This is a genomic window from Paenibacillus sp. ALJ109b (genome assembly GCF_010747435.1).
In the GTDB taxonomy this organism is placed as follows: domain Bacteria; phylum Bacillota; class Bacilli; order Paenibacillales; family Paenibacillaceae; genus Paenibacillus; species Paenibacillus taichungensis.
Genome location: NZ_JAAIFP010000007.1, coordinates 288,358 through 403,700 on the forward strand (window position 1 = coordinate 288,358; position 115,343 = coordinate 403,700).

Annotated in this window: 107 protein-coding genes and 4 pseudogenes (2 of these 111 only partly in view); 41 read left to right on the forward strand and 70 right to left on the reverse strand. The window is 44.5% G+C overall.

Going from position 1 to position 115,343, the window contains the following annotated elements; genetic code table 11:
• Together G3352_RS08890 and G3352_RS08895 are read right to left on the reverse strand one after the other, a co-directional pair.
• Positions 1-382: the 5' portion of an RNA polymerase sigma factor gene (locus tag G3352_RS08890; RefSeq protein ID WP_163755780.1), read on the reverse strand. The gene continues 176 nt to the left of window position 1, outside the view; only the first 382 of its 558 coding nucleotides appear in the window; its start codon is at positions 380-382; the stop codon falls past the left edge of the window.
• A gap of 192 nt (positions 383-574) precedes the next feature.
• Positions 575-916, reverse strand: coding sequence for a zinc ribbon domain-containing protein YjdM (locus G3352_RS08895; RefSeq protein WP_163755781.1), 342 nt, complete (start codon positions 914-916; stop codon positions 575-577).
• Positions 917-1,168: 252 nt separating this feature from the next.
• Here G3352_RS08895 and G3352_RS08900 point away from each other — a divergent pair, with 252 nt between their 5' ends.
• Positions 1,169-2,323, forward strand: a complete 1,155-nt coding sequence (locus G3352_RS08900) for a VanZ family protein (RefSeq protein WP_163755784.1) — start codon at positions 1,169-1,171, stop codon at positions 2,321-2,323.
• Positions 2,324-2,493: 170 nt separating this feature from the next.
• On the opposite strand, the gene G3352_RS08905 is transcribed toward G3352_RS08900, so the two are convergent.
• The 7 genes from G3352_RS08905 to G3352_RS08935 all read right to left on the reverse strand — a co-directional run bounded on the left by G3352_RS08905 (position 2,494) and on the right by G3352_RS08935 (position 9,704).
• Positions 2,494-3,954 (reverse strand): carboxylesterase/lipase family protein, encoded by a 1,461-nt coding sequence (locus G3352_RS08905; protein ID WP_163755786.1) that lies wholly within the window; start codon positions 3,952-3,954, stop codon positions 2,494-2,496.
• Positions 3,955-4,304: 350 nt separating this feature from the next.
• A complete protein-coding gene (locus G3352_RS08910; RefSeq protein WP_163755788.1) occupies positions 4,305-5,315 on the reverse strand; it encodes a metallophosphoesterase family protein in 1,011 nt (336 codons plus the stop codon).
• Entirely contained in the window at positions 5,315-5,650 is a 336-nt protein-coding gene (locus tag G3352_RS08915; protein ID WP_076287289.1) for a DMT family transporter, read from the reverse strand. Before G3352_RS08915 ends, G3352_RS08910 begins: the two co-directional genes overlap by 1 nt.
• Positions 5,647-6,414, reverse strand: coding sequence for an HAD family hydrolase (locus G3352_RS08920; protein WP_163755790.1), 768 nt, complete (start codon positions 6,412-6,414; stop codon positions 5,647-5,649). Before G3352_RS08920 ends, G3352_RS08915 begins: the two co-directional genes overlap by 4 nt.
• Positions 6,415-6,500: 86 nt before the next feature.
• Positions 6,501-7,880: an ABC transporter substrate-binding protein gene (locus G3352_RS08925; RefSeq protein ID WP_163755792.1), complete on the reverse strand. Its 1,380-nt coding sequence runs from the start codon at positions 7,878-7,880 to the stop codon at positions 6,501-6,503.
• Positions 7,881-7,914: 34 nt separating this feature from the next.
• Positions 7,915-8,829, reverse strand: coding sequence for a carbohydrate ABC transporter permease (locus G3352_RS08930; RefSeq protein ID WP_240342990.1), 915 nt, complete (start codon positions 8,827-8,829; stop codon positions 7,915-7,917).
• The gene (locus G3352_RS08935; RefSeq protein WP_063565861.1) at positions 8,829-9,704 is read right to left on the reverse strand and encodes a carbohydrate ABC transporter permease; all 876 of its coding nucleotides are present in this window, start codon (positions 9,702-9,704) and stop codon (positions 8,829-8,831) included. The genes G3352_RS08930 and G3352_RS08935 overlap by 1 nt, the downstream gene beginning before the upstream one ends.
• Before the next feature lie 200 nt (positions 9,705-9,904).
• On the opposite strand from G3352_RS08935, the gene G3352_RS08940 reads away from it, so the two are divergent.
• Positions 9,905-10,471, forward strand: a complete 567-nt coding sequence (locus tag G3352_RS08940; RefSeq protein ID WP_163755794.1) for a transcriptional regulator — start codon at positions 9,905-9,907, stop codon at positions 10,469-10,471.
• 136 nt (positions 10,472-10,607) lie between these two features.
• On the opposite strand, the gene G3352_RS08945 is transcribed toward G3352_RS08940, so the two are convergent.
• Both G3352_RS08945 and G3352_RS08950 read right to left on the reverse strand, forming a co-directional pair.
• Positions 10,608-14,207 (reverse strand): S-layer homology domain-containing protein, encoded by a 3,600-nt coding sequence (locus G3352_RS08945; RefSeq protein WP_163755795.1) that lies wholly within the window; start codon positions 14,205-14,207, stop codon positions 10,608-10,610.
• Positions 14,208-14,477: 270 nt separating this feature from the next.
• The gene (locus G3352_RS08950) at positions 14,478-15,221 is read right to left on the reverse strand and encodes an SDR family oxidoreductase (RefSeq protein ID WP_163755797.1); all 744 of its coding nucleotides are present in this window, start codon (positions 15,219-15,221) and stop codon (positions 14,478-14,480) included.
• A gap of 237 nt (positions 15,222-15,458) precedes the next feature.
• On the opposite strand from G3352_RS08950, the gene G3352_RS08955 reads away from it, so the two are divergent.
• Positions 15,459-15,851, forward strand: coding sequence for a winged helix-turn-helix transcriptional regulator (locus tag G3352_RS08955; RefSeq protein WP_163755799.1), 393 nt, complete (start codon positions 15,459-15,461; stop codon positions 15,849-15,851).
• Between the two features lie 103 nt (positions 15,852-15,954).
• Complete coding sequence (locus tag G3352_RS08960) at positions 15,955-17,001, forward strand: CdaR family transcriptional regulator (protein ID WP_163755800.1); 1,047 nt, start codon at positions 15,955-15,957, stop codon at positions 16,999-17,001.
• Between the two features lie 107 nt (positions 17,002-17,108).
• Here the strand turns inward: G3352_RS08960 and G3352_RS08965 are convergent, their stop codons facing one another.
• The 3 genes from G3352_RS08965 to G3352_RS08975 all read right to left on the reverse strand — a co-directional run bounded on the left by G3352_RS08965 (position 17,109) and on the right by G3352_RS08975 (position 20,172).
• Positions 17,109-18,257 carry a glycerate kinase gene (locus G3352_RS08965; protein ID WP_163755802.1) on the reverse strand — a complete coding sequence of 383 codons (1,149 nt, stop codon included), beginning with the start codon at positions 18,255-18,257 and terminating at the stop codon, positions 17,109-17,111.
• 22 nt (positions 18,258-18,279) lie between these two features.
• On the reverse strand, positions 18,280-19,575 hold the full coding sequence (locus G3352_RS08970) for a GntP family permease (protein ID WP_163755804.1): 1,296 nt from the start codon (positions 19,573-19,575) through the stop codon (positions 18,280-18,282).
• Positions 19,576-19,737: 162 nt separating this feature from the next.
• Positions 19,738-20,172, reverse strand: coding sequence for an Lrp/AsnC family transcriptional regulator (locus G3352_RS08975; RefSeq protein ID WP_090994383.1), 435 nt, complete (start codon positions 20,170-20,172; stop codon positions 19,738-19,740).
• A gap of 161 nt (positions 20,173-20,333) precedes the next feature.
• On the opposite strand from G3352_RS08975, the gene G3352_RS08980 reads away from it, so the two are divergent.
• Entirely contained in the window at positions 20,334-20,795 is a 462-nt protein-coding gene (locus tag G3352_RS08980) for a VOC family protein (RefSeq protein WP_163755806.1), read from the forward strand.
• Between the two features lie 129 nt (positions 20,796-20,924).
• Here G3352_RS08980 and G3352_RS08985 read toward each other — a convergent pair whose 3' ends face one another.
• Positions 20,925-21,464 (reverse strand): hypothetical protein, encoded by a 540-nt coding sequence (locus tag G3352_RS08985; RefSeq protein WP_163755808.1) that lies wholly within the window; start codon positions 21,462-21,464, stop codon positions 20,925-20,927.
• Positions 21,465-21,560: 96 nt separating this feature from the next.
• On the opposite strand from G3352_RS08985, the gene G3352_RS08990 reads away from it, so the two are divergent.
• The gene (locus G3352_RS08990) at positions 21,561-22,478 is read left to right on the forward strand and encodes a phosphatidate cytidylyltransferase (protein WP_099857885.1); all 918 of its coding nucleotides are present in this window, start codon (positions 21,561-21,563) and stop codon (positions 22,476-22,478) included.
• A gap of 209 nt (positions 22,479-22,687) precedes the next feature.
• On the opposite strand, the gene G3352_RS08995 is transcribed toward G3352_RS08990, so the two are convergent.
• The gene (locus G3352_RS08995) at positions 22,688-23,269 is read right to left on the reverse strand and encodes a hypothetical protein (protein WP_163755810.1); all 582 of its coding nucleotides are present in this window, start codon (positions 23,267-23,269) and stop codon (positions 22,688-22,690) included.
• 146 nt (positions 23,270-23,415) lie between these two features.
• Between G3352_RS08995 and G3352_RS09000 the strand changes: the two are divergent.
• A pseudogene (locus G3352_RS09000) lies at positions 23,416-23,559 on the forward strand (IS5/IS1182 family transposase); the annotation flags it as partial.
• Between the two features lie 331 nt (positions 23,560-23,890).
• Entirely contained in the window at positions 23,891-24,493 is a 603-nt protein-coding gene (locus G3352_RS09005; RefSeq protein ID WP_163755811.1) for a hypothetical protein, read from the forward strand.
• 90 nt (positions 24,494-24,583) lie between these two features.
• On the opposite strand, the gene G3352_RS09010 is transcribed toward G3352_RS09005, so the two are convergent.
• Positions 24,584-25,159 (reverse strand): lysozyme, encoded by a 576-nt coding sequence (locus G3352_RS09010; RefSeq protein ID WP_099857879.1) that lies wholly within the window; start codon positions 25,157-25,159, stop codon positions 24,584-24,586.
• Between the two features lie 101 nt (positions 25,160-25,260).
• Positions 25,261-25,512: a helix-turn-helix domain-containing protein gene (locus G3352_RS09015; protein ID WP_163755813.1), complete on the reverse strand. Its 252-nt coding sequence runs from the start codon at positions 25,510-25,512 to the stop codon at positions 25,261-25,263.
• 368 nt (positions 25,513-25,880) lie between these two features.
• Between G3352_RS09015 and G3352_RS09025 the strand changes: the two genes are divergently transcribed.
• The 3 genes from G3352_RS09025 (at position 25,881) to G3352_RS09035 (ending at position 28,488) form a co-directional block, all read left to right on the forward strand.
• Entirely contained in the window at positions 25,881-26,930 is a 1,050-nt protein-coding gene (locus G3352_RS09025) for a bifunctional transcriptional activator/DNA repair enzyme AdaA (RefSeq protein WP_163755815.1), read from the forward strand.
• 71 nt (positions 26,931-27,001) lie between these two features.
• Positions 27,002-27,775: an isocitrate lyase/PEP mutase family protein gene (locus tag G3352_RS09030; protein ID WP_163755817.1), complete on the forward strand. Its 774-nt coding sequence runs from the start codon at positions 27,002-27,004 to the stop codon at positions 27,773-27,775.
• A 194-nt stretch (positions 27,776-27,969) separates the two neighbouring features.
• Complete coding sequence (locus G3352_RS09035) at positions 27,970-28,488, forward strand: hypothetical protein (protein WP_163755819.1); 519 nt, start codon at positions 27,970-27,972, stop codon at positions 28,486-28,488.
• Between the two features lie 55 nt (positions 28,489-28,543).
• On the opposite strand, the gene G3352_RS09040 is transcribed toward G3352_RS09035, so the two are convergent.
• The 7 genes from G3352_RS09040 to G3352_RS09070 all read right to left on the reverse strand — a co-directional run bounded on the left by G3352_RS09040 (position 28,544) and on the right by G3352_RS09070 (position 34,641).
• Positions 28,544-29,242, reverse strand: a complete 699-nt coding sequence (locus G3352_RS09040; RefSeq protein ID WP_163755820.1) for a hypothetical protein — start codon at positions 29,240-29,242, stop codon at positions 28,544-28,546.
• Complete coding sequence (locus G3352_RS09045) at positions 29,239-30,114, reverse strand: ATP-binding cassette domain-containing protein (protein WP_163755821.1); 876 nt, start codon at positions 30,112-30,114, stop codon at positions 29,239-29,241. The genes G3352_RS09040 and G3352_RS09045 overlap by 4 nt, the downstream gene beginning before the upstream one ends.
• Complete coding sequence (locus tag G3352_RS09050; protein WP_063565917.1) at positions 30,111-30,491, reverse strand: GntR family transcriptional regulator; 381 nt, start codon at positions 30,489-30,491, stop codon at positions 30,111-30,113. Before G3352_RS09050 ends, G3352_RS09045 begins: the two co-directional genes overlap by 4 nt.
• A gap of 98 nt (positions 30,492-30,589) precedes the next feature.
• Complete coding sequence (locus G3352_RS09055; RefSeq protein ID WP_163755823.1) at positions 30,590-30,760, reverse strand: aspartyl-phosphate phosphatase Spo0E family protein; 171 nt, start codon at positions 30,758-30,760, stop codon at positions 30,590-30,592.
• A gap of 241 nt (positions 30,761-31,001) precedes the next feature.
• Positions 31,002-32,384, reverse strand: coding sequence for a transcriptional regulator (locus tag G3352_RS09060; RefSeq protein ID WP_163755825.1), 1,383 nt, complete (start codon positions 32,382-32,384; stop codon positions 31,002-31,004).
• Positions 32,385-32,658: 274 nt separating this feature from the next.
• A complete protein-coding gene (locus G3352_RS09065) occupies positions 32,659-33,576 on the reverse strand; it encodes an aldo/keto reductase (protein ID WP_063565845.1) in 918 nt (305 codons plus the stop codon).
• A gap of 174 nt (positions 33,577-33,750) precedes the next feature.
• Positions 33,751-34,641: a diacylglycerol/lipid kinase family protein gene (locus tag G3352_RS09070; RefSeq protein ID WP_163755827.1), complete on the reverse strand. Its 891-nt coding sequence runs from the start codon at positions 34,639-34,641 to the stop codon at positions 33,751-33,753.
• Positions 34,642-34,984: 343 nt separating this feature from the next.
• Here G3352_RS09070 and G3352_RS09075 point away from each other — a divergent pair, with 343 nt between their 5' ends.
• The gene (locus G3352_RS09075; RefSeq protein ID WP_163755829.1) at positions 34,985-36,505 is read left to right on the forward strand and encodes a leucine-rich repeat domain-containing protein; all 1,521 of its coding nucleotides are present in this window, start codon (positions 34,985-34,987) and stop codon (positions 36,503-36,505) included.
• Between the two features lie 194 nt (positions 36,506-36,699).
• On the opposite strand, the gene G3352_RS09080 is transcribed toward G3352_RS09075, so the two are convergent.
• Entirely contained in the window at positions 36,700-37,614 is a 915-nt protein-coding gene (locus G3352_RS09080; protein WP_163755831.1) for an AraC family transcriptional regulator, read from the reverse strand.
• Positions 37,615-37,734: 120 nt separating this feature from the next.
• Between G3352_RS09080 and G3352_RS09085 the strand changes: the two genes are divergently transcribed.
• On the forward strand, positions 37,735-39,072 hold the full coding sequence (locus G3352_RS09085; RefSeq protein ID WP_163755832.1) for a glycoside hydrolase family 30 protein: 1,338 nt from the start codon (positions 37,735-37,737) through the stop codon (positions 39,070-39,072).
• A 107-nt stretch (positions 39,073-39,179) separates the two neighbouring features.
• Here G3352_RS09085 and G3352_RS31135 read toward each other — a convergent pair.
• A pseudogene (locus G3352_RS31135) lies at positions 39,180-39,337 on the reverse strand (endo-1,4-beta-xylanase); the annotation flags it as partial.
• 318 nt (positions 39,338-39,655) lie between these two features.
• Here G3352_RS31135 and G3352_RS09090 point away from each other — a divergent pair.
• Both G3352_RS09090 and G3352_RS09095 read left to right on the forward strand, forming a co-directional pair.
• Positions 39,656-40,846 (forward strand): MFS transporter, encoded by a 1,191-nt coding sequence (locus tag G3352_RS09090; RefSeq protein ID WP_163755834.1) that lies wholly within the window; start codon positions 39,656-39,658, stop codon positions 40,844-40,846.
• Between the two features lie 326 nt (positions 40,847-41,172).
• Complete coding sequence (locus G3352_RS09095) at positions 41,173-43,455, forward strand: 5'-nucleotidase C-terminal domain-containing protein (protein ID WP_163755836.1); 2,283 nt, start codon at positions 41,173-41,175, stop codon at positions 43,453-43,455.
• 80 nt (positions 43,456-43,535) lie between these two features.
• Here G3352_RS09095 and G3352_RS09100 read toward each other — a convergent pair whose 3' ends face one another.
• Both G3352_RS09100 and G3352_RS09105 read right to left on the reverse strand, forming a co-directional pair.
• Positions 43,536-44,054 carry a hypothetical protein gene (locus G3352_RS09100; protein WP_163755838.1) on the reverse strand — a complete coding sequence of 173 codons (519 nt, stop codon included), beginning with the start codon at positions 44,052-44,054 and terminating at the stop codon, positions 43,536-43,538.
• A 204-nt stretch (positions 44,055-44,258) separates the two neighbouring features.
• A complete protein-coding gene (locus G3352_RS09105) occupies positions 44,259-45,197 on the reverse strand; it encodes a macrolide 2'-phosphotransferase (protein WP_163755840.1) in 939 nt (312 codons plus the stop codon).
• A gap of 430 nt (positions 45,198-45,627) precedes the next feature.
• Here G3352_RS09105 and G3352_RS09110 point away from each other — a divergent pair, with 430 nt between their 5' ends.
• From G3352_RS09110 to G3352_RS09130, 5 genes are all read left to right on the forward strand, one after another.
• Complete coding sequence (locus G3352_RS09110) at positions 45,628-45,984, forward strand: hypothetical protein (RefSeq protein WP_163755842.1); 357 nt, start codon at positions 45,628-45,630, stop codon at positions 45,982-45,984.
• Between the two features lie 69 nt (positions 45,985-46,053).
• Complete coding sequence (locus G3352_RS09115; RefSeq protein WP_163755844.1) at positions 46,054-46,665, forward strand: TetR/AcrR family transcriptional regulator; 612 nt, start codon at positions 46,054-46,056, stop codon at positions 46,663-46,665.
• Positions 46,666-46,764: 99 nt separating this feature from the next.
• A complete protein-coding gene (locus G3352_RS09120; protein WP_163755846.1) occupies positions 46,765-47,718 on the forward strand; it encodes an SDR family NAD(P)-dependent oxidoreductase in 954 nt (317 codons plus the stop codon).
• Positions 47,719-47,911: 193 nt separating this feature from the next.
• Positions 47,912-49,357 (forward strand): DEAD/DEAH box helicase, encoded by a 1,446-nt coding sequence (locus G3352_RS09125; RefSeq protein ID WP_163755848.1) that lies wholly within the window; start codon positions 47,912-47,914, stop codon positions 49,355-49,357.
• Positions 49,358-49,645: 288 nt separating this feature from the next.
• Entirely contained in the window at positions 49,646-51,463 is a 1,818-nt protein-coding gene (locus tag G3352_RS09130) for an AbfB domain-containing protein (RefSeq protein WP_240343005.1), read from the forward strand.
• A gap of 135 nt (positions 51,464-51,598) precedes the next feature.
• On the opposite strand, the gene G3352_RS09135 is transcribed toward G3352_RS09130, so the two are convergent.
• The 4 genes from G3352_RS09135 to G3352_RS09150 form a co-directional block, all read right to left on the reverse strand.
• Positions 51,599-52,177, reverse strand: coding sequence for a hypothetical protein (locus G3352_RS09135; RefSeq protein ID WP_163755852.1), 579 nt, complete (start codon positions 52,175-52,177; stop codon positions 51,599-51,601).
• A gap of 27 nt (positions 52,178-52,204) precedes the next feature.
• Positions 52,205-52,762 (reverse strand): class I SAM-dependent methyltransferase, encoded by a 558-nt coding sequence (locus G3352_RS09140; RefSeq protein WP_163755854.1) that lies wholly within the window; start codon positions 52,760-52,762, stop codon positions 52,205-52,207.
• A 216-nt stretch (positions 52,763-52,978) separates the two neighbouring features.
• Complete coding sequence (locus tag G3352_RS09145; RefSeq protein ID WP_163755856.1) at positions 52,979-53,245, reverse strand: CD3324 family protein; 267 nt, start codon at positions 53,243-53,245, stop codon at positions 52,979-52,981.
• A gap of 272 nt (positions 53,246-53,517) precedes the next feature.
• The gene (locus G3352_RS09150; RefSeq protein WP_163755858.1) at positions 53,518-54,417 is read right to left on the reverse strand and encodes a helix-turn-helix transcriptional regulator; all 900 of its coding nucleotides are present in this window, start codon (positions 54,415-54,417) and stop codon (positions 53,518-53,520) included.
• Positions 54,418-54,491: 74 nt separating this feature from the next.
• Between G3352_RS09150 and G3352_RS09155 the strand changes: the two genes are divergently transcribed.
• Positions 54,492-55,025 carry a dihydrofolate reductase family protein gene (locus tag G3352_RS09155; RefSeq protein WP_205524772.1) on the forward strand — a complete coding sequence of 178 codons (534 nt, stop codon included), beginning with the start codon at positions 54,492-54,494 and terminating at the stop codon, positions 55,023-55,025.
• 110 nt (positions 55,026-55,135) lie between these two features.
• Here G3352_RS09155 and G3352_RS09160 read toward each other — a convergent pair whose 3' ends face one another.
• The 3 genes from G3352_RS09160 to G3352_RS09170 are packed head-to-tail and all read right to left on the reverse strand — an operon-like array spanning position 55,136 to position 57,213.
• Entirely contained in the window at positions 55,136-56,260 is a 1,125-nt protein-coding gene (locus tag G3352_RS09160; protein ID WP_163756042.1) for an SGNH/GDSL hydrolase family protein, read from the reverse strand.
• Between the two features lie 49 nt (positions 56,261-56,309).
• On the reverse strand, positions 56,310-56,792 hold the full coding sequence (locus tag G3352_RS09165) for an SRPBCC family protein (protein WP_163755860.1): 483 nt from the start codon (positions 56,790-56,792) through the stop codon (positions 56,310-56,312).
• 52 nt (positions 56,793-56,844) lie between these two features.
• Positions 56,845-57,213 carry a DUF4180 domain-containing protein gene (locus G3352_RS09170; protein ID WP_163755862.1) on the reverse strand — a complete coding sequence of 123 codons (369 nt, stop codon included), beginning with the start codon at positions 57,211-57,213 and terminating at the stop codon, positions 56,845-56,847.
• A 220-nt stretch (positions 57,214-57,433) separates the two neighbouring features.
• Here G3352_RS09170 and G3352_RS09175 point away from each other — a divergent pair, with 220 nt between their 5' ends.
• A complete protein-coding gene (locus tag G3352_RS09175) occupies positions 57,434-58,051 on the forward strand; it encodes an NUDIX hydrolase (protein ID WP_163755864.1) in 618 nt (205 codons plus the stop codon).
• 90 nt (positions 58,052-58,141) lie between these two features.
• Here the strand turns inward: G3352_RS09175 and G3352_RS09180 are convergent, their stop codons facing one another.
• A complete protein-coding gene (locus G3352_RS09180) occupies positions 58,142-59,464 on the reverse strand; it encodes an ATP-binding protein (RefSeq protein ID WP_240342991.1) in 1,323 nt (440 codons plus the stop codon).
• 249 nt (positions 59,465-59,713) lie between these two features.
• On the opposite strand from G3352_RS09180, the gene G3352_RS09185 reads away from it, so the two are divergent.
• Positions 59,714-60,784, forward strand: coding sequence for an SDR family oxidoreductase (locus tag G3352_RS09185; protein WP_163755869.1), 1,071 nt, complete (start codon positions 59,714-59,716; stop codon positions 60,782-60,784).
• Positions 60,785-60,839: 55 nt separating this feature from the next.
• Here the strand turns inward: G3352_RS09185 and G3352_RS09190 are convergent, their stop codons facing one another.
• The 8 genes from G3352_RS09190 to G3352_RS09225 form a co-directional block, all read right to left on the reverse strand.
• Positions 60,840-61,211, reverse strand: coding sequence for a winged helix-turn-helix transcriptional regulator (locus G3352_RS09190; RefSeq protein WP_163755871.1), 372 nt, complete (start codon positions 61,209-61,211; stop codon positions 60,840-60,842).
• A 78-nt stretch (positions 61,212-61,289) separates the two neighbouring features.
• A complete protein-coding gene (locus G3352_RS09195; protein ID WP_163755873.1) occupies positions 61,290-61,709 on the reverse strand; it encodes a MarR family winged helix-turn-helix transcriptional regulator in 420 nt (139 codons plus the stop codon).
• Positions 61,710-61,776: 67 nt separating this feature from the next.
• A complete protein-coding gene (locus tag G3352_RS09200; RefSeq protein WP_076287245.1) occupies positions 61,777-62,511 on the reverse strand; it encodes an SDR family NAD(P)-dependent oxidoreductase in 735 nt (244 codons plus the stop codon).
• Between the two features lie 41 nt (positions 62,512-62,552).
• Positions 62,553-63,368 carry an SDR family NAD(P)-dependent oxidoreductase gene (locus tag G3352_RS09205; protein ID WP_163755876.1) on the reverse strand — a complete coding sequence of 272 codons (816 nt, stop codon included), beginning with the start codon at positions 63,366-63,368 and terminating at the stop codon, positions 62,553-62,555.
• Between the two features lie 266 nt (positions 63,369-63,634).
• Positions 63,635-64,153 (reverse strand): hypothetical protein, encoded by a 519-nt coding sequence (locus G3352_RS09210; protein WP_163755878.1) that lies wholly within the window; start codon positions 64,151-64,153, stop codon positions 63,635-63,637.
• Positions 64,154-64,168: 15 nt separating this feature from the next.
• Complete coding sequence (locus tag G3352_RS09215) at positions 64,169-65,212, reverse strand: hypothetical protein (RefSeq protein WP_163755885.1); 1,044 nt, start codon at positions 65,210-65,212, stop codon at positions 64,169-64,171.
• A gap of 49 nt (positions 65,213-65,261) precedes the next feature.
• Positions 65,262-66,887 carry a rhamnogalacturonan lyase B N-terminal domain-containing protein gene (locus G3352_RS09220; RefSeq protein WP_163755887.1) on the reverse strand — a complete coding sequence of 542 codons (1,626 nt, stop codon included), beginning with the start codon at positions 66,885-66,887 and terminating at the stop codon, positions 65,262-65,264.
• Positions 66,888-67,332: 445 nt separating this feature from the next.
• Entirely contained in the window at positions 67,333-67,686 is a 354-nt protein-coding gene (locus G3352_RS09225; RefSeq protein ID WP_163755889.1) for a DoxX family protein, read from the reverse strand.
• 142 nt (positions 67,687-67,828) lie between these two features.
• Between G3352_RS09225 and G3352_RS09230 the strand changes: the two genes are divergently transcribed.
• A complete protein-coding gene (locus tag G3352_RS09230; RefSeq protein ID WP_163755891.1) occupies positions 67,829-68,188 on the forward strand; it encodes a winged helix-turn-helix transcriptional regulator in 360 nt (119 codons plus the stop codon).
• Positions 68,189-68,327: 139 nt separating this feature from the next.
• Here G3352_RS09230 and G3352_RS09235 read toward each other — a convergent pair whose 3' ends face one another.
• Together G3352_RS09235 and G3352_RS09240 are read right to left on the reverse strand one after the other, a co-directional pair.
• Positions 68,328-69,293 carry an SMI1/KNR4 family protein gene (locus tag G3352_RS09235; protein ID WP_163755893.1) on the reverse strand — a complete coding sequence of 322 codons (966 nt, stop codon included), beginning with the start codon at positions 69,291-69,293 and terminating at the stop codon, positions 68,328-68,330.
• A gap of 148 nt (positions 69,294-69,441) precedes the next feature.
• On the reverse strand, positions 69,442-70,065 hold the full coding sequence (locus tag G3352_RS09240; RefSeq protein WP_163755895.1) for a hypothetical protein: 624 nt from the start codon (positions 70,063-70,065) through the stop codon (positions 69,442-69,444).
• A 168-nt stretch (positions 70,066-70,233) separates the two neighbouring features.
• Here G3352_RS09240 and G3352_RS09245 point away from each other — a divergent pair, with 168 nt between their 5' ends.
• Both G3352_RS09245 and G3352_RS09250 read left to right on the forward strand, forming a co-directional pair.
• Complete coding sequence (locus G3352_RS09245; RefSeq protein ID WP_163755897.1) at positions 70,234-70,971, forward strand: glycosyltransferase family 2 protein; 738 nt, start codon at positions 70,234-70,236, stop codon at positions 70,969-70,971.
• Positions 70,971-71,708, forward strand: a complete 738-nt coding sequence (locus G3352_RS09250) for a glycosyltransferase family 2 protein (protein WP_163755900.1) — start codon at positions 70,971-70,973, stop codon at positions 71,706-71,708. The genes G3352_RS09245 and G3352_RS09250 overlap by 1 nt, the downstream gene beginning before the upstream one ends.
• Before the next feature lie 89 nt (positions 71,709-71,797).
• Here the strand turns inward: G3352_RS09250 and G3352_RS09255 are convergent, their stop codons facing one another.
• From G3352_RS09255 to G3352_RS09275, 5 genes are all read right to left on the reverse strand, one after another.
• Positions 71,798-73,897, reverse strand: a complete 2,100-nt coding sequence (locus G3352_RS09255) for a TerD family protein (RefSeq protein ID WP_163755901.1) — start codon at positions 73,895-73,897, stop codon at positions 71,798-71,800.
• A gap of 404 nt (positions 73,898-74,301) precedes the next feature.
• On the reverse strand, positions 74,302-75,807 hold the full coding sequence (locus G3352_RS09260) for a malate:quinone oxidoreductase (RefSeq protein ID WP_163755903.1): 1,506 nt from the start codon (positions 75,805-75,807) through the stop codon (positions 74,302-74,304).
• Between the two features lie 357 nt (positions 75,808-76,164).
• Positions 76,165-76,581 carry a contact-dependent growth inhibition system immunity protein gene (locus G3352_RS09265; RefSeq protein WP_163755906.1) on the reverse strand — a complete coding sequence of 139 codons (417 nt, stop codon included), beginning with the start codon at positions 76,579-76,581 and terminating at the stop codon, positions 76,165-76,167.
• Positions 76,582-77,727 (reverse strand): WXG100 family type VII secretion target, encoded by a 1,146-nt coding sequence (locus G3352_RS09270; RefSeq protein WP_163755908.1) that lies wholly within the window; start codon positions 77,725-77,727, stop codon positions 76,582-76,584.
• Positions 77,728-77,907: 180 nt separating this feature from the next.
• Entirely contained in the window at positions 77,908-78,711 is an 804-nt protein-coding gene (locus tag G3352_RS09275) for a DNA-binding protein (RefSeq protein ID WP_163755910.1), read from the reverse strand.
• A gap of 165 nt (positions 78,712-78,876) precedes the next feature.
• On the opposite strand from G3352_RS09275, the gene G3352_RS09280 reads away from it, so the two are divergent.
• Complete coding sequence (locus tag G3352_RS09280) at positions 78,877-79,224, forward strand: helix-turn-helix domain-containing protein (protein WP_076287231.1); 348 nt, start codon at positions 78,877-78,879, stop codon at positions 79,222-79,224.
• 64 nt (positions 79,225-79,288) lie between these two features.
• On the opposite strand, the gene G3352_RS09285 is transcribed toward G3352_RS09280, so the two are convergent.
• The 5 genes from G3352_RS09285 to G3352_RS09305 form a co-directional block, all read right to left on the reverse strand.
• Complete coding sequence (locus tag G3352_RS09285) at positions 79,289-80,983, reverse strand: diguanylate cyclase (RefSeq protein WP_163755912.1); 1,695 nt, start codon at positions 80,981-80,983, stop codon at positions 79,289-79,291.
• Between the two features lie 330 nt (positions 80,984-81,313).
• Entirely contained in the window at positions 81,314-82,084 is a 771-nt protein-coding gene (locus tag G3352_RS09290; RefSeq protein WP_163756044.1) for an AAC(3) family N-acetyltransferase, read from the reverse strand.
• A gap of 193 nt (positions 82,085-82,277) precedes the next feature.
• A complete protein-coding gene (gene araA, locus G3352_RS09295) occupies positions 82,278-83,702 on the reverse strand; it encodes an L-arabinose isomerase (RefSeq protein WP_163755914.1) in 1,425 nt (474 codons plus the stop codon).
• Positions 83,703-83,973: 271 nt separating this feature from the next.
• The gene (locus G3352_RS09300; RefSeq protein ID WP_076287227.1) at positions 83,974-84,669 is read right to left on the reverse strand and encodes an L-ribulose-5-phosphate 4-epimerase; all 696 of its coding nucleotides are present in this window, start codon (positions 84,667-84,669) and stop codon (positions 83,974-83,976) included.
• Positions 84,670-84,672: 3 nt separating this feature from the next.
• Positions 84,673-86,289 carry a xylulokinase gene (locus tag G3352_RS09305; protein WP_163755916.1) on the reverse strand — a complete coding sequence of 539 codons (1,617 nt, stop codon included), beginning with the start codon at positions 86,287-86,289 and terminating at the stop codon, positions 84,673-84,675.
• Positions 86,290-86,684: 395 nt separating this feature from the next.
• Between G3352_RS09305 and G3352_RS09310 the strand changes: the two genes are divergently transcribed.
• Complete coding sequence (locus G3352_RS09310; protein ID WP_163756046.1) at positions 86,685-87,776, forward strand: substrate-binding domain-containing protein; 1,092 nt, start codon at positions 86,685-86,687, stop codon at positions 87,774-87,776.
• 98 nt (positions 87,777-87,874) lie between these two features.
• Here the strand turns inward: G3352_RS09310 and G3352_RS09315 are convergent, their stop codons facing one another.
• Positions 87,875-88,741 (reverse strand): leucine-rich repeat domain-containing protein, encoded by an 867-nt coding sequence (locus tag G3352_RS09315; protein ID WP_163755918.1) that lies wholly within the window; start codon positions 88,739-88,741, stop codon positions 87,875-87,877.
• Between the two features lie 55 nt (positions 88,742-88,796).
• Here G3352_RS09315 and G3352_RS09320 point away from each other — a divergent pair.
• The 5 genes and pseudogenes from G3352_RS09320 to G3352_RS09340 all read left to right on the forward strand — a co-directional run.
• Positions 88,797-88,913, forward strand: a pseudogene (locus G3352_RS09320) (GntR family transcriptional regulator); the annotation flags it as partial.
• Positions 88,914-89,288: 375 nt separating this feature from the next.
• Complete coding sequence (locus G3352_RS09325) at positions 89,289-90,365, forward strand: iron-siderophore ABC transporter substrate-binding protein (protein ID WP_163755920.1); 1,077 nt, start codon at positions 89,289-89,291, stop codon at positions 90,363-90,365.
• Positions 90,358-91,398, forward strand: a complete 1,041-nt coding sequence (locus G3352_RS09330; protein WP_163755922.1) for a FecCD family ABC transporter permease — start codon at positions 90,358-90,360, stop codon at positions 91,396-91,398. The genes G3352_RS09325 and G3352_RS09330 overlap by 8 nt, the downstream gene beginning before the upstream one ends.
• Positions 91,395-92,425: pseudogene (locus tag G3352_RS09335) on the forward strand (FecCD family ABC transporter permease). Before G3352_RS09330 ends, G3352_RS09335 begins: the two are co-directional and overlap by 4 nt.
• Positions 92,425-93,240: an ABC transporter ATP-binding protein gene (locus G3352_RS09340; protein WP_163755924.1), complete on the forward strand. Its 816-nt coding sequence runs from the start codon at positions 92,425-92,427 to the stop codon at positions 93,238-93,240. Before G3352_RS09335 ends, G3352_RS09340 begins: the two are co-directional and overlap by 1 nt.
• Positions 93,241-93,361: 121 nt before the next feature.
• On the opposite strand, the gene G3352_RS31140 is transcribed toward G3352_RS09340, so the two are convergent.
• Together G3352_RS31140 and G3352_RS09350 are read right to left on the reverse strand one after the other, a co-directional pair.
• Complete coding sequence (locus G3352_RS31140; protein WP_240342992.1) at positions 93,362-94,069, reverse strand: sensor histidine kinase; 708 nt, start codon at positions 94,067-94,069, stop codon at positions 93,362-93,364.
• 783 nt (positions 94,070-94,852) lie between these two features.
• On the reverse strand, positions 94,853-95,992 hold the full coding sequence (locus tag G3352_RS09350) for a 5-methyltetrahydropteroyltriglutamate--homocysteine S-methyltransferase (RefSeq protein WP_163755928.1): 1,140 nt from the start codon (positions 95,990-95,992) through the stop codon (positions 94,853-94,855).
• A gap of 241 nt (positions 95,993-96,233) precedes the next feature.
• Here G3352_RS09350 and G3352_RS09355 point away from each other — a divergent pair, with 241 nt between their 5' ends.
• Both G3352_RS09355 and G3352_RS09360 read left to right on the forward strand, forming a co-directional pair.
• Positions 96,234-96,620: a MerR family transcriptional regulator gene (locus G3352_RS09355; RefSeq protein WP_163755930.1), complete on the forward strand. Its 387-nt coding sequence runs from the start codon at positions 96,234-96,236 to the stop codon at positions 96,618-96,620.
• 16 nt (positions 96,621-96,636) lie between these two features.
• Complete coding sequence (locus tag G3352_RS09360; protein WP_163755932.1) at positions 96,637-97,398, forward strand: SDR family oxidoreductase; 762 nt, start codon at positions 96,637-96,639, stop codon at positions 97,396-97,398.
• Between the two features lie 98 nt (positions 97,399-97,496).
• On the opposite strand, the gene G3352_RS09365 is transcribed toward G3352_RS09360, so the two are convergent.
• Both G3352_RS09365 and G3352_RS09370 read right to left on the reverse strand, forming a co-directional pair.
• Entirely contained in the window at positions 97,497-97,997 is a 501-nt protein-coding gene (locus G3352_RS09365) for a GNAT family N-acetyltransferase (protein ID WP_163755934.1), read from the reverse strand.
• Positions 97,998-98,324: 327 nt separating this feature from the next.
• Positions 98,325-98,858, reverse strand: a complete 534-nt coding sequence (locus G3352_RS09370; protein ID WP_163755936.1) for a YceI family protein — start codon at positions 98,856-98,858, stop codon at positions 98,325-98,327.
• Positions 98,859-99,084: 226 nt separating this feature from the next.
• Here G3352_RS09370 and G3352_RS31685 point away from each other — a divergent pair, with 226 nt between their 5' ends.
• The gene (locus G3352_RS31685) at positions 99,085-99,336 is read left to right on the forward strand and encodes a YheC/YheD family protein (protein WP_413030084.1); all 252 of its coding nucleotides are present in this window, start codon (positions 99,085-99,087) and stop codon (positions 99,334-99,336) included.
• A gap of 15 nt (positions 99,337-99,351) precedes the next feature.
• Here G3352_RS31685 and G3352_RS09375 read toward each other — a convergent pair whose 3' ends face one another.
• The 3 genes from G3352_RS09375 to G3352_RS09385 form a co-directional block, all read right to left on the reverse strand.
• Complete coding sequence (locus G3352_RS09375) at positions 99,352-101,475, reverse strand: 5'-nucleotidase C-terminal domain-containing protein (RefSeq protein WP_163755938.1); 2,124 nt, start codon at positions 101,473-101,475, stop codon at positions 99,352-99,354.
• A 183-nt stretch (positions 101,476-101,658) separates the two neighbouring features.
• Positions 101,659-102,921, reverse strand: coding sequence for a polysaccharide deacetylase family protein (locus G3352_RS09380; RefSeq protein WP_163755940.1), 1,263 nt, complete (start codon positions 102,919-102,921; stop codon positions 101,659-101,661).
• 33 nt (positions 102,922-102,954) lie between these two features.
• Positions 102,955-103,602, reverse strand: a complete 648-nt coding sequence (locus G3352_RS09385) for a hypothetical protein (protein ID WP_240342993.1) — start codon at positions 103,600-103,602, stop codon at positions 102,955-102,957.
• A 414-nt stretch (positions 103,603-104,016) separates the two neighbouring features.
• On the opposite strand from G3352_RS09385, the gene G3352_RS09390 reads away from it, so the two are divergent.
• The 5 genes from G3352_RS09390 (at position 104,017) to G3352_RS09410 (ending at position 108,777) form a co-directional block, all read left to right on the forward strand.
• Entirely contained in the window at positions 104,017-105,012 is a 996-nt protein-coding gene (locus G3352_RS09390) for a YndJ family transporter (protein WP_163755944.1), read from the forward strand.
• A 154-nt stretch (positions 105,013-105,166) separates the two neighbouring features.
• Positions 105,167-105,616, forward strand: a complete 450-nt coding sequence (locus G3352_RS09395) for a HEAT repeat domain-containing protein (protein WP_163755946.1) — start codon at positions 105,167-105,169, stop codon at positions 105,614-105,616.
• A 497-nt stretch (positions 105,617-106,113) separates the two neighbouring features.
• Entirely contained in the window at positions 106,114-106,395 is a 282-nt protein-coding gene (locus G3352_RS09400) for an ArsR/SmtB family transcription factor (protein WP_163755948.1), read from the forward strand.
• Between the two features lie 59 nt (positions 106,396-106,454).
• Positions 106,455-107,504 carry an LLM class flavin-dependent oxidoreductase gene (locus G3352_RS09405; RefSeq protein WP_163756047.1) on the forward strand — a complete coding sequence of 350 codons (1,050 nt, stop codon included), beginning with the start codon at positions 106,455-106,457 and terminating at the stop codon, positions 107,502-107,504.
• A gap of 88 nt (positions 107,505-107,592) precedes the next feature.
• Positions 107,593-108,777, forward strand: a complete 1,185-nt coding sequence (locus G3352_RS09410; RefSeq protein ID WP_163755950.1) for an MFS transporter — start codon at positions 107,593-107,595, stop codon at positions 108,775-108,777.
• A gap of 447 nt (positions 108,778-109,224) precedes the next feature.
• Here G3352_RS09410 and G3352_RS09415 read toward each other — a convergent pair whose 3' ends face one another.
• The 5 genes from G3352_RS09415 to G3352_RS09435 form a co-directional block, all read right to left on the reverse strand.
• The gene (locus G3352_RS09415; RefSeq protein ID WP_163755952.1) at positions 109,225-110,280 is read right to left on the reverse strand and encodes a 5-methylcytosine restriction system specificity protein McrC; all 1,056 of its coding nucleotides are present in this window, start codon (positions 110,278-110,280) and stop codon (positions 109,225-109,227) included.
• On the reverse strand, positions 110,267-112,372 hold the full coding sequence (locus tag G3352_RS30860) for an AAA family ATPase (RefSeq protein ID WP_205524778.1): 2,106 nt from the start codon (positions 112,370-112,372) through the stop codon (positions 110,267-110,269). The genes G3352_RS09415 and G3352_RS30860 overlap by 14 nt, the downstream gene beginning before the upstream one ends.
• A 296-nt stretch (positions 112,373-112,668) precedes the next feature.
• Complete coding sequence (locus tag G3352_RS09425) at positions 112,669-114,606, reverse strand: AAA family ATPase (protein ID WP_163755953.1); 1,938 nt, start codon at positions 114,604-114,606, stop codon at positions 112,669-112,671.
• Entirely contained in the window at positions 114,603-115,079 is a 477-nt protein-coding gene (locus tag G3352_RS09430) for a hypothetical protein (RefSeq protein ID WP_163755955.1), read from the reverse strand. The genes G3352_RS09425 and G3352_RS09430 overlap by 4 nt, the downstream gene beginning before the upstream one ends.
• A protein-coding gene (locus tag G3352_RS09435) for an ABC-three component system protein (protein ID WP_163755957.1) crosses the window boundary here: on the reverse strand, positions 115,073-115,343 show its 3' portion. 1,019 nt of this gene lie beyond the right edge of the window; 271 of the gene's 1,290 nt are visible here — the last part of the coding sequence; the start codon falls outside the window, past its right edge; it ends in the stop codon at positions 115,073-115,075. The genes G3352_RS09430 and G3352_RS09435 overlap by 7 nt, the downstream gene beginning before the upstream one ends.

The following is a 115,343-nucleotide window of genomic DNA, read 5'->3' on the forward strand; positions in this document are numbered from 1 at the left end:
TTAATTCGTTCATATAACGCAGCAGAATCGCTGAACGTATCTTTTCAGGTAGCTCATGAACCCATTGTGCCCAGACCTCGGACTCCTCCACATATTCGATCAACGTATCAACCGGATCAGCGGTTCGTTGTGGGGTGAGAATAAACTGCCTTTTCTCCCGCTGCTTGGCTGTGCGTTCCCTCTTCAGAAAGTTAAGACAATGATTCACCGTAATTCTCATCAGCCATGTCTTCATGTATTCAACCTTCTGCCAATCCTGACGAAATACCGTAATAAAAACGTCGTGGCATACATCTTCCGCATCCTGAGCATGATGGAGCATGTAATAACAAGTTCGATACACATCCTTGTTGTACATCTCAAACAATTCCTTTTCGTTCAAAAGCTTTCCCTCCTTTCTCTGCATCAGCCTTCTCAAATCTATAGACAAAGCCGATCCTTCAAAGGTTCATTCTTACCCTTTCTCCACACAACAAAAAAGAACCTTCACTTCCACAGCATTGCAGAAATGAACGCTCTTTATGGTTTAAGACAAGTCCAGTAACATGGCAATCCAGCCATGCCTAAAGAGAAGCTAGATTTTTTTCACAAACTCGGACTTCAACTTCATTGCGCCTAGGCTGTCGATTTTGCAGTCGATGTCATGGTCACCGTCAATCAGTCGGATGTTTTTGACTTTAGTTCCCTGCTTAACTACCAGCGAGCTGCCTTTCACCTTCAAATCCTTAATGACCGTAACGGTATCGCCATCATTCAGGACATTACCATTGGAATCGCGTACTACTTTAGTTTCTTCCGCATTCTCTTCTTCTGACGCTAGCGCCCATTCGTGCGCACATTCTGGACACACCAACAGATTACCGTCCTCGTAAGTGTATTTGGAATTACATTTGGGGCAATTAGGCAAATTAGACATATGTATTAAACTCTCCATTCATTTTGTGGCTTCCTCGCAAGTATACGGGAATGCAGTCCATTGTTCCACATAGGCCACGGTGGTTAATTGATTTTAAACTAAATTTAAGATTGCCCCGCCCTCTGATTTAAGGAAGGTTCCTTATACTGAAGCTATAGAAGAAAACGGTGAGCACCATAACAAAATACTATTCTTAAAAGTCGTGTCTCACACGAAATGCTGATATACATCCTATAAAAGGAGTTTCTGCTTATGTCACCCTATGTTTTTCCTGTCCAAACGGCTTTCTTTATTTTTGTCCTTATCGCCATGTTTCTGCTGGTGCCTTGGTTAATCTACGGATATCGGAAAGATGGATTTTTTAGCTGGTCACGATTTGGCGTTAGCTTTTCATTTATTTTCTACTTGCTGGCTGCATATTGCCTTGTTATTCTTCCTTTCCCGACCACTCGTAATACATGTGCACAGCAAGCAGCGGATACCGTCTATTACAACCTTGTTCCGTTCACCTTTGTAAAAGATATTATGAAAGAAACACCAATTGTCTGGTCTCAACCCGCCAGCTATATGGGAATGATTCAGGGCAGAGCTTTTCTGCAGGTTCTGTTCAACGTAATGCTGCTCATGCCACTTGGCGTGTATATCCGTTATTTTTGGCAAAAGAGATCGTACTGGAAACAGGCTTTGTTAAGCGGATTCGGCTTATCCCTGTTCTTTGAGATTACCCAGATCACCGGCTTCTACGGTTATTATGATTGCCCGTATCGGCTGTTTGACGTGGATGACCTGCTGCTGAATACTTCAGGAACGGTACTGGGATTTTTCGCAGCACCCATCGCGCTTGCCTTATTCCCGTCTCGTGCAAGTATTCAGGCGAAAAGCGAACAAATCATCGAACAAAACAAGGTCTACCCTGTAGCCCAACTACTCGCACTCATTATCGACAGTGTAGTTGTCGTATTCCTGTCCAATCTGATGTCCATTTTCAATCTGTCCCATACAAATGCTATGATTAGTATGCTAAATACCATGATTGCGATGCTGGTTGTATTTTTCTTTATCCCATCGCTGCGAGAAGGCAAAACACCAGGCTCAGCCCTGATGCGATTCAGATATATTGATCAACGGACAGGCGAGCCTTCCAGCACTTCCCTGTTCAAAAGATTGCTCGCGCTTTACGTCCCTTGGCTGTTTGTGACCATTGCTCAAATCATAAACGAGTATGCTTTGCTAAACAAAAATGCGATGCTCGAGCCCTATAAAATATGGCTTTCTGTCGGCATTGTTGGTTTGCATGTGCTGATTCTTCTGGTGTTGTTCGTTCATGTCATGCTGGTGCTGTTCTCCCGGGGCAAGCGAGCCTTTTACTGTGATGATGTATCCAAGACAAGAACATCCCGAAAGTAAATTCTGGACTCATTCCACTCACAACACATAGGTTCAGGTAAAAAATAGTACCGTTATGTTTGCCATTAAAGTCGGCAAGTTTGATCCATCGTAAAAAAAGGTGTGCCTCGTCAACGAATGACGAGGCACACCTTTTAACTATGTTGAGATGAAGTTCAGAGGTCGTCGAACTATAGCCCCAGCAGCTCACGTTTGGAAGCTTCCGGATCATGGACCAACTCCACTTCATGATTGAAAATCAGCGTAGCACGATCATCTTCGTAGGCAGGCCAATTTACTCCTGCTGTCTCAGGCTTGCCCTGCTTGGCAAACGAAATCCATGCATCCTGCACTTTACCCGCAAGTTTTACCGCGGCAGCATCAGGTTCGGCATTCATAAACTTCAATACAGGTAACGTATTAAAAGCAAAGAAGATATCGATGCTATGAATTGATTTATGCAGAAGTGGATGCTCCGGCATCACCCAATCAAAGCGATACATCCATACAGGTGCATGTTTCTGCTGAGCAGCCGCATATTGCACAGCCGAGCGCCAGAAGAACAGATCCGTCATCACTTGGGCCTGGCCATCTGCAGTCTTCGGATAACTGTCCGCAATCGCTGCCCGATTCTCCAGATCAGGTGTCATGAAATCAACAGCCTTCACCATGTTGATCTCTTCGGAGTAAGGCACCTGAGGCTGAATGAACAACGAGCCTTCATGCAAAGTGGTTCCGATCAGTACAGGGATATCCTGTGCCGCGCCCTCTTCTACCGCCTGAAGAGGCAACTTCGGAAGTGTAACCCCATCCAGTACGGGCTGGAACAACAGGGCCATACCTGCACCGCTTTGTTGTTTAACCGTCTCGCCAGCAGCGATGATTTGCTCCACTGGAATAGTTTTGAGTTTATGCAGGTCATCTGGTGTTACACCCAGAACCTTCAGCATGCCATCACGAATGGCTGAAGCCTGCTCTGCTGGCATGACTTGTGAGGCTCCACTTTGCATAATGGCACGATGGGACAATCCTTTGGCTGCTGGCATCGCCAGCAAAGCCGCAATACTCATGCTGCCCGCAGATTCTCCGAATACAGTGACGTTATGCGAATCACCGCCAAAAGCTTCGATGTTGTCCTGTACCCATTGCAGCGCAGCAATCTGATCCAGTAAACCCACATTGGATGCAAAACCCTCTCCAAGTGGAGACAGGTGCAGGAATCCTAGCGGCCCCAGGCGATAGTTGATCGTCACGACGATAACGTCTCCCCGGAGGACAAGTTGTGTTCCATCGTACATGGGCTGGCTGCCAGCGCCTGAAACGAACGATCCGCCATGAATCCATACCATCACGGGAAGTGGATCATGGCTTTCTTTTTCAGGTGTCCAGATATTTAGGTAAAGACTATCTTCCGATTCCACCGGAGGCTGTCCGGATATGGCCTCGGTTTGAGGATTTCTTGGCTGTATATTTTCAGGGCCGAATTGCTTCGCCTCTCTGACTCCATCCCACGACTCGGGTGGAACTGGAGCCTGGAAGCGTAATTCACCCACGGGTGGTTTAGCATAAGGAATGCCTTTCCATACATTCACTCCATGCAGAAGCTCTCCTTGAACCGTGCCATATCTTGTATTCACTTGAAGTTCCCTCATGCGCACATACATCCTCTCTACTGATCGATAGTTCCAGTTTACGACTGGTATTGTTCAGATCTGGGTGTAACTTTGAGCTGATGAAATTCTGTCTCAAGGTTTATTTAATAACGTACACAAAGAATAACCTTCTATTGCTTCAACGCCCTTTCGTATGTACTGGCTGGCGCGTTTCCACTAATTTGAGTATAGATCTCCGCGATACCCATTTACAAGTTTGTCCAGATTCAAGTACCACTGCTACGTTTCACGTGGAACTTTTACAGCAATAATAAAGACTCCGCTTCAATTAACGAGCGAAGTCTTCTATTGCTGTCCTGCATATTTCGTCAACTTACCCGATGTATGGATCAATTACCGCCGTTTACTTTTACCGGATAATGAACCGTATATTCTGCGCCTTCAATCCAGCTCCCGGTCACATGATTACGTCCCTTAACGACAACCCGATCACGGTATACATCGACATGCAAACTCTCACTTCCCTCCAGATGCTCATCCTCATCCGTCCAGAGATAAGCTACAGAGGAAGCATTAAACATCGTTGGCATCTGTCCGCCACCTTCGTACATGGTACGTTGAGCCTGCAATTGCCAATGGGTATGCCCAGAGAAAAGGATGACCTGCGGATAGCGACTTAGAACAGCCTTTAATGCTGCGTCCTGATTCACGCCATACCAACCCTGTTCCTTCATGGAACCGGCAACTGTATCCATCAGTGGTTGATGGAGAAAGACAAAAATCGGCTGCTCAGGCAATGCTTGCTCCGATAGTTTTGTTTCCAGCCATTGCAGTTGATCGGCAGACATATCACAATCTTTCGGATGAGGCTGCTCCGTACCCAGGAAGATATAATGATATCCGTCGATCCAGTGGTCGTGATACGATCCGTTCATACCTGTGATTGCTGTAAAATCGCTCAACCGCTTCTGCCATAACTCTTCAATCGAGATCGATTCTTGCAGTTTTTCAATATCATGAGCCTCGACTTGGCCCATATCCCCTGAATGCCCCAACACCTCGCCCACCTCATGCTGGGTCATTGTGGTCAAATTCAGCGGAGGATCTCCCCATAAAATGGCTCCGATATCATGATTACCTACAGTGTAACGTATTTGAGGCAATGATTCGCCGTGAGCCTCCAATATACGCTGCAACTCTTGGTATTCTTGCGGCAGTCCACGATCGGTCACGTCGCCCACATGCATAATTCCACTGCTGCCATGGCTATACGTCGCGATGTCTTCCAGCGCTTTCTCCAGATGACGGTTATGGATATGATCGGCTTGCTCTCTCACATGAGTATCTGTGATGACCTGGAAGCTGATTATCGGTTGTTCGTACTTATTTTCATTTCCCATCAGGAATCACTCCATTTCAGTCCAATAATGCCAATCAGAATAAAGCCCATCCAGACGATCGACATCGCCTTCAGACGTTCACCCAGAAAGTAATGTCCCACGATCCCAATCAATGTAATGCCTACGCCCGACCAGATGGCATAAGCAACACCCAGGGGCATATACTTCACAGCAAAATTCAACAGGGTAAAGCTCGCTCCATAACAGGCAAACATAAGAATGGAAGGCCATACGCGGGTAAAACCATCCGAGACCCTCATCAGAATCGTACCGCTCAGCTCCAATCCAATCGCCAGGGCAAGCAGTATCCATCCCGTATACGAATGACTCGTCATCGGTTTACCTCGACTTCCAGCAATTCATCAAACGAATGAACCGTAAGATCCGCAAGCTTGATATGAGCAGGTTCACCGACAGCAATCTTCCAGGCTGCTCCGGCAGCACGAGCCATCTCCATATCACCATCCGTATCGCCGATCACGACAACTCTTGCAGTAGGTACACCCAGACGCTCACACGCCAGCAGCAACATGTCAGGAAACGGTTTTCCCCGTCCAACCTGATCCGTTCCTACAACTACGGTGAAAAAAGATTCAATCCCCATCCACTTCAAATGACTTAGCGCATTTTCTGTCTCATCCGCTGTGACGACACCCATTTTTAGTCCTTTGCTGCGACACTGCACAAGAAAGGCAAGGACGCCTGGGAGGGGCTGAGCAGGGCGCTCCTTATTCATTGCATATTCTGCCTGTAGCAAACATTCCCTCACAATAATTTTCGCTTCCGCCCAGCTTAATCCTGCACGATAGCCATGCCAAGTTAATACGGCGTAGACTTCCTCCATCGTTCCCATGGCAAGGGGCCCTCGCACATCATAACCGTTCATTCGTCCCTGCTCATCATGGAATGTTCCCCATATATGAGGAATCTCTGCTGCATTGAACTGAAGACCACGGGCAGCAAGCTCTTCCCGGAAGTTCTCCATCACACGATCGGTCCAGAAGCCCCACATGGCTGTAAAATCAAGCAATGTCCCATCCTTGTCAAATAAAATAGCCTCAATTGGGGTAGAAAGGCTCCCCAGCGTTAATTCGGGCATTGGTTACGCTCCTTGTCTGCTGAATTACTAAGTCAGAAAAGCGGCACATGACTGCACCGCTCCTCCAAGTTAAGCTGTTTCCCTTGTTATTTCACGCGATCCAATTCTTTTTGAGCCTTTTCTTTGGCTTCCTTCAGCGCTTGTGCCGCTGGAATGTTATTAATCTGTACCTGATCTGCTGCATCCTTCAGTGCATCATTGATTTTGCCTCCAGTCGGGTCCTGGAACGGAGCCGAAGCATGGGAAGCCTGCTGCAGTGGAACCTTGATTTGCGGGTTCTCTTCACTGAACGTTTTGAAAGCAGGATCTTCTTGAGCAGATTGACGAACTGCAATGTAACCTGTGTTCATGGACCAAGCTGCTGTATTCGCTGTTTCCGAGAAATACGTCAGCCATTTATAAGCTGCTTGCTGCTGTTCTGGACTTGCTTCAGCCGGGATACCTGCCATGATCGCACTCGCTACAGGTTTGCCTTGGCCTACACCTTCCCAGCCTGGCTGTTCCATGGCTGCAACGATGCTGAAATCCAGATCTCCCTGGTCACCGCTGGAACCGGTGTATCCAGCTGCTTTATTTTTCATCACATCATCAATGGTTTTGTACCAGTACTCCCAGCCTTGGCCGCCAAAATGAATACCCATGGTCTTGTCCTCATTAATCCACTTGCGGAACAGCTCCCACGTCTCTACCCATTCCGGTGAATCAATCGTTACGGTCTTGCCGTCATCACTCAGAATTTTCCCGCCTTTACCCAGCACGGCGTCGATCATGTTATCGCTACCCCACATCGGCTCCCAGCCGTAGAAGGTTGTCTTGCCATTCTCCTGCTTGCTCATCTTCGCTGCCGCTTCAGCAAGTGCCTCCCACGTGGTCAGAGTGGCAGGGTCAATATTATTATCTTTTAGCGCATCCATACGGTAATACATGATCTGAGTTGTACCGTACATCGGTAAGAAATATTGCTTGCCGTCTACTTTTCCCTGCTCCAGGAAGGTCTGCACGTAATCTTCCTTGTTAAAGCTCTGATCGGCAGTGATTAGCTCATCCAGAGGTGCATAGTAGCCTTTGCGCGCCCAGTCGATATTGGAGCTTAGTACAGCGGCGGGTACTTTTTTTGAGGCAATGGCTGCCTGCAGTTTTTGTTCTGTCTCCGTGTAATCTGCTTGTACAATCCCTTTCACAACAACTTCGCTCTGGGATGCATTGAAGGCGTCAATCGTCTTCTTCATGTTATCTCCCAGGTTGCCACCCAGACCATACCAGAACTCAATCTCGACCGGACTACTTGATGCAGAACCAGCTCCATTCGCAGCAGCTGCATCTGAACCCGTGCCTGTGCCGCTATCGGCTGAGGAACCACATGCGGTGATCAGGGCGAAACTCGCAGCCAGTACCAGCGACATGCCCCCTCTCCACCTGAGCTTTAATTTGTTCCGCCATTTCATGCTTGCTTGACCCAATTTCATTTTGATTCCTCCTATATAAAGTATGTTGTGAAAATCAGTTCTTGTTCACGCCGGCAGTAATATTCACACTCTGCATGATCGTTTTCTGGGTAAACAGGAAAAGGATAAGCAGCGGTGCGATGGTAAAGGCACTGGCAGCCATGATCTGCGGCCATGCCAGACCGTAGGCTCCACCCTCCACGAAAAAGCTGCGCAGACCTGCGGATACCAATTGCAGATTCGGGTCTTTGGTAATGAGCATCGGCCAGAAATAGTTGTTGTACTGGTCAATGAATGTAATCAACACCATCACGGCAAACGACGAACGAACCAGCGGCGTCATAATGGTCCACAGAATGCGGAAGTGCGACGCTCCATCCAACTGGCCGGCTTCCACCAATTCGTGGGACACCTGCATGAACGCCTGACGGATCAGGAAGATGGAGAACACACTGACACAGTTGGACACAATCAGTCCGGTGTAGGAATCCAATAATTTAAGTTCACTGAGCACCAAATAACTGGGCAAATAAACGGCGGTACTCGGAATCATGTAGCCTACCAGAATCAGCCCGGTTAGTACCCCTTTTATACGAAAACGCATATGGGTGAGTGCATAGGCCATCATGCTGGAGTTAATGACCTGGATCAGACAGATCGCAGCCGCTACCCCTGTACTATTCAGAATGTAACGGGCAAACGGGGCAGCTTGCCACGCATCCACATAATTGTTCCAACGGAACGTTTCGGGCCAGAAGGTTGGCGGGAACTGCCAGATCTCGTCATTCGTTTTGAAACCGCTAATCACCATCCAGTAGAACGGAAATGCCATCGTCAGACTCACCAGCGCAAGCAGCAGATAGCGAAGTGCGGTAGCAAATCCTTTTCCTGCACGAGGGACCTTCCGTTTCTGCACTTCCTCACGACTATTATCTTTTCTTGTTTGGTTGGTTAAAGTGGTCATGTTCATCAGTAGTGCACCAGGCGTCGGCCGAGCAGGAAGGATACTCCTGACAGAAGAACGCAGATCAGAATAATTACGACGGCGATGGAAGAAGCCTCGCCCACATTGAAGGACTCAAATGCAGATTGATAATACATGTAAAGCAAGGTTCTTGTTGATCCCGCCGGTCCCCCTTGCGTCATCACGTTGATCTGGTCATAAGCCTGAAGCGACTGGATCGTCAGGATGATGGACAGGAAGAACGTGGTGGGTGAAATCAACGGCAGTGTAATGCTTCGGAACTTGTCCCAACTGCCTGCCCCATCAATCGATGCCGCTTCAAGTAAATCGGATGGCAGATTACGCAATGCAACCAGGTAAAATACCATGGACCAACCAATCGACTTCCACAGCGTGACGATGAGCACAGCTACCAGTGCCCAGTTCTGATCTTTCAGCCAGCCGATCGGGGATATGCCAACCCAGCCAAGCAACAGGTTGGCCAGCCCCACTTCAGGTTCGAAAATCCAGGACCACGCAATGGAGACTGCGACAGTCGGAGTCACCCAAGGGGAGAATAGCAGGGTCCGGAACAAGCCGGAGGACTTAATCTTGCTGTTCATGAGCATGGCCAGCGCCAATCCACCCACAATCGTAGGCACTACACTTCCAAGACCGAACAACAGCGTAACTTTTAATGAACGGTAAAATTCAGAATTGGTTAGCAGATAGCTGTAGTTATCCAAACCGACGAATAATTTGTCAGGACTCATGAAGTCCCAATCCGTAAAACTCAGATATACAATGTATCCCAAAGGCCCCAGCCAGAAAATGAGTAATGGGATAAGGGCAGGAAGGGTGAAGAGAACCGCTTCTGTCTCCCTCCATAATTTCACACGCAATTTGCACACTCCTAATCGTCCAAATTTTATTTAATTTCTCTAAAAATCATGCCTTAAAACTCCCTTTAATCTCTTCTGTACAAAAATGATTGTATAATACATTTGAAAAAACTAATTCCGGGTTATGTTAAAATAACGCGAGGTCATGTAAAATATGAAAAGGAAACAGGGAGTCCCATCCATATATTAGAGGTGAGATTGTGGGAAAAGAAGCTGCCGAGGACCAGAACCATTCGTCGTTGTCCTATCGGCCCGAGCTGAGGGAGAAAGTCATTGACGCCATTGCCAATACCATGGATCTGTATGGAGTCAATCATTCATTTGGTCAACTGTATGGCATTATGTATTTTGAGGATCGCCCGATGACACTGGAAGAGATGAAGACGTCCATGAACATGAGCAAAAGTAATATGAGTTATGCTGTACGTTCGCTTACCGAATCTCAGATGATCTATAAATTGGAGGAAAAGCGGGAACGCCAGGATCAGTATCTGGCCGAAACCAACTTTTTCCGTACGTTTCAGAACTTCTTCGGGGCCAAGCTTCAACGGGAAATCGACGTGATGCAGGAAAGCCTCCGGGAGGTCATTCCGCAGTTATCGGAGATTATTCTCGCCAGAACAACTCCGCCGGAGGAACGGGAAGACGCTTTGCGGGATTTGCATAAACTTCAGCATGCCGAGCAGTATTATGAGTGGTTGCAGGGATTTGTAGATCAACTGCGGGATGGTGTTTTTTACAAAGATGCTCCGCATGAAAATGATTAATAAAGTGTATACACCATATAAAAAAGCCAACTCGGCGAGCAACGATGTGCTTGCTGAGCTGGCTTTAAATAATTAAAAGGGGAGCCCTGCCATATTTTCATGGTTGGGGCTCCCCTTTTGTTATAGAATGGTTATCTTATTTCTGTGCCGCAGCCTCAATGTCTGCATAAGCCCAGTGTGTTGCAGGTACGTCTGTAAAAGCTGGCGTAGTTACGCCTGTTACCGGCGTGCGTTTGAACAGTACATTTAATACTTTCACGGCTTCAGCACGAGTCAGATTGCTGTTCGGTTTAAATGTACCATCGTTATATCCAGTCATCAGACCAGCCGCTTGTACGTAGGTAATCGCATCAGAAGCCCAAAGGTCAGCAGACACATCTGTGAATCCAGCACCATCTGTTGCTTGTGTTGTGCTGCTTGATGCGTCTGCGCTTTGTTGCTGTATCCAGCGGTACGCAATGATCGCCATTTGTGCACGAGTAATTGAACCCTCTGGTGCAAATTGAGTGGCGTTCATACCGTTCATGATGCCAGCGGATTGCGCTTTTTCAATATCGCTTGCTGCCCAATGAGTTGGAGATACATCGTCGTAGTTTACAACGTTTGCAGATGCAGTTCCCGCTTCATCAGACAAATTACGAGCCAGCATCGCTGCCATTTGCGCACGGGTTACGAATGCATCCGGGCGGAAATCAGCACCAAATCCGTTGATATACGGGTTGTGCGAGCCTTGGGAAGCTTTCAGTCCATCCACCACAACGAGCGTGAACGTGCTGAATTTGTTAACTGTAAACTCGATGCCTTCACTGGAATCGCTGAGATTCACCAGTTTGCCTTGAATCAACTCTTTCGTACCGTCACTGTGTTCAATGTACACAGCCAGGTTGTCCAAAGCTTGCTGGCGGGCAGCAGGGTCAGTTGGCAGACTGTCGCGCAGCGGCAATGTCAGTGTTACTTCATGGCTTTGCATATTTGTTTCGATTTCAACTGGGCGAGCCAGTACTTTCACGTTTGAATTTGGAGTAATCTGTTGAATCAACTGCTCTTTCTTCGCACGTTCTTCCACTTCTTTACGCTCGGATTCCTTTTTCAACGGAACGACGCGGAAGTACAGATCCTGGTCGAATCCGGCAATCGACTTCGTTGGAACCGAGATAATAGCGTTCTCTGTGGAAATCTCAAGGTTAAGCCCACCATCGTTCAGCTGTTTCACCGCTGCTTTTGGCAGTTCAATGCGTGTCTCGGACACAGCATCTTTTGCGTCAGGGATGACAATGCGTGCAGTGTTCATGTTTAATTGCTTCGCTTTTTCCACCGATTCCTTGGCAATCGCCTCAGACATTTTCACGAGGTCCTTGATCGTGCCGTCAGCCTCGGTTGTACGTGTAATTGGCGTTTTGGTCAGGTTGGTGCCATTCGCTCCGTTCACGTCCACGACGATTTGTTCCTGTTTCGTCGTCGGTGTAGTCGTTACAGGTGTAGTTGCTGACGATCCACCACCTGTACTTCCACCCGTGTTTGGTGTTGAGCCATTTCCGTTGTTGCTATCGCCATTTGCCGTGAAGACAATCTTCACCGCGCGTCCTGGTAATAAGTCACTGATGGCTTTGTAACGAACCCATACCGTTTTGTCACCGCTAAAATCAAATTTCTGAATAGACGCAACATCAATCCAGTTCAGTTTGCCGTTAAGAGAGATCTCCATCGTGTCATCCAAGCCAGTTATGGTGTTGTTGATATCATTTCCCGTTACATTAGGGGCCGTAAAGAATCGGTTGATGACATATTGTAGATTCCCAGTATCCTCGTAGCGGTCTTGTTCATTAAGCACCCATTCAGCGAGTTCTTTCTTGCCTTCCGGGCTGAGATCAGCTCTCTTGGATAAATCAAGTTCACCTGTAAGATTGAATTTGTGTTGGTCAAAGAAATTGTGTCCGTTAAACTGTTCATTCATAGTTGTCTCAAGCCACTGATCCATTTGATCTATAGTGGTGGCCTCCTCAAGAGGCTGGAAAGGCATTGATAGCAGTGCCAGCAGAAAGCGCGGATCTGCAATCTCTACTTGAGCCTGTTTTGCAATGCGTTCCAATCCCAATAGATGCAGGTACTTAAAAGCGAAAATTGGTTTGTTAACTTCGCTTAATTGTAGATGATGATCTCCAACTTGACGAAGCATATCTGTCTCAGGGTCTTTAAAATGATCGGGTCCTTCAGACAGTTTCTGTGCAAATAGGTCCAGCTTGTCCTGAAGTACGCCCAACCCTCTCTGCTCCCAGATCAACTGAGCTTGTACAGCAAGCTCAATCATATATTGAACCTGTTCCTTACTTTCATAGTTCTTCTTGATATTATCAATCAGGAACCCAGCCACATAATCTTTGACGTTCTTAGATAAAGAACCGTATTCATTGGGGAAATCAATACCTAATTCCTGGTTCTCCATAGCCAGACGCATAGCGTCTATACTTTTGTCGACCCTTGCAGCATTTACGGCAGCCAACGGATCGCTTTCGTTATCATCATCATTGAAAAATTGATCAAATGCAGTCTGAATGGCTTCATAGCTGGCATACCCACCAATCGGTCTTTGATTAAGCATATGATCAGCCAAATTCCCCTGCTCTTCGGTTGTAAGGTTATCCATTTTGCTGATACCCAAAGGAAAGCTCATCATCGGGTTTTCAGGATTCGCAGTGTTGTATGAGATGCTCTCCTTCTCAATGTCACGGAACTTCTCCAACGATTTCAACATTTCCTCAGTCGTGTTTGCACGATTAATGAATGGCGTTTTTTCTACAGCTGTGTCTGTATATTTCAAAACTCGAGAAATGGTCGGTGTTGTTTTGAGTTTAAGTTCGTATAGATAAGCCGTTGTGCGTTTATCTACCTCGGAGGCATTGCTATATGCAGCAATGAGTGGATAGAAATTATCTTCAGCACTCGGATAATCAAAATGATTTATTCTTTCTGCTTGCTTCGTATACAGGTCATCAAGTGCAGCTACTGCGTTCGGCCCACCGATTTGGCGAGTCACTTCAAGGGCGTTCAGAGCTAATTGCACCAAGAACTCCACTTGCCCCTTGTTCTCGTATCCATAGCTTGTTGGCGCCTCGATATCTAATAAGTATTTTGCAATAGCCTCCTGATCTTCTACAGGCAAAGATTCAAAATCAGGCGTGCCAATGAATTGCTTATTACTAAGCAGCAAGATAGCTTCTTGAATAAAATCATTGCTGTTACCCCGGTCTGCTTTCTTTTTGAGCTCGTTATACTGATCCAACTCATTCAGCTGCACAGTGAATTCGATTGATTGCATTTGATATGCAGTTTCCAAATTTCGATCTTTAACAACGACATTGAAATAGTACGTATCACCTTCTACTAAATTCGTGATTATTTTCGTAAATGTACCATCTGGAAGAGAAGCTGAGCCATTAATCCAGTCATTATCGTAGGGATGACCTGATGTTACGCTGATTTCTTCCATATTTTCAAGATCAGAATCATTGGATATGTAAACCTGGTAATTTACATCAGGTGGGGTAGAAGATCCGGATTCTGCATACTTCCATTGCAATTCGATTGAGTTCTCGTTTACATACTTTATCGTTAATAGACCATTATTTCCTGGTGCTAGATACGATGCCCCTGCATTTACCTTTCCTGCCGGTACTGCTAACCAAGGAGCTACTAACACCAAAATGAGCAACATGCTTATTAATTTCCTGTATTGCATATATTCTTTCCTCCCTAATCTCGCTTGTAGAAATATAGGCCTATTGTAGTACACAGTTCTGAACGGATTCTGAACATTCACTCCAATAAACGGAAAAAAATCCGGCCTATAGGTGAAAAATAGGCCGGATCTCAAATATTTTTCGTCATTATTCATCATTTTTACTGCTGCAAGTAATTATAGAGACCTACATTCCATAAAATTTAAGATTTTTGTCACGTCTTCCCTGTACTCATCCACCGCTCCCTACATAACAAACAAGTATACGCATCAAATCATCGTATATCCTCCATCCACAAACAATGTGCTTCCTGTCGTAAATGTATTCGTCATAAGGTACGTAACCGTGTGTGCAATCTCCTCATTGTAGCCCACACGCTTGAGCACTGACAGTTTCTCATAGTCTTTGAAATGTTCTCCGCGAGGTGTACCCTCCTGCCCCTCACGCCAGATGGTTCCGGGGGATACGACATTCACGCGAGCAGGCGCGAGCTCCACTGCAAGTGCTTTGCCCAGACTTTCAATCGCTCCGTTACACGCAGCGTAAGAAGCACCGCCATCCAACGGACGTTGGCTGAAGCCACCCGACATTAACGTAATCGAACCCGAAGCAGATAGATACGGAGCTGCGTATTTGGCAGCAAAATATTGAGGCCAGAACTTGCCTTTGAAGCAGCTTTCGGCCGTCTCCCGATCTGAAGTTAACGGACCACGGGTGTATGCAGCTCCAGGGGTGAACAGGTGATCAAATGCACCCACCTGATTGAAAAATTGCTCGATTTGCTGTTCATCCTGATTATCCAACACATAAACTTCGATGGACACTGTGCCAGTCCTGCCTTTGCCTGCGACATTAGCAATCTGCTCCCTTGCTTCCTCTAGCCTGGTCTCCGATCGTCCCGCGATAACTACATGTGCACCAGCCTCAGCAGCCTGCACGGCTGTTGCAAGTCCAATTCCAGAGCTTCCCCCTATAATCACGACACGTTTATTCTCCAATGTAAATTGACTCATTCTGCATCTTCCCCTCGTAGCGCTAGAACTTTCGTTGTACCAGCGTTTTGTTCATTATTATTGAAAAGATTAGCGCTGAACAGTACGCAATTGGATCGTACCAGGTACGAAAATTCGTACTATTGGAACCAGATGACACAGTTATTCCTGCCCTATTCACATAGACAAAACAAGCGGAACGCGAAAAAATCAGGTATGATGGAGTTATATATAGTTGTTTAAATCGAGGTGAATACTATGGATTTACAAGAGCCACGGTTACAAGGTGTTCTCGTTACGTTGGAAGCCATTAATGGAAAATGGAAACCACTCATCCTGTTTATTTTATTGAAGGAAGGCACGAAACGGTTTGGTGAACTAAGACGCATGATTCCTGATGTAGCGCAGGGCACGTTAACGAAACAGCTGCGCGAGCTGGAACATGATCAGATTATTGTGCGCACTCTCTATGGCGATGTTCCACCGAAGGTCGAGTACAGACTGTCCGAACACGGGCAGACGATTGGTACGCTGTTAGATGGCATGTGCGGCTGGGGCAAGGCGCATCTGGAATACTTGAACGGAACCCAGCAGATGATTGATGCGGAGAAATTAGCCGGGGAATCCCATAACGAGGCGAAAGCTGAATAAAAACAACATGGTAGCCCTTTACCTTTTAGTAAACAAACTTGTTTAAGACAAGCACGTCAGCTATACTTTCGTTCAGATGCACAACGGGAGAGGGGGATATGTAATGTTGCAGCTTTCGGAAAAACAGGCACAGGATATTGTCGATAAAATGATGCAGGACATTCCCTACAACATCAACATCATGAATGAGCAGGGCATTATCATTGGAAGCGGACAGAAGGAACGCGTAGGTACGATTCACCAGGGAGCGGTCCGTGCCCTGACGACCGGAGACCGCGTCGAAGTCTGGCAGGATGGCAGACTGGAAAAGATGGGCACCAACGAACCGATTCGGATCAATCATCAGTATGTCGGTGTCATCGGCATATCCGGCCATCCGGATGAAGTCCGGCCGTTCTGCAACATTGTGCGTACGACCGTATCTCTCCTGATCGAACAGCGCAATCAATTGGAAAGTCTGGCCCATGAAGCTTCTCGGAAAAAAGCCTTTCTGGAACGGCTGCTTGCCCACTCCGGTTCCTATTCACAGAAAATGAGGCGGGAAGCAGCGCAATACCATATCGATCTGCAGCTGCCGACGGTTCTTCTATACATTCGCTTTCCACATGAAGCCCCTGAGTTTAGCACGGAGACAAGCCGGGTATTACTACAGCTTCCCTCGTTCTCAATCGAGGAGGATGGTCACGTGCAGATTATTCTGATTCAGAGCGAATCGGACGTTGATTCGATAATCCAGCTTGTACATCAGGAACAGCCCCAAGCTTTCATCTCTGTTAGTAGACGTGACGCCAGTATTGCCATCTGTTATGAACAGGCTAGAGCTGCGATGAACATCTTGCTCGCGCTTCGACCTGTGGCACCATTGATCCGATATGATGATGTGCAGTTTCTGGTGCGCTTCAGCAAAGCCAACCTGGCCAGCCATAACAACGTCGTCAGTAAGCTGGAGGACACAGCCGATCTGCTGGACACGCTTCGCAGTTTCATTCATCACAATGGCAGCATGTCAACGACTGCAGAGGATCTCAACATCCATCGCAATACCCTGCAATATCGGCTCAAACGGATCCAGACCCTTACAGGCAAAGATCCGCGCAATTGGCTGGAGCTCATTGAACTTACGCACGGACTACTCGCGTCTTATCAGTAGATCCCACAACAAAAAAAGACTGAACCGGAATGCCCTGTCCCTTGTGGACGTCCCTACGTTCAGTCTCTTTATACTCTTCAAACCCCACATAACCGAACCACAGAATGTTAAGAAATCAGACCCAATTTCAGCACTCTCGCAATATTCTCGGTTGTACGCTCCACATTCTCCGGGCCTTCGCGCAGAAGTTGTTCCAGATCAGCCGCCCCCGGCACAATACCGAACACCGCGTCAATACCTTCAGTGTACAACGTGTCTATCCCTTCACCAATGTAACCTGCAATGGCGATAACCGGCTTGCCTGCTTCCTTGGCTGCCCGTGCCACACCGTAAGGGGTCTTTCCAAATTTCGTTTGAAAATCAATGCCGCCTTCGCCCGTAAACACCACATCCGCATGTACCAGCTTGTCTTGCAATCCAGTGTATTCAATGACAATTTCAATGCCTTTGCGCAACACAGCCTGTGTAAAAATCAAAAGCCCTGCGCCCAAACCACCTGCCGCACCAGCACCCGGCACATCACGTATATCCTTGTGCAGCTGCTGCTTCACCACATCTGCATAATGGGAAAGATTCGTATCCAGCACCTGCACCATCTCCGGTGTAGCTCCCTTTTGCGGTCCAAACACCCGGGAGGCGCCATGCTCTCCGCATAACGGATTCGTTACATCACAGGCGACAATGAACTCCACATCCTGCAATCGTTCATCCAGCCCAGTCACATCGATATGCGCCAACTGATCAAGTGCGCCGCCTCCACGTGCAAGTGGCTGTCCGTTTGCATCCAGAAACGTTGCACCAAGCGCTTCGGCCATGCCTGTACCCCCATCGTTGGTCGCACTGCCACCGATTCCGATAATGATTTTGCGAATACCCTGATCCAGACACGCCCGAATCAGCTCTCCCGTGCCATAGGTTGACGTGTGAAGCGGGTTCCGAGTTTCCTTGGTCACCAGATGAATACCGCTCGCCGATGCCATCTCAATCGCCGCCGTTAACCCATCGCCCAGAATGCCATACTGCGCTGATACAGGCTGCCCTAGTGGCCCGCTCACCTCTCTCTGGTGAATTACACCGCCAGAAGCATCCACCAGCGACTGCACGGTGCCTTCGCCCCCGTCTGCCATCGGTACATGAATATAGTTCGCGGCTGGGTAGATTTTACGCAATCCTTTTTCCATGGCCACACATACGTCTTTCGCTGTCATGCTCTCTTTAAATGAATCCGGTGCCAGTACAAATGTCGTCTCTCTCATTTTTACCACTCCATCCGTGTTATTAAAGAATAAATCCGTAGATTAACGTCGCTACAATCGCCATCGTTCCACCCACGATTGCTTCATAAGGAATAACGCCCATCCGCTGCTTGATTGTCATCTTCATGCTGTCAGCCGAGACGTGGAAGTAATTTCCCTGTGGCAATGAATCGATAACTGTTGCACCCGTGTGCACCATAACCGCCGCTGCGAGCGGAGCGGTTCCCATGTTCAGAATTGCATCTCCGAATGAACCGGTGGCAAGTATAACTCCTGTCGAGGTGGAAGCCGTCGCTGCCGCCATCAGAATACCGGCAATCGGCGCCAGGAAGGTACCGGATATCCCGGACGCTTCAATAAGACTAACCACCTGACCGGACAGATCGGATGCTGAGATCAGTCCAGCGATGCCTCCGGCACCGACCAGAATAAGTACGGTGGCTGTCATTTTATTCAATCCGGAAGTCGTGTATTTCACAATGTTTCTGCCCTGGCCCATCGCCAGCATGCCGATAATACCCGCAATCGGCAGAATGTACATCGCATCCACTTTGAATGTAGATAATGCTGTAATGCCTGTAATGGAGCCGATTGGATTAATCATCAGAAGAATGATGGCAACCAACGGTGCCACAATCGCTTTTCTCAGTGGTGGGTACTGTGACGTATCCACTTCACCCTGCTCCGCTTCCTGATCGGTTACCATTACACCTTTGTTTCTAAGCATTGAAGCTACGATAACGGTTACAATTAATCCGCAGATGGCTGGAATCACGCCTGCTAGCATGACATTGCTGAGATCCAGATTGAACCCCCGTGCTGCAGCGATCGTATTGGGATTCGGGGAGATAATATTCCCCGCCTTGCCTCCACCGGATAAAGCAAGCAAAAGGGCCAGCTTGGATATGCCCATTTTGTTACCGACAGATAGCGCAATTGGCGCTACAATCAGTACGGCCACGGGAATAAATACCCCAACGGCTGTAATAATCATCGTTGCCAGTGCCAAAGCCAGAATGGCCTTACTGCCGCCAAATTTTCGCACGATGGCCTGGGCGATTGTCTCTGCTGCCCCCGACTCCATCATGACCCCGGCTAACACCCCAGCAGCCAGTACACGAAGCACGGTTCCCATGACACTTTGAGTGCCGTTCACCAGTATATTTACGGTCTCTTCCAGATTGGCTCCGCCAATTAAAGCGCCTACAATTGCGCCCAGAAATAAAGAGTAGACCGGATTCAGCTTCTTCAGAATCAGTATAATCGCAATTGCAAGTCCTGCCAGCGCGCCGATCCAGCTAATTGTTAAAGGTTCCATTGTCAATTTCCCCCCATGCACTTGTTGAACACGCTTTCATTATAGTTGCTGGTGAGCCAAATAAATATTGATGAACAGACGAAATTCATTGTGCATATGCACAATGAATAGTGACAGGATCAAATATCCTGCCACCATTAAACTAATGTGCGTCGCTGCTTCCTAGAGCAGCACACGGTGTTCCATTATATTTTTCATACTGATATGAGATTTGGATGGACCAAGCTTCACAAGCGAGTCTTGGAACTCAGCAAGCTCTTCAATGGTTGCCGTCTGTACCTTGATCAGATAGTTGTACTCACCGCTAATCCGATATAAATCCGTGACCTCAACAGCCTGTTCACAGAAGTGAACAAATTCCTCACAATGCTCTGTTTTGAGTAAAATAAAAGTCGTTGTTCCACGGTTTAGTTTGGCCAGATCATAGATGGTTGAATATCCCGATATGATCCCGTTTTCCTCCAGTTTGAGAATTCTCTCCTTGACCGAAGGTTGGGACATGTTCACCTCTTTGCTAATCTGTACAATTGGCATGCGTGCATGGTGCTGCAGCAGTCGCATAATTTGCTGGTCAATCTCATCTATGACATAACCCATTTGTAGTCCCTCCTGAGAATCAGGCTAATTTAATAAGTTTTTTAGGATAAAAGAGCTTACAAATTACAACTCTTACTCCATTATATCCTTTGATATCGCATGGTTCCAATGCACCGTTCCCTTTATACTTTAGAAAACAATCTGAAGAAGGAGTGATGAGCATGAGTGTAAACGGACTTGCTCACGTAGCCATTCAAGCACGTAATTATGAGGATACCCTCTCATTCTATACCGATGTATTAGGATTTAAAGTTGGTCACTCCTGGAGTCTTCCCGCCTTTCAAATTACCGAGGCGTGCATGCTGATCTCACCGGATCAACGCACCTGCATTGAACTGTTTGACCCCGGAGCCGTAATCGCGGCAGAAGGCGAACCAGCAGACTCTCCGGAAGTAGTGAAGCATGGGGCATTGCTGCATTTCGCCTTTTACGTAGACAATGTGGAAGAGATATACGAGCGAGCGCTTGCTCATGGTGCTAAACCTTATATTCAACCCGATTGGATCTCACTTGGTGAACCCCCGCTTCAAGTTCGAAATGCGGTTGTGCATAGCCCGAATGGTGAAGTGATCGAATTCCTCGAAGAGGTTGATTTTGACCATTCGTCCATACCATCTATCTAACGTTACACAAACCGAACAGCCTGTTGCCCGGAAATCCGTGGCGGCAGGCTGTTTTATACTATGTTATTTGAGCAATAGGACAGCGAGCGTATGGGCATAAGACATACTCCTTGCCCTCATTCCCTCTCTTCAATCCGGCGTATAATCGCTTAACTTCCCTTCATACACCAGCTGCAGTTGTTCACTTTGGCGAAAATCATCCGGGGTCACCAGCGCAGGCAGCTTGTTCCACAGCTTGATGCCTGAACGCTGCAGAATCTCGGCAACAAATTGCGAGCAAAAGTAGGAGTTGCTGAACTCTACTGGCTCCTTCAACGTAATGCCAATCACACCAAGCAGATTATACATATATTTCTGGCGGCTGCGGATGAAGATGTGCAGCACCCGTTTCATTTTTCCCACTTCACGCTCCGTCACCTGAAGCTCATAAATCACACATGTGGTATTTGGATACTTACTGTATGTACCAGTCTGAATATCTTCCTTCACAAACCCGCCGTTCAGCGGATTGCTCGGATGCTTGCGCCCAAAGCTGTACAGCTCGGATAATTCCCGGTCAAATGAGATGGAGGCATGATTGTATGGTGCTCTGGTGTAACTCTGAATGACTTTGGTAAACAACGTTCCCGTATTCGTAAGCAGGATATAGATGGAGCGTGGTTCTGTCATAACGAAATTTCCCCTTATCAAGTTGGCACTATTCCTTCATAATAACATAGGTACCCTATATTGGAATCTTACTTCTGGATAAGCAGGTGATTGTACTTGAGCAGTTCACTCTTTACCTTAACACTGATTTTTATTGCTTTATTGGTCATACATATCGTGTACAAAATTATTACGAGGCTTCAGCCGGACAAGGATTATTCGGGCATTGGCAACAAAATCAAAACCTGGTGGGGCATGTTTGTCATCTTTTGTCTCGCCACCCTCTTCAATCCCATTGTCTCCCTGATCTCCCTCATGGTACTTACCTTTTTCGCGCTGAAAGAGTACTTCTCCATGATCCGCAGCACCCGCAAAGCTGATCGCAGGTTGTTTCTATGGGCGTATCTGGCGATTCCGGTACAGTTCTACTGGATCTATATTGGATGGTATGGGATGTTTATCGTGTTTATTCCGCTATATGTCTTCCTGGTGTTACCCCTGCCACGTCTAATTAATAAGGGCACGGTTGGTTTCCTGCGCAGTGTTAGCTCGACGCAATGGGGTTTGATGCTAATGGTATTTGGACTTAGTCATCTGGCCTACTTCCCGTTCGCAACACCGGAATATGGTTCAAAGCTGGTCCTGTTCCTGGTCGTGTTAACCCAGCTGAATGATGTGGTGCATTATCTGGCCTCGCTCTATCTGGGCAAACGCAAAGTGGTACCCACGGCCAATCCTTTTTTGACATGGGAAGGGTTCGCCTGTGCATTCGTTGTAACCACCGCTGCCTCTTATTTCATTCACCCTTACCTGACTCCGTTTGATGCACGTTTCGCGCTTTTCATCGGTGTGTTAATCGCTCTGGCTGGGTTCTTCGGAAGTCTGACGGTTTCTGTTCTGAAGCGGGATTTGTTAATCGGGGATGACAATAAGTTCGATGCGCTGAAAAAAAGCTACCTGAGCCGGGTCGACAGCCTGACGTACACCTCTCCGGTCATGTTCCACGTGGTGCGTTATTTCTTCGACTTTATGTAGGAGCAGCAGTATCTGTTACAGATACGAGGTGCGGACACACTCAGTCGATAGACCAAAGTATGAGCTTGCGCCATCATCCATAAAAAGCAGCCTTGACGGCTGCTTTTACTCATTTATGGAAGGAGTGTAGACACAACCACAGCGCGTCTATTTTATGCTTTCTCCATGGAATCACCGGAAGACACAGCATACGGCTATAATCTGTCTGGCTATTTTAATTTAATTTCCTTCTCCGAGGTGACTTTGTTCCCCTCTTCATTGGTAAAGACAAACGTTGCTTTGCCGCGTTCACCTTTCATCTCATCCGAATAGATAAATCCGGAGAATTGCCCGTCACCACTGATATAAAATCCTTCTTTTCCATTCGCACCATGCTCGATCGCTTCCTTGTAGGAATTCACAATCGTTACCGTGTTGGACGTCCAGCGCATCTCGGATAAAGCGTAGCCCTCAGGAATTTGTTTTATCGCAAAATCAAAGCTATTGCCCTCGGACGGCTTATCCGTCTGGTCAATGACGATCATGACCTGTCCTTCCGCATCAGCGGAGGATTCCGATTGGGCCGTAGGCTTGCCTTCATTCCCACTTTCATTCGCCTGATTATTGTTATTCTTCGCCTCAATATTGGGAACGGAACTATTTCCCGCTTCCTCTATGGGCTGCTTTGATTGTGGATAGGCGTGTTCCTGTACGGATTCGTTGTTGTTTTTCGCCCCACATGCACTGGTCAACAGCAGAATACATAGAGCAGACACCCAGAGTATAGATTTATTTTTATTATTTTTCATCATTGGAACTCCCTCCATTTATCTAAAGTAACAAGCACGATGCATTCATCCAAAGAGAACTTTCCATTCAGCACCTTCTATAGTAATTACTACACCATATCGTCTCACATTAAGCTCCATATTATGTAAATGAGTTATAAGTTAGCTCGATTATTTCATCGATTGTGCGTGTTCACCAGCATGGATCAGGCGCAAAAGGGGAAAAGCAAGCGATCGGACGTTCCCGGGGAGGACTAGGCACCAAAATTCATGCCGTAGTTGATGCGCTCGGAAACCCACTTCATTTCGAATTAATATTGTGATCTAGATAACATAAAGTTAACCTTATTCATAAATAATGTTAATTTTATGTCATTCATCACTTAAATTGCTCTGATATAATTTCTGCTAGGTAGATAAAAGGGGAATAAATTGTTGAAAAATGAGCGACATCGAAAAATAAAGAAAATGCATCCCCCCATTTGTTATACAGCAGTGAAGGATTACTCGCTGTATGGAAGTAGCTTTTAGCACATGGTGATATAAAAAACGATGGAACAGGAGATTTTAATCCATACGGGGATTAACTCAGTTATCAAGCGAGAAAACATGCGAAAACATAACTTTATAGTAGGAGTGTGAGATATGAAAAAAACATTATTGGCTTGTATGATGATAATGCTGATGTTAGCATCAGCTTGTGGAAAGGTTGAAACGACTTCAAGTTCAAATACATCTAGTGAGCCAAAACCTGAAGCAAAGGAGTCTACCAGTCCAGCTAGCACCTCCGAGTATTGTTCGCAAGGACGTGTAAAATTGGATAGTGAAACTGAAAAATTTATTTACGGAACTTGGAAAGTTAAGAAGCACCTTGGGTTTGCAAATTCTTATAATGATGCTTCTGAATATCCAACAGGGCAAAAATTTATCGGGGATGAAATTGTAATCGAAAAAGACTTTTTTTCATCTAAAGGACTTAAAAACTATAGTGATTATCAATATGAGCTGAAGAATCCATTATATGAAATTACATCAACATGCGATAACGCTGACGCATTTTATAGACTATATAAAATAGATATGCCGGATCTGAATGCTAATGATGTAGTAAAAGCCATCGATATAAGTGATCCATCAACAAAGCTCAGTATACCTGTTAGCGTAAGTTTCTTTGTTGTTAATAACGATAGGCTGATCTTATTATCAGAGGCGACTATTTTTGAGCTTGAAAAACGGATGACTAAATGAGTTTGCTTGTGGTAATAAATTTTGTGATAAAAGAAAGAAAGGTCAGCCATAAAGGCTGACCTTTCTTGTTTATGTTGTAAGACGATTGAACTATAGTGTATATACTGGATATTTATGAGTATAACCCGAGCCTTTACAAAACAGTTCTGCTTCTTCATTTCTTCGTCTCGTTAAGGTTCTATCATATGAAAATGCTTTACTTACTAGTTTAGAACAATTGTCAAGTTCCTGAGTTGAACGTGGCCCTTGGAAAGATGGGTAGATTAGCTTGTATGCAAGCAGAGCTACTACATCATCGGTACTAAGCACCCCGGAGCCTGCATTAAAAGTAAGCGAAACAAGTGCATCAAACTGATTTTGTGAAAGGGACATACCTGCAGGAAGTGCCACTTTATTCACGGATGATACAGCACTTGCAGTATCATTGGTGAAAAATGTATTTGCCTGAGACTGAGTAATTGGAGAAGTATAACTGAGTCCCAAAGATTTTGATAGAGCGTCAGCTTGTGCTTGGGTTAAAGTTGTATTCGCTGTGTATGTTTTAGACTTTGTTATCAGATGTCCATATCCAACGGTTGGAAAACCTTTTGGATCGGCATAGAATTTTAAGTTAAGTCCCTCATGCCCTTTCATAAAAGTTGCTCCATTAGCGCTTAGATTTGCCATAATAAATCACTCCTAAAGTTATTTTTATTAGTTATGAGAGCAATAAGGAGGAATCATAGCCAGAAAACCATTCCCCAGTGTTCTGCAATGCCGTATCGCCTTCACATATATATAAAGAGAAATGAGTCTCTTTTTTTACAACCACGCTCCAAAATTTCATTCAATTCACTAATATCGAAAGTCTGTATCACCTCAATCATTTTGACATAGAGCTCTTGTTTTAAATCATCTTGATAATCAGCGGGGACTTGTCGCAAGGAGGCTTTAATCTTTGGTATGAAAGATTCTAGGACATGTAATGTTGCCTCCTGATCGTGGTGTTGCTGTGCTTGTACTAAAAGTTCGGCCAACATAAAATCACCGCTTTACGTTTCTTGTATTTCATTCTTCAAGGCATTAATGGCATCGCTTAGATCAGATATTTTTTTCACCCTGTCAAATAGTGAACATTATCCTTTAAAAAGTTGTTTTGCCGCAGGTGGGGCAATCGGTGTCTTATCCGGCTGGTTGCTTCTGGGCGAAGTCATTCGGGATTACGTCTATATGGGCGGGCTATGCATATTCTTGGGGATCTTTCTGGTAAACTGGACTGGACGAGCAAATAATAAGTAAGTATTGATGAAATAAAAATATTCATGCCTGATTTTCGGCGATGCCCTGTGCATCGTTTTTTTATAATATCAACAAGGATAAACTTTACTGATATAAGGACGTGCGCCCAATGATTTCTGCTGAAATGAAAGAACATTACTATGAGGCTCTGGTTGCCAAGGATTCGGAATACGAAGGTTTATTCTATGTAGGCGTCAAGACGACGGGTGTATTCTGCCGGCCTACATGCCCCGCCCGGAAGCCAAAGTTCGAAAACTGCGAATTCTATGAGACGGCGCAGCAGGCTTTGCTTGCTTCGTATCGCCCTTGTCAGCGTTGCCGCCCGTTATCTCATCCCAATCAGGTATCTGATGTGGTACGCATATTGGTAGAAGCCGTGGAGCACAATCCGGAGAAACGCTGGAAAGGTCAGGATTTCAAAGCATTATCCATCGACGAATCTACGGCCAGACGTCAGTTCAAGAAGCGATTTGGCATGACCTTTGTGGAGTATGCCCGTGCCCGCCGCATGGGACTGGCCCTGAAAAATATTCGCTCCGGTCGAACGGTCATTGATGCCCAGCTGTCCACCGGTTACGAGTCCGGCAGCGGGTTCAGGGATGCCTTTTCACGAATCATGGGCGCAGCGCCTACACAAGTAGATGAAGAACATGTCTTGAAGGCCTCCTGGATCGACACACGTCTTGGACCCATGATGGCTGTAGCCGATGAGAAAGCATTATATCTGCTCGAATTCGTGGATCGCAGAGGACTGGAGCGTGAAGTGGAACGATTGCGCAAACGGACGAAGTCAGCCATTGTACCTGGAGTAACAGAACCGATTCGTTCAATTGAACGGGAACTTGCGCAGTATTTTGAAGGCACGCTAACTGTATTCCATACCCCGTTGTTCTGGTTAGGAACACCATTCCAGAAGAGTGTATGGGAGCAATTGATTGCGATCCAACCGGGAGAGACGAGGTCATATCAGGATATCGCGAATGCACTGGGTAAACCCACAGCATGTCGAGCGGTAGCACAGGCCAACGGAGCCAATCAGCTGGCCATTGTTATTCCTTGTCACCGTGTGATCAATGCTAGTGGTGAACTGGGTGGATACGGAGGAGGCCTGACACGTAAGAACTGGCTTTTAACCCATGAGAGGCAGGTTCCCGAGTAACTCAAGAGATAAGAAAGGAACGGCAGTGGTATAACGAGGATTACAGCTATGTAACGGAGGAGATAAGTCTTATGAGTACCCTACAAGATAAAGCGATGTTGTTCCACCAATCCCATGTGAAAGGGAATCCATTGGTTCTGGTCAATGTATGGGATGCCGGGAGTGCACTCGCCATCCAATCTGCTGGAGCAGCAGCAATCGCTACTGGAAGCTGGTCTGTAGCTGCTGCCCACGGTGAACAAGATGGAGAAGCGATGCCATTCCAGCTGGCGCTTGCCAATCTGGCCCGGATTACAGCAAGCGTAGATTTGCCTGTAACGATCGATATAGAGGGAGGGTATGGCAGGTTTGCGTCAGAAGTGAAGGAAAATGTGCGCCAAGTAATCCATCACGGCGCGGTAGGAATTAATATCGAGGATCAGCTTCCCACCGGATTGGGACTGTACGCTGTGGAGGAGCAATGTCTGAGACTGTCGGCTGCCCGGAAAGCTGCGGAGCAGGCAGACATTCCGCTGTTCATTAACGCCCGCACAGATATCTTTTTGCAAAATGCACCTGAACGACACAATCACGCACTCCTGGAAGAGGCTCTTATTCGTTCCAAGGCTTACGCAGATGCAGGCGCCAGTGGCCTGTTTGTTCCGGGCTTACAGAATCAACAACTGATTCAGGAGTTGTGTGAATGTTCGTCGCTTCCGGTCAACGTGATGGTTACATCCCATGAGCCTTCACCAAAACAACTTGCTGGGCTGGGTGTGGCACGCGTAAGCTATGGGCCTTATCCTTATCTGCAAGCGATGGAATACCTGAAAGAACTGGGGCAAAGTATTCTATCTGGAAATTAACAGAAAGGCGCGCTTCTCATTTTCACCAGAGGGAAGCGTACTTTTTCACGATATTCAATTAATGCTACTATTATAAGCGATCATCTATGATGTGAATCCTCAAACAGGTGCTAGACTGCGCCTGTTTTTTGATGCTTATCTTTTCACCTATGTATGTTATAATCACCACTACCCAACACTAACAGGAGGAAAATATGCTTAACGTTGAACAAAAGCTTGAAGTACTACAATCGTATCCCCAACTGCAACGCAAAGATGTTTCTCTCGGCCGTGTTAATTTCCACTACGAAGAAAGTGCGTACGAGAAAAAGATTGTTGCTCTCCATATTCATCCTAACGGTAACGGTTATATCTATGCAGGGTTACTGCCCAACTATGAGACCGATAATAAAGGATTCGTCAATATTCGTGATTACTCCGAAGCAGATCTACGCACATTGTTAGATGAAACGATCCAAGCGATGTCTCACAATCCCAACGCAGTTGAATTCGAGGTGCCAGAACAAGTGAAAACTGCTGCTCCTGCATTGGCTACAACCTCTACAGGTGGTGGAACATGGGTCGATGAAGATGGACATACGCTGACTTTAAAATATGAAGATGACATGTGGTATGTGTATTCCGGTGTTAATCTGGATATGGCTTTCGAAACGCGTAGCGAAGCTGGCGAGTATCTCAAAGAAGAAGGATTCAAACCACAAGCTCAAGCCTAACTTATACAAAAAAACACGAGGCGTGTATGTACGCACTCGTGTTTTTCTGATCTGATCAGTCTTTTCTGCCTTTCATTGTAAGCGGCGTATTCTTCATCATCGGGTACGTGCTCAGAAGCAAAGCACCTCCAATGACCCCCAGAGTGGTGACCAATGCGATGAGATTGACATTCGTAAACCACTGGACCCAGGTGCTCAGATCTGATAGAACAATTACCAACGTGACGATTAAGCTAACCCCAAAGAATAGGACAAAAAAGTTGCGCATCCCCAATCTAATCCAACAAACAGTTGAGAAGATGGATAACCCCAGCACCAGAAAACCAATCATCAGATCAAACCATAGATAGGAAAAAAAATGATATCCACTTGAATACAGCATACCTGGTTGATAAAAGGTTACGCCAAGCGTTCCATATTCATGGAGAAGATGCATAATGAAATAGATGACGTTCAGTATCGTAATTGTTCCTACGACCATCCATACCGAGATGATATAAAAGGATTTCATAAACTGTATTCGTGTACTGCCCATACCTATCGCAACCGGAAACAATGTGATGATGCCCGCGACCGCAAAAGCACAGATTCCTCCGTACATTGGACCAAATAGTTGAGTAGTATACGTCACATCAAAGATGAATCCAATGGCCAGATAGACAACTGTAAGCATGAGTGTAATTGACGAGAAAATCATTAAATACCAACGCATATCGTCCAGAATCAGCCGATTCGTACCTTTCACCGAGTTCATCGCTTAATCCCCTCCTGATTACGCGTCCTGTTGACCAAATAATCCTGTAATGTTGCCTTCTCAATGGAAAGCCCATGCGTATGAGCGATGTCTTTCCATGTTTTCGAGTATGGCTCATCAATCATCACTTTCAAGGTCGATCCCATCTGGGAAGATTCAATGACCTTCACGTCTGCGGTGACTCGATTGACATCTTCAATTCTCCCTGTTAGAAGAACTCCTTTTTCGCGCATCTCTTCCATCGGCTGATTAAACAACACTTCCCCGGCTTGCAGAACGATGAGGGACTCACATAAAGGCTGAATCTCCTCAATATGATGGCTTGATATTAGGATTAGACGCGGGTTATCTTCATACGTCTCCAGTAAAGTATTGTAGAAATATTTACGTTTCTCAGCATCAAGTCCATTGGTGGGCTCATCCAGAATCGTTACTCTTGCGTTACTGGCAAGACCCAATATCATCTGAGCGGCGGTCTTCATGCCTTTTGAGAATTTGGTGATCTTCTTCTTCATTGGCAGTTCGAACATGTCGATTAGTTGCTCGGCGAGACCCTGATTCCACTGAGGATGGAAGTATTGACCGAATCGAACCATGTCGTTGATCGTCCAATTTCTACCCAGGGGATGGTTCTCCTGGATATAACACAGATTCTCCTGCGCAGCCAAGTTGTTGTATGGATCCTGGCCCATCACTTCAATGGTTCCAGTATCAGGCCGGTTATGGCCTGCGAGCAGACTCATCAGGGTTGTTTTGCCTGCACCATTTCTTCCCCACATTGCACTAATGATCGGCTCACTCTCATGTAACGTCACGTTTTTTAGCACCGGCGTCTGTTGATAGCTGTAGGTCACCTGCTCGATCTGAATCATAACTCACTCTCCTTATCTTTCTTGCCCCGGATCAAATCGATAATCATGTCCTCATTCATGTGAATCCGTCTGGCCTCTTCAAGTAAAGGTTTAATATATTCCTCGTAGAAATGCTGCTTTCGTTCAACAAGCAATGCTTCCCTGGCTCCCTTCGCAACAAACATTCCAACACCTCGCTGTTTGTAAATGATACCTTTGTCCACGAGCATTTGAAGCCCTTTGCGTGCCGTGGCTGGATTAATATTGTAAAAGCGAGAGAGTTCATTGGTTGAAGGGACCTGTTCCTCCACCTTCAATCTGCCGTCTACAATGTCATCCATAATCATCATGGATATCTGATGAAAAATAGGCTGAGATTCATCCAAATTCGATTTCATGCGATTCCAACTTTCATTCATTGTTAATTAGTTAGTCGGTTAGTTACTCATGTGACTAACTATAGTATACGGAAACCAATATGTAAATAGGCGAAGCACTAATTAATCAACTTTTTCATTTTGGCTCGATTGTATTGATTAATAAGACCGTCCAGAACTACAGATTGATGGATGACTTCAGGATGAAGCAAACTGCCGTATTCCGACTGCAAGCGGTGAAGCTGTTGTCTGGCTTCTTCGATCTGTGACATTAACTCCAGGCAATCCATAGTATCCCTCCTTTTTGTCATATTTTAGTTTATTATGCCAATCGATAGGCCGCAAGGGGTACGACATACTTATTCTTCCACCAGACGCAAAAAAAGACGCCTCTGAATGAATATTCAGAAGCGTCCCTTACCAATTTTTTAAGTTCCGAATCCGTGGTCAGCAGTTCTCATAATTCCGGGGTCTGGAACTTCCTTGCCTGAGACAGGTTCCGTAGCAGGAGCTACAATGTAAATAATAATACTACATGTAGCTATCAGCAAAGCCAACTTTCTCTTCATTGAGTTTCTGCACCTCACTAATGATCAATTTGTATTGCTGTTTCGCCGTCTCAGTTGCAAACTCCCTATATTGCTCAAACAGTCCGACACCTCTAAGCATACCTCGTCCACTGCTAATTTCAATAGAGAATCGTAAACTATCCAGAACAAATTGTATTCCTGTGAAATACTCGTCTTTCTTTAGATAATACGCAGCGAGATCTGCTAAAAGACGTAAATATCGATCATCTGTAACCTGTCTGCTAACCTTTCCAATTCGGTTGCTCTGTTCCTGGTACGTAAAGTATGATTCATACTGTTCGAGCACATCATCAATATTTTTATCATAGCGATTGGCAGCAGTCACAATATCACAAAGCGCTGGGAAAATTTCATTTTCTTTTGTTGAGATGTAATTCAAATATTCAGGCAACACATCAAACTGTCCGCTCATTAATTGATATATATAACGGTTGCCCTCAGCCCATTCCTGAAACTGATTCATAACTACCATCTCGTCTTGATTAGGGTTCTTAACCCAACCGTTATCCGTGTATAAAGAAACATATTTAAGCGCGCCTTGATAGTCTTTAAGTTGATAGCACGCACTACCTGAAGCCAAATAAGAATACAGAATGTAAAACACAATTGGTCTTTTGGTTTCTTCCTGTTTCCTTCTTCCATTCAGCTCATAATGGATGGTTGCTTTCACCCTAAGCTTCTCGGACAGCTCCTGAACTTTATTCCATCTGTGCAAGGCACCAAAGGCATTGATCAGTTCGTTGAGCGCATCCAGCTGATAGCGTTCATCCAGCCGATCCACATAGTATTCGAATTGGGCCGCAATGATTAGATTTCGTTGCTGATCATTGCTCAGCCCCAATCTGAATAGTCGATACTGACATAGTGCAAGCCGTTCGGAGTGTTGCATTTTCTCACTTTCGGCTATCGTTTCATATAGTAGAACGGCCGGTTTGAATTTACCAGCATGGTAGAATTCTTCAGCCAGATCAAATAACAAAGGAATATAAGATAGATTATCCATCATCAACCGGATAACATCTTCAATACAATTCAATTTATTCAATTCTGCACATCGATGAAGGAATGGTCCCAGTCTTCGCCAGTCAGGGGCAGCATGGACAAAACACTCATCTATATACAATTCATAGAAGTAACCTTCTTCAAGTCTCATAGCTGAAGTGATTCGATCCAGCTGCTGCATCGCAATCGGACGATTCTTGTTCAAAATGTTGCTCAGCGTACCCGAGTTAATTCCTGACGTTTCCGAAAAAAGACTAATGGACATCTGCTCACGCTTCAGATAACTCTCTAAATGATCGCGTATCGTGGTTGTCGGCTCCAAACTAACACCACCCTCCAAAATAAAAAACCATAAACAGGATTAACGGTATGCAAAAGTAATTATATGTAATAATTAAGCAAGGGTCAATAAGATAAATTCAACTAATTTGTATTAATTACAAAATAATCCTTTTGTTAAAATAGAGGCCCTACCCTTATTTTATACCGGGAACGAATAAGCATCAAATAAAGGATAAAATAAAAACACGAGCGCTATATACGCTCGTGTTTTACATGCAATACAGCAGATCATTCTGCTATGTATTGATTTGGGTTTAAGGCAGCACATTACCAGCTGCACGATAGATTTCGTACCACTCTTGGCGTGTAAGGTGAACATCGCCAGCTTTGATGCAATCCTGCAAACGCTGGATGTTCATTGTACCTGTCACTGGCTGCATTTGTGCCGGGTGACGCAGCAACCAGGCAATTGCGATGGTCGTGTTGCTCACTTCATATTTTGCAGCAATCTCGTCGATCTTCGCATTCAGTTCCGGGAACTTATCGCTGCCCAGGAATACGCCTTCGAAGAATCCGTATTGGAACGGGGACCATGGTTGAATCGTGATATCATGCAGGCGACAATAATCAAGAATACTGCCATCACGGTTAACTGCGGCATCGTTCTCCATATTTACGTTGATTCCACTGTCAATCATCGTGGTATTGGTAATACTCAACTGCAGCTGGTTGGCTACCAGTGGCTGTTTAACGTATTTTTTCAACAGTTCGATCTGGTTCGGATTCTGGTTGGATACCCCGAAGTGACGTACTTTGCCCTCGCGTTCTAGCTGATCAAAGGCTTCAGCTACTTCTTCCGGTTCCACCAAGGTGTCCGGGCGATGCAGCAATAAAACATCCAGGTAATCGGTTTTCAAGCGTTGCAGAATGCCATCCACCGAATTCAAGATGTGCTCTTTGGAGAAATCAAACATGCCTTTGCGGATACCACATTTGGATTGAAGAATCATATTTTCACGAACCTGGGGATTCATCTGCACAGCCTCTGCAAAGATCTCCTCACAAGCCCCGTTTCCATAAATATCAGCATGATCGAAGAAGTTCGCGCCTGCTTCCATGGCGGAATGAACAAAATGTTCAGCTTCTTTGCTGCTTAATGAATTAATTCTCATGCAGCCAACGGCTACAACCGGTATTTCGAGTGCGCTGCTGCCAAGTTTAATTGTTCTCAAGATGATTTCCCTCCATATTCGAATAGTATCGTACATTCATTCTCATGATCTTTGCCAACTAGTATATACTTGTCTTCCGTCTATGATTGTGACACAGAACTGCAATCGGTTTCAATGGAATTTTAGATTTCTTATATGGAATAATGGAGGTTTTTTTCTGCATCGTTCACTCATCTATACTTCTTCCGGGACTATCACTTCAATATGCCGAGGCAATACACTGATTTGAATGGGCAGAGAGGGCCCTTCTTCTCCATCCACATTTGTGCGAATGGCTTCTGTAGAACGGACGTGAACTTCTTTTGCCGTAAAATAATCAACATCCTTGTGGTTCTTCAGGTTGCCAAACAATAGGGACGTTCCAAGTGTAACCGTATTGAATACGTTCATGCTACGGATCACAAAACAATGTATTAATCCATCATCCACCGCTGCTTCCGGGGACAATTTCTCAAAACCTCCAACCGAATTGGTCAGTGCCGCGAGAAAAAGTGGAGACTCCCCTTCCCAGAACTGCCCATCATACTCAATAGTGAGTGGCTTGGCCGGTGTGTTCATCAAATCTTTCAATCCTTCTTTCAAATAAGCGAATGAACCCAGCTTCGACTTCTCTTCAGAGGATACCGAGAATAACGCCTCTGCCAATGAACCAGCTGCCACCACGTTGGCAAACAGACGATCATTGATTTTACCGAGATCCACCCTATGGATCTGCTCCGAACATAACTGCCGAATGGCTTCCTCCGGATCAAGCGAGATATTCAGCGCACGCGCAAAATCATTCACCGTACCCAGCGGCACCACACCCAGTCTTGGACGATGCTCCTGATCCATCATGCCGTTAATCGTCTCATGCAGCGTCCCATCCCCTCCGATGGAAATGATGAGATCACAGCCATCTTTGCAGGCACTCAGACAGTAGTTGGTCGCATCGCCCTCACCAGCCGTCTCATTGACCACCACTTCATACTGCTGTGATTCAAGAATTTCTTGTACCTGGGACACATATTGCTGAGCCTCTTCTTTACCCGACGATGGATTACTAATGATCATGGCTTGGCGCATACCTGCATCTTCTCCTCCAAATGGCTTTCTTACTTCATCTATACCCTTTCTGCCATGGAGTTGAATAGCATCTGGGGGAGTTGTACAATTTTTTTTGAAAAAGATGGCTGGAAGAGTGCAGTATGGGGTTTGTATCATATAGAATAGAAGTAGATGTTCTGCCTGTCATGAATTTCTTGTTCCTTTTGCCCCATGATGGGTTAATAACTATAGATGTGTTTATCTATTATATCTGTCCATATCGTAACTATAGTAGTTTACCGACATAAATTGGTACTCACAAATTACATAAGAACGGTACACTTACCTATCATCAAAATCGGAATCGGAGGGAATTCATGCAATGAGAAGAATGACTCTACTATTTCTAGTCTTCATCCTGAGTCTCGGGGCGGCTGGGCAAGCGATGGCCTATACTACGGCAGACTTGGGCGAAGGAATCATCAAAGATCCTGCACTGGAGAACGGACTGAAGCTGATCCTGAACAAACCGGTAGATTCCCCGCTAACTTCCTCCGATCTGGAGCAGCTGCACGTAGTGGATCTGAGCAATGCAGGCATTCAAAGCCTGTCCGGTCTGGAATACGCCACGAATCTGACTCACCTCCGGTTATATGGCAATGAGATTGAAGACCTAACACCGCTGGCGCATCTGACTCAGCTTCGCGAGGTTGACGTTCGCAATAATTACATTACATCGATTGATGCACTGGCTGATTTGAAAGACCTGGGACGGCTGTATATCAGCAACAATTCCATTTCTTCCATAGAAGTTGTACGTGGATTCACCCGATTACATACGTTTCACGCCAGCGGTAATCAGATTACCAGTCTCTCCGCACTGGTGGATGCAGATGATCTTCAATGGCTTGAAATCTCGAATAATGCGATAACGTACCTGACACCACTGGCGGATAAAAGAAAACTGAAACAGCTCAATGTGGCCAACAACCACATTCATACACTGGATGTACTGGCTGATCTTCCGAATACACTTCAGAAGCTGAATGTGGCAGGCAACGAGATCTCCGATCTGATGCCCTTGAAGCATATGACACGCCTGCAGGCAATAGACTTCTCCGGGAATCAGGTTCAGCATCTGGCACCCTTGGAAGACCTGGTAGGGTTGAAAGAATTGAATGCGGAGTCCAATCAGATCTATGATCTGGAGCCGTTACGCCAGCTGTCCAAGCTGGAAGTACTGAAACTGTCCAATAACCGGGTGTGGGATCTGTCACCGATTGCCGGTTTTACTTTTACAAGAAACAGCTCTGCAAATACAAATACGATAACGGATATCTCTGCTTCCACTTCCTTATCCTCCGGTACGCAGGCCTCGGTCTCTGAACCGGAACCTGCCGGACTCACGGTACAAAATAATTATCTGGATGTTGCGAGCGGCAGTGACACGATGCGCCTGCTAAACCAGATGAATGTGCGGGAGCAGAAGCGTACTCCACAGGGCAATTTCCAGCGGCTTATTGAAGGCTCTACCACAGCCTATGTCGGGGATCGTGCTTACGCACTGGAGGCTGCACCTTTTATCGATGAAGGACGGACCTATGTACCACTCCGCTTTGTCTCCGAGCAATTGAATGCCAGCGTGAACTGGAATCCGGATACACAGGAGGTTCAGATTGCGCAGAATGGTACAGTAGTTCGGTGGGCCGTGGGCAACAAACAGGTGATTGTAGACGATACACTTGCGATAAACGATGCACCCCTGTTGATGAAAGATGGAAAGGCGTTTGTCCCGGTACGTTTTATTTCGGAGCAATTTAATACGACGGTTGCGTATATCGGAAGCAGCAAAACGATTCTGATCTTCGAAAACAAAGCGCAGGCCGAGAATGTACAACCTTAATTAAGCCAAGCATAATCAAGCACCGAGCACTTATCTCAACTTTTCTCAATGCACAATTCCAATTTAATTCATATGCCATCATGTAGATTGTTACATGCACAGCGAAGTCCCCGTCTGAACATCAGCGGGGATTTTTGATGAGCAGTATACAGGATACGAGCTGGCAGCAATACGATTGGCGGAATAGCGATTATTTAATCGAAAAAACGGATGCTGCCCAGGGTCTGCCTGTATTCACTGGGACTCATGCCAGTCCATCTTCTGAACTGACGACTGAAGTGCGCAAGACTGGAATATCCAAGCATGGTAGCAACCCGAGTGAGATTAAGATCAGGCTGATGTATCAGCTGCTTGGCTTCGTGAAGCTTCAGTTCAGACAAATATCTGCGCGGAGAGATGCCGTATACTTTCTGAAATGTCTCCAGAGCATATCCAGGGCTGATTTGAAGCGAGGCCGCAATCTCTTCAATCCGAATCTCCTTATCCCCCAGCCCTTCCCGCTGGATATTCCCGGCATTGAAACGGCTTTTGATTGCCTCGGCAATCAGTGTTGCATAGTGCGCCACAGTAGGCGATACGGCTTCTTGGGAACGGGAGGAGCTTTGCTCTGCCAATATCGCCAAAATCTCCAGCAAACCAGCCTGCATGCGGAACAGATCTGATGTTGTATATTCTTCTTTGTGCTGAAGCAGGTCCACCCATTTCATCATGACTTCCGTTAATCGTTGATTATCCTCGCCGCCACATGGGAACATCATCTGCACATGTCTACTCATCTCTTGGCGAAACAGAACCTCATCTACATTGAAATGGGCAATAAAGTAGGTAAGCCCCTGCTCCTGATTACATTCATTGGTATGTTTGCATCCAGGCGGGATAAGCAATATATCTCCTGCGTGGAGATCATAACGGATGTTCTCCAGTATCGTCGTCTGCGATCCTTCCAGAATCAGTATCAGTTCAAAGGCCAAATGCGATTCCAGCGGCACTTGCCAGCCCTGTTTCACCTTTTGCATGTGAGCACCAAACAGCTTGACGTTCCAGTCCGTTGCAGGAAGCCATCGGCTCTCTGGAGATAGATAAGAACGGTATGGTTCAGGAATGATCATGGATTCTCACCACCTTGGATTAGGGCAAATTTTACGCGGTTCAGCGTATCTTCTTTTGCAATGGGACTTGATATACTGACTGTACATCATACCTGAGATTCAATCGAGGAGGAAATTCCAATGTCCCTGACATTACACGGTTATTCCACTACACCAGATCATGCGTGGAAAGAGATCTCTTATACATCTACAAATGAAAACGCTAACTTAAAACTCACAGGTGAACAGCATCAGCTTGTAGAAGGATTTGGCGGTTGCTTTAATGAGCTTGGTTATATTGCCCTGTCCCACTTAAATGAGGAGCAGCGTCATGACGTATTTCATTCCCTCTTCCACCCGGAAGGAGAACATAAATTCAACATCTGTCGCCTACCCATTGGCGCGAGTGATTATGCAGAGCAATGGTACAGTCACAATGAGGTGGACGGCGATGTGACCATGGAACATTTTTCGATCGAACGCGATTTCAAATATCTGATTCCATACATCAAAGAGGCCCTGACCTATAATCCGAATCTGCAATTCTTCGCCTCACCGTGGAGTCCACCTACCTGGATGAAGTCACCGAAAGCCTATAACTATGGAACGCTGCGCTGGGAGAAGGATATCCTGGAAGCTTATGCGCTGTATTTCGTCAAATTCATACAGGCGTACAAGGACGCTGGCATTACCATCCATCAGGTCCATGTACAAAACGAAGTCATCGCGGATCAGAAATTCCCTTCCTGCATGTGGACAGGTGAGCAGCTGCGTGAGTTTATCGCCGATTACCTGGGCCCTGCTTTTGATCAGCACGGTCTGGATACGGAAATTTGGCTGGGAACGATCAACGCACCTGATCCATGGGAAGAATTGATCAAAAAGAAAACAAATGATTTTGACGAATATGCCGGACTGGTGCTTAGTGATCCCAAAGCCTACGCCTATATCAAGGGAGTCGGTTATCAGTGGGCAGGCAAAAATGCCATCCAACGTACAGCCGCGAGCTACCCGGAGCTTCGTTACATGCAGACCGAGAATGAGTGCGGTGACGGTAACAACTCGTGGAACTACGCCAAGTATGTATTTAATCTGTACCAGCACTATTTCAGTAATGGAGTGAATGCGTATATTTACTGGAACATGGTTCTGGAGCCGAAAGGCCGCAGCACATGGGGGTGGGAGCAAAACTCCATGATTACGGTAGACCCGGATGCCAAAGGAATCATTCGGAATCCCGAGTATTATGTGATGAAGCATTTTGCTCATGATGTCGTGCCTGGTGCACGAAGAGTCGGACTGTCTGGAGCCTGGAGTGGCAAAGCCGTGGCTTTCCGCAACCCGGACAATAGTCTCGTCATTGTTATCAACAATCCGTTCAAGGACAGCCGTGACCTGCATCTGGCGTATGAAGGACAGACACTCCGGTTCGAGCTGGAGGCTGATTCCTTCAACAGTATTGTTATTTCCCAATCCTAGACAGGACAGTATGAGAAAGAAATAGCGCTCTGCTCCGCTACCTAATCTGCGGAACAGGCGCTATTTTTGGGATACAAGTGATAGCTAATGAAACTGATTATGCCAGCTTAAGGATTATTGGCGAGATAATTTCTCAACCATTGGAGCGCTGGACGCTCTGTACCGTTGCTATTCACCAAGTGAGAACCAGTACCCAGGTTTGATTCTGATTGTAGCCCCACAGGGTTACACCTTTAACCGCGGAATGCTGCCATAGTACAGGGAATTATTTCCTCCTTTGAATTTTAGTATTCGATTCAATAGTAAGCGCTTACAAATTTCATTTTACTGGATATATTTGTAATTATCTATGTAGAAAGTATAGCTTGTCCCTCAGAAAGTATAGATGTTGGGCACTAACATGATGACTTAAACAAATGAGTTACACTTTATTATATTTACAAATCTATAAATATAGATATAATGTAATTCTGAGTACTTATTATATCGGCCATATACTTTCATACAGGTAAGGAGGTATTTTTTAGTCTGTTATATCTATTTTTCTATATATATAAATTTATTTGGAGGTCTACACTTTAACATGAAATCGAAATCACAACAGGTTAATCCGTTACTTATTCTCATTCTGGCGCTGGGTGTATTCGCCATCATCACTACAGAAGTAGGCATTATCGGAGTGCTCCCCCAGATCACGCAGAAATTTAACATCTCCGCTGCACAGGCTGGATGGCTGGTAAGTATTTTCGCTCTCGTCGTTGCGGTGTCTGGCCCTTTTCTGACTTTGCTTGTATCTGGTATCAATCGTAAAACCATTTTGTTAACCGCTGTGCTGTTATTTGCCATTTCCAACGTAGTATATGCCTACACAACCCGGTTCGACATGATGTTAATCTTTCGGATTATCCCGGCCATTTTCCACCCGGTCTTCTTCTCCGTTGCTCTTGTCACGGGTGCCAAGCTGGTCCCACCGGAAAAAAGCAGTCAGGCGGTTGCCAAAGTGTTTACCGGGATCACTGCCGGCTTTGCGTTTGGCGTACCCTTAACTTCCTATCTTGCGGAACGCTTCTCGTTGGAGGCTGCGTTTTGGTTCGGAGCGGTTGTCAGTCTTATTGCTTTCATCGGTATATGGATTTGGCTGCCCTCGATGCCTGTGCAAGAGAAGATGTCTTATGGCAAACAGATCGGCATTTTGCGTAAACCTGCGCTGTGGCTGAATATTGCTACTGTCGTTTTTATTTTTGCAGCGATGTTCTCCGTATACAGTTATTTCGCCGAATACCTTGGGCAAGTCACCCAAATGGGCGGTTCATGGATTAGTGTGATGCTCTTGGCCTTTGGTGTTATTATGATCGCCGGCAATTTGGTATTCGGACAGCTTCTGCATCGGAATATTCCGAGAACCGTTCTCCTCTTCCCGGTGCTGTACATGGCGGCTTATTTACTCGTTTTCTATGCAGGTTCCTATTTCATTCCGATGATTATCATGGTGTTCGTCTGGGGTGCGATTCACTCTGGCGGTCTGATTGTCAGCCAAACTTGGCTTACGACGGAGTCTCAGGAAGCACCTGAATTCGGAAATAGCCTCTTTGTCTCTTTCTCTAATCTGGGGATTACCCTCGGTACCTCCATTGGTGGCTGGTTCATTGCCCAACTTGGAATTCATCAGGTCATCTGGAGCGGAATAATCTTTGGTCTGCTTGCTTTGATATCCATCGTTGTCAAAATAAAATTATTCAATTCTCGTAGTCGTAGTTCAATTGAGACGGTATAAGAGTTAAGGGCCCCGTTGGTCTTTAGCTAAGTGCTATCTCTCCTCCATAACGAGAAAATCCCTTCTTCATCAGTAACATTTCATACTGAAGTGCCAATCGTCATCTACAATCCAATGTGATTTGGGTGTTGTTGAGGAAGAAGTTTAAACATATAAAGAGACGCGTAGAGACTACTCTGATCATTTCCAGTGAATTCCTATGGAATGATCCAGAGCAGTCTCTTTTATTTGTCATTTTGTGGTTTACATTTACCAAATGTTTATCTAGTATTAACTCCAATGATACATATCTTTACATAACACTAGATAACAAGGGAGATTACAACATGCGCAAATTTTCACCGAAACGTTACGCCGGATGGCCCTTATCATTCCTCATATGTGCCTCCATCCTCTTCGCACCTTTTGCCTCCACTCCTGCTCAGGCTGCTGAAGCTGACAAAGAAACTAAGATTACGTTGCTGGGAACATCGGATATTCATGGCCGATTTATGCCGTGGGACTATGCCCTAGATGGTCCGAATCCGACAGGCAGCATGACGCAGTTGTATACGATCGTGAAAAAAGTGCGTGCTGAGAATCCAAATACGATTCTGTTGGATGCAGGCGACATGATTCAGGACAATTCTGCTGAACTGTTCAACGATCAACCTCAATCTCCCATGATGGTCGCAATGAACGAAATGAAATATGACGCATGGGTCATGGGAAATCATGAATTTAACTTTGGATTGGACGTATTAGAGAAGATTTCCTCACAGTTCAAGGGACAACCCTTGGTAGGTAACATTTTCAAAGAAAACGGCGACCGCTACATGCCTGCTTATACGATTATTGAGAAAGACGGTATCAAGGTTGGCGTCATCGGAATGAACACACCTATGATTACCGAGTTCGAAAAAGGTACGGATCACCTGGACGGCATCATTGTCAAAGATCCGGTGGAAGAGACCAAGAAGGCCATCGCTGAGCTGAAAGGCAAAGTGGACGTCATGGTTGGACTCATGCATATGGGACTGGATAACGAGAACGGGAACCCAGGCACCGGGGTTACGGATATCGCCAATGCCAACCCGGAGCTGGCTGCTATTTTTGCCGGACACATGCATACGCTGATTGAATCCCAAACGGTTAACGGCGTATTGATCTCCGAGCCGAACAAATATGGTTCACACATTTCACGGATTGACCTCACGTTTGCCAAAGAAGGCGACAAGGTTGTACTGAAAAGCAAGGAAGCACAAGCACTCGCTGTAAAAGCAGCTGATGGCTCTTATGAAGTGTCTGATCCCGGACTGGAAGATACACTGCATCCGTTCCACGAGTACGCTCGTGCCGATGCCAACATTGAAGTAGCCGAGCTAAAAGGAACCAACCTAGTACCAGCAGATGAGATCAAAGGCATTCCTGCTGTGCAGATTCAGGAGACACCACTCTCTGACTTCTTCACTGAAGTCATGCTGCACTATAGCGATGCCGACGTAGTCGCGCACCAGATCGATAACGATAAGGCCAAGCTGGATGTCGGACCGATCAAGAAAAAGGATATTGCGTTCAACTACCAATTTACCTTTGGTGAAGTAACGGTATATGAAGTGACCGGACGTGATCTGAAGGATTACATGGAATGGTCTGCGGGTTATTTTAACTCCACACGCCCTGGTGATGTGACGATCAGTTTTGATCCGAAACGGCGTGCTTCCAAATACAGCACCGACGATTTCTTCGGCGGGGTGACGTATGAAATTGACCTGACCAAGCCTTACGGCAGTCGGATTACGAACCTCAAATACAGCAATGGCACAGTGGTTAAAGAAGAAGATACACTCAAGCTCGGCATGAATGCCTACCGGATGGAAGCCCTGATTGCCAAAGGTGGGGCACTGGAAGGACGTAAGTTCAAGCAATTGTGGTCCTCCAAGGATGCTTCGGCATTTGGCGAGATTCAAGGTACGATCCGTAATCTGTCCATTGCTTATCTCAAAGACGTGATGAAAGGCGTTTATGAACCGAAAATCCAGCACAACTGGAAAATCACGGGTGTTGATCTGACAGCACCTGCACGTGCAGATATCGTAGAGCTGATTAATGATGGCATCATGTCTGTTCCGGCAACGGAAGATGGCAAGTATACCAATATTGCGTCCATTAACATTTTGGATGCGGTGACTGAAGAAGAAATGACTGCTCTTGCCGCCAAAGCGAACGTAAGTATTGCGAAATTCTCTGGCGTGAAAACCAAAGGTGAGTTCTATCAAGAGCTGAATAAAGCTCGCAAGGCATTCACTGGCAGTGGTGAAGAAGAGACTTCACCTGAGAAGCCGACGACACCAACGGTACCGAAACCAGACACATCGAAACCCGGCAAACCATCGACATCACCAAGTACAGGTAAACCGGGTACAGTCATTAAAGGTAAACAAGCCAAGGTTACTGCAGCCTACCTGAACGTACGCTCCAGCGCTTCATCCAAAGCCAAAGTAGTTACTGCCGTACCGAAAGGCACCGTCCTTGAGGTAATCAGTACAGATAAGTATGGTTGGGTCAAAGTGAAACTAGATGGACGCGCAGCTTATGTCTACGGAAAATATGTAAGTATGCTGAAATAGATTGAAAGACCTCCTCCACAATGCATGTGGAAGAGGTCTTTTCTTTTTTTGGATTTTAGAGCAATACGTTACGTGTCCACCTACTCCTGCGCCAAGCTTCGAACCTTTTTCACAAACTGCTCCAGCCTGATTCCGTTCGTTTGTTTGGTGAATTCAAGTGCCTCGTTGGAGAACCCCTCATAGGCAGAAAGGACATAATCCCCATCGACGATATAGTACGTGCCATAACGAGAGAAGGAATAACCTCCACGTTGCTTGGACTCTACTCCCTTTTTGATCGCTGTAACTAGTCTTTGACCAGGCACAAGTTTAGGCTCAAGCGCAGCAAACGCTGCGTTATAGAACAGAAATGTTTCCTTGGCTATATCTCCTCCTGTAATCACTTCGTGCACCTTTACTTTGTAAGAGACGAATTCAGCTTCGTAGGGAGTTATTCCCGTAGTCTCCTGCTTTTCTGCCATTGTGCGTTCGGGTGTATCTGGTTCAGTGGTTATCACCATGCTGAAATTCGGCAAAACGCTCACAACCTCTGCCACAACAACTGCATCTGCGAAGTCCATGATCTCTCTATAGGTCACTTTTTTCATCCATGGAGTCACGAGAGACTGTGGCGATAATGGGTACTCCCCCCTCAGTTCCTGTAACCGATCTTGGGACAGAACATCTAATTCATTATCATCTGAGTTAGAAAAAGGGGCCGAGCAACCCAATAGACCGACTGTTAACGTGATAGCAAACAACCAACACATTACACGAAGTTGTGTCACGCACCCCTCTCCTCCCTAGCGTTTACTCGCCTTATATTAATCCCGCTTGACGTCCCAGCTCGCAAGCATACCTTTCGCCATTTCCATATTGGATTCTTCCCCAGTGATTAATGCAAACTGCGCAACGATTGCCGGGTATGCCGCCCACTGCTCCCGAATATGATCCAACATCCGAGGCCACACCCTTCCCCCTGCCTTCTCATAGCGATTGAGCAAATCCCGCAAGCCTTCCTCTTCGAAGAGCGCATAATAGATAACAAAATCCTTACCGGGATCGGCAATCTCCGCCTCAGTCCAATCAATCAGTCCGGTAACCCGCTGGACATCGTCGACGATAATATGCGGTGGATGCAGATCACCGTGATTGAACGTTGAGTGCTCAGGCCAATAGCTGTCCGTTGTCAGCCACGCTTCCCACCTCTTGGACAGTTGATCTGGCACCTCAAAGCTTTGTTTAATCTCTTCAATATTGGCTGCAAAAGCTTTACGAGCTTCTGTAGGCGTCTTGCTGCGCACTCCGCCCTTTATCGCCTCATCAGGATCAATGTTATGCAATGCCACTAGTGAAGTAGCGAGCGAATCGAAGAAATCATCGGATAAGCTTTCCTGTGGAAATCGCCATGCGTACCCTACCCCTGCCGGATCAACGACCGCAATCGGTTCTCCATCAAGTAAAGGATAAGCGATCAGTTCTGGGGTACAAATCCGCCACTCTGGTACCTCTACCGGCAGACGGCTTTTTACAACCTCCAGCACCTTGCGCTCATTTTCAGCCCGTTCCCATACATCCTCGCGCCGTGGCTGGCGCAGTATCCACTGTTGTCCCTGTTCATCGGTGGCAAACGCTACCCTAAAGTCCATACCGGACTCGTTAATTTTCATGGATTCCTCAGCAATATGAAGCCCGTTCTGTGCAGCTAAAGATTTTAATACCTTTTGAAATTCCAACTGCTCATTCACGTTCAATTTTGTCATTTCAGGATCTCCCCTTTTCCTCAATAAATTAAAAAACACAGACATCCATGCCTGTGCAGTTCATTTCGGATATTGGGTGTACCTGAATGCTCGCCAAAAAATAGTAGTACACTAAAGAACCACTCTAAACGAGAGTTTCTTTAGTGACTAGCGGCATACGTGTAAATAGGCAAACCGATCCCGATGAGCTGCACACAGGCAGAAATACAGCAAGCGCAAACAAACGTTTCGCCATACTATCTCCATCGGATAAAATTTGCCACACGTATCCCTCCGTTCCGTAAGTTACCCATATGTTAACATATTCCATTTTCTAGTTCCAGCTTTAATAGCGGTTTTTCTGTTATTTTTTCAGCGATGTGCAGTAACCTTGGTGGCTCAAAAACCGTCATACGTATAGATACATTACAAAGAATGAGGTGAGCAACGAATGTCCATTGTGCGAAAATTATCCCTAATGCCGCTCATTTTACTTCTGTTAACGCTAGGATGCGCTTCAGAATCAGCGGAAAAGGAGGAGGGGAAAGCTCCTGTTAGCGGGGTGATCACGGATTTTTATGAAGAAAAGGGACAGGTCCTCATTGATAACGAAGAAGATAACGGTAATAAATCAGGACCCATCTTGATTTCACTTCATACGAATGCGGAACTTATTATCAATGGTGAAACCGTCACTGCCCCTTTGGATGGAACATTGGTTGGACGCAGAGCTGAAGTGTGGATAGGTCCGTCTATCGCCAAATCTTATCCTCCTCAGACTAGGGCTCTGAAGATGGTCATCCATTAACACAAGACTAAACAGATGATATGTTATAATAACGAAATAATCTTATAAGGAACGGGGAAGGATTCGCAAATGGACGCTAAACAACCCCCAGATCAGGAGAATCCCATTTCTCGAGGTCGACCAAGGAGTACAGAAGTTCACAAACGCATACTGGATGCCACACTAACCTTACTTGGCGAAGTAGGTGTGGAGAAATTGAGTATGGAGTCTGTCGCACAGCTCGCAGGCGTAGGTAAAAGCTCAATCTATCGGCGCTGGAGCAGCAAGGAAGCGCTGGTCGTGGATGCACTGGAACGTGTCAAGCCGGAGTTCAGCACAGCTGTACAAGGCGAACTACATGAAGTGTTGTACGAAATGGCCCAAAGTTTTGCCCATCAGATGAACAATCCGCTTGGGAAGCAGATGCTCTCATTGCTGATTTCAACCCTATCTGGCAGTTCACAGATTTCAGAGTCGTATTGGGAAAACCATTCACTGCCGAAGACCAAGGAAATCTCCAGTCTGCTTGAACGTTATATCCCGAAAGAAAAACTCCGTCATGATACAGATCTGGATCTGGTGTCTGATTTTATAATTGGTTTTATTATGTACCAGCTCTTGCTCAAACCGACTTCATCCGATCTGGATAACGAACTGAAACGCGGTATTGATATGATTTTAAACGGAATACACCCCAAATGATTTAGGTCCCGCTATGATTAGCTGGACCTTTTTTATTGACAATTAACGATACGATACAGTATCGTATCTAATATAAAATCATTCAAGGGAGTGTAATCCATGAGTAAACCCAATAAAACAGTGATTATTACAGGCGGTAATACCGGTCTTGGATACGAATGTGCCAAAGTGATCGCTTCATCTCAGAAGTGGCATGTCGTTATTGCTTCTCGCAGCCTAAGTAGAGGAAACGCTGCGGTGCAGACTTTGATCCAATCTACCGGTAACCCCAATATCTCGGCTATGGAGCTAGATTTGGCTTCAACGACATCCATAAGGAAACTTGCAGCGCTATATATACATGCCGATCTTCCACCTCTCTATGCCATCATTTGCAATGCCGGGTCTCAATTTGTGCAAAATACACAATCCACTACGGATGGTGTCGAGGCAACCTTTGGTGTGAACCATCTGGGGCATTTCCTCCTCGTCCGCTTGCTGCTTGAGTCGCTTCAGGAACAGGGGCGAATCATCGTTGTATCCAGTGACACGCACGATCCCGGAGCCAAAACCGGTATGCCCGCTCCTCGCTATGCTCATCCCAATATCATGTCTGACCCTGCCCAGTCAGATCAATTACTCGCCGCCCTCTCTCCTTCTGCCCGGGGACAACTACGTTATACAACATCGAAGTTATGCAATTTGTATTTCACCTATGAACTCGCCCGCCAAGTCCAACAATCTGGAAGAACTGTTGCAGTCGCTGCATTTAATCCTGGGATGATGCCTGGCAAGGGTTCCGCTCTCGCCAGAGAGTATCGCCCGCTCCTTCGTTTCATGTGGAATTATGTAATGCCTCTGATGCGTTTCTTTAATGCTGGCATACGCACCACTAAGCAATCAGGAACTGACCTTGCAAGTCTCGTATTACATCAACCTATAAGCGAGTTGAAGGGAACGTACTGGGATGGACCGAAGAAAATTCCTTCTTCCGAGGAATCCTACAGCCCCGAACGTGCTGTAGAATTATGGGACTGGAGTTCAGAAAGAGTTGGTTTGCATCATACGATTTAAACATCATTGTGAATTACTCCGTTAACCCACCTGCATATAGAGTATAATGAAGAGGTATACGATAAATGTACGGTGCAATGCTTGTATATAAGCATGTTGCATAATTCGATTTCAAACTCTCCCGTGTACAAGTCGCTTTAAGGAATTATGCAATATGCTCTTGTATTCAAAACTAACGTAAAAGAGGTTAACGATGAGTAAGCAACAATTTAAAGATTATGGACTTGGCGAAGAAATCGTAAAAGCGCTGGATAGCCTGGGCTATGAAACCCCAACGGAGGTTCAAACCAAAGTTATTCCAGTAGCCCTTGAAAATAAAGATCTTGTAGTCAAATCCCAAACAGGCAGCGGGAAAACAGCCGCCTACGGTATTCCAGTCTGTGAGCTGGTAGATTGGAACGAAAATAAACCGCAGGCTTTGATTCTCACGCCAACCCGCGAGTTGGCTTTGCAAGTGAACGAAGATATTACCAATATCGGACGCTTTAAGCGTATTAAAGCAACCGCACTATACGGTCAGTCTCCTTTTCATGTTCAAAAAGCCGAGTTAAAACAAAGAACGCATGTCGCTGTAGGCACACCGGGACGGGTACTGGACCATATCGAACGTGGCACCCTGCCGCTGGATCGGATCTCATACCTTGTCATTGACGAGGCGGATGAGATGCTGAATATGGGCTTCATTGAGACGGTACAATCCATTATTCAAGCACTGCCTAGTGAGCGAGTGACGATGTTATTTTCTGCGACGTTCCCTGAAGATGTAGCCAAGCTGTCACGCAAATACATGAACAATCCGGTGGAGATTGAGATCAAGGCAAGTGGTCTTACCACAGCAACGATTGAACATGCCGTGATTCATGTGCCAGAGGTGAACAAAACGGCGCTGCTTCAGGACCTGTTTATTGTTGAAAATCCAGATAGCTGTATCGTGTTCTGTCGTACGCAGGAGAACGTGGATAAGTTGTTCCGTGTCATGGCTGACCTCGATTATCCAGCGGATCGCATCCACGGAGGCATGGAACAAGATGAGCGGATCGAAGTGATGAATGCATTCAGAAGAGGACAATTCCGTTATCTGATTGCAACGGATGTAGCCGCACGCGGGATTGATATAACGAATATTACCCATGTCATCAACTACGATATTCCTTTGGAAAAAGAAGGATATGTACACCGTACAGGCCGTACGGGTCGCGCAGGTAAAACAGGTAAAGCCTTTACTTTGGTTACCCCGAAGGATGGCAGACGTCTGGCCGAGATCGAATCGTATATCGGATTTGCAATTCCTGTTGTCAAAGCTCCTTCCGAGGAAGCTGTTGACCGTCGTCGGGAAGAGTTCGAGAAGCGTTTGAAGATCGTGCCTGAACGAAAAAAGGACAAGCGTGAACAGTTGAATCAACAGATCATGAAGCTGAACTTCAACGGAGGCAAGAAAAAGAAACTCCGTGCGGTAGACTTCGTGGGCACCATCGCCAAGATTGAAGGCGTCACTGCAGACGACATCGGGATTATTACCATTCTGGATAATGTAACCGATGTGGAAATTCTGAACGGTAAAGGCCCACTCGTGCTTGAGGTTATGCAGAATACAACGATCAAAAAGATGCAGCTCAAGGTTCGCAAAGGTCATAAATAGATTGTGAATCTGTTTAAATAGAGTGTTATTCCAAAAGGGATAGTGGCTTATTTTATAAGTCTACGATCCCTTTTTTTATATATTGAATGAGGTAAATTACTCGCTATCGCCGCTATATTCGGGATAAAGTTCCATTTGTTCATCAGGGTACACATTGTTCACTTGTACAAGATTCCATTTTAATTACACTAAGTATGTAAACGCTTCACAAAGGACCGATATTAGGAGGTGTGTGTAATGGGCAACAGGAAAGCAGTCTGGCTTCTGGTCTTCGCGCTCACGCTAACCATGTTTGGGTTTCATCCCGAACGGACCAGCGCGGCAAGTGTGACCATCACCAACGGTTCCGATTGGCTGGATACCACAGGCAACCCCATTCAGGCCAATAGCGGAAACATTCTGAAAGTCGGCAGTACGTATTATTGGTACGGCGAGCATGCGGTCAGCGGCAAGTTTGACAGCGTTAATGTCTATACTTCAACCGATCTGAAGAACTGGACGTTCAGCAATGCCATTCTGACCAAGGATTCAGCCACCGAGCTGGCCTCCAGCAAAATCGAACGTCCCAAAGTCATCTACAACGCCGCCACAAGGCAGTATGTGCTATGGGCACATTACGAGAACGGTACAGATTACAATCTGGGGCGGGTCGCGGTAGCGACCAGCAGCACACCGAACGGTAAATTCACGTATGAGGGAAGTTTTCGGCCTTTGGATTACGAGTCACGCGACATGACTGTTTTTGTAGATACAGACGGTACAGGTTATCTGATCACAGCATCCCGCAAGAATGGCGGGGCCAATGATACCATGGCAATTTTCAAAATGAACACCAGCTATACCGGTGTGGAATCCTTTGTGGGTTGGCAATTCGAGAACGCCTATCGTGAAGCTCCTGCCGTTGTGAAAAAGGGCAATCGCTATTACCTCTTCACCTCTCAGGCTGCTGGCTGGTATCCGAATCAGGGCGCGTATGCAACCGCATCGTCCATGACAGGCACGTGGTCCGCTCTTACACCTTATGGCAATCCATCGGCCTTCGGCTCCCAGATCCATGATATTGCCACCATTACAGGCAGCAACAGCACATCCTATATTTATATGGGCGACCGCTGGAATCCACTCAATCTTGGTGAACATAAACATATCTGGCTTCCTTTAACCTTGAATGATTCAAACGGAACCGCCTCACTAGAATGGTACAACGAGTGGAATATCGATGCTGTAACAGGCACGGTAATGCCACCTTCTCTTGTTAATCACGCCCAAGGCAAAACAGCTACAGCCATTTCCACAGCCTCCGGCTCATCTGCATCCAATGTTAATGACGGCAACTATCAGACTTCTTGGGCAGCATCGTCCAGTACTTGGCCAGCTTGGTGGCAGGTCGATTTCGGTGCACCGAAGACCATCACGGAGATCGATATCTCCTGGTTTATGTATAAAGGATCGGAAGGCTATTATAAATACAAAATTGAGATCAGCAACGATGGCGTCAACTACTCTACGCTGGATCGAACCAGCAATACCACCTATGGGTTTACGACCGATGCTGTTCATTTTACCGCCCGGTATGTACGTATCAATATGGTCAACGCTGTCCTGTGGAACAATCCGGGTAACTGGTACACCCCAACCCTGCATGAGGTCAAAATGTTAGGCCCAGCAACACCTGAGGCGACGAATTACAGCCGTTTCAGCTCCTTCAATTATCCGGATCGGTACATCCGTCATTCCAACTTCACTGCACGGATCGACACCAACGTCTCACCTGTACTGGATTCCCAGTTCCGCGTTGTATCCGGCTTGGCCAGCTCTACAGGCATCTCACTGGAGTCTATCAACTTCCCTGGCTACTTCCTGAAACGCAATGCCAGCAACAAAATCGTACTTGAGACATACACGGATACTGCTACCTATAAAGGAGATGCCACATTCCTGAGCAGCCCCGGCTGGGCTGACAGCTCCAAAGTATCCCTCCAGTCGTACAGCCAGCCCGGATACTACATCCGACATTACGACTACGTATTGCAGTTGGATGCCATCAATGCCTCCAGTAGTGCAACGGTGAAGGGTGACGCCACGTTTGGGAGAACCGATTTTTAATTAAGGAATTTGGAAGCGAGGATTGAGCAACCTGTATCTCGGGAGAGAGGTCGCTACTTCAGGGTTTCATAACTGAAGGTGGGACCTCTATTGCTGTATATAACTGCGGCTGGTCGTTCAACCCAGTGTAAGTTATCATAGCTTATTGACGATATCCAAGATTTCTTTCATATTGTATGTGTCGTCCTGAATGCGCCATTCCTCTTGTTCCTGTAAAAAGGTAATCTCCCCTTCTAACGGAATGGTCTTCGTTTCTTCTCCATCATAATTCGTAAATACCAAATTCAGCGTGTACTCCACGAGAATCCAATCATTCTTACTTTCTTTAATCTTCGCTTTTATATCTTCAGCATGCAGTGACGCATCTTCTTTGTCTGCAACCTGAAATGGCAAACCCATACTATTTCTTTCAAGATTCCGTTCAGTCAGGAAAGGCTTCAAAATCTCTTTTTTGGCTAGCACCTTTTCTACGGTTAATAGTTCTTCACCCTCCGTGTTATCGACTGCAAACTCCGCCTTTTTATATTCCAAGGTCATTTCAAGAGCCTGCTGTTCTTCCTGGGCCGATGCCTTTTGGTTCGTCAATATACTCAACTGACTCGTTGAAGATGGAGCTGGCTCTTGAATACTTTCGGTTTTTTTGGACTCGTTACACCCCATCATTACGACAGACATCAGAGTAACTGTTCCGATGATATAATTTAATTTACGCAAAATCATCCTCCATCCTGTGCGTTCTTGTTATCGACTACAGCTGAATACATAAGCAGGCGGCAGGTTACGGTACACCCTTGTCATGCTTACGTTTTCGAAAAATTGCTTGAGCAATCCCCGTTTAAGTAACGTGTACTGAAAAGTAATGAACTTGCCATCTTGTTTCAAATATTGCCTTGATTTAGCTAAAATGTCCAGTGATACCTCCGCAGGCAGACTCGCAAAAGGCAGCCCGGATACAATGTAATCAACCTTGTCGAGTCCATATTGTTGTATGTGCTGATCGACATGCACGGCAGAATCGTGAATGATGTGTACATTCGGAAGATGACCGTACTTTTTGCGAAGCAACTGGCAGAAGCTGGCGTTGTTTTCAATCAGGATCAGAACCGTCCCTGGCTGCATGTTCGCAAGCAGCATTTCCGTAAACACCCCCGTGCCCGGCCCATACTCCACAATGCATAATGCACGGTCAAATGCGATGTCTTTCACCATTTTCGCTGCCAGATATTTTGAGCTGGGGGCAATTGCTCCAATCCATCGGGGACCCTGGATGTATTGTTTCAAAAAGGATAACCACTCCATGCTGTCCGACCCCCTAAGTTTGATTTCTGAGATCAGTATAGAATTCAAATCTGAAGAAGCCATCAAACCGAGGAGAATAGGAAAAGAATGATGAGAATTTGAGAGCATGCTACATCGTATTCGGAGTGTATAAAGCTTGCGAATGCTGCCGGGGTAAACGCGAAGAAAACACAAAAAGCCACATTCGATTTCTCGAATGCAGCTCTAACCCTTAAATCACTTTTTGGAATATACAATTTTCTTGATACTGTCGATGGACAAACAAAATTGCTCTATGAGTTGGTCAATGGACATGCCCGCAGCGAATAGCTGGCGAATCTCATCGTTTCTTTGCTTCAAAATCATCCGGTTGCCGGAATTCTCGCCCCACTTTTGATGGGCTTCCTTCGGTTTGGGGATATACACCAATCCACCAGGAATGTGGCGCTGGATCTCCTTTAGCAATGATTCCGGAAAGATCGTGTCTGCGTTAATATATTTCATATTCGCTCCGCTCCTTAAAAGTTAAGATCTTTAAGGCAGCAGAGTCAACCGATGAACACTTGTTATACGCATTATAGTGGTGTGGCGGAAATAGATTTCAAGCTCTATACAAACAACCGCCGTTGTTCATCGCATGGACTCTGCATAGAGCGGATCGTGAAACTTCTTATGAATTGAATCATGGTAGCCCCCCATTCGGTGAATCCTATATTAGTTACTTTCATGGTACTCTTATATGTTCCATATGAGAACACAATATCCTTTTACAACATTCAGTACTGGTTCAAACTCCGTTCCAGCAACTCTCTCACTTGTTGTTGCAACTCCAAAGGCTCAACCACCTTCACTTCTGGTCCGTAGGAGAGCAGCTTCCGCGCTGTAAAAGGAAACTCCTCAGGCGGGACAAGTCCTCTCCACTCATTCCCTTCAACCGACTTAAACAGAACATCTGATCCTGCCATTCTCGCCCCAAAATCCGTGAATTGCAGCACCACTTCTACGCTTTTTCTGTTTTCCTTATAATTCAGCCACTCTTTCAAACTAGGAACCGACTCGTCGATAGAATCCAGCATAACCAGCTCCTGCATGCGATCCACCCGATACAACAGCACCCGATCCTTCCTCCGGGCCGGCATATACCAATACCCGTGATCGTAATAAATGCCTATGGGGAAAGCCTGTACTTTTTTATGTCCCTGCCGGGAATGATATATAAATTCAATCTCTCTTTTATCTACTGCTACGCCTAATAGCTCTGTTGTTAGTGCTTCGACCTGCACAGCATGATGTTGAAGGAACGTAATGTGCTGCCCCATCCGTGTAATCAGATCCTGTACATCCTGAGGTAAAGTTGAATAATATTCCTCGGCGAGATGCTCACGAATCGATCCATACGGAAAATCCGGGACGTTCTCCAAATATTCAATCATCATAAACAAACCCAACGCCTCATGCTGTGTGAGTTGGAGTGGTGGCAAAATCCGATTAGGAAGTACTCGATAACCCCCGTTCACTCCAACCTCCGTATACAAAGGAAAGCCCAACTCCTGCAGATCATTCAGATCTCGCTGGATCGTACGGATCGACACCTGAAAACGCTCCGCCAATTCACGAGCCGTAAATTTCTTTCTCGAATCCATGAGTCGCATCAATGCGAGTTTTCGATTATTCATATTCACCCCACCTAACTACGTCAACTTTTGTCATAGTTAGAGTGTATCATACATTTCAGAAGGGAGCGATTGATATGTCTAACAATAAAGTTGTGCTATATATTGCGATGAGTCTGGATGGATACATTGCAAGACCGGATGGTTCGGTGGATTGGCTGTTCGATGTGGAAGGTGATGGTGGCGATAACGGGTATGGCGAGTTCTATTCAACGATTGGATCGGTGGTTATGGGACGTCTTACGTATGAAGAGGTGCTCAAGCTGTCAGAGGATTTCCCCTATGCGGATCGCCCGACGTATGTACTTTCCCGTTCCCAACAAGCCCCTGCACCACACGTACAATTTACGGATGAGGCTGTGGAGAACCTGATTCCTCGCTTGAAGCAAGACTCCAGCGGTGACATTTGGATTGTTGGCGGAGGCCAGCTAGTGCAAGCCGTTCTGGAACAACAACTGCTCGATGAGGTTGAGATTGCCATTATTCCGAAAATTCTTGGTGATGGAATCCCCCTCTTTCCAACAGGAACGGTACCAACTCATTTCAAAATGATTCATACGTACACGCTGGGGCAGATCATTTCGATCCGCTATCAGGTACAAGGGAAGTAATCGTAGTATAAACTTCTCCTCCCGATGTACTACAAGGTGTACTAAAAGAAGAGCCAGACCTCTCTACCTAAGAGAGGTCTGGCTCTTCCGATTTCAAATGTAAATTAAAATTATTTTAAAATTCCCTTTAGAAATTCCGATAACGCATCAGCAGTTCTTCGATGAGATGACTCACCCGGATGACTTCTGGCGCCTACCGTCTCCTCGGTCGTATTGGGAAGCTGAATCACCGAGACTTTCGTATCTCCAGCCTGTTTCGTATAAGCGTCAACAGCACGATAGATCGCTGGCATCATGGGGAATCCAAGCATGCCGTATGCCCATACGAGATGCGCTTCTGGATTGTTTTTTCGAAGTTGAATTAGGAATCGGGTCACAGCATTCTCAAAAACAGCAAGATCCTCTTCATGGTAAGTCCCGTCTTCGTTAAGACGTTGCTTGTAGACCTTTCCGGTAACGGGGTCCTGCCACTCCGTGGTTTGAAAGGCTCCTCCATCATTGCTTCCCAGATTAACCACCACTACATTCGGCTGCCAGGAGTTAAAATCATGCTTGTCCCCTGCGCCAAGTGCTGCGTTCTTATCTCCGGTCACCAATCCACAGACTTGCTCGTAGTAAGCAGGGATATTTGCATTCGGATTGTTATCCCAACTCGTCAGTACACCCCAGCCGCTCTGCGAGATGACGCGGTATTCTGCATTCAGCGCTTCTGCTGTCATAGCCGTATAATTATGTATGGCACTGAACCACATCGGAATCCAATCTTCTTCCGCTTTGGCCCCGATCGCACCTTCTCCAGATGTAATACTGTCACCGATAAATTCAATCTTGTACGGTTTTTCCTCTACAGGCAGGAAGATGCCATCCGATTTGACCCCATGAATCTGCAAGGAACAGCCCGGATCTCCATTCATAGCCTGTACATCTTTCACAATCCGTACATTTTTCACCACATTCTCGTTCATGCCTCGGAATACGCAGATCCAATACCTTCCCGCCGTTAACATCTGTCTGCTCACCGGGACGTCGTTAATCAGAATGCTGATCCAAGGTTCATACAGGTCATAATCAGACTCTATCTCCACCCACAACTCAGAGCCTTTTACATTAAGTTCAACCGCACTTCCGGTCCAAAACAAGGTTAAAGGCCACCGTTGTCCTGTCGTTCTGCCATGTACTTTGAGGTTGCTGATATCAGATAACGCGTACGTCTGTAATTTCTCATTAACTCCCACCATGTATTCCTCCCGCATGATTATTGCCCCAAAGGGCAGTCTCATATGACTAGATTTTGAGAAAATGGTCTACATGCTTCTGGTACTTCTCGTACCAGATTTTCCATTCTGCTTCGCGAGATTCCAAGGTACTGCCATCCAGTAATGCCTCAATGACGTTCAGGCAGACATGCCACCCCGCTAGATCCTTAGGTGTATGGCTTGTGATGTGATGGATGGTTTCGAGCAGCAACAGACGACATCCATTCGGCTCTGGATATAGCTCAAACCGAACCCGGTCTTCTGCCCAAGTATATTCGAGAACAGAGCCAGGGATAAGCTCGATAATGTTGAGTTCCATAAAGGTACCATTCGGCATATTAAACTTGATGCTTCCACCTTCCCGAAGATCCGTTACTTCGAGTTCGGAGAACCACTTTGCAAGCTTTTCGTTTTCCGTCAAAAAGGACCATACATCCTCCGTAGCGTGCTTCCAATGACGTTCAAAACAAGCCAGGGTGCCATTCGGTACTAGCCTCAAATCTGCAATCATAATGTACCTCCTCCATAAGGATAGATCATGACTTACCGCTCTAAATATGAAATTAATCGATGTTATGCAAGGCCTTAAGCGCTTCCTCTTTGTTTTTCAAAAAGAAAACGTGCTTGCCATGGTTACACTCATAGATGAAGTCTCTGAGGCTTTTACTGTTGTATCCGTCAAAATCTCCGACTATGGCAAGTTTCACCTGGTAATTCACGTATTTCTGCAAAATATCACCTGCAAGTTTGGTCTTCAGTTCGAAGAAATCTTCGGTGAGATTGGATTTATCAATCAAGATTTTATGTGCGTCATCTGTATAGTTCACTGAGGCCATCAGATCGAGAGCGTCTTGAACATTGTTAATAACGATGTCATTGCTTTCGATGATGGCAACCTTGGAGCTGCCCTGTTGATCAATGATTATATTCATTTTATTTCTCCTTCCGCACAGCTTTTCTTTTATAATATCTCGCAGTTCCATAGTGAAAGCAACGACTTTTTGAGCGTGTTTACATATTCATTTGAACCCTCCGGCTGCTATGGATATTCCCATGATTGTAATTATTTACAACAATTCTTCTGCTATAATGGGAGTGTTTCCTATGAAGCTTAATTTCTTGTGGACTTCTCGCAGAAAGAGGGAGTTATTTATGGACATGAAGTGGTTAGAATGGGCAAAACAAATACAGGCTATCGCCCAAACCGGATTAACCTATGCAAAAGATATTTACGATATTGAACGTTATGAAGAATTGAGACGGATTAGTATCGATATCCTAGCCAACTACACTTCGGTTAACAAAGAAAAAATTGCACTCACATTTGCAAGTGATTCCGGTTACGCAACACCTAAAGTCGACATTCGAGGTGTTGTTTTCAGGGAAAATAAAATACTTCTGGTGCGGGAGAAACTGGACGGTGACTGGGCGTTGCCCGGCGGCTGGGGCGACATCGGCCTCTCACCGTCGGAGGTAGCCGTGAAAGAAATGAAAGAAGAATCCGGGTTCGATGTCCTGCCGATAAGACTTTTAGCCGTATTGGACAAGAAATTTCATGATCATCCACCCGAACCCTATCATGTATATAAGATGTTTATTCAATGTGAAATTGTAGGAGGAAAAGCTACAACAGGGGTGGAGACCAGTGCGGTTGGATTCTTCTCATTGGACGAATTGCCTGAGCTTTCATTGGAAAGAAATACGGTTGAACAAGTTAAAACCATGTTTGAGTTTCTTGACCAGCCCGATAAAAAAGTGATTCTGGATTAAATCCGTAAAAATCCCCTATAGCGACGATGTATAAACCCATCATACCATTGGTCCACACTACATCGTCTGCGGAAAGGGGATTTTGCTGGATCATCCACGATCCTGATAGAAAGCGTCGTCTGCACCGTCTTCCTTAACAAGATTCGCTTTAGGAATGGATACAACAAACGCGGAGCCCTTTTCTCCTTGCGGCGCTGATTTCACGCTAATTCGGCCTTCCAGAGACTGAACGATATCACGTACATGGGACAGGCCAATTCCGGTTGCTGCAATGCCCACTTCATTAAATTTGGTTGTATAACCCGGTTCGAAGATCACGTCTCTCTTCGCCTCGGGTACACCTTTCCCAGAATCGATAACCACAAATTGCACATCGGCTCCCTCTTCCAATACTTGAATCTGAATTGTTCCGTCGTTCTCAATGGCTTCCACGGCATTGGCGATTAGATTATTCATCACAGTTAAGAGAGGAATATAGTAAGGGGAGTCGCAATCATATTGCTGGTCGATATGGATCTCAATCTTCTTATTCAGCATTTCACTATATTTCCGATTTCCTTTGGTCGCAAAGTTGAGTACCTCGGAAATGCTCATATTCACTGATTTTTCGCTATCGTACAATTTCAACAGACCTGCAAGGATACGTTGGGAGTCCTTTTTGACCTCATGAATCTGTTGGGCGATGCCGAGCGTCCGCTGGCTGTATTGGTTCAAGTCCTGCTCTCTGAGATCCCGATAAAGGTCGTAGCTGTCTACGGCAATACCTTCAATCGTATTCATGGCTTTTTTCAGATAAAAGACTTCACCGTACAGACCTGAGTTAACGCTCAGCATCTGCTCCATCCGCTTCTCCTGCTCAGCATGCAGCAGTCGCATCTGCCTCACCGCAAAGCTGTTATACAGCCCGATGATAAAGTAGCTTCGCAAACCACCGAGCACCAGCAGATAAAGCCATTCTTTCATATAAAAGATATTTGTCCCACTCAATACACCGCGAATGAATAGCTCCACGAGATTAGAGGAAAAATCAATGCACGTAATCAATCCACCCAGCACAAGAGGCGGTATCTCATGGAATCTGTTCTTGAACTTGCTGAGGCCATAGGTGAATACGACATAATACATTCCCGCACCGAGATTATCCTGCATGCTTTCGATGATCGAGATCGAATTCACATGATTCATTAAATCAGCTGATTGAAAAATGAAGTTCACAATCCCCGCCAAAATCCCCGTCTTCACATAAGACAGATGCGGCATAATCATCAGCAAAAATAAAAGTATACTTACACCCAGACCAATCCGGAAGTAATCCTCCCGAAAAGGATTTATTTTAAAAAGCGCCCCCACAGCTGTAGCAAAAGCAACTGCAGTCATTTGCACATTTTCATTACGAACCCAATTGCGCATCATATTCCACCCATCATACCCTCGATTAGCGCTCCTCATTCATCTGCGCTTAAGACGTTAAACATACTAACATATGAAGAATTCATTAGAAATGATAAAAATAAGGGAAGTACTTATTACACTAAAGAGCTTCAGTAACCTACGCCTGACCCATATATTACTCTCAAGTGCGTATGTCACTTTGAGGTGCGTACTTCTCACCTTTCTTATTCTGATCCACAATAATGACAGAAGAAGAGAGGAGCATGCCCATTGAAACCCAATCAATCTGTTACCAGTTACACTGCGCTTGTCATCGGTGCTGGAGGCGTCATTGGAAGAAACCTCATTGATTATTTAATGACACTTCCGGAATGGAATATTATTGGTGTATCACGTCGTGGAGGAGAAGATGCCCCTAGGTTACAATATATATCGGCCGATTTGCTAAACGAAGCAGATACTCAGGCCAAACTGTGCCAGTTAACATCGGTTACTCATATTTTCTACGCCGCTTATCAGGATCGCCCGACCTGGGCCGAATTGGTCCAGCCCAATCTCGACATGCTCGTCAATGTCGTGAATACCATCGAACCGATCGCCCCCAATCTCCAGCATATCAGTCTAATGCAAGGTTATAAGGTGTACGGTGCACATCTGGGCCCATTTAAAACACCTGCCAGGGAAACGGATGCGCATCATATGCCTCCGGAATTCAATATCGACCAGCAGCAGTTTCTCGAGGAACGGCAGTCTGGAAGCAGTTGGACCTGGTCAGCCCTGCGGCCATCCGTTGTATGTGGGTTTGCTCTGGGTAATCCAATGAACCTCGCCATGGTTATTGGGGTGTATGCATCCATTTCTAAGGAACTTGGCTTGCCACTTCGTTTTCCCGGGAAACCCGGAGCTTACCATTCCCTACTTGAAATGACCGATGCATCACTGCTCGCTCGTGCGACTGTCTGGGCGGCAATCGATCCACGCTGTGCCAATCAGGCGTTTAATATCACCAACGGCGATCTGTTTCGCTGGAATGAACTTTGGCCCAAAATTGCTGCATTTTTCGAACTGGAAACGGCACCACCCCTGCCTCTCTCGCTTGCAACCGTTATGGCAGACAAAGAAGTGCTTTGGAATTCCATGATTGAAAAGTATGGTTTAATGAAGACCTCCTATGATGATGTCTCCTCCTGGTCCTTCGGTGATTTTGTCTTCTCTTGGGATTATGATTTCTTCGCGGATGGATCCAAAGCCCGTCGTTTCGGATTTCACGATTTCGTTGATACAGAGACTATGTTTATGGATATATTTGAAAATCTACGCGAGCGCAAGATCATTCCGTAATAGATATAGAATGCACAATAAGCCGATTCCTGTTACAAGAATCGGCTTTGCACCGTCAACAGTCAGAGGTCGGCGGCTTAAACAAGATTTTCCCTCGATCACCATAAACCTTTTCTACATGTGTATCGCCCCATCTGCACATCAGATGAAGAATCTCTTTAAGACTCCACCCATACTCCGTCAACTCATATTCCACCTTCGGCGGGACCTGGTGATGGGAAATTCGGAAAATAATACCCGCCTCCGTCAGTTCACCAAGCTGTTGGGTCAACACTTTCTGTGTAATGGAAGGTAGCAGCCTCATCAGTTCGCCATTACGCTTCTTGCCAAAGGTAAGATGGAATAAGATAACTGGCTTCCACTTGCCTCCAATCACTTCAAGAAGAGCCTCAACTGCAGTGTTATATACTTTGATCGGTTCCTGCATATCAGCTTCTATCTCCCTTCCAAAATTCAGTGTATCCTGAACAGATTATTTTTTGCACTCAAAGGTTCAGGCTATTCTTCAATCTTCCCGATTCATCTTTTCAAAAATATTAACTAATTGGGCTCGATCCTCTTCGGTCAGCTTCTGGAATAAATTCTTGCGCAGCTTCTGCCCCTCCAATATTGCTCTTTCGAGGACTTCGATCCCTTTATCGGTAATGTTCAAATATATAATGCGGCGGTCAGCTTCATCTACAATCCTGACGGCTAATTTCTTGGCAACCAGCTTATCAGCTAAATAACTGAGTGTAGGTGGGGTAAGGCCCAATAGTTTGGCAATATCTGAAGGTCGGCTTTTTCCATTTTGATTGAGATGACTGAGTACCAGCACATGAGAGACGCCGAGGTCCTCATTAAACGATTTGTTCCACTGTATAATCAATTTATTGGTGAAATTGTCCATGTTGTGTATGAGCTCAAAAATGTTCTGTTCTTCCATGTGATCCTCCTCGCAAAAATAAAACAACAGCCCTCATTCTACTTAAGGGCTGTCATCATTTTACACGCTATTGGGCTGAGTATCCACCATCGATAACCAGCTCAGATCCTGTAATGTACGAAGAATCATCCGATGCCAGGAACAATGCAGCGTTGGCAATATCGATAGCCTGCCCCAGACGTTGCAAAGGCGTTGCCTGAACGAGTCGATCAAGCAATTCCTTCGACGTGTTCAAGGCTTGAGTCATTGGTGTTTCGATGATCCCAGGGAAGAGAGCATTCACCCGAACACCTTGACGACCAAAGGTTGTCGCCGCTGCTTTGGATAATGCGCGTACTGCCCCTTTGGATGCCGAATAGTGGTTAAAGCCTTGTCCAATCAATGCGGTGTATGAAGAGATATTGACGATGGAACCTTTCTTTTGTGCTGCCATATAAGGAGCTACATGTTTCATGCCAGCAAATGGGCCAAAGCCATTAATGGAGAGCATTTTCTGCCAATCCTGCGCATTGATTTCCTCAAACGGCTTCTCTGAAGAAATGCCTGCATTGTTGACCAGAATATCAATTTTACCAAAACGTTCGTTAACTACTTTCGCTAATATCTCCCAATCTTCATCGGAGGAAACATTCAGCTTCATTCCGTACACATTCTCTTTTTGGCTTGCTTTCTCCAGCGCTTCCTCATTAATGTCTGCAGCAATAACGATGGCGCCTTCCTTTGCAAAGAGATCAACCATGCCTTCACCAATGCCCGAGGCTCCACCAGTAATAATAGCTACTTTATTATCTAATCTTCCCATATGAAAACGCTCCTAACGTATTTTATTTGTACGACGCTGCTTTAGTTGCTAGGCGTATTGTGTGATTTCATAAACTGTTCAAAATCGGGAACGGTTGGGTTGGCAATATAATGGCCACCCTCAACCTGGATGGTCTGACCGGTAATGAATTTGGACTCATCTGAGGCCAGGAATACGACGGTGTATCCAATATCATCGGGTTCCCCGTGATAAGGCAGTGCGTTATATTTTGCGAACATATCCAATACATCCGGAGGCATGTTATTCTGGGCTGCCGGGGTCAAGATCAATCCAGGTGCGACAGCATTGCAACGAATGTTATGCTTGCCATATTGGGTGGCAATATACCTTGTTAGATTCACTACTCCTGCTTTTGAGGCACCGTAAGCAACCCGAACCGCATCGCCTGTAAAGCCAGCCATGGAGGCCGTATTAATGATGGAACCCTCACCCGCTTCAATCATATGAGGGATGGCGAATCTACAGCCGAGCAACACGCTTTTCAGATTCACGTTCATCAGCCGATCCCACTCGTCCAGATCCACGTTAACCACGTCCAAATCCTTCTTCAGGTTGGTCAGGCCAACGTTGTTGAACAGACTGGTGAGCTTACCATATTGCTGCACCGCAAACTCGACAGCTTCCTTAATCGAAAATTCGTCTCCGGCATCAAGAAATACTGCTACTGCATCTCCGCCTTCAGCTTGAATGTTCGCTGCCGCTTCTTTTGCCCCATTGACATTGAAATCAGCAATAACGACTTTCGCTCCTTCTCTCGCCATCAATTGGGCTGCGGACAATCCTATTCCAGAAGCACCTCCAGTTACAAGGGCTACTTTGTCTTTCATTCTCAACATGGTTCTCAAGCTCCTTTCATAAAGAAACCGAAAATAAATAGCAGCTCTATTATTTATTTATTTAGATGACTAAATATTAGATGTCTAAATAATAGCAGAGGAATTGTCTTTCTGCAACGCATACGGCCCTGTATCCTTATTTTGGATGCCTTTAGCGAAACAAGCGAAGTGTTATAAAAATACAGCCCTCATGGATTTGAGGGCTGTATAGCATCAAGTCTCTTAATCAATATATTGATCCAAGTTTTCTGAAAATTTTGATAATGTCACTTTTCATTCTCCATCCCAGAGTCAGGATAAGGCTTGCCCACCGTATCATCTGGTGTCTGAACGTACCACTGAGCATATGTCGCGTTACCAGAATCGGATTCGGATTTCTCTGGCTTGCAAGTAAACTGGTACGCAGATATATCCTCTCCGCGTAAGGTTACAGTCACGGCAAGCTCCGGGTCACCCCAGCTTGGATATTTCCTACGGTACTGTGCATCGATAATTTCACTTTGAAAAGAAGGGCTGATCATAAATGCTGCGGTTTGAGTGAAAAGTCGATGAATCCCTTCTTCATCCGGTTCTGTTTTGACCGTATATACGACTTCGACCCGAGGTGTGGAATAACGAATCTCCGTCTTTTGAATAACAGGAAAATCTTGCTCGATATCCTGCCGAAAAGATTTGACTTCTTCTGAAGAGACGTTGGTGTAAGAAGTACATGCCGTCAAGAAAAGAATCAGAGCCAGAATATTCACTACGTGCAATATTCCTGAACAATGTTTGATGCCAGACATACAATCACCTGCTCTTTATTTGAAATACATGAATCCTCCGCCTAATGTACGGTTACCTGCTATGGCATCAAAATGAGTTCGATAATTGATACTCCTGCGTTGGCCCCAGGTCGAAACAGCAATCCATCTGCTGTCTGTAGTATCTCGATAATACTTGGTAATCGTCATCCAATGCCATTCGTATTCGTAATCATCAAATTTGGAAAGATTGAGGGTCGCAACAGGAGAATTGAGGCTCAACCCCGCTTTTATATTTTGAGAGTACCAATTCTGGTTTCCTCCATAACTGTAACCCGAACCATCCTGTACTGGTACAAACATGGATTGATTGGCTTCAACAGTAAGACTTACTTCTTCTTTGGCAACCGCAGCGGTAGCCCGAGTGCTAATATCATTCTGTAGAATTTGATCCATGTATTCCCGATTTTCTTCAGATCGGATAGTTTCATATTTTTGATGTAATTCGTCCATATTGACTTCAACTGCTTCAGTAATATCACGCAAGGATTGAAAATTATTTTCCATTCCAAAGTATTGTTGATGGCCCTTGTCTGTCACTTGAACCATATAATTCATTGGTGGCACAAATACTATTTTTCTTTCTTCAGATTTCTCCATAATGGACGGGCTGGATAACGATTGGTGGAGCCTTTGTACGACTGAGTCATCTATAAAAATATCATATGCATCATAGCCATCCTTTAGCGCTCCTACTGAAATATAACCAATCTCTCGTTCTCCCTCGACTAGAGGGACTGCGTAAGCAATAGTCTGGTTATTCAAATTGTAGAGAGGAATCATATTGGTTGAAGCTTCAATAATACGATCTTTGGTTTGAATATCATTGGCCATATAACCCTGTATATGCTTTTGCGCAATTTGTAGAACCTCCGGTTCAGACAACATTTGAGGAACCGATTCTTTTGTTTCTTCGCCCTCTTGTACAAATATGTTTTGCTCATGCTGGATGGGACCTGCCTTAACAGAAGAGACAGGTAGAAATGGAAAAAGCAAAAGGAAAATCATAACATAAATATACCGTTGCATTTTATTTTGCATAAGAGCCTCCTAATATAATTACAATATATTTGCAAATAGCGCCTTAATTTTAATTCAACAATTCAACACAGTCATACACCCACCCGGCACTTAACCAATTGCCCAAGTCGCTGGAGCCGCTGATTGGTGTAATGGTTACCGTATTGGCCCCATTAACGAAATAGGAGGCCGGTATATTCCAGGAAAAGGTTGTATTATTCCCCCGATAGGTCCCGATCGTAAAGCTACGCGAATTCGGTTGGGAGGAAGCTGCCGGATTCGTTAACGTATGACCGTTAATCGTTACGCTGGGTCTTCCATTGTTGTATGCTGCCGTAATACCGATGTTAAGTACATGCGAAGACGCCGCTTGGGCAGAGTTCAGGCTAAAGGTAACGGTTGTGGGCGAGTTTTGTCCACGGAACTGAATTGCTGGGAACTTGTTGGTTGCACTGCCGGTGGCATAACTGACGGGGCCCCAGCTTGGATTACGGCTATCGGAAGGATGACGGATCGGAATTGTCTGGCCGTTCAGGAACTCCGATGGTGTACCATCCCAATTCCCAATGCGCCAGATGCTGGATGCTTTACTTGGGTCATTGTTGATCGTACGCGTATTCAGCGTTGTCGTTGATCCTCCAGTGACGTTCACACTTTCCGTATAAACGGCCAGTTCCCCCTTATACACCGTCATGGTGTATGTACCTGGAATCATGCTGTATTTGGCAGCTGCTCCGCTCGAAGAGGCGTTCACCCAATATTGGGCGTTGCTGTTGGCAAAACCAACCGTATATGCATATCCCGTATCCATGCCAGAGAGCCCGTTAAGCACGACATTACCTCGGCTGGATACCCAACCTGTCAGGTTCAGACCGGACATCCAGCTAAAATCAGGTACGCTTGGCGTTGTACCGTTGGTGAAAATCAAGGCATACGGTCCATGCAGACCCATGCGCCAATTTTCAGTCTGGGCATGTCCTGAATTCATGTAATTGTAGACTTCCGTATCCCCACCGCTCTGGAACTGAATATCACGGAAGAACGGACCTCCCGAACTTTTCTCTCGGTCGCCATAGGCCATGAACACACCCACACCGCTACCCGTAACGCCTCGAATGGTCAGATCCTTAGCTTGATCATTGCCGTAATATTTCGAGGTACTCTGTCCGTTTGCGTAACCAAAAACGTCCTGGCTCTCAATTGCTCCGGTATTGTTCCGATTATTCGAATTGGCTGGAACTCCTGTCAAAACGCTGCCGTTGCCCCGGAAAATATAGCGCAATTCACCCACAGACGGTTCTGCTGTGACATACGTCGCCATATAGATAATGTTCTCACCGCCACGTGATGCATAATAGTGGGTAAGTGTGCTGGTTGATACGGTGATCAACACGGTTGATCCCGAAGGAGATGTGTTCCAGATTACATTGGCTGAACCTAAACCAGAGCCGATATGGGACGCCTTGCTGGAGCCGTTCAGCTCCGTTCCGTTCATTTTGGCAGATATGATATCTCCATTGGTTTTATTCACCGTGTATACCAGCCCTGCTCCTGTGTTTACTTCAATCCTCGACCCGTTATCCGTAACATAGATGGTGGCTGCGTGTCCGGTGGATGTTGGATATAATACCGCTGCTGCCATCATCACCAATAATAGAAATGAACTGAATCCCTTCTTCATTAAACGTCTGCTCACGAGCTAATCCCTCCCTGGAATAGTTTCTTTAACGTTTTCGTAATGGGCCAAAATCAGATTTAAATATCGTATATGTGATAGCTGAACTATAAATAAAGCGCTTACATTATAATGTATGACAAACGAGCCTATGTCTCATCTCGGTATTCTTGCTGCATGCGGCATATCCATGGGGTCAACTTTCTTCCCTATCGTCCTCTTATACCATCACCTCCTGTATAGGAATAATATGCATCTAACTTACTGGTAATATCATTAAAATAATACCATTATATTACATAACGTTGCAATGAAAATAGCTATCTACCTACCATGATCTCTCTCTGTTTTTGTATCCTGTCCAGATGAAAAATAGCGACCGCTCTCCGTAACCCTACCGGAAATCAATCGCCTCTACTTCCTTATCAGGAAATCTGTTTAACCGTACCTCTCGCGAACTTGAAACTCAGAAGCGGCCTACCCCTACGAACACAGCTAACGCCAGGAACACGATATTCACGCCAATTTGCTTATACTCCTTACGGGCAATGTGGAATATGGCTCCTAACAGTACAACGACAGCAAGACCAATGGCCGCCAGTGGCGTCAATCCAGGGGCGATATCTGTTGCTTGAGGAACAATAAGTCCAATGACCCCAACCAGTTCCAAGATCCCGATAAAAAATACTAACCCTCTCGAAACTTCGCTTGCCCAAGGCCACGATTTCTTTGCCTGTTCATACTGGAACGCCTTCATCCATCCCGAGAAAATAAATCCTAAACCCAATATACCTTGAACAATCCATAAAGCCATATTCATAACTCGTAAGCCCCTCTTCTTGTATATGATCAACACCTAGGCATATAATATTTTATGGGGTAACTATTTGGAAGTAGGCACTTAAACTAAACATAGTATACAAAAAGAAACCTTAGATAAATAAAGGATTGGAGGGCTTCCTATGAGTACTTACTGCAAGTTTGAAACGGCGTTGGACATCCTTGTTGGAAAATGGAAACCGGTGATTTTACTTCGGCTTTTCGCCAATGGCACCATGAGATTTAGTGAACTTCAGAGGGCCATCCCTGACATTACCAAGAAAATGCTCACCCAACAATTAAGGGAATTGGAGTATCACGACATCGTCCATCGTGAGATCTATCAGCAGATTCCTCCCAAAGTTGAGTACTCCATCACGGAGTACGGTCAACGAATGACCCCTTTATTACAAGCCATGAATGATTGGGGCGAGGGTCACATCGATCATTTGAACGAGCTTTATGGGGAAGATCTGACGACTGAGCTGCCTGAACGCAGCTAAATAATACACCGGTGATCTCACCATTAACATTACGTTCTTCTTCTACAGCATGAATGAGAGGTTTCAACTGAAGAGGCTGCACCCTTTGTTACGGATGCAGCCTCTTCAATATTTTATATCACAGGAAGCTATCACCTTCTTACAGTGAACCCTCAAGGTTTGCAGGTTGATTTCCCTCATTCACCAAACCTTGAATAAAGGTCTCAACATTGGGCGCAAGCCAAGTGATCTTGTAGCCTTCTGCTTTATTCACATGGACAACCTCGGGCTCACCGGCATTGCCGGATTCACGATAATCCAGCATCACGACCTCTGAATCGGAAGGACACTCACATAGAATGATACCAATCTCGGGGTAACCTCCATTTTCTATGATCACTCGACTGCCCGTTTCTCCACACAATGAATGTGCCTTCTCCCGTCCAACACCCAGGATATTCGAAATTTCAACTTGAATCTTCCCACCATTCTCCGCCTGACTAACCGGAAAATAACGATAGTGGGGCACACCGCCATTATGTAGTTTCATCATGTTCACATAGAATGTCGGCAGCTTGAACACCAGCTGCTCTTCCACTGCTTCAATTTGCTCATCGGTAGGAGGGGACAACACATATTGATCGACGTTTGCTGGACTGTCATTCCAGAAGCTCGTCGATTCGGGGGGGATACCAGGTGCAGCTTCGATGGTGATTTCAGTCACCGAGTGGACTGTATCCACGGGCTCCTCTACCGCTGCTTCTGTGAGCTCGTCTGCTGTTTTATTCCGAATCCATTCCAGGAACTCCTGTGTATCCTCATCTCCCGGCTCTAATCGGTCCGCTGCTTCGAAAGCTTCACGTGCGTTCTCATATTGCTCCAAATAATAATACGCCAGACCAATGCGGTAATGCCAAAGTGGGTCATTTTGTCCCTCTTCTTCAACCGACAGGAATTGCTCCACCGCCTCCTGGTAACGCTCCAGATTATTCAACGCTCTACCCAGATGGTTGACCAGAATATAATCCCGTTCCTCTTCCGGAACCTCTGTAATCGCATCTATAATCTCTTCATATTCATCCTGTTCATGCCAAGCCTCTAGCCGTTCCAAGAGTTCATCATTCATTGACCTTGCCTCCCTCTCTTATTCGTTGTAGAAATTATATCAATAAATTATGAATAAAAAAAACGCAGCTTCATCGAGCTGCGAACAATAATCATCGTGAAGTGATCAAATGATAGATATCGATAATTTACGCCTACCTTGCTGTAATCTATTTGGTATTCATAACAAGCGAATATTTATTGAAAATCCAGGACTCCCTCATATCATTCACAGCTTCCTTGCTAATCCGAACAGAGGTCTTTTGCTCGTGTAAACCTTCTGGTCCAGGTACAGAGAAACGAAGCAGTTTGGTCATTTTTTTAATCTCACTCACCACTTCATCATAGAGTGCATACGTCAACGGCTGATGCTCCCGAATATCCTCGTATATATAATACTTACCTTTCTCATCCTCCATATGGATTGCGAGCGCTTTGGGAAAAGATAGCAAGATAGATGGCAATTCATCCTCCGCCCATTGTCCAAAATACGGAAAGCTGACACCCTCGTTCCTTAAGAAAAATCCAGACTTCCCCTGATCCAGCATACTCAAGAGCGAATATACGTAATGAGGAGGGCTCTCCTCTTTGTTCTCTTCCTCTGCAGCAGTATAAGATTGATAAAATCGGCTATACGCCTCATATACCTGATCATAATCATACTTGGTCTGCGCATGGTTGGGTCTGATAAATTGAACCTGTTTCTGCTCGAAAAGGGCTAGCAGGCTTTTGAGCTCTTCAGGCGTAATGAAAAATTTCAGTTTATAAAATCCACTGTTCTTTAATCGTTCCATTCTCTCACCACCAATTATAAAATGGAGTCTCCTATTTCACTACTATTAGACGAAGAGAGCCTTATGTGCGAATTCTCCATTTTGTAGATATGCCGTTCCTCTTATTTGCCGTCCACATATTTTGAAGAGAGATAGTTTTGATCATAACGGATAAGGGGAGCGGTCCACATGGGAGTCATGCCAAAAAGCTCTATCAAAAAGCAGGGAGTTTCTATTATTGCCTGCACGAAACGTCAGAGTTATATAAGGAACCTATTTAAGAACTACAGCCGACAGATCCACGCCAAGAAAGAACTTATCATTATTATCAACAACAATAACATCCCCCTTACGCCTTATCTAAGTTTAGCGAAAAAATTCCCAAACGTACACGTATATCGTCTTCCAGAACGTACCTCCCTAGGTGCCTGTCTTAATTACGCGATCAAGAAAACAAAATACAACTATATTGCCAAGTTTGATGATGATGATTACTACGCTCCCTATTATTTGACGGAAAGTTTGCTGACCTTTCAAAGAACTAAAGCCGATGTCATTGGCAAGCGGTCTCATTATATGTATTTACGTGGGTCAAAGACGTTTATCCTTCGTTTTCCACATGATGAACATCGACCTGTGACTCTAATCCCTGGTGCAACTCTCGTTTTTAAACGCAAGGTAATAAACAAAGTGCCTTTCCCAAATCAAAGCGTCGGTGAGGATGATCTTTTTTGCATTAGAAGCAAACGAAAAGGATACCGCGTTTATTCTGCTGGAAAAAGTAATTTTGTCGCGATTCGCAGGAGAAATTCATCCAACCATACTTGGATCATTAGCGATAAAGAACTAATCTCTCAGAGCCGAAAAATACCTTCTGTTACGAACTACAAGAAATATGTGCAGAAAAAGCCAAAGGGCTTATTATAATGGTGAAACCAGACCGTTCTCGTGATTTAAATGGAGTTTCTATCATTGTTTGTACCAAACGGCGACAATGCATGGGCAACCTTTTTCGTAACTACAGCAGACAGAATTACAAGATGAAAGAGCTTATCATCATATTAAATAATAATAATCTGCGTGTGAACGAATATATCCAGGCGGCAAAACAATATAGAAATGTAAGAATAGTTTCTCTGCCGGAACAAGTATCGCTTGGACATTGCCTAAATTATGGAGCTTCATTATCTAATTTCAATCTCATTGCTAAGTTTGATGACGATGATTATTATGCTCCTCTCTATTTAACAGATAGCGTGCATACTTTGTTAAAAACCAAAGCAGATATTGTAGGGAAACGAGCCCACTACATGTACTTGAGCAGCAAAAAACTCCTTCTGCTACGTTACCCTACCAAGGCGAATCAATATGTTCCCCTGGTTCAAGGAGCGACCCTGCTCGTAAAACGACATGTCATAAGCGAGGTTGGCTTTCCCGACCAAAATCGAGGAGAATGCGTGACGTTTTGTTCGGACAGCCTGGCAAAGGGCTATAAAATTTATTCAGGTAGTTCATCCCATTTCCTTGCGATTCGCAGGAGGAACTCCAAAGATCATACGTGGATCGTAAGCGATAAAGAGCTTTTAACAAGAAATGTTAAAGTGCTGAAAGTGAGAAACCCAAGAAAATTTATATGCCAACACGATAACTTTACAGATCGATGATTCTGTTGACGGCAGGTTGAATCTCAAAAAAAGAGCAGCATTTCGCTGCTCTTCTCTGTTCTCGATCCCGGTATTCATATGTGATGGACTCAAGCCAAATACTCGGCCATAATCTGCTCAATATCAAACGGGGTAATTCCTTGCTCCACCGAATAGATTGTATCGGCCTGATCCAACGAATCTACCAGTTCACCCCTGGCCTTGGCATGGAGCGTGAACAAGTCGTATAGATCCGGTTTACGCAACGTGGTCAGGGCTTTACCCATCAGGACCATCCCTTTTTGATTACCCTCGACATTATTGTAATAATCCGGGTGTCTAGTCAGTGCCAGATCTGTCCAAATGACTGTACGCTCCACCAGATCCATAATAACGGGAATCGCGATCTGCGTATCTGCTGTGATATCAATCTTGTTAGACACCGTGGACGGCTCGAAGATCTCGCCAGAACCTGGCTTCTTCCGCATCATCCAGCCCACAAAGCATTCCGGCAAATCACAATACGGATGACTCGTAAAGGAAAGCAGACTCGCCACCACATAACGTCCGCCATAAGCAACAATTGACGGAATATGCAGGTCAATAAACTCACTCGCACCATGAGGGGCTGTAACGATATCCCCGCTATGGGCGGCCCGGTATTTGGATGATCGCAGATTCGTATAGGAGATGTGCTCTACATAGTTCCAGTTCTCATCGTACATCACCGCAGACAGATCAATATCTACACGCCCCGTTGCTTGACCGTTCACGGTCCCTTCCTTCCACCAGTTGAAGAAACGAATCGTGTTTCCTTCTGCCATCGGCACTCGGCTTCCCCGAACAATCGTATGAAGAGCCTTGCTCGCCGATCTTTGGGAAAAGGGAACCAGATAATCATGGAGCTGTGGATCGACATACGTCTTCCCTAGCGAAGGAAGGGCGGTGAAACGCTGCACTAGCGCCTGTTCACACATCTGCACAACGGCACGACAAGTGTCATCGTCCATCTCGGGAAGCTGATTCGGAATGGCGAAAGCCTTCGCTACATTGCCTTTCGGGAAAAATACACGCAGATCCTGCGGTTCATTACGCTGGGCAAAATGCTGCTTTACCTGCAACAAAACCGGGGTCGATACTTGCTCCAAAATTTCTCCGAACGCCAGCAATACATACTCCATATCCGTGGTAGAACGCAACAAGTGATCCAATCTTCTCGCAAATTCACCAGGGCGCTGCTTCAACAGCTCAATCAAACTCCACACATTCTGGTATTGGAAGGCAAGCTCCATACTCCCGTTAAAGGTCGTAAACGACTTGTTATTACGCAAAATATCAAAAGCTTCCTCGCATCGCGGGTAACGAAGCTTATATTCAGATGGATGCAGAATTTCGCCCAGACGAATCCAGCGATTCTTGTAACGGAGCATGTCTTCCGTAATTGAACCGCATTGCTCCAGAAGACCAAGCAGCAGGCGTCTTTCACTCCGCTTGAATTTGCAAAAAGGCGAAGCCAGAGCCAGGCTGACATCACCATCCGACCAGGCCACAGCAAGACGAAGCACATCCGTTGCCGTTCTGAAATACGGGCCGATTCGGTCGATATTAGCCTTTTCATACTTTAATAAGGAAGCTACTACGAACCCCACATTTTCCTTAAAAGGAATCTCGGCTGGCAACAGCGCATCCACTTCATCCGGTTCCGCATGCTCCAGCACCATATCGATATCTGCTTTGTCTGTCTCCGAGATGGAGCCCTTCGCTTCAATTAGTTGGCGGATGAGCGTCTGGAAGTCTTGCTTGTTGCCGAGGCCAATAATTTTCAGGTTCACTTTATCCAGCAAAGGTACTCTTTCCACGGGTTCGCGATTCGGATATACCAAGGTTAGATAATGAAGGATAGCATTCAGGTAGAGTTCCACCTCATCTTCCTCCATCACCTGTGTTGGAAAACCAGGGTACATCGGTTTGTAGTCCACATGCGCGCCGACCATGATTCTCAGATCAGCCACAACCTGGCCCACCAATACTTCAAATGGTTCCTTGGATAACGTTCGCACGGCTTGCATCAATTCATCCGAGAAGGTGTATCCAAGCGTTTCTATATTTTTAAGGGCAGTCGCCAAATAAACTTTCGGCAGCTGTTTCTCCCCTTGTTCTTGCTCGATCATGAGTTTGTTCGCTCTGCGCAAATAGATGGTATTGTTCATGATAAAAGAGTCCAGGAAAGTCATATCCCTACAATTGGTGGTCTGCTGTAGAAGGAAGGAATATGATAGCCTGGACGCCTCCTCTCTGAATTGAGATCTTCAGGAAAGCGGCAACCCTAAGTTCGCCAATGAAGTTAGAAGGAAGGATCGCCATAGCCTGAAGGCCAAAGGTCCGAAGCTTGTGACCCGAACCTTTGATGAACCCATCATCTCAGATTCCACGATCTCCCAACAGGGCGAAAGTATTACGACATGCGAAACTATGGAGGAATTCTCTGACTTATGTCGAGCAGTACTGAAGAACGGCATACAACTGATGGTACATAAAAAAAAGAGCTAAGCACGGTTTTTAGCCGGCCTAGCTCTTTATCGCACCTACTATAGAGCAGGTTGCATACAGCTCGTTACATCCGAACGACTGATTTCTCAGCCGTCAGCCCAAGCACCCGAGCGGTTGAAGCATGTACTTGGTTTAGAAGACTAAGATTGTCAACCAGTGATTCGCCATAGGAAGGAACCATTTCCTTGATCTTTGGTTCCCAGGCATCCATATGCTGCGGGAAGCACTTCTGGAGAATCTCCAGCATCACGTGAACAGCAGTTGAAGCACCCGGCGAAGCTCCGAGCAATGCCGCAATCGAGCCATCCGCCGCAGTGACTACCTCCGTGCCGAATTGAAGGGTTCCTTTGCCGCCTTGAGCCGTATCCTTAATCACCTGCACACGCTGGCCCGCCAGTACCATATCCCAATCCTCGCTCTTGGCATCTGGAACAAAGTCACGCAATTCGGCCATGCGTTGTTCCTTGGATAACATGAGTTGTTGGATCAGGTATTTGGTTAGTGAAATTTCTTTGACGCCTGCCGCGAGCATCGTGAGCAAATTGTGCAGCTTCACGGACGTAATCAGATCGGCATTGGAGCCTGTTTTTAAGAATTTGGGCGAAAAGCCGGCAAACGGTCCGAATAGCAGTGACTTCTGGTTCTCAATAAATCGGGTGTCCAAATGCGGAACAGACATTGGCGGAGCACCCACCGAAGCTTTTCCATATACTTTGGCATGATGCTGTTCCACGACTTTCGGATTTTTGCACACCATAAAGATGCCGCTAACTGGGAAGCCGCCGATATGTTTACCCTCAGGAATGCCGGCTTTTTGCAGCAAATGCAAGCTTCCGCCGCCCGCACCGATGAAAACGAATTGTGCGGTGTGCCGTTCGACGGTTCCGCTCTTCAGATTTTTCACGGCTAATTCCCAAGATCCATTGCTTGTGCGTTTCATATTCTTCACGCTATGTTGGTAGTGGATATCCACGTTTTGGCTCTTTAAGTGTTCCATTAGCATACGCGTTAAAGCACCAAAGTTAACGTCCGTACCGGAGTCAATTTTGGTGGCTGCAATCGGTTCATTGCCCGTGCGGTTTTTCATCATCAGCGGAATCCATTCCGCCAGTTTTTTCTTATTATCCGAGAATTCCATGCCAACGAATAACGGATGTTTCGATAACGCTTCAAAGCGTCTTTTTAGAAACAGGACATTCTGCTCTCCATGTACATAACTCAAATGAGGAAGCGGCATAATGAAGTCCCGCGGATTACGAATCAGATTGCTTTTGACGAGATAGGACCAAAATTGCCTTGAGATTTGAAAATGCTCATTCACCTTAATCGCTTTGCTAATATCTACGGATCCGTCTGGTCGTTCAACGGTATAGTTAAGTTCGCACAATGCTGAATGCCCGGTTCCGGCATTATTCCATTCGTTGGAGCTTTCCTCCCCCGCACTGGCGAGCTTCTCAAAAACCTTAATATTCCAGTCTGGTGCCAATTGTTTAAGCAAAGTTCCCAAAGTTGCACTCATAATTCCGGCACCAATCAAGATAACATCTGTACTCGTTTGTCCCTGGCTCATGTCTACCGTCCTTATATCCTATATTTGCCAAAAGGATGTAAGCGTTATCGATTTGGCATTGCAGCAAGCCCCATTCTTGAACAGGCCCGCCCCTTCTCTGAATGATATAACCTTGATCTAGTGTATCAATAATATGGATCAATTTAAATATGCAATTTGAAGATATTTGCTATTCCATCAGTATACGCTAGTTTATGTCAGATAGATAACCCGGTTATAGGGCTGAAAGATTAATTTGTTCAATAAAAAGAGACAATTCTGCTTGCGTAGCCTGAATTGTCTCTGAAAGATGAGCGTGTTGGTACCTTTGCCTTTAAAAATTCGTCCTAAAAAAAGATCAAGATGCTACTCTCAATGTTATCCCTGATAAAGTTCTAATTTTTTCATGAAATTAGTCAATAATTCAGTATACTCTTCCTGATCCTCTTCGTCAGCCCATTCAATATTAGACAGGTTTCTGTTAATATCCTGGAGCAACGATGCAAGCTGTGATAATTCTTCAAATTGATTTAATTCAATCGAGTAGAGTATTTTTAATAAATGACCATCATACATTTCCCCAGCAAGTGGATCACTTTTTAAAATTTCCAAAGCTTTTTTTATACCAAGATCCATAAAAACATTTTGAGCTAGCATTCTACTAACATCTTCTAATTCTATCTCATCTATTGTTTTATCGATAAGTCTGTTGTACCACTGATCCAAAGGAAACTCAGATTCTTCATTCTGAATATTTTGTTGTAGAGAGTATATCTCTTTAATTGGTTTGTTCATTTACTTTATTCCTCCAAATGGTTCAAATAAATCCTCAATCTTCTTTAAATTTGTGTTGGCCTTGTCCAAAGCATTTTGCAATGTACTTTTCAGAGAATTCGATAGATTAGGGTTTTGTAATGAACCTTCTAAACCTCGTTTTATTTTACTTAATCCCTTATACGAGTCCTGCATCTCTTGTAAATGGTTCCAGTATCCTCCTGTTTTTTTATTTGGCACTGGATTTCCTTGTAAATCTCGTAACGTTCCCGAAAAATCCATTTCAGTTAGATGCTTATCAATTATATTATCTAATGTTGTAAGGTTTCTTTGTTGTGCTCTAGAAAGGTCTTCGACAATAGGAGCATTCGGCGTTCCCACAGCTGCCTTTCCCTCTGACTTCTCAATCTTCTTCGTACTCGATTCAGCCTTCTTTATATTATTCTTAATTTTTTCTGCCAAACCGGATGACGATGTTCGAAACGGTCCTGAACGTCCTGGAAAGCTCCCGCGAACCATCTGAATCGCCATAAACAGTTGGGCAAACTTTAGAGCGGTAACCATGGTTCGAGCATAAGAATCAGAGACAGTTTCTCCTGTATAGGGATGTATTCCGTTCTGGAATGCCTTGATCTGTAGTGAAAATATATCATCCCCAGGTGGTTCAACCTTCACACCTTCCATGCGATTAACATCCAGATGTCCATGATCCTTCTCATACGCCTGAAGGGCAGCCTGATCCGCATCACCATCCTCGTTGACAGGCATCCACACCCACTTTCCAAACATATTGATTCGTGCCATCCGATATCCCTTATCACCCGAGCTTGAATCACCTGCTGAATTGGTCATGATTGCTGCGGCACCGACTGCTCCAGTTGCACCACCCAGACTTACCAACTGAGCATCTGCATCCTGGAAGCGCGTAGCGATGTCCTTCAATTCCTTGGATGTATTCACCATACTCTCCAGCGCCTTATCCAGTATAGGGCGTGATTGCTCAAACTCATAGAAAAACCGCTCCTGCGTCGCACCCATCCACATTGTCTGAATGAACATGATCTGTCTCGTCAGATCACCACGTATACTCTCCAACTGTTGTCTGGCTTGATCCACCTGATTCGATACGTGATGCAGTTGTTCAGGGGTTACTTTGATTGTACTCATACGTTTCTCCGCTCATTTTAAAATAGGATTAACCTATGTTAGCAGAAGTTTGTAGCACAGACCATCCGGCTAATATCCTGATTTGACCATTTCTAAAACATAAGCTGTACCCATCATCGGTGCTATGGTCCTATATGCATTTACCCATTTCAGAGTACTTATCACCAGCAAATAATCCCCTTACCCTATCTCCTCCAAAAACGCCCGATACCGCCCAACCTGCTCCTCCGTCGCACATTCCCGCAACGATTCCAATAGGGCCACGCATTTTTTGAAATACCGATTCATCTCAAGCTCATCTGCTAATCTGAGTGCCTGCAAAATGAACTCCACCGCTTTCTTTTGCCTTCCCATGCATTGTTCGTATAAAGCCCTGTGATAACAGTAATGGTACATATTTCCGTTGTTTGAAGAATCTATTTCTCTGCCGACAACCTGAACCTGACTCGCAAACATATGTAAAACTCGATCAATCTGCCAACGATACCGAACCGCCGCCTCCACAATCGTTCTCAGTCCTGCTATACATTCCTCTGGATGCTCTAGCAGAATATTCACATACTCCTCCAGCATCTCTGCATGCCCTGCTTCAATCTCCAGCGCATACCGATTCACCTGTGCTCGATGCCTAAACTCCTGCATTACCTGCATTCCCGTCTCACCCAGCTCTTCCATCCACCCCAGCTCTACATACTGGTCAATACACGCCCGCGCCTGATCCACCTGCCCCATCTTCTGGTGAGCCACGCCCCGCATTTGGAGACTGAACCCGTGATAATAGATCAACGGACGCTCGGTATGAATATAGGGTAAAGGTAACCCCTTGGTTCGATGCTCCTGTCGCTCTTCATGGATGCACTGCACACACTGGTACAACATATCCGCCCTCTCCATCACTTTGCTCCAATTTTCAAAAGCATAAGCCATGTCCAACATTTCAACAATAATGTCCGGTTTAAGTGATTTCAGGATAGAAGTTCGCAAAAGGGATTCCTCCTTAATTATCCATTATCAAATAATTGTATAGTTAAATCAAAAGAAGATTAATATAAATTGTACTTATAAGTACTATTATATTCACAATCAATTTGTATCTGTTAGTCTGTAACGATTCTATAACCTCTTCTAACCTTAAGTGGAGGTGATCATATGAATTTACCAGAAAGTGTAGGGAATCGGATACGCGAGTTAAGAAAGGCCAAGGGTTGGACTCAAGAACAGCTAGCAGAAGCAGCAGGTCTTCATTACAGCTATATTGGTGGGGTTGAACGGGGAGATCGAAATATTTCTCTGGAGACTCTAGAAAAAATAATAAATGGATTTCAGGTTCCTGCTGAAGAAATCTTCAAATTCAACGAAGAATCCGAGTACAAAAGAGCTTTGGATGAACATATAACATTAATAAGTGGTAAAAGCGCAGATGAAATCGCATCATTAACGAAAATCAATAAAGAGATTCTGAATACTATAGAAAAGCTACAAAAAAGTTCTGATTAAACACATCAGCATCGAAATCAAAAAGAGTGGAGTAATCCTCACACTCTTTTTTAATTTCATGAATCTACAAAACAACCCGCTCAAAATCCGCAAACTCAATCCGATTACGCCCATTCTGCTTCGCTTGATACAACGCCTTGTCTACCGCAGCGAACAACTGAATCAGATATCCCTCCGGGTTATCCGGTACATGCTCCAATTCAAAATCCTCAATCGACAGAATGCCTATGCTGATCGTAATGGACACCTGTTCAATCTCGTGATCCACCACAATGAGGTTTGACTCCACCGACAATCTCACGCGTTCTGCAATTTGATTAGCCACGTCATGCTCCGTATGCGGAAGGTAGATCATAAACTCCTCCCCGCCATATCGGGTTAGAATATCGGTGCTCCGAATGGAATCTTTGACGGCCTGAGCCGTGCGATGCAGCACTTCATCACCGATGACATGTCCATAACGATCATTGATCGCTTTGAAGTAATCAATATCCAGCAGTATGAGTGAAAACGGCGTTTTATATTGAATGTTGGTGATGACCTCGTGATTCAGGTGTTGGGTCAGATAACGACGGTTATAGCAGTTCGTTAGACTGTCCGTCAGGGCGAGTTCTTCCAGCTTGCGATTGGCCTCGGACAACTCCAGACGAATGCGATCCAGGGCATGATTACGCTCCTGAAGCGTCTCATTCTGCCGATTCATTTCTTTGACATAGAAGCGCTCTTGAGAGACATCCTGAAACGTAAGGATATGACCCCTGGGTGCGCGCGCAGCATCAACAATGGGAGACGCTTGGAGGATATAGTGACGGATGTCATCCCACCCTACGATCACTTCAATCTGAGACAAGGTATTGTCTTTTTGCTTATACTCCTTCAGGAACTTCTGGCGGCTGCCCTCTACACGAACAGAACCCAGAAATGCCTCCATATCAAAAGAATCCCCTACATGCAGATCCATGAAGGACCGGGAGGCTTTGTTCAATTCAATAATCATCTCATTCTCATCCAGTACAAGGATGCCGTAAGGAATGGTATTGATCACATCCTCATGGGCGATGGAAACCAGATCGAACACATTGTACCTTTTAATAACATAGACGAAGAAAAGGTCGGACACGAAAATCCCCAGCGAAGTCAGTCCGGGAATGATGAACGGTAAATACGCTCTTAGAACCACATTAAGCAGAGCATCGATTGTTGCAAAAGCAGCCAGCACGAATATGCCCCATAGCGTAACTTTCACCTGATTTTTAATCATGGAGGACGTTCGAGAAGAATAAAGTGCCCGGAACAAAATAAAGAGGGACGTTACAAAGTAACTCACGAGTATAGCCATGACAACCCAGAACCAGTGTCCATATGCCCGCTCGACATAACCACCTTCCAGCGGAGTTACAAACCAACCCCATGGGTTCAGGATCACGCCAACCGCTCCAATAACCGCAGGGATGAACAATAGGAAAGATCTTTTTTGGCCTAATCGCTCCGCTTCACCCGTAATGAAGATCGTAAGCAACAGCCAACCACTCCCTAGTAAGGAAACGGCGACAAAAGATAACGTAACATAGAACAACTGCAAGCCGGGGTCCTTCGTCAACGTACTCGCAAATTGACAGAATGGCCAGAGCATCATCAACCCATGAAACAAAAAGTAAACCTTATGTAAGTTCGTAATTCTAACCGTTGCAAAAACATATACGTATACACCAAACAATAGGACGAATAGAAAGAGATCATACCATACTAATGGGCTCACGAATCTTCTCCTTTTTGCATGCGACAACGAAGATAGTATTGAACTGGGTTATTCCTAACGCTATGTGAACCTTCGATAAACCTATCAAAGATATTCCTATATTATTGCTATTGGTTAATTTAACCACATCTTATCACACCGCTAATGGAGTGAGTAGCCCATACAATGGCAAACCAACCAACCTCTGATCGAATTTTGCGCTATTTTTGCGTTTTTGTGAATGAAATTAAACGTTTGGATGCAAACCGGGAGGAAAGAAGTCCTTGTTAGCTGTCGTAAGAGGCAAGCAGGTACGTATGTAGAGCCCTCCGTCACCGGACGGCCCTCTCCTCATTCGTATACAGTAGCCAAAGGCAAATTGTCTGAGAACAAATCCGGATTATCTTGGAGCATGCCCGTGATCACTTCCGTCAACAAAGCCGCATCACACACCCTGACGACTGCATCGCCAAGCTGCCCCTTACGCATCGCACCTTTACGTTCAAGAACGTCATCCACTTTCCAAAAATGCTCCGACCATGACAATCCGCAATGTCTCCGGGAAGGCACCGAAATTTCGGTTCCATCGGGTAAAACCGTGCGTAACATCTCAGGCTCATCCGTTAATCTGCCCGGGATGTCGACCCATTCTTCGATACCATGGATAAACGTGTTCCGTTTCAGATCAACGCCGACCAAAAGAATGGTTGCCTTCCGATCAAGCAGTTTTCCCCAGGCTGAGCCTCTCGCACAAGGTGTATCGAAAAGATGATCGTCCTTCGTAAATGCTTCGGCGTCGTGTCCCAGAGCGGCTACCGAATGTGTAGGGTGCCAAGAACGTACTACTTCAGGTCGTTTGCGAAATAGTTCTGGAAGAATACCGACGCAGCATGGCGAAGATTCCACGTGGAACATCGGATTGTCCGCATTGATCGTGGACCATGTATGGGTTGGCAATACCAGCAGTCCGTCCTTCATATACTCGGTCAATGCATCCAACACCGTATCCGCGCCGCCTTCGACTTCGCCCATGCTTTTCATGGAAGAGTGAACGAGCAGCGTCCCTTGATCGTCAATGCCAAGCTGGCGCAGTTGGTGGAGCAAACTTTCTTGGGTATGTATCATGAATAGATAACCTCCTTTGGGCTATTATAGCAAAATAGAGCCTAGTCGACGGTACTAACATTATCCTTTGTATTGGAGAGATCACAAGACCCGTTTCAGGCCATATACCATGCGCCTCATGGCAAGACAAAGGGCCGAGGAACCCCCCGGCCATAAGGAAAGAATTTGTATAAGTTCCTGAATAACAAAACTATTTAATCACAACGTACTCCAGGTTCACCAATTTCGCATAGGTCACGATTTGATCAGTAGTCAGGTTCAAAGATACTACGGTATGGTGACCGCCGCCATTCTCGATCCAAGCTCTAACCCCATCCTGGAAGTTAGGCTTCACATTCCACAGTACACGGGCTACCGGCAGATTAGGTGCTGGAACCGTCGGTTCAAATGCAGACACTTCGTTGATCAACAGTTTGTAATGTGTTCCGAAGTCTGCCATGGAAACCACGACGCCTTCTCCTGCTTTGCCATCGAATACGAGACGTGCAGGATCTTCACGATCGCCAATACCCAGTGGGGACACGATGATTTTAGGTTTGTTGCTGGCGAGTGTCGGGTCAACTTCAAGCATGTGGGATTGAAGGATAGCCTCTTGACCCGCTGCCATCTCGTACGTGTAATCCTCCATGAAGCCCGTGTTTTCGTTGTGGGCCATGACTTTGAGCAGGCGATCGAGTGCAGCCGTTTTCCAGTCACCCTCTCCAGCAAAGCCGTATCCTTGTGCCATCAGGCGTTGAACAGCCAGACCCGGAAGCTGCTTCATGCCATGCAGATCTTCGAAGTTCGTGGTGAAGGCACTGTATCCACCCTCATCCAGGAAACGTTTGATCGCAATTTCATAACTTGCTTGTACATGCACGCTAGCTTCCCAAGCTTCTTTGCTGTTCGTGCCATAATCGAATTCATATAGCTCTGCATACTGAGCGATCAGATCTTCGATTTCTTGCTCCGTTACGGCATTCACGTATTGCACGAGGTCGCCGATCCCGAAATAATCGACTGTCCATCCGAATTGGATCTGTGCTTCCACCTTATCCCCTTCGGTCACACCTACGTTACGCATGTTGTCGCCAAAACGGGCAACCTTGATGTTGAAGCTTTCGTTGTAGGCTACAGCTACATCCATCCAATCCGCAACCTGCTGCTGCACTTCGGGACGCTCCCAGTAACCAACGACGATTTTGTTTTGTTTTCTCAGACGTGCATTGATGAAACCATACTCGCGATCACCGTGAGCCGCTTGGTTCAGGTTCATGAAGTCCATGTCGATGGTCGCCCATGGAATGCATTCATTGAATTGTGTCGCGAGATGAAGCAACGGTTTTTGCAGCAATTTCGTACCCCGAATCCACATTTTTGCAGGCGAGAACGTATGCATCCAGGTGATCACACCCGCCACTTCGTCGCGATAGTTCACTTCTTTCATAATGCTCGTGATTTTATCTGCGCTTACGGCCAAATCCTGCAATACGAGCGGGTATGGCAGAACGCCACTTGCATTAAGGGCATCCGTAATTTTCTGTGCGTTGGCTTTTACTTCACCCAGTGCTTCTTCCCCGTACAGATGCTGCGAACCTACGACGAACCAAAACTGTTTAGCTGCTGTTGCTGACATGTAATCATCCTCATTTCATTTTTATAGTTGAACAAATGGGTTACACTTACCACTCCGATTGCAGTACCATCTTCCGATCGCTGGTTATCCCCGGATTTCTTTGATCAATTTTAATAAGGATGATATCCGGTTATAAAGGCGAGCGCTTCGCTTCTACAGATTAGTACTGCACTCTCCGTTATCGTGTAAAAGTTTGATACAACTTCATTGGTAGTAGTAACAAACAACTTATTCGCTTGAATTATTATCAACCGATCGCTACATAACCAAATTACTTCTGTCCGTAATAGGCGTCTTTTCCGTGTTTCCGCAAATAGTGTTTATCCAAAATGCCTTGCGGCAGTTCTTTTGCAAAGTTATTCAATTGCCGCGCATACAGGTTCATTTTGCATACTTCCTCCAGTACGACACTGTTCACAACCGCCGACTTGGCGTCTTTGCCCCATGTGAACGGTGCATGACCATGGAGCAGAACTGCCGGGATCGCCATCACATCTAGCCCGCGCTGTTCAAATGTTTCAATAATGAGACGGCCCGTCTCCGCTTCGTATCCGCGATCAACTTCATCCTGGTTCAAGAAACGGGCACAAGGTACGGCACCATAGAAGGTGTCAGCATGCGTCGTCCCCATCACGGGTACGTCCAGACCAGCTTGCGCCCAGATGGTCGCCCAGGTGGAATGAGTGTGCACGATACCACCGATTTCCGGGTAATGTTTGTACAGCACCGCGTGAGTCGCGGTATCAGAGGAGGGTCTCATTTCGCCCTCCACCACATTGCCGTCCAAATCAACCACAACCATGTCGCTTGGCTTCATCTTGTCATAACTGACACCACTCGGTTTGATGACAAACAGGCCACTATCCCGATCCATTGCGCTGACATTACCCCATGTGAACTTCACAAGTCCGTGCTTCGGCAGCTCCAGATTCGCCTCATAGACCTCTTCTTTCAGTTGTTCTAACATGTGTTAGTCCCTCCCGTTCTCTACCAGATGATCTACCGCCGCCTGCTCAATCGCGAGGCCCTTCCGATAACGTTCGATAAATGCTTCAAACCCTTTGACATCCGATGCATCCGGCGCAACTTCCTCACCCTGGACATCGCTGAAGACCTTCTGCTCTAGGAACACATCCAGACTCTCCTGCTGATCCTTGTTGATCATGTACGAGGCCAGAAGCGCCATACCCCATGCGCCGCCTTCACCCGCTGTAGACATGACTGACACCGGGACGTTCATCGCTGCGGCTACGATCCGCTGTCCGACGACAGGAGTTTTGAACAGACCACCATGAGCCAAGATGCTGTCAATCGCCACATGCTCGTTCTTCGTCAAAATGTCCATGCCAAGCTTGAGCGCACCAAACGCGGTGAACAGATGTGTGCGCATGAAGTTCGCCAGATTAAATTTGCTTTCCGGTGAGCGCACGAACAATGGACGGCCTTTATCGATGCCCGTAATGTTTTCACCCGAGTAATAACCGTAGCTCAGCAAACCGCCACCATCCGGGTCAGCTTCCAAAGCCTTATTGAACATCACGCTGAACAATTTGCCGGTGTCGACTTCGTATCCCATAGCCTCGGAAAATTCACGGAACAATCCAAGCCAAGCGTTGATGTCGCTGGAGCAGTTATTGGCATGCACCATGCCTACCGGACTGCCGTCCGGCGTCGTAACCATATCGATCTCGGGATACACTTTGGACAATTCCTTCTCCAAGACGATCATTGCGAACACGGAGGTGCCGACGGAGATGTTGCCCGTACGCTTCCTCACGCTATTCGTTGCTACCATGCCCGTTCCGGCATCGCCTTCCGGCGGACAGAGTGGAATGCCTGACTGCAAATCATTCGAAGGATCGAGTAGCTTGGCTCCCGCTTCGGTTAACTCACCAGCATTCTCACCAGCGAGATACACTTTGGGAAGAAGGTCCTCCACCTTCCACGGATAACCTTTGCTTGCAATCAGTTCATCAAACTGCTTGATCATGGATGGGTGATAGTTATGCGTAGACTCGTCGATTGGGAAAATGCCCGAAGCATCGCCGATACCGATGGCTTTATTGCCCGTCAGCAGCAAGTGTATGTAACCAGCCAAGGTTGTCAGATGATCGATGCGAGGCACATGAGCCTCTTCGTTCAAGATCGCTTGGTACAAATGAGCGATGCTCCAACGTTCAGGGATGTTAAACTGCAGAAGATCTGTCAGTTCTCTCGCAGCCTTCCCAGTAGTCGCGTTACGCCACGTCCGGAACGGTACCAGCAGTTCTCCCGCGCTATCCAGTGCGATATATCCATGCATCATGGCGGAGAATCCGATGGAGCCTACTGTTTGCAGCGTAATTCCGTATTTCCGCTCTACGTCTTGCTTCATTTCACGATACGCAGTCTGAAGACCTGTGATAATATCCTCCTGGTTGTACGTCCAATATCCGTCTTTCAGGAGGTTCTCCCATTCATAACTACCTGACGCGATGGTCTCAAAACGTTCGTCAATCAACACCGCCTTGATCCGCGTCGATCCAAATTCGATGCCGAGTGAAGTGGCTCCCTTGGTAATCGCTTCTTTCATATCCACATGACTCATGATCACGTAGTCCCCTCTCTGACCACAGTAGGTAAAAGTAAAATATAATTGGCTTAAAGATGATTGAAATGGATTCATATTTCGGTTCATTGAAAAGAATGCGCTTTCCTTTTCTGACAGCCTTAGTATATTTTTTGTACGTACATTTGTCAATAATATATAATAGTTATACTTACATTAGCTAAGATATAACGTCTAAATGATCTCATTCCTGTGCTTAAAAGGTTATTTTGTAGGGTACACATTTCTGTTTAAGGATGGGAATTGTACGGTTTATTATGTAAAACTGGCTGTTACATAGCCTTTCCATTCGAATCATGATAAAATATGTACGTACAACTATGAATATGACGATGTTTTTTTATAGATAAGTAACGATGAAAGAAGTGGACTGCGTGAAGCCAAAGTATCAGGTCATCATTGACGATATCAAAAGCAATATCCTATCGGGAACCTATAGCGTAGGCGAACAAATCCCTACCGAATCCGCACTGCAGGACAGCTACAACGTGAGCCGCCAGACGGTGCGAAAGGCCATTTTGGAGTTATCGAACGAGGGCTTTTTGAGAAGTGAGAAAGGTTCCGGCACCTATGTAAGTAATCTGTATCGATCCAGAACCGGCGGGAACACGATGAAAAAAACAATTGGCGTCATCACGACGTACATCTCCGATTACATCTTCCCCTCCATCATTCGCGGCATTGAAGGCCGCTTGAATGAGGACAATTATTCATTGCTGTTAGCCAGCACCAATAACGACGTTGAGCAAGAGAAAAAAGCGCTAGAGATGATGCTGTCCTACGGTGTGGATGGCCTGATCGTCGAACCGACCAAGAGCAACTTGTACAATCCCAACATAGCGTACTACCTTTCCTTTAAAGAGCAGGATGTACCGTTTACAATGATCAATGCTTTTTATGAAGAGCTCGAGGTGCCTTTCTTCTGTCTGGATGACGTGCAGTCCAGCTATCTAGCTACCCGGGAACTGATCGCCAAAGGACATAGCCAGATCGGCATTATCGCGAAAATGGATGATTTACAAGGGAAGTATCGGATGAAGGGATATATCAAAGCGCTGGGCGAAGCCAAGTTGCGGTTTCATCCCGATCAGGTGCTTTCGTTCGATACGGCATCGAAGCCGGACCTCTCCACCAATCTGGAGGTGTTCCTGGAGGAAAACAGAGATGCGCTAACATCCCTTGTCTGTTATAACGATGAGGTGGGGTTGGAGGTCGTACACGCATGTAGAAAGCTGGGCATTTCCATTCCAGACGAGTTATCCATTATCGGCCAGGACAATTCATACATCGCCAAGAATGCCAACATCAAACTCACGACGTTAACTCACCCCCAAGAACAAATGGGCCGTGACGCTGCAGATTGGGTCATCAAGAAACTGCAAGGCAAGAAGGATCTGCCCACCAACACCTATTACCAGCCCGTGCTGGTTGAGGGCGAGACAGTAAAAGAAATTGTGCTGGAATAGTATTGGGACTGAGCATGAAAAAAGGGCCGTTGAATTGTTCAACGGCCTCCTATCCATATATAAGTGATTAAATTACTCCCACTGAAGAGAAACCGAATCTACTTCGTTTCAGCCTCATCGTCATATTCCAAACTCACAATGACGCCTTTCTTCTCCAGTTTTTTTATAACCTGCTCCGCCTGTTCATTCAACGGATTGCCGGCCAACGATACCTCTATTAAATGGGGTATGGTGTCGAGCACTGCAATATCTTGAATGAGGTTATCCTCCACATAAAGATACTCCAATGTCGGATGGTTCTTTAACGGACTTAAATCTTGGATTTTATTTCCATCCATAATAATCCACTCTAGGTTTATTTTCTGAAGAGGACTTAGGTCCGCTACCTGATTACCGCTGGCAAGCAAACTGGTCAACTTATGTAAATTTTTCAATGGCGTTAGATTTTTAATTTGATTACCACTAATCAAGAGACTTTCTAGGTTACTTAACCCGGATAGTGGGGATAGATCTGAGATCTGATTCCCTTCAAGAACTAAGAACTCTAGTTTTTTCAACTTGCTGAGCGATGTAATATTTTTTATTTTATGACCGGGCATAATTAGATCCACCAGGTTAATGGCATGTTCAAGTCCTTGCAAATTGGAAATCTTGTTTTTGGTATCCTCGGCATATAACGATTTTAATTTCTTCAGATCGCTCGTCTTGACTTCTTTTTTAGATGATATCTTCAATGTTGCCCGAATAACTTTTGACAGAGCCACATCTTTAATAACAGGTGCAGCCGACATGGTTGTTGCCGGTAATAATATGAGAACCAAACAAAATACAATCATACTTTTTACGAATTGAGTAGGCATTTCAGTCTCCTTTAAGCATCTTAGATTATGTGTCATATGTTTATATGAAATTCCCAGAAAAGTACATCTTTTACGATGGTACTTCCTTTCTTCAACTTTGTCCATGATGAATACGTTTCGTCAAATCGCCGCCATCTCCACAACCAGAACAGTAGACCCTGAAACGGCAGATTTGGGCATCAAGAAACTGCAGGGCAAAATGGATCTTCCCACCAACACTTACTACCAGTCCGTGCTGGTTGAGGGAGAGACAGTCAAAGAAATTGTGCTGGAATAGTATTGGGACCGAGGTTTGGTTGATGTAAATTAATGTATAACCCTTTATCTATCCAGGCAAATATTAAACTTGAGTTCGACGAAAAGCTCTACACAGTTTGTGAGTATCACGACTCCATCCACCAATATGGTGGACGGAGCTTTTTGCGTCTGTTTTTCTAAACTTTTTCACTTGTTTAATGAAGAAATTGATACTTGACCGGAGGTTACCATTTACAAATTTTTCATTGACACTCCCTTTCAAATAAAGATATATTTATTGATGTTGATAATCATTCTCATATGTAAAACGTTTTATATTCATCTGCTTTGATGAGTTTTCACAGCCAGATAGTCAGATTCAACAAATATATTACAGATTAGAAAGGGGAAACACATGAACACGAAAAGAAAGCTCTCTTTAATGACACTACTTATTTCGGTAGTGCTGATCCTAGCCCTGGTAGGTTGTGGTAGCAAGCCAGCAACTCCTGCAGCGAGTCCGGCTGCGAGTGATTCAGCAACGACCGAAACACCAGCCGCTCAAGATGAGAATACCGAATATCCGATTACGATCAAGCATGCTTTGGGAGAAACCGTTATTGAGAAAAAGCCTGAACGTGTAGCTACGGTTCAATGGGCTAACCATGATGTCGTTCTCGCTCTTGGACAAGTTCCAGTAGGCTTCTCGGCGGCAAACTTCGGCGTTCAAGATGACAGCGGACTGCTGCCTTGGACTGCGAAAAAACTCGAAGATCTCGGCGTAACAGACCCGAATGTTTTCAAGGACACAGACGGTCTTGATTTTGAAGCCATTTCCGATTCCAACCCGGATGTCATTCTTGCAGCTTACTCCGGTATTACTCAGGAAGACTACGATCTTCTTAGTGAGATTGCTCCAGTTGTAGCTTATCCGACTGCACCTTGGGCAACAACTTGGCGTGAACAGGTTCTCTTCAATTCCGAAGGTATGGGCATGAAAGCAGAAGGCGAGCAACTGATTAAAGACACTGAGGCTATGATTAATGAAAAAGTAAGCGCCTATCCTCAGATTAAAGACAAAAAAGTGGTTTGGGTAAACTTCTCAGCTGAAGATATGTCTAAACTGCATATTTATACACCTGTAGACTCCCGCGTCTCATTCCTGAATGAGTTGGGACTGGTTGTTCCAGAAAGCATCACTAGCCAAATTACGGACCCTAACAGCTACTCCCTAAGTCTAAGTGCTGAGAATGCTGAAGCCCTTAATGATGCGGATATCCTTGTTGGATACGGAAATGCCGAGTTGTTGAAAGCTCTTCAGGCTGATCCGCTTCTTGGTAAAATTCCAGCAGTTAAACGTGGTTCAGTAGCATTCATTGAAGCAGATACACCTTTGGTTGCTGCTGGAACGCCAAACCCACTGTCGATCTCTTATACGATCGATGATTATCTGAAACTGATCGGCGGAGCTATTGATAAAATAAATGAATAGTTCATCGATTCCGAATAACAATCAACCACGCTTGAATATCCCGAAAAATTTCGGGCTGGTTCTGGTCATCTGCTTTATCCTGCTCATCGTAAGTGTGGTAGCCTCACTGGTCCTCGGTTCTCGGCCAGTGGGGTTTCATGAACTAATCGACGGATTATTTCACCCGGAAGTAGACTCCTATGGGGCAAACATCGTGCGCAAACGAATTTCCCGAACTGTCTTCAGTTTATTATGTGGGGTGGCACTCGGAGTATCGGGAGCAATTATGCAAGCCGTCACGCGAAACCCGCTTGCTGACCCAAGTATACTGGGTGTTAACACAGGCGCATCTTTGTTTGTGGTATGCGGCATTGCGTTCCTGAACATCAGTAGCGCGGGGCAATATATATGGCTAGCTTTGGCTGGGGCTGCGATTACTGCAGTGTTTGTATTCGGAATCGGCTCTATGGGGCGTGGCGGCGCCACGCCCATTAAGCTTGTTTTGGCAGGAGCTGCTGTAAGCGCTGCTCTTTCATCTCTGGTCACCGCCATCATGATTCCCCGCTCGTATGTCATGGACCAATTCAGGTTTTGGCAAGTGGGAAGCGTCGGCTCGGCAACCTGGAGTGGGATCGGCACATTCATCCCGTTTCTGATCATCGGAATTCTCATTGCGTTTATTACCGCTCCGGCACTTAACGCGTTAGCGCTGGGAGATGATGTGGCTACGGGATTGGGCGTTCGAACCGGAACACTGAGGCTTATTTCCGCCCTTGCGGGTGTACTGTTATGCGGAGCGGCTACCGCTCTGGCTGGACCTATTGGTTTTATCGGATTGTTATCCACTCACGTCATACGCCTTATTATTGGGCCTGATTTACGCTTCGTCATACCCATGTCAGCCATTGCTGGTGCGATCATTCTGACGATCTCCGATGTAGGGGGCAGACTCATTAGTAACCCTGGCGAGCTTGAAGTCGGCGTAGTGACTGCATTTATAGGTGCTCCCATACTCATTATTCTAGCTATACGATCGAAAGTGCGTTCATTATGACCAATCATTCTATTGAATTTATTATGGCGGGAAGACGTCAAAGACGCCGCCGATGGATCCTTGTCACTAGTCTCCTTGCCGTACTGGCATGCATTCTATGCTGCGCCATGCTTTTACTAGGAAACACGATATATCCGGTGAAGGACGTCATTCAAGCCCTTTCCGGTGAAAAAATCAAGGGTGTCTCTTTTGCCGTGAGTACAATACGTCTACCCAGAATGCTGACCGGCCTTTTTGCCGGATTTGCGTTCGGTATTGCAGGTTACACGTTCCAGACCATGTTGCGGAATCCCCTTGCAAACCCCAATGTCATCGGGATCACGTCTGGTTCAAGTGCTGCTGCTGTTTTTTGCATCGTCATTCTTCATGCAAGTGGAGCCGTCGTGTCCTTCGCTGCGGTAATTGCAGGCCTGGTCACCGTTCTGTTCATTTATGTACTATCAAGAGGAAAAGTATTTTCCATCGGACGATTGATCCTGATCGGTATCGGCATACAAGCGATGCTTGATGCTGTCATCTCCTATCTTCTTCTGGTTAGTTCTGAAAAGGATGTTCCCTCAGCGCTCAGATGGCTCACAGGTAGTCTTAACGGTTCACAGATGCACGAGCTTCCGCCTCTTGTGATCACCGTCATCATCTGTTCGCCGATCATCATCTTGCTGGGCAAACATCTCAGCATTTTGGAGCTTGGAGAACAATCGGCATTTTCCCTGGGCGTAGACACGGACAAGACCAGAATTGCACTTATTGTAAGCTCTGTCTGTATGGTTGCGATTGCTACGGCTACCACAGGTCCGATCGCTTTTGTCTCATTCCTTTCGGGCCCTATTGCCAAAAGACTCGTCGGTGTGGGCTCCTCCAACATTATTCCGGCAGGTCTTGTTGGCGTCAACCTTGTCCTGGCATCCGATCTTATCGGACAATTTGCTTTTGAGTACAGATTCCCCGTAGGCATCATTACCGGATTACTCGGAGCACCTTATCTGATCTTCCTGTAATCCGAATGAATCGAAAGGGGGAACTATAATGAAAGCAACACATGTTTTTCAAGCCGAACAACTCGTAGCAGGCTATGAGAACAAAACGATTATACATGGTGTGAACCTCGTTATACCCAGTCATAAGATAAGCGTTATTATCGGATCCAACGGATGCGGTAAGTCCACGCTTCTTAAAACGATGGCCAGGCTCATCAAGCCCATATCCGGCAATGTCACTTTAGACGGTAAGCCCCTATCCAAAATCCCACCCAAGCAGTTAGCTCGTGTGGTGGGGCTGCTACCCCAGTCTCCCATTGTCCCGGAAGGGATCTCTGTAGCGGATCTGGTCGGCAGAGGACGGTTTCCGCACCAATCCTTGTTCAGTGGCTGGACCAAAAAAGATTACGAGGCCGTTGCCGAAGCAATGACCATCATGAATATCACCGAGTTTGCCAATCATAATATTGATGAGCTCTCAGGCGGCCAACGACAACGTGTCTGGATAGCGATGGCATTAGCGCAACAAACGGACATCCTGTTTCTCGATGAACCGACAACCTTTTTGGATATCACCTATCAAGTCGAGATTCTTGACCTGCTCACGGAGCTTAATCGGAAACACGGAACAACGATCGTCATGGTGCTTCATGACATCAACTTGTCCGCACGTTATGCAGATCATATCTTCGCACTTCATACAGGTAAGCTGGTCGCTGAAGGAGTACCCTCAGAGGTCATTACAAGCACACGGGTCAAAGACATCTTCGGCCTGGACTGCACGGTAATTGATGACCCGATTTCGGGATCTCCGATGGTTGTACCAAAAGGGCGATATCATGTGAATCATGAGGTACCTTCCTAACAGGATTTAAACCAAACAGATCTCTAACCTTAAAAGGGCAAGTTAGCGCCGTTGTCACGACTGACGCTAACTTGCCCTTCATTTATCGTAAGCTTTTAACATAAGACCCTTCATGTATCCTTTACTTCCCATCCGTAGCCAAGAAACGTACCGTAACGGTTGTTCCAACACCTTTCGTACTTTCATAATTAATTTCCCCGTCATATTTTTCTACAATATTAAAACAGATCATTAATCCTAATCCGGTTCCATTACTTTTTAATGAGTAAAACGGAGTCCCGAGTGACTTCACCTCATCCTCTGACATTCCACTTCCTTCATCAATGATTTTGATCTCGATATAATGATGATTCCTCTTGGCAATCACAGTGACGGGTTTCCCCATCGTCGAGGCTTCCAAAGCGTTTTTAATTAAATTCATCATCAGCTGCTTAAACTCGATTGGATTAATAAAAATGAAGCAATTCTCCTCTGCCTCGATATTCAGCTGATTATCAGATAACATCGCATAGGAACGAACCAGACCTGTCACGCTCTGAAGAGCATCGTTCACATCCACTTTTTCTGGTTGCTGATCTCTATTAGGCTTGGAAAGGGTTAGAAACTGAGAGGTAATCTGTTCTACGGTATTTAACTCATCAATCATTAAATTAAACTTCTTTTTGACTGGATCATCAAATGCAGGATCTTCTCTGTATAACTGCAAAAAACCTCGAACAACGGTGACTGGATTTCTAATCTCATGCGCCACAGCTGCCGTCAAATGGGCTATCATCTTTAAACGCTCCGATTGTTGTAATTGTTCATGATAGAGCTGCTGCTTTTTCATACGACTAAAGGACAAATGGAAAATGAGAAATAATAATACCTGACTCGCAATAATATTAATGAGGTTCCCCACAATGTCATGATGTACATACGAATATATTTTACCTTGATCAATCAGGATGATATAGCCAAACGTGATCACAATTAAAACTCCATTCAGAATGATGGAGAAATAAAACAATTTTAAATCAAAAAACAAAATGGCAAGTAAGGGAATCAGACAAATGAGAATGTACGTAGTCCAGGTCTCTGGATATAAGAAGAACATGGTATAGAAATAAGCAAAGCCAAACAGGATGATGATCTTTCTGAAAACATAGGTTTCATGCTTGGGGTAGATCAACAAACAAACCGCTAGAATGGCCACACACAAAAAATGGATAACATACCCCACTGTAATTCCGCTTAATTCTGTCATCGATAGGATTAATCCAGATAACATAAGAGCAATGAGAGTTAACATGGAAATATAATATGTTTTTCGGTTCACCTGACTGTACAATTCTTTCATCCACTCACCACTTTAAATTAATGTCGACACCTTCGGTATGTATGTAGCCCTTGTCATTCCTATAGATAAAGGCATCCAACTGGATGCCCTTATCTATAATAGCATTGTATCTCATTTAACTAGCTATATAATATGAAAATTTGAAATAAACGATTCCCAACAACATAAACCCATTAATGGCTATACTAGGGCACGGCTCAAAATGAAAATTAGCCGTACGGATCACTGTCCGTACGGCTAATTTCACTTGAAAATATGCTTTCAGCTTATAGACTATTTCCAGAGCTCTTCAGCAATTTCTTTAATAAACGCAAGCTTCTGCCATTGCTGCTCTTCTGTCAGATGGTTTCCTTCCTCCGTGGAAGCGAATCCGCATTGCGGGCTCAGGCAAATCCGGTCCAGATCAACATATTGCTTCGCTTCCTTGATACGGTTCAGAATATCTTTCTTGTTTTCAAGCTCACCAAATTTGGAAGAGAACAAACCAAGCACGACCTGTTGGTTGTCCTTCAGGAAACGAAGTGGTTTGAAATCGCCTGCCCGTTCGGTATCAAACTCCAGATAGTAACCGGAGTAGTTATCAATGTTCAGGAGCGTTTGCGCGATCGGCTCATAACCTCCACCAACACCTGCATATGTCGAAACGTAATTCCCACGGCATACATGTGTCGTTACGACGAGGTCCTCCGGCAAACCGGATACAACTTCCTCGTTCAACTTCGCAAGTTCGTTCGCATAATCGGCCACATTTACGCCAATCTGCTCCATGAATGCCATGAACTGCTGGTCGCACAATGCGCCCCACGTGCAATCGTCAATTTGAACGCTGCGGCAACCCGCTTCATACAAAGCCAGAATCGCCTCTTTGTAAGCTTTAGCAATATCCGTAAGCAGCTCTTCCCGGTTCGGGTAAATGGCTTGCGTACTTTCCTTATTTTCTGCCCGGTCCAATTCAAACAGGAACTGCGCAGCAGCAGGAATAGATTGTCGCGCAACGACGTCATCGCCAGCAACACCTTTTAAGAATGCATAATGTGAAACAAACGGATGGCTGCTGAAACTTACTTTGCCCGTCAGACGTGCTGTTTCGGGTCTGGATTTGGCACCGTTAAACTCATAGCCTTGATCAATGATGGTCCGGTCAACACCGTCAAGTCCCCAGAAGAAGTCCAGATGCCACCAAGAGCGACGGAATTCTCCGTCCGTTACAGCTTGAAGGCCAACTTCTTTTTGTTTTTGCACGAGCTTCACAATTTCAGCGTTTTCTACTTCCTCTAGTTGCCCAGAAGTAATTTCACCGTTTTGGTATTTCGCTCTGGCCTCTTTCAACGCGCTTGGGCGCAAGAAGCTGCCTACAATATCATATCGAAATGGAGTGACAGTCCGCTGTTTAGGTTCTGTTTGAATGCTCATTGTTTAATCTCCCCGTAAATTAATTATAAGATTAAATATAACATATCCGATCGGATTTACTGATCTATGAAAGAGCTATAGCAGGTTATAGTTATAAGCTATAGCTGAGTCCAACTTTCCTTTACCCATGAGGTCTCTTCCATCCAAAAGATAAATTTATTTACCTTATTGACTTAAACCATAGTTTAAGTCGTATGCTATTCCTGTAGACAGAGTTAACACCTATTTGGAGGTCTCCAATATGAAGTATCTTTCCATTAGCAAAGCTTCTGCCAAATTAAATATTCCAGAATCAACGTTACGTTATTATGAGAAAAAAGGGCTTCTGCCCTTAATCGAGCGTGATGATGCTGGGCGGCGGTTATTTTCAGAAAACCAGATGGCTCTTCTGGAAACCCTTGTTTGTTTAAAAAACACGCATATGCCCATTAGTCAGATTAAGCAATATATGGACTGGATCATAGAAGGGAACTGTACGCTCGAGGACAGGCTTGAAATGATGCAAAATCACAAGCAAGCAGTGCTGGATGAAATTTCGCTGATGCAGGAATCCCTGAAGGGCATTGATTTTAAAATTACACGTTACACCCGTCAAATACAGGAAAGAAACGAAGAAAAAGATACCTAAGAGGAGAGATACTATAATGAAACTTTCGGGAAATACAGTTCTAATCACTGGCGGAAGCTCTGGGATCGGATTAGCATTTGCAGAACGCTTCTTAAGAGCTGGAAATACAGTTATTGTTACTGGACGACGCGAAGCTGTACTTCAACATGCGAAAGAAACACACCCAGGCCTTATTACGTATGTGAATGATCTGAATATTGAATCCGAGCGGGTAGTGTTGTTTGATTGGGTAACCGCGAACTATCCGGAAGTGAATGTGTTAGTCAACAATGCCGGTATCCAACAACGTTTTAATATGCTGACAGCGGATGCGAAGAATGATTGGAGTTATTTTGCCAAAGAAATTACAACGAATATTGAGGCTCCTTTTCATCTGTCCATGCTGTTCGCTCCTTATCTGGCAACCAAAAAAGATGCGACGATGATTAACGTCACTTCCGGATTAGCCTTTACACCGTTTGCCATTGCTCCGATATACTCAGCAACCAAAGCGGCACTTCACTCCTTTACGATCAGCCTGAGACACCAGCTTTCGGATACGTCTGTAGAGGTCATTGAAGTTGCTCCTCCAGCAGTAATTACAGATCTGGGTGGAGCAGGACTGCACACGCATGGAGAACCATTAGATGCCTTTGCAGATGGAATTTTCGAAGGATTACAGGAGGGTCATAAGGAAATTGGCTATGGTACCTCTATCGCTCGTTTGCGCATGTCCCGAGACGAAGTCGATGAATACGCAGAAACTATGTATAACGCAACGAAAAACCTTATTGAATAACTCGCTTGCGAGACACCATGTGACTCACCCGTTTCTCTGTATATTAACAAAGAGGCCATTCCAGTTACGGAACGGCCTCTTTAAATTTTATATAAAACTCATGTACCTACTAACCTTGAATACATATGGAGATCGTTAAATGTTCCTTCTAATGTGAAACGGAGCTTTTCTAAGAGCTTTATCGAATTCACATTTTCGGGATCAACCTTTGCTTCGACTCGGTTCAGTTTTAAAGATGAGAATGCATGATCTACCAAAGTAGAGACCGCCTCTGAAGCATATCCTCTTCCCCACGATGATTTAGCAATATCATATCCAATTTCTGCTTTTAAGTTGTCAAAATCCAAAGAATTATAACCGCAAGAACCTATAATTTCGTTGGACTCTTTTTTAATTATGGAGAAACGGATAGCCTTACGATCTTGAGAGAGATCATCCAGAAGTTTGATCATTTCTATCGCTTGCTCTACGTCAGTAAAACAACTAACATTCATAAATTTAGTAACCTCGGGATCAGACCAAACGGTGAACAAGCTCGAAGAATCCGACACCTTCATTTTTCTCAATTGTAAACGTTCTGTGTGTAACTCTGTAATCAATACTTTTACCTCCATTAGGATTTAATAGTTAGGTTTAAGATATTGATATCTGCGCATAGTTCAGTCCCTTCATTTTCAGGCTATTTACATTATACCAAGAATTTTGACCGAATCAGAATCCACTCTAAAGATCTCAAGTCAGCGTAAGAATAATTTGTTCCCCGGAACGGGTAATCTTGTAGATCCCCTCTTGCATGTCAATACCATAGTGCTTTTTCAGCAACCACTTTGCGTTAAACGCGCAACTTGTATATATTTCGGTAAAAAAGTTCTATTCGCATTTGCCACGATTATGGCGAGTGCATGTTCAGATATCATGTAACAATGCTATTCTTTTCGAATTGCTTCGATATAAAGCTCGATGCTTACTTCATTTCCGACGACAATCCCACCCGTTTCCAGAGGCGAGTTAAAGCTCAAGCCAAATTCATTACGATCGATACTGGCAGTCGAATGAAACCCCACACGTTCCCGGCCTCGAGGGTCTTTATTAAACCCTTCAAAAACGGTATGAAAAGTAATAGGTTTTGTTACTCCATGCAGCGTTAGATTTCCTGCAAGTTCATATTGTCGTTCGCCAGTAAGAACGCAGTTGGTGCTTTGAAACGTAATCGCTGGATACTTGGCAGCATGAAAGAATTCATCGCTCTTCAGGTGTTCATCGCGTTGCCGCTGGCGAGTTGTGATACTATTTGCATCGATGGAAGCCTGAATACCCAGGGTTGTTACATCGTTGGGGTCAAAACTTAAAACCGCTTCGAACTGCTCGAATACACCTTTGATTTTATTAATCATTAAATGCGTCACCGAAAACTCAACAGAGCTGTGGTCCGGATCCACTTCCCATTTGACATTGCTCATAAATAAATTCCACCTCTATAATAATATGATGAGAAAGGTCGCCCTATCTCCAAAGCACTGCGCTATCCGCATGCTCTTAATATACAAAAAGGCTACTGACAACGTGATGTCAGTAGCCTTTTTGCGTTCTAGCATTTTCTCATAAATATAGACAAATGGCCGCTTATGCTGATCACTATTTTGAATTAGAATTACCGTAGAAGTCTGGAAAAAGGCTGTGATTCCAATGTTAATCAAAAGAGATAAATGGCTGCAGTATCGCATTCTCCGCAATGCGTCCTCTCTCGCCGGACGGTTACCTGAAACACAGTTACTTAAAAAGGACACTTTAACGAAGATGCTGCTTCAATATCAAAGCGTTGTACTGAAACCTCAAGGAACAAAAAGTGCGTTTGTCTGGTGGCCTGAGAGACCTAATAAGGTTGTCATCAAAACAAAAAGAACCACCTGTGTTGTTACACAGGTGGTCCGAGAATGATAGATTCTTTTTAAATTATGAAGCTTTTGCTGCAACAGCTTTTTGAATTAAAGCTTTTGCATCGTTAGTAGAAAGACCTTGCTTAGGTTGAAGCAAGTTTTTCTCTGCTGCACTAAGAATACCTTTGTCAATCAGATTTGCCATCGATTTCACCGCATAGGTAGAAACGGTTTTGCCATCTTCAAAACCTGCAATGATCGTAGCCGCATTTTTATCAGAAGCTTGACCTTTCAACAACTTAGCAAGAATGGTAGCTGCTTCTTCACGAGTGATATCACGATCAGGATTGAAGTTACCACCGTAACCTTGAATGAATCCAGCATGAGTCGCTTCAGCGATTGCATCTGCATATGCAGCGTTAGCAGCAACATCCTTGAATGCAGGTGCTGTAGCTACTTCGTTCAGTTTCAACAGGTCTACAAGAGCACTTACAAATTCAGCACGGGAAATGAATTCTGTTGTTGCAGGTGTTTCTGTTTCCTCTGTAGATACAGCTAGATTCGTGATACGTCCTTCCGTTTTAGCCACAATGTCAGCGCCTTTATACGTATCTACAATGTACTGGTAGAATACATCCAGATCGATAGGACCAGCCAAGGATGATTTAGCATCTACTAGCACTTTGTAGTTATCTCCACCCGCAGCCATAAAGTTGTTAACTACAGCTGTATATGTTTTTGCAGGATCAATAGGTGAGCCATCTTCAAGACTAAGACTAGTAACACGTTCTGCAACTGGCTTATTGAAATCGGCAGTATATTTCAAACCAGAGATCTGTAGAGTTTTGGTGTTTGGTGTACCGTCAGCGTTGGAACCCCATTGTTGCTGCAACAAAGTTTTAATTTGTTCGCCAGTCAACTCCAGTTTCACTAGAGTATTACCAAAAGGTTGGATTTTAGCAAGATCAGCAAAGGTCACATCGCCTTTTGGCAGATCCGCACGAATACCACCTGGATTCATAAATGCAAAGTCAGCAGCAATTGCCTTATCCCCAAAGTCTGCTGCACGCATTGAATCTGCAATGAGGTTGCCCAGAGCTGCTTCGTTATTATAAGCATCTGTACGGGTAACGGAACCATCCGTTGTACCAACTGGCTTAGTCAACTCAGGATGCTTGTCTAATGATTTTTTAATAATAGCCAACGTTTCAGAGTCTTCTTTTACACCCTCTTGGAAAGTCGTTGTAACGGTAGCTGATTTCTCCGTTACATCCCCAGTAGCAGGGTCAATCATCAATTTAATATCTTCAAATGCTGTACCATAAGAGAACGCTTGAACGATCAATTTTCCATTCACTTCACCGTTAGCCAAGGCATGATTGTCACCTGCGACGATAACGTCAACAGGGGAATCTGCTGGCAAAGCTTTTGCTAAATCAGCCGCTTCTCCAGTGGTTACGCCTTCTTTGGTTGTTGCTGGATCATGCGCCAAAACGATGATCGTTTCTACACCTTGATCTTGCAATTCTTTTGCATATTTATTAACGGCTTCAACTTCTTCTTCTGCGCTTAAGAAACGCACACCAGCTGTCCCAGATGGGGATACTTTGGCAGGTGTGGATTTGGTCACTAATCCGATGAATCCGATTTTGACTCCGCCTACTTCTTTAATAACATACGGCTTAATCAATGTTTTGCCAGTGGCAGTTTCAATGACGTTTGCATTGACGTAATCAAATTTTGCACCAGCATGAGTTACTTTGCCTTCTTTTGGATCAAGGCCACCAAAGATTTGTGCCTTCAAGGCAGCGATACCTTGGTCGAATTCATGATTGCCTAGAGAACCTACATCAAAGCCCATCATATTCATCCATTCCATGGTAGGCTCGTCACGATCGAGAGATGAGACTGGAGCAGATGCACCCACAGAGTCTCCATTATGGAAGAGTAGGGAATGCTCATATTTTGCTTGAGCTTCTTTTAAGTAGGTTGCTAGAATTGGAGCCGTTCCTGCCTTTTTATCACTAACGATCGATGTGGTATCTAACTGACCATGGAAGTCATTGATACCAATCAAGTGTACTTCTACATCTTTGCCTGCGGCAGAGACAGAACCCGCTGCGCCCAATAGTTGGGTGAGTAATAGTGCAGCAGTTGCCACACGAATTGTGCTTTGGCCCAGAACTTTTTTCCAATACATGAATTAACAAAACCCCTCTCCAATTTTCGATCCTGAAATATTTTACCATAGTTCAATTCATAAATATCGTAAAATATATTAAATCTATGTAAATATTTAAAGATTGATAGAGAAGGAACCTACCTGTATCTGGATTTTAACCAAAGCTAGTTCTTGGGGTTTCAATCTGCTCTGAGGTCTATTTTATTTGAAGATGACGAATTTTAAATTCTTTTCTTTTAAGTGTTTAAGAATAGCCGGAAGTGCTTCTAATGTGTTTTTGTTCTCATGCAGTACATATACTCCGCCAGCAGCTTCGACCTGATGAAAGTATCGAATAATATCCTCTGGATTCTTCGCATTCCAGTCCTCTGGATCTCGATTCCACAGAAGGGTCTTCATATTCAACTTCTTAACCTCGGAGACAAGTTTGTTGTTAACCGCACCGTATGGTGGACGGAACAAAGTAACCGTTTTATGCGTCAATGATTCCAGAACGCTGTTTGTCTTCGACAAGCTCTCGCTCTGATCCTGTGGGGTGTCCTTCGGAAGCAAACTGTGATCCCAGGAATGATTCCCAATCGCCATTCCATGTTCACTCGCATAGATAACAGCATCTTGATTGCGTTCCACCTTCTGCCCTACAAACAGGAATGTTGCCGCTACCTTCTCTTCTGTCAGAATGTCCACAAACTGCTTCGTGAGCGTGGAAGGTCCATCATCAAAGGTTAAAGCCACATATTCCTTCGGTAAACCAAAGAAAGACTCCTCTTTATCAATATCGATGACTTCAAAGGATTCGTGATTACTGTCAGGCTGATCGGATACGTGTGATAGGACGATAGGATTTGATCTGGCAGCCGTAACTGAAGTTTCCGTCTTGTATGGTTCACTTATAGCTGTAAGCACCATCGGCGCTTCAAAATCATCGTCTTTTTCCCCAGCCATCGCCACCCCGACTGATCCGCTAAACGTATTTGCAGAATCGTCATTCCCCTTCGAAGTGATAGATAGAACAATCAGCAAGCCGATAGTTACCAGGGACAGAATCAAAATTTTGGGCATGTGTGCAGAGAATTGCCGCAGGAGTTGTGTCCGTTGCTGAGCGGGTCCCTCTACTCTGTCCTCCACTGGAACGGGCGGAAGGTTCCTGATCCGCTTAATTTCATTTATGTATGCTTCGCTGCATGCAAAATACTGCACATCCCGGGAAACTTCTGTGGTTCTGATTATGGAACTATAAAAGGTATTTCGGTATGGATCCCACTTGGAATAGGGAGAGAGTCTGATCCTATCTCCATTTAGTGGCTTTAACACTTCAAGCCCAAGATATGTAAACTCGTCAATATTAATTTCGTATATAGCTTGCCTATCCTCTTGGGACACTGCGACCGTGATTTGATTTACACCATCCGAGGTCTTCCCAAGCGATAACAGCTCCATTACCTGCGTAATGTATGTCTCCATACCATTCGTCCTCTCTTCCGATCAGCAATGACTTTAATCGATTGGAGATTCCTCGGTTGTTCCTGCGTTCGATGCAAACGGAGATGTCAATCTGTTAGTAAAGTCATTTACAACATTAAGCAGATGCGTTTTCTCCTGGCGAAGAGCATCGAATTTCTGTTTCATTTGAGTGAGCTCGGATTCATATCTTACATTCTTCTCCTCAAGCTCGCTGATTCTCTTATTCTTATCGGTAATCATCTCATTGTGCTTCTGAAGCAGGCCGGCATAATTCTGGCGTTCGAGCTCAATTACACCTTTAAGCTCCTCATTTTGACCAGACATAGTGGATTGAAGCTCCCGAAAGTCTTCCATTATTTGATCGACCTTCAGATTCTTATCGGCCAGCTTCCGCTCCAGCTCCAAAATGCTCTTCTCGCGTTCCTCAATGACCTTGCCCAAGTTCTTTAGGTCCCTGTTCAAACGATCGTTTTGTCCGTTCGAATGGTTTAGTCGATCCTGCAAATCATTATGACTCATTTCGACATGCTGCTTGTCCTTAATCATCTGCTCTACGGCGAATACCAGATCAAGCGAGCTCTTATCCATAAGACCCTTATTGATTAAAACAGAACTTGAAGGCTCTTCCTTCACCTCGGAAGGAGTCGAATATAGCGACACTTCCTCTTGTGGCTCGTCCAAGTCCCTCCTCATGTCAAGGTCAAGGTCCTCTCTCGATTGCTGCTGCTCAAGTCTACTCTTCTTCTTTTGGAACGGTGAAAACATATATTAAATCACCTTTTCTAGGAAAATGTTGATAAATGTCGATTTATGGCATATAACCGCATATTTATTATCGGAAATTTACCTTTATTTTTTAATATATTCGATAAATAAACATCAGAACGCAGAAAAAAGAGACGCGGACATCACTCCAGCGTCTCTTAGGGCTATTTTCCATGACTCCATCAACCGCAGTAAGATAAGCTTATTTTCATATATTGACAAATTAATGTGTTAGACTACTAAAAGAAGAATTGCCGATCTATACTAAAGAACACTGCACAACTGGATGCAGGCAGTTATTACGATAAACGTAGTTAGAAAGGAAACCCCATGAATCGTTCCTTGAAGCAACTAATTAAATCATTATTAGCACCAGCGTTCCTCGGTGGAATCATAACCATTCTGATATTTTATCTTGATTACTTTCAATTCGAACTTGTTGAAAAGTTTCTACTTTTTGCGGCTTTCGTCATTGTACCTCTTGTGATTTTACTTATGAACCATGACGAAAAGAATAAACATCAACGAATGGTTTATGCTGCTATTAAATGGCTTCAGTTTCCCGCTGCGCTTCTTACCCTAGCCTCGGTAATGAGTAGTAAGATGTGGGGGTTAGAAAGTACGACAATCCCAGGGATTCTGTCCCTTGGGTGGCTACTGTTCACACTGCTGCTTGGAATCTATGGCTTGACCACTATTGTGATCGCTAAAGGAAAAGCAGCGGAAATAGCGATTGGAGCGGGGCTCGTTTATTTTTTTATCGGAGGCATTTGGTTTACCTTATATCAATATCAAGTGAATCTCTTCCAAGCTAATCCTGCAACGCACGCGTTAAGCTCGCTCCACTTTCATTTCTCATCTGCTATCGTTCCAATTTTTATTGGTGCACTGGGACGCATCATGACGAAGAAAAGCTGGTATCCTTGCGTCGTTGCCATCGATATCATCGGACCCATCTTGATTGCTATTGGTATGATTTTCTCCAAGCCAATTGAATACATTGGTGTCACTTTGTTCGCCTGTAATATTGTGATTTACACCGCTTATCTCCTTGCTTACTTGAGGAAAAACGCTTTGGATAATAAGGCGACCTTCTTTTTAGGCCTATCTTGTCTAGCCTTTTACACGGTTGTTGTGCTTTCCATTTTATATCCGCTACTAAAAAAGATATTTTTCTTAACCATACTTGATTTCATTCCCGTTTACGGATCTCTGCATGCATTTGGTTTTGTTTTATGTGGACTGATTGGTTGGGTGTACACGGTAGACTTCATTAAGAGAAAAAAGATGGTCAAGGAGAATAGATCGGTTGATACATCTATATGAGTGATTACATACAAAAACATGAATTGGTGAATGTGATGTATAGGCTGTCAATCGGCTTCATAGGAGTAGTTTAGTCAGGTTCGTGCTATAATAGTGTTCACATAAATAACATTCATCATTCTGCCGAGATGGCGATGATTAAGGAGATTGAATTTTGACGAACAACCATGATATTGGAGTAGTTAACGAACTACCGGAAAACTTTGAAGAGCTCAAACGAGCGGTTAATCGGACGAGCTGGAGAGACAGACTAAATGCGGTGAACGAATTGGGGAACTGGGATACAGCCCCTACCATTAAGTTACTGCAGCATGTTTTGACAAATGATCAGGTGTTCCAGGTGCGTGAAGCTGCATATTTCAAGCTGAAGCAGTTGGATGAAGATGTTCAAATGCCTGCCAAAAACAAAGGTGAGCTGTTTAAAGGTCTTAACAAAATTTTGCTGCGAATTAAAAAAAGCCTTCCTGAAGGTCACACATTTGAGCAATTCAAGGAAAAACTGCAAAAGACACGCCTGGATATTTATGATACTTACGAGGGCGACAAAGATGCTGAGTTCGATTCCTGGCTCCATGGAATTTGGGAGACACTAGGTAGAAAATAGCCCCCGTTCAAGCTACAATGTAGTCTTTGTACAGTCTCCATACGGCTGATTTAACACTCGACCCTTTGCTTTATCACGATCGCTATTATACCGTTTACCGTATAATAGCTGAGTACAAAGCCACTCCAGAAAAATGGAGTGGCTTCTTTATTTCTTATTATTAATTGTCACCAGATTTCATCTCACTCTTTAGCACTTTGAAGTATGAATGCAGTAACATTTCAACATTAGTGTCATCATTAATGCTTTTGAAGTAATTCCAGCTGTATTGATCATAAATCCCTCTGACCTCGTCGCTTCGGCAATCGTATAGCTATGCCGAAGCGCTTTGGTGAGCGCTTCGGCCAAACTTGAAAGTGGCATTTTCTCGGACGAGTTAAGGTTTCACAGACGATTGACAAACAGCCAAATTTATTACTTTACACCGCAGTCATTAGGTGGTAATATCATTTCTATAATTCCATAAATATAGAAATGATGGCTGAAAGGAGAATTTAATGGCTGATGTCGATCACGATCTAGTGCAAGCTGTCAAAGTATACAAGGCTCTAGGTGAGCCTACACGACTAAAAATTGCCTTAATGCTAGTAAAGCAAAAGAATCAATGCGTTACCGCGATCGGTGAACAGCTTGGACACGTAGCCGGTTCAACGTTGTCCCATCATCTCAAGCAACTGACGGAATCGGGTTTAATCCAGTCGCAAAAGAACGGTTCGTTTATTCACTACAGTGTTGATCAAGAAGTGGCAATGAAGTTTGCGCCATATTTACTGGCGTAAATTTTTTAAGCATCATTTCTACATCTTTAGAATTATAGAAAAGATAAAGGAGGGAAACCATTTTGGAAAATCGCGTGCCATTTGAACTTGGAATCTCTACATTTCTTCACACTAACCCCAAAGGAGGGGGCGTTCTGCCAGGCGAACGACTGCGACAAGCGATGGAAGAAATTCAGCTGGCTGATCAGGTCGGTCTTGATGTCTATGCGATCGGTGAACATCATCGCATGGACTACACAAGCTCATCGCCGGCAATTATTTTGGCATCGGCTGCTGCTACTACAAACCATATTCGGTTGTCCAGTGCCGTTACGGTATTGTCTTCGTCGGATCCAGTCCGTGTTTATCAGGATTTCGCCACTCTGGATAACTTAACAAATGGGCGGGCCGAGATCATGGCCGGACGCGGTTCTTTTGTCGAATCTTTTCCGCTCTTCGGATATAACCTGCAAAATTATGAGGAATTATTCGATGAGAAATTGGAGCTTTTACTCAAAATACGATCTTCAGAGAACGTAACATGGAATGGAAAGCACCGTGCACCGCTGCAAAATATGGGCGTATACCCGCGAGCGCAACAATTCCCGCTTCCTGTATGGATTGCTACTGGCGGCAGTCCGGGGTCGGCCATTCGTGCCGGTCAGCTTGGTCTTCCTGTCATTTTCTCCATTATAGGGGGCATGCCGGAGCGTTTCGCTCCCTTAATGCAGTTATATCTTAAAGCAGCCCAACAAGCAGGGCACGATCCTAATCAATTGCAAATCGCCTGTCATTCGCATGGTTTTATTGCCAACTCGTTTGAAGCTGCCAAAGAAAAGTATTATCCCATTATGGCCGAACAAATGAATCAAATTGGAAGGGAACGCGGTTGGGCGACTTATACACGAAGTGCATATGAGGAAGCACTGAGCCCTCGCGGCGCTCTTTATGTTGGAGATTCAGAATATGTAGCAGAAAAGATCGTGCGTGTAATCAAACAACTGGGCTTGACTCGTTTTCTTTTGTACGTTGACTTTAGTACGCTTCCGCATCGTGATTTGTTAAAAACGATCGAACGATTTGGAACGGATGTCGCCCCCCTTGTCCGCAAGGAGCTAGCTAGGCATTAAAGAAAGTAAGATGTTAAGAAAGTGCAATCCTTCATCGTTATCATTTCTGTATTTTTAGATATGTAGAATTATAAAGGAGAATAATCAAATGATTAAATCGTGGAAAGTTTATATTTTAGCGATTATAAGTTTTTTAGTGGGAACTTCGGAATTTGTAATTGCCGGGATATTGGATCTGATTTCCAAAGATGTGGGCGTAACCATTGCTGCTGCCGGCCAACTCATTTCGGTTTATTCCATATCTTACGCGGTGGGTACTCCGATTCTTATTGCGGCTACCTCTAAACTAAGCCGGAGAACACTTATGCTGGCTGCTTTGGTGCTCTTTTTTATAGGGAATTTAATTACGGTGGTCTCGACGGGCTATCCGATGCTTGTTGGTGCGAGAGTGATCTTAGCTCTTAGCACAGGTGTCTTTACCGTGGTTGCCTTAACTGTTTCTGCTCAAATTGCCGGACCTAGAAAACAAGGCACCGCCATAGCAACTATCATGATGGGATTTAATCTATCGCTTATTTTAGGCGTTCCTGTGGGAAGAGTCATTGCCAGCACCTACGACTGGAAAATGATTTTTTATGGAATCGGCCTTCTTAGTTTTATCGCGATGCTGGTCATTTTAATGGCGTTGCCAAAGTCGCAAGGAGAGGCAAATGTGCCTCTTAAAGAACAACTCGCCCTGTTGAAAAGGCCGCAGCTATTATTAACCTTGTCGATTAGCTTCTTTTGGATGGTCGGTTATACGATCATTTACACGTTTATTACACCATTTCTGATGAACATTACGGGTATGAGCAATGGGATGGTGAGCATCGCGCTATTTTCATTCGGTATAGCAAGTTTGCTGGGCGCCCAGGCTGGAGGTTATGGTGCGGATAAATTAGGTATTCCGCGTACACTGAATGGAAGCTTAATGATCCACGCTGCTATTTTGATCCTTATGTCCCTCTTTGCCCATACATCAATAGCTGTCTTTCCGTTGCTGCTGTTATGGTCGTTTTTTGCTTGGTCTACGGGTCCCATTCAACAAGTTTATATGATTAGCTTGGCACCAAGCGCAGCGGGAATCCTTCTGAGCTTGAATACATCCTTCATCCAGTTGGGAATTGCTGTCGGAGCTGCCATTGGCGGTATTGTGGTGGAAAGCTTCTCCTTACAGTCAATCGGCGTGGCTGGCGCAATTGGTGTTGCAATCGCACTCCTTCCGGCTATATTATCGTTCTCCATGCGAAGTCAGTCTGCGAATGGCATACAATCCGTCACAAGCAAAGAATGAAACCATGCGTAAAGTTACAAGAACAAGCAGCGGTATGTCGCTGCTTGTTCTTGTTTTCTATTTCCATTTCCACTTCCTCCATCCAATAGACGCTTTGTAGAGCAAACGACTTCCCGTCTGATTGCGAAAACCAAATTGCATAGCTTTATAACGGTTCGCTTGAGCGTATTGAATTGAGAGCCGAATGTCACTTATAACCGCAACCAGGCAGACCGGTTAAACAAGAGTACGAATAACATCGACTCTAGCCTTATGTTCTGCTCCGATCTCAAAATGCACCTGAACTTCGCCCTACTTATGGTACGGTTCACCGTAACATTTATAAAGCGAAGATTTGCCAAAAGCCTGTTACTGGGGGTTGTATCTCGGTCGCCAGTACGCTATCACTGAATGCCTTCATCTGATTCGCTTTCATGGTGTCTCACACTCCCTATAGATGAAACGAATTTATAAATCTATGCAAAAAAACTGATTAGCATATGCTATTAAGTTTTCCTTTATGCCTTTGAAATCTTGTTGCAAATCTAGAGATACAACTAAAATTTGATTACCTTTAATATGGTAGATATGGTTAGGTTGATTTAAAGCGATTGTTTTCGCATAAAGTAGCATACCTGCTACCGTTTCACCCCTCTCTTTTTTCCAATTATTTACATATGTAAACATTTGATAAAGGTTACTAGATTTTTGTTTTGCAGTTCCACCTTCAAACCTTGCTACCATATTCTCAGAATAAAACTTCGCATCCACAATCAATGTTTTTTTATCTTTTTGAAGTACAAGGTCCGTTTGCATAATCGGTAATGCATCTGTAAATTCATCATCAACACTCCACTGAATTCGAGGATGAGATACTTTATATTTCGTTTCACGTTTAAAGAATGCATAGATGAATTTTTCATATAAAGACCACAATCTTTGTTCTTCTTGAACCTCTTTCATCATATGAGATGTAGAGCTTTCATCAAATAATAAGTGCTCATAAAGATATCTACACACATCTACAATAAAATGATAGCGAATGTTTTGGCGGTTATATCTTAGGTTTTTCCATAGCTTCAAATTCAGCTCTACATCTGATACCTCTGCGAAATAAGAAAGTAAACCGTAAAAAAATCTACGCATTTTTTGACTTATTTTATTTGAACGCGATAGGTAAACGAGTGTCGCTTTAATAATTTGATTCAACAATATATTTACAGAGAACTCATCATAAACCACTGCAACTTTCTTAATTACCAATGCATTTTTATTTATCGTAGAATTGATATCAATTTTCCCTTTAATAACATTGGAAGTCTCTTCAACACTTATATAATCTTTACTTAATCCTCCGCGGATCAAAACGGGTATACCAATCGCCAAAATTTTTGCGTAAAGCTCTTTGACGTTCTCAAAATTTTCTGTTCCAATTTGTTTATACTCGGAAAGGTTTAACGTCTGATATGCGTAGGAAAGCATATAGTATATATTACGAATGGGAATACTATTATTTCTCTCCATCGTAACAACCTCTTAGTCGTTCAGCCCAATCAATTGCCTTCTGTTCATCATCAAACCAATACTCGAATAATTGTGGGATAATTTCATATTCGATTACTTCCTCTACACGATTTGTGGTATCTACTTTATAGGCATCACTTACAAAGTAGCTATGTCCAATTTGAAAGCCTGTCCCGAGCTCTTCAACAATTTGATTATTTAAGCTTTTAATTTCATTAATGATACGATTTAAAGCTTCTGGATTATCTAATTCGTTTACATACGACTTAAATGTCTCGTTTTGGAACGCTGGTTTAATTTCAAAAAATGAGAATCTTCTTCTAAGTGCATAGTCTAATAACGCTAAACTTCTATCTGCCGTATTCATCATTCCAATGATGTATAAATTCGATGGCACAGAAAATGGATCATTAGAATATAGGAGATTGATTTGCTCGCCTCGCTTATCCGCTTCGATAAGCATCATTAACTCCCCAAATATTTTACTCATGTTTCCACGATTAATTTCATCAATAATAAAGAAGTAGTCTCGTTCTGAATCTCGCGCTGCTTTTCTAGCAAACTTCACAAACGGCCCTTGTTTCAGCTCAAACCCATCCCCTTCAGCTTTAGGACGGAACCCTTCAATGAAGTCCTCATAACTATAGTTTTGATGGAACTGAACCATATGAATACGTGTTTCATCTTTTTCTCCCATCATTACATACGCTAAACGCTTGGCAATAAACGTTTTACCTACTCCTGGTGCACCTTTTAAAATAAGATTCTTTTTATTTTCAAGGAGAGAGATTAGACGTACAAGCTCCTTCTTTCCGATGAAAACATCCGAAAGAAAATCATCCATTGTAAAAGGTTCATTTTCCTGTACAGTTGGCTTAGATTCAATAAAACGAATGTAGTAGCCAATTGAACTTCCCGATACGCCTTTATATTTATTGTAGGATTTATCTGATACAACGACATCTTTAAACTGTTTTAATTGCTCAATATCTGTTTCACCAAAAACTGGAGCATTAAAATATTGCTCTATATCCTTTAAAGCATTTACTTTTTGCGTAACGGTTTTATCATTCAAGCTAACTCCTGTATCAGTAACTTGATTGGATAACCAATTTCGAAAATCATTTATTTCAGCAATTTTGGGGTTAATAAAATCTTCATTGATTACCTGATCAATTTCTTGGATTAATATTGGATAAGGATTTAGACACGTTAACGTTTTTTGGGCAAAAGTCTGATGTAGTTCCCACTTTCCAACTTGAAGCCAATCCACTTTTCTTCTATGTTTATATTCTGATGCTTCATTATCGAAGTAATAATCTCCCGTAACAACTCCGCGTGCAAGGATTTTCTTAATTCCTTCTTTCACATATACAACGTCTCCTGTTTGAATTTCACGATAGAAATCCCACACAGCCTTTGTATCATTGACAGGGCGCGCCCCATCCGCTCTTTGCTCAACTATTCTTCGTTCAACAGCTTCCTTTGAATCATAGTTTTTTAAATCTCCTAAATAATCCCAACCAAGTGCAATTATATTTTCTTCGTGGAACCGATCCCATAATCTCGAATATTCACCCGGCGAAATTAACCAATAATTAATGCTGTTATCAATTTCATCTTCTTGATTCGCAATTTTCTTCTCTTTTTTAGGATAAGTTAAAGTAGGATTCTCATCATAATATAAAAATATTAAATATGATCGCAATAAAACGCCCCAGTCGGGAATCCCACCTATATTATCAGGCTTACTTCTTTCGCCGCGATTATATTCATCTTCTGCATATTTTTTTATAAATTGGGTTCTTATTGCACCAAACTTTTTTGGATATCGTGGTGTACCTTTACCAGTTACTAATCTCTCAATATCTTCATCATTTTGTTCCGTCATTTGTTGATAAATATTTTTATATTCCGAATATGATTGATAATTAAAGAAATCTTCCTTATAACCGCTACCTAGTGCAAACTTCTCTAACAAGTGTCCTAGTTTCTCAAGATATGGCGTGTACCACCCACCTGTTTTTTCACCTAAGTTTTCCGTAACCCAAGCTATATATTTTTCTTTTTGAGTTTTCACAACATCATTCATAGTGTACCTCCGAAAATGAAGAGAAATGACTTTCACCAAGAGCTATTTTGTTTTTTACTCGTTCTTGAAGCTTTAGCAATTCAGCCATGTCATTCCTCCATAGTAGGTTATTTCCTTTGCAATATTAAAAATCCCACTAATATGAGAAGGTCCCAATTTACGTGCAAAAGAACCTCAGTTTGCACATATAAAGTGAAAAAAGAAGTCCTTGCTCCTTGAAAAATCCAACTATCCAGGGGATCCAAAAGTATTGGCTTTTGGGCAGATTCATTCAAAAGAACCTTTCTATAATAGCTTTAATCCTTTATTTCATTTGCTTCTTCGTCTATTAAACCATGCTCTCCATTGTAAAAAGTATATTTAGTATATATCTCATCAAACTGGGTTGGTGGTGTATTTTCAACGAGAATTATTTGATGATGCTCACCTAGTTCAACTAAAATTTTATAAAATTCTTCATAAACTTCCGGGTCTCTAACTTGATTTTTTACTGAACCCTCAACAATATTTATCTCCTGATTTTCTTTCTTCAAAGTACCTACATATTTGCTAATTGAGTCTAGCAACAATAATCCTGGGTGACCTTCAGCGAAACCAGCTTCCTTGCTATTGAGAATAGCACCTAAGTAAGATAGCTGCATACTTTCTAGCAATCCTCCACTTTCATGTGCATAAACGCTAGCCCCATTATAATATGGAATGAAACTTTCTCTACTAATGTAGGTATCTTCAAGAAAATCATATTTTAATCTGGTCATGAATTGCCGATACTCACGATCAAGGAAACTAAAAATCTTATCCTTATCCGCACCTTTAACCTGCAATGCTGCTAGTTTCCCTTTCAATTTCTCTTCTTCAATCCCCAAAGAAATAACAAGAGCTTCTTTTTCCTCTACTTTATGATAAATTCTCATGCTTTCTTTAAGGATTTCTAGATCTCTTGTTAGTCTATTAATTATGCTATTTAAAGTTTCTATTTGAGAAAGAAAAGGAACTTCTGTTTTCTTGCTGAAAACCTTAATCGCTTCATCAAATATTTCACGTCTTTGATTAAGACTGGAAATTTCATTATTTAGTTGTATTACTTTCTTTTTTTCAGTTTCCATTAATCCAGATACTAAAGTTTTCTTGCTTTCAATCTCCTTTCTGGCTTTTTGTAAAATCATTTCTGTTTCAATACTTTTCGGTGAGTCTTTGCTAGTATGATTATGCCTAATTTGTGAATTACATAAAGGACACTCAAGAATCTGATCGGAAATAACTAACTTGTAATTTACATTTAGTGTTTCTTCTATTTCAGTAAGTTCAACTTCATATTCTTCTAATAACAACATTTTAGAGGATATCGATAGATTTAACGACTTTTCCTCCTTCTGTATATTAAAAACTTGGTTAGAAATATTCTCTATATCCTTTTTCAGTTTAATATACATTTGGTTTTCTTTGTTCTCATTAGACTTGCTATTTTTCACCACATCTCCTTTTTCCTTTTTTCTATTATTTATTTCTTTCTCAACCTTCTCAATTTTGAACTGCAGAGTAAAGGGATCGTCTACATCTCTGTCCTTTAAATATGACTTCAAACCTACAATTTCTCTTTTTGCTTCTGAGATTTTGTTTTGGACCTCTACCATTTTTTCATTTAAGGTGTCTTTATCCACCTCAATTAAATTAAACATCATTTTAAACGCATGTGGATTTTTATTTGCTTTGAAAGTACTATTATTCTCAAGAAAGTTGTCAGTCCCTAAATCATGTTGGTGTATGTATACATACCTGAATATATCTCTAAAAGAGACTACATCAATCTCCTTCTCTGTACTATGTTGCTTATGTCTGATTAATTTGTACTCATTAATACTTAACTTTTGCATAATTATATTCATTGCTTCTTTTAAAGATACTATTTTTGGAGTGAATTCATCAATTTTTACAAATGGACAAAAATATAATTTAATCTTTTCAAAGTTCTTTTTTAAAGCCCGATTAAAAGTAATATTCTCATTATTAATGAGTGTCTCGAGATAAACTTGATCACAATAAGCATCTAACTCTTTCTGGACAGTCAAATCAATTTTGCTACCTTTACCAAGACAATAATCAATTAAACTTAATATTAGTGATTTTCCAGAAGTTTTTTCACCACTAATAATTGTAAATCCTTCATTAAATTCAATTGTCCTTCTAAACGAAATGCCCTGTACAATAAGCTTTTTTAAGATTATCCGACTCAAGATTTCCCCTCCTTCAGTATCTTTAAATTTGTAATGTTATAATTAACCTTTTCAAAAGTTGAAATATACTTATCTTGTAATTCCTGAAAAAACATTGAATTGTGTTCTTTGTAGAACTCTTTTCCACTATTTGATATTCTAATCTTAATATCATCTGTTTTTGTAGATAAGTTCGCCTTTAGATCTAAAAGTTTTAAATTTTCCATATAAATTATGATAATGCTTATTCTTGACTGAAATCGAAAAAATAAATTGAGGGAGGGCGTTGTTTTTATATCTTCAAATATTTTAACAAGATTAAAATTTACAAGTGCGAAATAAAAAACTATTTCTGAGATTGGTGCATAGCGCTTGCTATTTAAAGAGATAGAATAGATTAAACAAAGAACTTTCATCAGTTCTAACTTTTCATTCTCGAATAACAATTCAATTGATATTGGAACAGATAAATATTCATTTCTATCATTTAGCATCTTTTTTCCCCCCACCATACTTCCAACTTCTCATCCTCTGCCAAAAGATGAATTAGCCCTCTAATCTCATCTTCATCTGCTAGATTGTCTTTTAATAATTGTTTAAGTCTCCCATAGTCAATTTCTTTCAAACTGGAATGTACAATTGCTAAAAACTCCTCACTATTTCCGTACCGCTTATACGTATCTGCATATCTTTCTTTATACTTAGTAAATACCTTTCTCAACATCATATCTATAATATTTAACGGTATGGCAGCTCTC

Bases quoted from the DNA above. Each gene is read 5' to 3' on its own strand.
- G3352_RS08895 (WP_163755781.1), bottom strand. From the start codon at position 916: ATGTCTAATTTGCCTAATTGCCCCAAATGTAATTCCAAATACACTTAC.
- G3352_RS08900 (WP_163755784.1), top strand. From the start codon at position 1,169: ATGTCACCCTATGTTTTTCCTGTCCAAACGGCTTTCTTTATTTTTGTC.
- G3352_RS08905 (WP_163755786.1), bottom strand. From the start codon at position 3,954: ATGAGGGAACTTCAAGTGAATACAAGATATGGCACGGTTCAAGGAGAG.
- G3352_RS08910 (WP_163755788.1), bottom strand. From the start codon at position 5,315: ATGGGAAATGAAAATAAGTACGAACAACCGATAATCAGCTTCCAGGTC.
- G3352_RS08915 (WP_076287289.1), bottom strand. From the start codon at position 5,650: ATGACGAGTCATTCGTATACGGGATGGATACTGCTTGCCCTGGCGATT.
- G3352_RS08920 (WP_163755790.1), bottom strand. From the start codon at position 6,414: ATGCCCGAATTAACGCTGGGGAGCCTTTCTACCCCAATTGAGGCTATT.
- G3352_RS08925 (WP_163755792.1), bottom strand. From the start codon at position 7,880: ATGAAATTGGGTCAAGCAAGCATGAAATGGCGGAACAAATTAAAGCTC.
- G3352_RS08930 (WP_240342990.1), bottom strand. From the start codon at position 8,829: ATGAACATGACCACTTTAACCAACCAAACAAGAAAAGATAATAGTCGT.
- G3352_RS08945 (WP_163755795.1), bottom strand. From the start codon at position 14,207: ATGCAATACAGGAAATTAATAAGCATGTTGCTCATTTTGGTGTTAGTA.
- G3352_RS08950 (WP_163755797.1), bottom strand. From the start codon at position 15,221: ATGAGTCAATTTACATTGGAGAATAAACGTGTCGTGATTATAGGGGGA.
- G3352_RS08955 (WP_163755799.1), top strand. From the start codon at position 15,459: ATGGATTTACAAGAGCCACGGTTACAAGGTGTTCTCGTTACGTTGGAA.
- G3352_RS08960 (WP_163755800.1), top strand. From the start codon at position 15,955: ATGTTGCAGCTTTCGGAAAAACAGGCACAGGATATTGTCGATAAAATG.
- G3352_RS08965 (WP_163755802.1), bottom strand. From the start codon at position 18,257: ATGAGAGAGACGACATTTGTACTGGCACCGGATTCATTTAAAGAGAGC.
- G3352_RS08970 (WP_163755804.1), bottom strand. From the start codon at position 19,575: ATGGAACCTTTAACAATTAGCTGGATCGGCGCGCTGGCAGGACTTGCA.
- G3352_RS08975 (WP_090994383.1), bottom strand. From the start codon at position 20,172: ATGGGTTATGTCATAGATGAGATTGACCAGCAAATTATGCGACTGCTG.
- G3352_RS08980 (WP_163755806.1), top strand. From the start codon at position 20,334: ATGAGTGTAAACGGACTTGCTCACGTAGCCATTCAAGCACGTAATTAT.
- G3352_RS08985 (WP_163755808.1), bottom strand. From the start codon at position 21,464: ATGACAGAACCACGCTCCATCTATATCCTGCTTACGAATACGGGAACG.
- G3352_RS08995 (WP_163755810.1), bottom strand. From the start codon at position 23,269: ATGATGAAAAATAATAAAAATAAATCTATACTCTGGGTGTCTGCTCTA.
- G3352_RS09005 (WP_163755811.1), top strand. From the start codon at position 23,891: ATGAAAAAAACATTATTGGCTTGTATGATGATAATGCTGATGTTAGCA.
- G3352_RS09010 (WP_099857879.1), bottom strand. From the start codon at position 25,159: ATGGCAAATCTAAGCGCTAATGGAGCAACTTTTATGAAAGGGCATGAG.
- G3352_RS09015 (WP_163755813.1), bottom strand. From the start codon at position 25,512: ATGTTGGCCGAACTTTTAGTACAAGCACAGCAACACCACGATCAGGAG.
- G3352_RS09025 (WP_163755815.1), top strand. From the start codon at position 25,881: ATGATTTCTGCTGAAATGAAAGAACATTACTATGAGGCTCTGGTTGCC.
- G3352_RS09030 (WP_163755817.1), top strand. From the start codon at position 27,002: ATGAGTACCCTACAAGATAAAGCGATGTTGTTCCACCAATCCCATGTG.
- G3352_RS09035 (WP_163755819.1), top strand. From the start codon at position 27,970: ATGCTTAACGTTGAACAAAAGCTTGAAGTACTACAATCGTATCCCCAA.
- G3352_RS09040 (WP_163755820.1), bottom strand. From the start codon at position 29,242: ATGAACTCGGTGAAAGGTACGAATCGGCTGATTCTGGACGATATGCGT.
- G3352_RS09045 (WP_163755821.1), bottom strand. From the start codon at position 30,114: ATGATTCAGATCGAGCAGGTGACCTACAGCTATCAACAGACGCCGGTG.
- G3352_RS09050 (WP_063565917.1), bottom strand. From the start codon at position 30,491: ATGAAATCGAATTTGGATGAATCTCAGCCTATTTTTCATCAGATATCC.
- G3352_RS09055 (WP_163755823.1), bottom strand. From the start codon at position 30,760: ATGGATTGCCTGGAGTTAATGTCACAGATCGAAGAAGCCAGACAACAG.
- G3352_RS09070 (WP_163755827.1), bottom strand. From the start codon at position 34,641: ATGCGCCAAGCCATGATCATTAGTAATCCATCGTCGGGTAAAGAAGAG.
- G3352_RS09075 (WP_163755829.1), top strand. From the start codon at position 34,985: ATGAGAAGAATGACTCTACTATTTCTAGTCTTCATCCTGAGTCTCGGG.
- G3352_RS09080 (WP_163755831.1), bottom strand. From the start codon at position 37,614: ATGATCATTCCTGAACCATACCGTTCTTATCTATCTCCAGAGAGCCGA.
- G3352_RS09085 (WP_163755832.1), top strand. From the start codon at position 37,735: ATGTCCCTGACATTACACGGTTATTCCACTACACCAGATCATGCGTGG.
- G3352_RS09090 (WP_163755834.1), top strand. From the start codon at position 39,656: ATGAAATCGAAATCACAACAGGTTAATCCGTTACTTATTCTCATTCTG.
- G3352_RS09095 (WP_163755836.1), top strand. From the start codon at position 41,173: ATGCGCAAATTTTCACCGAAACGTTACGCCGGATGGCCCTTATCATTC.
- G3352_RS09105 (WP_163755840.1), bottom strand. From the start codon at position 45,197: ATGACAAAATTGAACGTGAATGAGCAGTTGGAATTTCAAAAGGTATTA.
- G3352_RS09110 (WP_163755842.1), top strand. From the start codon at position 45,628: ATGTCCATTGTGCGAAAATTATCCCTAATGCCGCTCATTTTACTTCTG.
- G3352_RS09115 (WP_163755844.1), top strand. From the start codon at position 46,054: ATGGACGCTAAACAACCCCCAGATCAGGAGAATCCCATTTCTCGAGGT.
- G3352_RS09120 (WP_163755846.1), top strand. From the start codon at position 46,765: ATGAGTAAACCCAATAAAACAGTGATTATTACAGGCGGTAATACCGGT.
- G3352_RS09125 (WP_163755848.1), top strand. From the start codon at position 47,912: ATGAGTAAGCAACAATTTAAAGATTATGGACTTGGCGAAGAAATCGTA.
- G3352_RS09130 (WP_240343005.1), top strand. From the start codon at position 49,646: ATGTTTGGGTTTCATCCCGAACGGACCAGCGCGGCAAGTGTGACCATC.
- G3352_RS09140 (WP_163755854.1), bottom strand. From the start codon at position 52,762: ATGGAGTGGTTATCCTTTTTGAAACAATACATCCAGGGTCCCCGATGG.
- G3352_RS09145 (WP_163755856.1), bottom strand. From the start codon at position 53,245: ATGAAATATATTAACGCAGACACGATCTTTCCGGAATCATTGCTAAAG.
- G3352_RS09150 (WP_163755858.1), bottom strand. From the start codon at position 54,417: ATGAATAATCGAAAACTCGCATTGATGCGACTCATGGATTCGAGAAAG.
- G3352_RS09155 (WP_205524772.1), top strand. From the start codon at position 54,492: ATGTCTAACAATAAAGTTGTGCTATATATTGCGATGAGTCTGGATGGA.
- G3352_RS09165 (WP_163755860.1), bottom strand. From the start codon at position 56,792: ATGATTGCAGATTTGAGGCTAGTACCGAATGGCACCCTGGCTTGTTTT.
- G3352_RS09170 (WP_163755862.1), bottom strand. From the start codon at position 57,213: ATGAATATAATCATTGATCAACAGGGCAGCTCCAAGGTTGCCATCATC.
- G3352_RS09175 (WP_163755864.1), top strand. From the start codon at position 57,434: ATGGACATGAAGTGGTTAGAATGGGCAAAACAAATACAGGCTATCGCC.
- G3352_RS09180 (WP_240342991.1), bottom strand. From the start codon at position 59,464: ATGATGCGCAATTGGGTTCGTAATGAAAATGTGCAAATGACTGCAGTT.
- G3352_RS09190 (WP_163755871.1), bottom strand. From the start codon at position 61,211: ATGCAGGAACCGATCAAAGTATATAACACTGCAGTTGAGGCTCTTCTT.
- G3352_RS09195 (WP_163755873.1), bottom strand. From the start codon at position 61,709: ATGGAAGAACAGAACATTTTTGAGCTCATACACAACATGGACAATTTC.
- G3352_RS09200 (WP_076287245.1), bottom strand. From the start codon at position 62,511: ATGGGAAGATTAGATAATAAAGTAGCTATTATTACTGGTGGAGCCTCG.
- G3352_RS09205 (WP_163755876.1), bottom strand. From the start codon at position 63,368: ATGTTGAGAATGAAAGACAAAGTAGCCCTTGTAACTGGAGGTGCTTCT.
- G3352_RS09210 (WP_163755878.1), bottom strand. From the start codon at position 64,153: ATGTCTGGCATCAAACATTGTTCAGGAATATTGCACGTAGTGAATATT.
- G3352_RS09215 (WP_163755885.1), bottom strand. From the start codon at position 65,212: ATGCAAAATAAAATGCAACGGTATATTTATGTTATGATTTTCCTTTTG.
- G3352_RS09225 (WP_163755889.1), bottom strand. From the start codon at position 67,686: ATGAATATGGCTTTATGGATTGTTCAAGGTATATTGGGTTTAGGATTT.
- G3352_RS09230 (WP_163755891.1), top strand. From the start codon at position 67,829: ATGAGTACTTACTGCAAGTTTGAAACGGCGTTGGACATCCTTGTTGGA.
- G3352_RS09235 (WP_163755893.1), bottom strand. From the start codon at position 69,293: ATGAATGATGAACTCTTGGAACGGCTAGAGGCTTGGCATGAACAGGAT.
- G3352_RS09240 (WP_163755895.1), bottom strand. From the start codon at position 70,065: ATGGAACGATTAAAGAACAGTGGATTTTATAAACTGAAATTTTTCATT.
- G3352_RS09245 (WP_163755897.1), top strand. From the start codon at position 70,234: ATGGGAGTCATGCCAAAAAGCTCTATCAAAAAGCAGGGAGTTTCTATT.
- G3352_RS09250 (WP_163755900.1), top strand. From the start codon at position 70,971: ATGGTGAAACCAGACCGTTCTCGTGATTTAAATGGAGTTTCTATCATT.
- G3352_RS09255 (WP_163755901.1), bottom strand. From the start codon at position 73,897: ATGAACAATACCATCTATTTGCGCAGAGCGAACAAACTCATGATCGAG.
- G3352_RS09260 (WP_163755903.1), bottom strand. From the start codon at position 75,807: ATGAGCCAGGGACAAACGAGTACAGATGTTATCTTGATTGGTGCCGGA.
- G3352_RS09265 (WP_163755906.1), bottom strand. From the start codon at position 76,581: ATGAACAAACCAATTAAAGAGATATACTCTCTACAACAAAATATTCAG.
- G3352_RS09270 (WP_163755908.1), bottom strand. From the start codon at position 77,727: ATGAGTACAATCAAAGTAACCCCTGAACAACTGCATCACGTATCGAAT.
- G3352_RS09280 (WP_076287231.1), top strand. From the start codon at position 78,877: ATGAATTTACCAGAAAGTGTAGGGAATCGGATACGCGAGTTAAGAAAG.
- araA (WP_163755914.1), bottom strand. From the start codon at position 83,702: ATGTCAGCAACAGCAGCTAAACAGTTTTGGTTCGTCGTAGGTTCGCAG.
- G3352_RS09300 (WP_076287227.1), bottom strand. From the start codon at position 84,669: ATGTTAGAACAACTGAAAGAAGAGGTCTATGAGGCGAATCTGGAGCTG.
- G3352_RS09305 (WP_163755916.1), bottom strand. From the start codon at position 86,289: ATGAGTCATGTGGATATGAAAGAAGCGATTACCAAGGGAGCCACTTCA.
- G3352_RS09315 (WP_163755918.1), bottom strand. From the start codon at position 88,741: ATGGACAAAGTTGAAGAAAGGAAGTACCATCGTAAAAGATGTACTTTT.
- G3352_RS09325 (WP_163755920.1), top strand. From the start codon at position 89,289: ATGAACACGAAAAGAAAGCTCTCTTTAATGACACTACTTATTTCGGTA.
- G3352_RS09330 (WP_163755922.1), top strand. From the start codon at position 90,358: ATGAATAGTTCATCGATTCCGAATAACAATCAACCACGCTTGAATATC.
- G3352_RS09340 (WP_163755924.1), top strand. From the start codon at position 92,425: ATGAAAGCAACACATGTTTTTCAAGCCGAACAACTCGTAGCAGGCTAT.
- G3352_RS31140 (WP_240342992.1), bottom strand. From the start codon at position 94,069: ATGAAAAAGCAGCAGCTCTATCATGAACAATTACAACAATCGGAGCGT.
- G3352_RS09350 (WP_163755928.1), bottom strand. From the start codon at position 95,992: ATGAGCATTCAAACAGAACCTAAACAGCGGACTGTCACTCCATTTCGA.
- G3352_RS09355 (WP_163755930.1), top strand. From the start codon at position 96,234: ATGAAGTATCTTTCCATTAGCAAAGCTTCTGCCAAATTAAATATTCCA.
- G3352_RS09360 (WP_163755932.1), top strand. From the start codon at position 96,637: ATGAAACTTTCGGGAAATACAGTTCTAATCACTGGCGGAAGCTCTGGG.
- G3352_RS09370 (WP_163755936.1), bottom strand. From the start codon at position 98,858: ATGAGCAATGTCAAATGGGAAGTGGATCCGGACCACAGCTCTGTTGAG.
- G3352_RS31685 (WP_413030084.1), top strand. From the start codon at position 99,085: ATGTTAATCAAAAGAGATAAATGGCTGCAGTATCGCATTCTCCGCAAT.
- G3352_RS09375 (WP_163755938.1), bottom strand. From the start codon at position 101,475: ATGTATTGGAAAAAAGTTCTGGGCCAAAGCACAATTCGTGTGGCAACT.
- G3352_RS09380 (WP_163755940.1), bottom strand. From the start codon at position 102,921: ATGGAGACATACATTACGCAGGTAATGGAGCTGTTATCGCTTGGGAAG.
- G3352_RS09390 (WP_163755944.1), top strand. From the start codon at position 104,017: ATGAATCGTTCCTTGAAGCAACTAATTAAATCATTATTAGCACCAGCG.
- G3352_RS09400 (WP_163755948.1), top strand. From the start codon at position 106,114: ATGGCTGATGTCGATCACGATCTAGTGCAAGCTGTCAAAGTATACAAG.
- G3352_RS09410 (WP_163755950.1), top strand. From the start codon at position 107,593: ATGATTAAATCGTGGAAAGTTTATATTTTAGCGATTATAAGTTTTTTA.
- G3352_RS09415 (WP_163755952.1), bottom strand. From the start codon at position 110,280: ATGGAGAGAAATAATAGTATTCCCATTCGTAATATATACTATATGCTT.
- G3352_RS30860 (WP_205524778.1), bottom strand. From the start codon at position 112,372: ATGAATGATGTTGTGAAAACTCAAAAAGAAAAATATATAGCTTGGGTT.
- G3352_RS09430 (WP_163755955.1), bottom strand. From the start codon at position 115,079: ATGCTAAATGATAGAAATGAATATTTATCTGTTCCAATATCAATTGAA.